This is a genomic window from Micromonospora nigra, from assembly GCF_900091585.1.
Classification (GTDB): Bacteria; Actinomycetota; Actinomycetes; order Mycobacteriales; family Micromonosporaceae; genus Micromonospora; species Micromonospora nigra.
Map to the genome: position 1 here is coordinate 4,767,101 of NZ_FMHT01000003.1, position 113,799 is coordinate 4,880,899.

The window sequence follows — 113,799 nt, forward strand, 5'->3', positions numbered from 1 at the left end:
GCGACACGCCTCGGTTACCGCTGACCGCCCCGTCGGTGCCCGGACGCGGCGGGCCCCCGGCCACACGTCCTCCGGCAGCAGGCAGCGGGTGGAGTCGAGGTGGCGGGGGCCCGGTCTGGTCGTCGCGTCAGCCCCGCTGTTGCACCTGGGCGCGGATGGTCGCGAACTCCCTGGCGGCTTCCGGGCCGGAGGAGAAGTAGACGACGAACAGGGCCAGGCTGCCCCGGTCCGCCCAGACGCAGACGCCCAGGGGCACGTTGTCGGTCTTGCCGTCGGCGCACCGCGCCTCGCCGCCGAGCGGCCCCGCGTCGATGGTGCGGATGTCGCGGACGGCCAGTTCCTTGGACAGCGCCGAAATGGCGTCGACCAGTTCCTGGTTCGGGTTGAGGATCAGCCCCGACGCTCCCGCCAGCATGATCATGTCCTGTTTGGCGGGGTCGCCGTAGAACGCGCCGACCGCGCTGGTCTCGTTGCGTACCGAGGACTTCATGTCCCGGACCATCTGGTCGGCGACAGCGGTGAACTCCGGTTCGGTGAGCTTCGGCCGCCCGGCGAGGGTCGTCGGCGCGACCAGTCGGGTTCGCCCCGCCGGCGCCGGATCCGTCGATGTGCCGGGGTCCGCCGAGGCGTCGGGGTCGGCCGGCGGGGAGCTGCTCGGCACCGGTGGGTTGGACGCGCCGGGCGTCGGGCTGGCACTCGCCGAGGCGGTCGGGTCGGCGGGATCGTTGTCGGACAGGGCGTACCAGGCGAGGCCGCCACCGCCGCCGAGGCACAACAGCAGGGTCACTGCGGAGAGCAGACCCACCAGGAGGCTGGTGCGGGACGTCTTCGGCGGTGGGGCGTACGGCTGCACGGGCGGGTACCCGGCGTAGCCGGGATCACCGTGCGGCGGGAAGCCACCCGGCCCCGGGTGGGCCGCCGGCTGCGGGTGACCGGCGTACGGCTGTGGCTCGCCGTATGGCTGTGGCTCGCCGTATGGCTGTGGCTCGCCGTACTGCGGCTGTTGCTCGGCTGGCGGGGGCCAACCACCGGCGGCCGGTTCGCCGTAGCGTGGTTGCTCGCCGGGCTGCGCCCAACCGCCGGCCGGCGGGGGCGGCGGCCAGCCAGCCTGCGGAGGATGACCGCCGGCGGGCGGGTAGGAACCGTACGGCGAGCCGGGCTCCGGCTGCGACGGGTGGGGGTCGGCCGGGGGTGGGTACATCGGTCAACTCCAGGTGTGGAAGGCGGGCTGATGGTAGCCAGCCGGCGCCACAGCCACTGCCCCGGCCACGGGGAGGCGCGCCGGCCCCGCCGGCACTGGTGCGACGGGGCCGGGCGGCCCCGGTCAGGAACGCTGCTCGACCTGGCCCCGGATGGTCACGAGCTCCGACTCGGCCTGAGCACCGGTCTTGAAGAACATCACGATCATGCCGAGGCTGCCCTTGTCGGCCCAGACGCAGACGCCCAGCGGGACCTCGTCGGTCCTGCCGTCGCCGCAGCGGGCCTCACCGCCGAGCGGACCCGGCTCGACCGGCCGCATGCCGGTGACGGTCAGCTCGGCCGAGAGACCGCCGATCGCGTCGTCGAGCTCCTTCTTCGGGTCTGCCATCAACCCGGACGCTCCGGCGATCATCACCAGGTCCTGCTTGGCGGGGTCGCCGTAGAACGCGCCCACCGCGCTCGTCTCGTTCTGCACCGTCGACTTCATCTCGCGGACCATCTGGTCGGTGAGCGCCTGAAGCTCCGGTTCGGTGATCTTCGGCCGGCCGGCGAGGGTCTCCGGAGCGACCAGGCGGGTCTTCGTGGCGTCGACCGCCTCGGTGACCTCGTCCTTCAACGCGAACCAGGTGACGCCGGCGCCTGCGGCGCAGAGCACCAGCACCACGGCGAGCACGATCAGCAGGATCTTGCCGGCCTTCGACTTCCGCGGAGCCGGCGGAACCGGGAACCCGCCCTGCGCGGGGACCCCTTCCTGCGGGGGGAACCCGCCTTGCGCCGGGAACCCGCCCTGCGCGGGGAACCCGCCCTGCGCGGGGAACCCGCCCTGCGCGGGCGGATACGCGCCCGGCTGCGGGAAACCGGGGGTGGGCTCGGACGGGTGGGGGTGGCCTGACGGCTGGGACATTCGGTCAGCTCCTGATGCGGGGTGCGAAGGGCTGATCGTAGCCAGACCGGGCGACATCCACCGATCCGAGAAGCCACACCCCGGTGGACGTGACACGACCGCGGTGGCCGCCCGTGGGGGCGACCACCGCGGTCGTCGGGGAGCGGGTGGGGTCAGGCGTTCAGGCTCGCCACGCCGGGCGGTAGGAACCGCCGGCCGGTGACCCGCTCGCTGGTGCCCGTCCGATCCAGGTACGGCGTGACGCCGCCCAGGTGGAACGGCCAGCCGGCACCGAGGATCATGCACAGGTCGATGTCCTGCGCCTCGGCCACGACACCCTCGTCGAGCATCAGCCGGATCTCCTGCGCCAGCGCGTCGAGCGCGTTCTGGCGCACCTGCTCCTCGGTGAGCGGCTGGTCGCCGACCACGAGCAGCTTCGCCACCTCGGCGTTGATCTCGTCGTCGACGACGATGGGCTGGCCCGAGTCGGCGATCCGCTTGAGGTTCTCGCTGACGCCGAACCGGTCCGGGAACGCGGCGTGCAGGGTGCCGCCCACGTGGTACGCCACGGCCGGGCCGACCAGCTGGAGCAGGGCCAGCGGGCGCATCGGCAGGCCAAGCGGGTCCAGCGCGCGGTTCGCCACCTCCAGCGGTGTGCCCGCGTCGACGGCGGCGAACACGGTGCCGAGGAACCGCGTCAGCAGCCGGTTCACCACGAACGCCGGGGCGTCGGAGACCAGCACGCTCGACTTCTTGAGCTGCTTGCCCACCGCGAAGGCGGTGGCCAGGGTCGCGTCGTCGGTGCGCTCGCCCCGGACGATCTCCAGCAGCGGCAGCACCGCCACCGGGTTGAAGAAGTGGAAGCCGACCACCCGCTCGGGGTGCTCCAGGTCCTCCGCCATCGCGGTGATCGACAGCGACGACGTGTTCGTCGCCAGCACGGCGTCCGGCTTGACGATCTTCTCCAGCTCCGCCCAGACCTGCTTCTTGATGGCCAGGTCCTCGAAGACGGCCTCGATGACGAAGTCGGCATCCGCGAAGACACCCTTGTCGACCGAACCGCTGACCAGGCCGTACAGCTTGGCGGCGGTGCCCTTGTCCATCCGGCCCTTGCTGACGGCCTTCTCGATCTGGGCGTGCACGTAGCCGACGCCCTTGTCGACGCGGGCCTGGTCCAGGTCGGTCATGACGACCGGCACCTGGAGGCGGCGGGCGAACAGCAGGGCGAGCTGGCTGGCCATCAGCCCGGCACCCACGATGCCCACCTTGGTCACGGGGCGGGCCAGGCCCTTGTCCGGCGCGCCGGCCGGCCGCTTGGCCCGCCGCTGCACCAGGTCGAAGGCGTACAGGCCGCTGCGCAGCTCCTCGGAGAACACCAGGTCGGCCAGCGCCTCGTCCTCGGCGGCGGTGCCGGTCGCGAAGTCGGCGTCCTTCGCCGTCTCCAGCAGGTCCAGCGCCCGATAGGCGGCCGGGACCGCGCCGTGCAGCCGGGAGTCGAGGGTCTGCCGGGCGAAGTAGAGCACGCCCGCCCACATGTCCTTGTCGACCTCGGGCCGGGTCACGGTGACCTCACCCCGGACGACCCCGGCGGCCCACTCCAGGGACCGTTCCAGGAAGTCAGCCGGCTCCAGCAGGACGTCAGCGATGCCAAGCTCGGCGGCCTGCTTCGGCTTGAGCATCTTGTTCTGCATCAGCGGGTTCTGGATGATCACCTGGGTCGCCGCCGGGATGCCGATCAGGTTCGGCAGCAACTGGGTGCCGCCCCAGCCCGGGATGAGGCCGAGGGAGACCTCGGGCAGCGCCAGCGCCGCCGCGCCGGCCGACAGCGTCCGGTAGTGGCAGTGCAGCGCCAACTCCAGGCCACCGCCCATGGCCGCCCCGTTGACGAAGGCGAAGGTCGGGACGTCGGCGTCCTTGAGCCGGGCGAACACCCGGTGGCCCAGGCGGCCGACCTCCAGCGCCTGCTCGCGGTCCGCGAGGGCCGGCAGGCTGGTGATGTCGGCGCCGACGCAGAAGACGTACGGCTTACCGGTGACCGCGACGAACGCCGGGTTCGCCGCCAGGGCGGCGGTGATCGCCTCGTCCAGGCTGGTCAGGCCGCCCGGGCCGAAGGTGTTCGGCTTGGTGTGGTCGAAGCCGTTGTCCAGGGTGATCAGGGCGGCCGGACGGTCCAGCCCCGGTACGTCCACCTGGCGCAGCAGCGCCTTCGTGACCACCTCGTTGGGTGCCGTGAGCGCGCTCACCGTACGCTCTCCGTTCGCGACTGCGGGACTCGCAGGCCCGGCTCGTTCCTCGCGCTCACTTGTCTCCCTCCCAGTGGGGGTTCTCCCAGATGACCGTGCCGCCCATGCCGATGCCGATGCACATCGCGGTCAGGCCGTAACGCACCTCCGGATGCTCGGCGAAGTGCCGGGCGAGCTGCGTCATCAGCCGCACGCCGGAGGAGGCGAGCGGGTGGCCGATGGAGATCGCGCCGCCCCACGGGTTGACCCGGGGGTCGTCGTCGGCGATGCCGAAGTGGTCGAGGAAGGCGAGCACCTGCACGGCGAACGCCTCGTTCAGCTCGAACAGGCCGATGTCGTCGATGGTCAGGCCGGCGATACGCAGCGCCTTCTCGGTCGACGGGATCGGACCGACGCCCATCACCTCCGGCTCGACGCCGACGAAGCCGTACGACACCAGCCGCATGCCGATCGGCAGGCCCAACTCGCGGGCGACCTCCTCGGCGACCAGCAGGCTGGCGGTGGCACCGTCGTTCAGGCCGGCCGCGTTGCCCGCGGTCACCTTGCCGTGCGGGCGGAACGGGGTCTTGAGGGTGGCGAGCTTCTCCAGCGAGGTCTCGCGGGGCGCCTCGTCGGTGGTGGCCAGGCCCCAGCCGGTCTCGGGGTCGCGCACCGCGACGGGCACCAGGTCGCCCTGGAGCTTGCCGTTGGCGTACGCCTTCGCGGTCTTCTGCTGGGAGGCCAACGCGAACGCGTCGGTGCGCTGCTTGGTGATGTGCGGGACCCGGTCGTGCAGGTTCTCCGCGGTCGCGCCCATCACCAGCGCGGACGGGTCGACCAGCTTCTCCGCGATGATCCGCGGGTTGGGGTCGACGCCCTCACCCATCGGGTGGCGGCCCATGTGCTCGACGCCACCGGCGATCGCGACGTCGTACGCGCCCATCGCGATGCCGCTGGCCACGGAGGTGACGGCGGTCATCGCGCCGGCGCACATCCGGTCGATCGAGTAGCCGGGCACGGTCTTGGGCAGCCCGGCCAGCAGAGCGGCGGTGCGGCCGATGGTCAGGCCCTGGTCGCCGATCTGGGTGGTGGCGGCGATGGCGACCTCCTCGACCCGCTCCGGTGGCAGCTGCGGGTTGCGGCGTAGCAGCTCGCGGATGCAGCGGATCACCAGGTCGTCGGCGCGGGTGTTGGCGTACATGCCACCCGCCTTGCCGAACGGGGTGCGGACGCCGTCGACGAACACGACATCCCTAACTTCACGGGGCACTTGAGCCTCCTCTTCGACCATGATCCGGCTTCCGTACCGCTGGGCGGCGTTCCGGCCGAACACGGTCGCCGGCACTTGGGCGTTTCCCCGGATGCTACTCGTCAGTAATAAGGCGCGTCCCCACCCCCGGCTGTGGCCCATCCCACATCCGAGCCCGGCGGCCGAGTTGGTCCGGGTCGGCCCGTACCGGCGGACCGGTACGGCTCCCGGGCGAACCACCCGGTGAACTCGGCGGGCCAGCGGATCCGCTGGGATCACGGAGGCCGGCCGGTTGCGATGGGGTTAGGGGGCGGGGGAGGTCGGGGCTGGTGGGGTGGGCTGGGCCGGCGGGGCTGGTGCGGTCGGCGGCGCGAGGGCGTCGGCGAGGTCGGGCAGCAGGAGCCCGATCTGCCATTCGCGGGCGCCCAGGCTCCGCAGGGTCTCCGCCACCGTCTCCTCGGTGACCTGCTCCGGAGGTTGCCAGGCCAGCCGACGTACCGAGTCCGGGGCGATCAGGTTCTCCGGTGGCAGGGTGTGTGCGCCCGCCACCCGAAGCACCACCTCGCGGCTGCGGGTCAGCCGCCCGGCCGCCACCGGATCACGCTCGGCCCAGCGGTGTGGCGGCGGCGGACCCTCCACCGCCGGGGCGACGGGCAGCGCCTCGTCGGGTAGCTGCCGGGCATCGTCCAGCGCCGACAGCCAGGTGCGGGCCAGCCGGCGCACGGAACGGCCACCGAAGCCGGGAAGGGTGAGCAGCGTTCGCTCGTCCTGCGGGTCCAGTTCGGCGGCGGCGATGATCGCGGAGTCGGGCAGCACCCGGCCCGGGGCGGCGTCCCGCCGGGCAGCGATCTCGTCCCGCGCGTACCACAGCGAGCGGACCCGGGCCTGCGCCCGCGCCCCCCGCAGCCGGTGGATGCCCGAGGTGCGCCGCCACGGATCCGCCCGTACCCGGGGCGGGCGCGCCCCGGTGCGGACCAGCGCGTCGAACTCCTCGGCCGCCCACTGCGACTTGCCCTGTCGGCGCAACTCCGCGTCGAGGGCGTCCCGGAGGTCGACCAGCATCTCCACGTCCAGCGCGGCGTACGTCAGCCAGGACTCCGGCAGCGGTCGGCTCGACCAGTCCGCCGCGGAGTGGTGCTTCTCCAGGCGATAGCCGAGCAGGTGCTCGGTGAGCGCCGCCAGGCCCACCCGCTCGAACCCGGCCAGCCGTGCGGCCAGCTCCGTGTCGAACAGCCGGCGCGGGCGCAGCCCCAGTTCCGCGAGGCAGGACAGGTCCTGACTGGCGGCGTGCAGCACCCACTCGGTATCGGCGATCGCCGCGTCGAGGGCACTCAGGTCGGGCAGGGGCAGCGGGTCGATCAGCGCGGTGCCCGCGCCCGCCCGGCGCAGCTGCACCAGGTAGGCCCGCTGGCTGTAGCGGTAACCGGAGGCGCGTTCGGCGTCGAGCGCCACGGGGCCGGTGCCGGTGGTGAAACGGGCCACCACCTCGTCGAACTCGGGCGGCGTGGTCACCGGCTCAGGGGTGCCGTCGCGGGGCGCGGTCAGCGGCACGGGGCCGCCCGCACCCGGGTCGGTCCCCGTGTCGGCCGGGGTCGAGGCGGCTGACGGCGGCTGGTTGATCTCGTCTCCCGTGCGGCTTTCGGCGGCCCGACGGTGCAGGGGTGATTCGTCGGTCACCTGACAACCCTAGTGCGCCGGAGGATCACCCCGCGCGCACCCGCCCCGTAGCGTGTCCCCACCCGACCAGCCCCCACCCCTCACCCCGGGCCCCCGGCCGCCCGCGGGCCTCCGCGCTGAGCGTCGATCATGAAGTTGGGGCGGACGGGGCGGGCGTTCTGCTGGACAACCAGATGATGAACCGGCCGGGTCGACCGACCGGGGGCCACACCGACCGGGCCAGCCGGGTTCGGGGCCAGCCGGGGCCGGAACGGGTCAGGGGTGGTGGCGGGACGGCGGGAGGACAGGGGGGTGACGCCGGGTGGGGGGAGGCCCGCGGTGGAGGCGAGCAGGACGCACCACGCCTCCAGATGCGGCGCGAGGTCGTCGTCGGTGGGCGTCCAGGAGGCGCGGATCTCGATGTCGCCCGCGGCGGGGGGGCCCGCCAGGTCGCCGAACCGGGTCGACATGGTCTGCGTGATCGTCCCGCCGATCGCCCGGTACCGGGCGTCCTCGGTCTCGAGTGCGTCGGTGAGCCACGTCCAGCCCACGCCGGGTAGCAGCGGGTCGGCGGCCAGATCGATCTCCAGCTCCGCCGTCACGTACGTGACCAGCCGCAGGGTGCCCTGCCATGCCTCGTGTCCCGTCGGATCGTGCAGCAGGATCAACCGACCCGTGGCCACCTCGTCGCCGTCGCGCAGCACGGTCGCCGACAGCGCGAACGTGTACGGGGCGAGCCGCTGCGGCGCGCCCACCTCCTCCAGGAGGATCTCCGACCGCGGTACCGCCGACCGCAGCCCGGCGACCGCGCGGGCGAAGGTCTCCGGGAACGGGATCGGGGGGGCCATGCCGGCAGCCTATGCCGCTGTCGGCCAGCCCGCCGGGACGGCACGCCGACGGGCGGCAGGCCGAGGGGACGCAGACACCGGCGGGGCGGCGGGGGTGCTGACGCGGCGGGCCGACGGGTTGCACTCGACCGGGCGGCAGGCCGAGGGGGGTGGAACAGACCGACGGCGGGCAGGTGGACCGGCGGGTGGTGGCGGGCACCGGTGGCGGGTGGGCCCCGTGTCGTCCCGCGCCTCGGCGGGTCCCTTCTTCGTCCGTGTCCTTTCACGTCACAAAAGGCGGCGCTGCCGGTCGTCGTCACCATGCCGCGTGGCACGATTGCCGCGATGACCACCGACACGACGGGCACCGCCGCCCGAGACGACGAACCCCGCCCCGGCGGACCGGCCGACTCGCCCTTCGTCCGGGCCTGCCGGCGTCGGCCCGGGCCACACACGCCCGTCTGGTTCATGCGCCAGGCCGGCCGGTCGTTGCCGGAGTACCGGGAGATCCGGGCCAACGTGGCGATGCTGGAATCCTGCCGCCGCCCCGAGCTGGTCACCGAGATCACCCTCCAGCCGGTGCGCCGGCACGGCGTCGACGCGGCGATCCTGTTCAGCGACATCGTCGTGCCGGTTGCCGCCGCCGGCATCGACCTGGACATCGTGCCGGGCACCGGGCCGGTGGTCGCCGAGCCGGTGCGCACCGCCGCCGACGTCGACCGGATCCGGCCCATCGGTCGCGACGAGGTGTCCTATGTGGACGAGGCCGTCCGGATGCTGGTCGGGGAGCTGGGCGGCACCCCGCTCATCGGCTTCGCCGGCGCCCCGTTCACCCTGGCCAGCTACCTGGTCGAGGGTGGCCCCTCGCGTACCCACGCCAGGACGAAGGCCCTGATGTACGGCGATCCCGACCTGTGGCACGCCCTGGCCGGCCGGCTCGCCGACGTCACGCTGTCCTTCCTGCGGGTGCAGGTCGACGCGGGGGTCTCGGCGGTGCAGCTGTTCGACTCCTGGGCCGGAGCGCTCTCCGAGGCCGACTACCGGCGGTTCGTGCTGCCGCACTCGGCGAGGGTGCTCGCCGGGCTGGCCGACGCGGGCGTGCCCCGCATCCACTTCGGGGTGGGCACGGCCGAGCTGCTCGGCGCGATGGGCGAGGCCGGCGCCGACGTGGTCGGCGTCGACTGGCGGACGCCGCTGGACGTCGCCACCCGCCGGGTCGGCCCCGAGCGGGCGGTGCAGGGCAACCTGGACCCGGCGGTGCTGCTCTCCCCCTGGCCGGTGGTGGAGGCCGAGGTGCGCCGGATCCTGGAGCAGGGCCGCGCCGCCCCGGGGCACGTGTTCAACCTGGGCCACGGGGTGCTGCCGGAAACCGACCCGGATGTGCTGACCCGGGTGGTCGCGCTCGTGCACGACCTGTCCGTCCGCGCGGCCGACCGGGGCTGACCGGGATGTCAACGCCGTGGCGCATCGCGGTGGTCGGTGGTGGGATAGCCGGGCTGGCCGCCGCCGTACGGCTCGCCGACCGCGCCCCCGCCGGCACGCGGATCACCGTGTACGAGCAGTCCGGCGCCCTCGGCGGCAAGCTGCGCACCGGCGAGCTGGCCGGCGGCCCGGTGGAGTTCGGTGCCGAGGCGTTCCTGATGCGCGATCCGGCCGGCGGGGAGTCGGCGGTGGTGGCCCTGATCCGCCGGCTCGGGCTGGCCGACCGGATAGTGCACCCCACCGTCGGGCAGGCCGCGCTCGCGGTCGACGGTGCCCTGCGGCCGATCCCGGGCGGCACGCTGGTGGGCGTACCCGGGGATCTGGAGCAGGTGGCCACGGTGGCCCGGCCGGTCGAGGACGGTGACCGCGACGGCGGCCGGCCGCTGCTCGGCGCGGACGACGACGTGTCCGTCGGCGCGCTGGTCCGCGCCCGGCTCGGCGACGAGGTCGTCGACCGGCTGGTCGATCCGATGCTCGGCGGTGTCTACGCCGGCCGGGCCGACGACCTGTCCCTGGTCACCACCATGCCCGCGCTGGCCCGCGCCGCCCGGGTCGAGCACACCCTGGTGGGTGCGGTGCGTGCCGCGCAGGCCGCCGCCCCGCGCGCCCCGGGCCAACCCGTCTTCGGCACCCTCGCCGGTGGGTTGGGCACCCTGGTCGACGCGGCCGTCGCGGCCAGCGGCGCGACCGTCCGCCGCGATGCCGCGGTCCGCGAGCTGACCCCGGCCGGCGGTGGTTGGCGGCTCACCGTCGGACCCACCCGCGATCCCCAGCACGTCGAGGCGGACGCGGTGGTGCTTGCCGTGCCGGCCCGGCCGGCGGCCCGGCTGCTCACGGACCTCGCCCCCGACGCCGCCACCGGGATTGGTGGCCTGGACTACGCCAGCGTCGCCCTGGTCACCCTGGCGCTGCCCGAGCCGCCGCTGCCCGAGCTGTCCGGCTTCCTGGTGCCCGGCACCGAGGGGCTGCTGATCAAGGCGTCCACCTTCTTCACCGTCAAGTGGGGGCACCTGCGCCGGCCGGACGGGCTCGCCCTGGTGCGTGCCTCGGTGGGCCGGTACGGCGAGGAGGCCCAGCTCCAGCGACCCGACGAGGACCTCGCGGCCGTCGTGCACCGGGAGCTGTCGGCGGTTCTCGGCGTGCCACTGCCCGCCCCGGTGGCCGGGCACGTACAGCGGTGGGGCGGTTCGCTGCCGCAGTACACCCCGGGTCACCGCGACCGGGTGGCCGCCGCGCGCGCGGCCCTGCGGGCGGCCCACCCCACCGTCGCCCTGGCCGGCGCCGCCTACGAGGGCGTCGGCATCCCGGTCTGCGTCCGCTCCGGCGAGACGGCGGCCGAGGAGATCATCACCGCACTGGGAGGTTCCGGAACATGACCGAGCAGAGCAACGCGGCCCGGCTGCGCGAGCTCAACGAGACCATCCGCTACACCATGTGGTCGGTGTTCCGGGCCAGCGCGCCCCTGCCGTCGCTGCGCGACAACGTCACCGGTGAGGTCGAGTCGCTCTTCGAGGAGCTGGCCGGAAAGGACGTGACGGTGCGCGGCACGTACGACGTGTCGGGGCTGCGCGCCGACGCCGACCTGATGATCTGGTGGCACTCGTCGTCCAGCGACGCGCTCCAGGACGCCTACCTGCGGTTCCGGCGTACCACCCTGGGCAAGGCCATGACGCCGGTCTGGTCGCAGATGGCGCTGCACCGCCCGGCCGAGTTCAACAAGAGCCACATCCCGGCGTTCCTCGCCGGCGAGGACGCCCGGGCGTACCTGTGCGTGTATCCGTTCGTGCGGTCGTACGAGTGGTATCTGCTGCCGGACGCGGAGCGACGGGAACTGCTGGCCGAGCACGGGCAGATGGCCCGCGGCTACCCGGACGTGCGGGCCAACACCGTGGCCTCGTTCGCCCTCGGCGACTACGAGTGGATGCTCGCCTTCGAGGCAGACGAACTGCACCGGATCGTGGACCTGATGCGGGACCTGCGGGCCTCCCGGGCGCGAATGCACGTGCGCGAGGAGGTCCCGTTCTACACCGGCCGTCGCCGCTCGGTGGCCGAGATCGTCAACTGCCTGGTCTGAGCCGGCATCCGGCATCCGGCATCCGGCTGCCGGCTGCCGGCGTTCGTCGGCCGGGAGCCGTTCGCCGTCGGCCGGCTCGGGGTGACACCCGGGCCGGCCGGGCGAGGATACGCGCTACGACGGCCGGGCCGGTCGGGGCCGCGCCCGAGGGAGGGAGAGACGGCCCCGACCGGGGTATCAGGCGGTCGTGCAGGTCAGCATCGGCGCGTTGGCGCTGCCGCTGCCGAGGAAGCCGAACGTGGTGCTGGCTCCGGCCCCGAGGCTGCCGTTCCAGCCGACGTTGCGGGCCGTCACCCTGTTCCCGCTCGTCGTCACGGTGGCGTTCCACGCCTGGCTGAGCTGCTGCCCGTCCGCGTACGTCCAGGTCACCGACCAGCCGTTGATGGCCGACCCGCCAGCCGTCACCTGCACCTCACCCTGGAAGCCACCGCTCCAGGTGTTGGTGACCCGGTACGTCGCCGTGCAAGCCCCCGCCGGCGGCGGGGTGGTGGGCGGTGGCGTGGTGGGCGGGGGAGTGGTGGGCGGCGGGGTCGTGGGTGGGGGAGTGGTGGGCGGCGGCGTGGTGGGCGGCGGGTTGGACCCGCCGAACTGCACGTCGCTGCACAGGTAGTACGACTGGTCCAGGTGGCTGGCCTGCCAGATGGTGTAGACGACGTGCCGGCCCGTGCGGCCGGGCGCGTTCGCCGGGATGTCGATGGAGACGCCACCGGTCTCCTGCCGCCACTGGGAGGCCGGAGTGTTCCCGATCTGACCGACCAGCTCCAGGTCGGACCAGGCCAGCGGCTCGGTGAGCGGATCGTAGCCCTGCCTCGTCACGTACACCCGGATGTAGTCGGCACCGTGGCTGGCCTGGTCGAACAGGCGGACCCGGAAGTTGTTCGAGACCGAGGTCGTCCGCCAGGCCCCGACGGCGTCGAGGGCGTTGTAGCGACCACCCTCGGTACGGCCGGCGCTGCACAGCTGGCCGTCGGGGATGGCGCCCTGGTGGTTGCCGCCGACGCCCTCGCGGAACAGGCCGTTCCAGTTCCACATGGCGTTGGAGTTGGCCTGCCAGGCCTGCCAGCACATCGGATCCTCGGTGGCCATCCGGGGATTCTGGAAGTCGCCGCCCCACCGCTGCCAGCAACCGTAGTTGCGCGACGCGGGATCGACGACGGATCCGTGGGCCGAGGCCGGGTTGGCCAGGGCGGTGGTGAGCAGCAGTGTGGCGGTGACCGCGACGGCCACTGCCCACAGCGCGCGGGATGATCGGAGCAGAGTGGACACGAAGCCCCCAGGGGGAGTTGTCGGACTGCGATACCGCCCGGACGGCGGGGAGTTGCCCCCTCCCGCGCCGACTGCGTGGCTGCTGGCTCCGTGCGAAGAATGACACAATGTATTGCCGAGCGTCAATGGGGAAACCCTTTTCGAGTCGGCCGGCGACGCGCCCCCCGGCGGTCAGCCGTCCCGGCGCATGGGGGTGTGCGGGATGCCGTCCTCGAGGTACTCGTCGCCGCTGACCACGAAGCCGTACCGGGCGTAGAACCCGACCAGGTGCGACTGGGCCTCCAGCACGCACGGTCGACCGCCGGCCTCGTCGAGGGCGGCGGACATCAGCCGGCCGGCGTGTCCGCCGCCGCGCGCCGTCGGTGCCACCACCACCCGACCGATGCGGGCCACGCCGCCGGGCTCGGTCAGGATCCGCAGGTACGCCAGGGGAATCCCGCCCTCGGCCAGCCAGGCGTGGCGGGTGCCGGGTTCGACGTCGCGGCCGTCGAGTTCCGGGTACGGGCAGGACTGCTCCACGACGAACACGTCGATGCGCAGCTTCAGCAGGTCGTGGAAGGTGCGGACGTCCAGCTCGGTGAACGGCGCGATCCGGAGCACGGCGGTCTGCGACGGCATGCCGCCAGGCTAGGGCGTGCCCCGGTCCTGGTCGATGCGGGGGAGGCCGGATCGGGTCGGGCCCGGGTCAGGCCGGGCGGGAGCCGACGGCGTCGCGGATCTGCGCGCCCTGCTCGCCCTCCTCGGCACGGGCGCAGTGTGCGCAGCAGAAGAAGCGGCCGGAAACCTCGACCCCGTGCCCGACGATCCTGATCTGGCAGTGTTCGCAGATCGGTGCCAGCTTGTGTACCGCGCACTCGAAGCAGTCGAAGGTGTGCACGTCGCCGCTGACCGTGCGCACCTCGAACGCCATCCAGTAGTCGTTTCCGCAGACCTCGCAGGTTGCCACGACAGACCCCTCCAGCCGGAACGTGTTTCCTCCAGCGTGGGGCAGCGCGGGCGGCCGGGCGGGCGGAACGGCCGACATCGACCCGTTCCGGCGGCGCGTCGGCACCGGCGTGTCGGCCGTTGTACCCGGTGACGCCGTGACCCCCGGGAGGAACATGATGATCAAGCGCAACCGGCTCTTCGGCACGCAGACCCGGGTCACCTTCTGCCTGCCCCGGGACGCCCCGCCCGGCCCGGTCAGTGTGGTCGGGTCGTTCAACGGCTGGGAGCCGGGTCGGCACGAACTGGTGCCCCGCCGGGACGGCACCCGGACGGTGACGGTCCGGCTCGGGCCGGGGGAGCACCGCTTCCGCTACCTGGCCGCGGGCGGCCTCTGGCTGGACGACGAGTCGGCCGACCGCGTCGACGACCAGGGCAGCCTGCTGGTGCTGTGACCGGGGTGGTGTGGTGACCATCCGCGGCGCTCGGCGGGTGGGTGGGCGTCCCAGACCACTCTTATCGACAGGAGTCTTTACTGTTAACAAGCTTTAATTTATGTTGGTGGCACCTCACCAGGCTTTCTCCCGAAGGAGTGCCGCTGATGCGTCGAAGAATCACCCTCCCACTCCTGGCGACCGGTGCCGTCGTCTCCTCCCTCGCCGTGGCCGCGCCGGCCCAGGCCCACGGCTACGTCTCGTCACCGCCCAGCCGACAGGCACTCTGCGCGCAGGGCCGGGTCCCCGACTGCGGCCAGATCCGCTACGAACCGCAGAGCGTCGAGGGACCGAAGGGCCTGCGCAGCTGCCACGCCGGCATCGCCCACTTCGCCGTCCTCAACGACGACAGCCGTGGCTGGCCCGCCACCTCCGTCGGCACCTCGGTCACCTTCACCTGGGTGAACACCGCCCGGCACTCCACGGCCAACTGGGAGTACTTCGTGGGCGGCACCCGGGTGGCCGTGTTCGACGGCGGCGGACGCCAGCCCGGCGCCACCGTCTCGCACACCGTCAACCTGGGCGGCTACCCCGGTCGGCAGAAGGTCCTCGCCGTGTGGAACATCTCCGACACCGCCAACGCGTTCTACTCCTGCGTCGACCTCCAGGTCGGTGGTGGTGGGGGCGGCCCCACGCCGAGCCCGAGCCCGACTCCGCCACCGACCTCCCCGCCCCCGCCCACGCCCACGCCCACCGCCACCAACCCGCCCGCGCCGGGCGGCACCTGGACGGCGGGCCGGGCGTACGCCGTCGGCGACCAGGTCACCTACGGCGGATCCGCCTACCGTTGCCGGCAGGCGCACACCGCTCTCGCCGGCTGGGAACCGCCGACCACCCCCGCCCTGTGGAGCCGGGTCTGAGCGACGGGTGCGGCCGGGTCAGCCGGACTCGGCCCGGCCGCGCACCCCGTACCCGCAGCGCACCGCACCGCGACCCGGCGCGGCGGCGGGACCGCTGGTGGCTGCCGACCCTGGTGGCCGTCCTGCTGTCCGCCGGCTGCGTGACGTCCGCGCCACCGGCGGATCCGGCGTCCGCGCCGCCGCCGTCGGCCGGCGCCCCGTCCGCGTCGACTCCGAGCGGACTCGACCTGCTGTACCTGTCGATGACGCTCGCCCACGTCGAGCAGACGCTGGAGATCGTCGCGCTCGTCCGGGGCCGGGTCGCCGACCCGCAGCTGCGCACCCTGGTCGCCGCCGTCGAGGTGACCGAGGCCGACGAGCGCGACACCGTGCGGGGCTGGCTGCGCGAGGCCGGGCGGGACGGCCGTGACGACCACGACCACAGCGGGCACGTCACCGCGGCCGACGACCTGGCCCGGCTGCGTACTGCCGCCGACGGCGAGGTCGACGCCGTGCTGGCCGGCGTCCTCTCCGAGCATCAGCGTGCCGCCGCCGACCTGGCCCGGGCGCACCTGACGGCCGGCTCCGACCCCCGGGTGCTCGACCTGGCCGGGCGGATCGAGCGGTCCCGTACCGCCCAGGTCGCCATGTTGGCGGGACTGCCGTCGCCCGAGCCGTGACCCGGTGTCCGTGGGGCGGGCGGGGCAGACGCCGATCGGTCAGGCGGGACGCGGCTCCAGCCGGAGGGAGACAGAGTTCACGCAGTGCCGGGTGTCCTTCGGGGTGAAACCCTCGCCCCGGAAGACGTGCCCGAGGTGGCTGTCGCAGCGGGCGCAGCGGATCTCGGTGCGCACCATGCCGAGACTGGAGTCGTCCACCTCACGGACCGCGCCCGGGATGGCGTCGTCGAAGCTGGGCCAGCCACAGTGCGAGTCGAACTTGGTGTCGCTGGGGTACAACTCCGCACCGCAGGCCCGGCAGTGGTACATGCCGGCCGTCTTCGTGTCCACGTACTCGCCCGTCCACGGGCGCTCCGTGCCGGCCTCACGCAGCACCCGGAACTCCTCGGGGCTGAGCCGGACCCGCCACTCGTCCTCGGTGCGGGGCAGTTCACTGTCGTCGAGACTCACCCACCAACGGTACGTCGAACGTCGGACCTATCGCATATGGTCGCGGCCATGGGTGGCACGAAGGCTGCGGCCGAGCAGATCGAGGTGGGCGGGCACACCGTCAGGTTGAGCAGTCCCGACCGGGTGATCTTCCCACAGCGCGGCTTCACCAAGGCCGACGTCTTCCACTACTACCTCGGGGTGGGAGAGGGCATCGTCCGCGCCCTGAGCAGGCGTCCCACCACGCTGCAGCGCTTCCCCGACGGCATAGAGGGGGAGGCGTTCTACCAGAAGCGGGTGCCGGCGCGAGGCGTGCCGCCCTGGGTCGAGACGGCCGAGATCACCTTCCCCAGCGGTCGCACCGCCGCCGAGTTGTGCCCGACCGACCTGGCCCACGTGGCCTGGGCGGCCCAGATGGGCACCGTCGTGTTCCACCCCTGGCCGGTGCGTGCCGCCGCGCCCGACCAACCCGACGAGCTACGGGTCGACCTCGATCCGCAGCCCGGCACCGACTTCGCCGACGCGGCGGCTGCCGCGGCCGAGCTGCGCGGGCTCCTCGACGAGCTGGGGGTGCCCGGCTGGCCGAAGACGTCCGGCGGCCGGGGCGTGCACGTCTACCTGCGCATCCAGCCCCGCTGGACGTTCGTCGAGGTGCGCCGCGCGACCATCGCCCTCGCCCGGGAACTGGAACGCCGCCGGCCGGAGCTGGTCACCACCGCCTGGTGGAAGGAGGAGCGCGGCGAACGGGTCTTCGTCGACTACAACCAGATGGCCCGCGACCGCACCATCGCCTGCGCGTACTCCCTCCGGGCCAACGGCCGGGCCACCGTCTCCACCCCCGTCACCTGGGAGGAGCTGGCCCAGGTCGATCCCGACGACTTCGACCTGCGCACCGTTCCGGCCCGGCTGGCCGAGCGGGGCGACCCGCACGCCGGCATCGACGACGCCGGGTGGGACATCACCCCACTGTTGGAGTGGGCCGAGCGGGACGCCGCCGCCGGTCAGGGCGACCTGCCGTACCCGCCGGACCACCCGAAGATGCCCGGTGAGCCGAAGCGGGTGCAGCCGTCGAAGGACCGCGACCGGCCGCGCTGACCGGCCCACCGGCCGCTGCCGCGGGTCGGCGCGGCAGACTGGCGGGCATGGTTTCCACGGCAGGGGTGATCAGGGGGCTCGTGGGCGTCTACCACGCCGACGGCGGTCTACGCGGCGAGCTGGCGTACGTCGTCGGCAAGCTGCGGGGGACGGCCGAGTGCGCGCTCTGCGACATCACCCACGGTGCCCTCGGGCGCAAGCGGGAGTGGCGGGAGCTGCTACCGCAACTGGGTGTCCCGGTCGACCTGGTGCACCTCAACGAGCGGACCGCCGAGGTGTGCGCCGCCAGCGAAGGGCGCACGCCGTGCGTGCTGGCCATGACGGGCACCGGCCCGGTACCGCTGCTCGGCCCGGCCGACCTCGCCGCCCTCGACGGCAGCGTGGCCCGCTTCGCCGCGCGGCTGCGCGCCGCCGCCGACGAGGCGGGGCTGCGCTGGGCGGCCACAACCACGGGCGCCTCCGCGCCCCGTGTGCGGTGACGACACCGGCGGCTCAGAGGGCGAGCTTCATACCCTCGTGACTGGCGACGAAGCCGAGCCGCCGGTAGAAGCGGTGCGCGTCGTCACAACGGCGGTCAACGGGCCGGGCAGCGCAGCCCCTCCCGGGGAACGGTCAACTCGATCAGGTAGGCGTCGACGGCCTCGGTGATGCACCGCGTCTGCGGGTACGCCGTGTGCCCCTCACCCTCCCAGGTGAGCACCCGACCCACGCCGAGCATGTCGGCCAGCGCGGGGGTCTGCTCGTACGGCGTCGCCGGGTCGCCCGTCGTGCCCACCACCAGGATCGGCGGGGCACCCTCGGCCCGGCCCGTCGGGTAGGGGTCCCGCCCGCCCGGCCACTCCGTGCACGACAGCATGCCCACCGCCAGCGCCGGGCCGAACAGCGGGTACTTCTGCCGCCACTGCGACTGGAGTTCGCGGATGCGTTCCCGGCTCGGCCGCTCCTCCTCGTCGGCGCAGTTCACCGCGAGGTTGGCGTCGAACAGGTTGCTGTAGTGGCCGTCGGAGTCCCGGTCGGCGTACGCGTCGGCGAGGCGGAACACCTCGTCGGGGTCGCCGTCGGCCAGGCGGTCGATCGCCCGCGCCAGCTCCTGCCAACCCGACTCGGTGTAGAGCGACGAGATCACCGCGTAGAAGACCCAACCCGCGGTGGCCTCCCGGCCGTCCGCCGCCCGTACGGGGGAGACCCGGGCCTTGTCGATGGCCGACGTCACCGCCGCCCGCGCGTCGGGCGCGATCGGGCAGCGCCCCGCGTTGGCGGCGCACCACCGGGTGAAGTTGGCGAACGCCCGCTCGAAGCCCTTCGCCTGGCTCTCCGAGCCGGCGATCAGCCCCTGGCGGGGGTCCACCGCGCCGTCGAGCACCAGCGCCCGCACCCGCTGCGGGTAGAGCTGGGCGTACGTGGCGCCGAGCAGCGTGCCGTACGAGTAGCCGAGGTAGGTCAGCTTCTCGTCGCCGACGGCGTTGCGGACGGCGTCCATGTCCCGGGCGGCCTGCTCGGTGCTGTAGAGCACGAGCTGGTCGCCGTACCTGTCCCCGCACCCCGCCCCGATCCGCTGGGTGAGTGCGACGTAACCGTCGAACGCCTGCTGGCTGGCCGGATCGGGGTCGTAGCCGAAGCTGGCGTCCAGGTCGGCGTCGGAGATGCACTCCACGGGGCTGGACCGGTCCACTCCGCGTGGGTCGAAGCCGACGATGTCGAAGCGTTCGGTGATCGAGTCGGGCAGCCCGCCGAACGACGGCCCGAACGACAGGTAGACGGCCGTGTCCACCCCCGAGGCGCCCGGCCCGCCCGGGTTGACCACCAGGGAGCCGATCCGGTCGCGCTGCTTGGTGGAGCGGGCCCGCAGCAACGCGATCTCGAAGGTCTCCCCGGCGCCGGGGCTGGCCGACGCGCCGCCGCCGTCACCCCAGTCGCGGGGGACCTGGATCCGCGCACACTCGTAGCGCATGCCCGGTGCGCCTCGCCCGACCAGCTGCTCGGGGACCTCCGGGCAGGCCCGCCAGGTCGGCGACGTGCCCACCGCGGCGGCCTCGCTCTCGGCGTCGGTGCGCGGCGCGAACGCCGGCAGCGTGCAGCCGGCGGCGACCAGCGCACCGGCGACCAGGCCGGCGAGGGTGAGGCGGAACCGGCTGAACCGGTCGGCGGTACGGGTCACGAGCGGGCCTCCGTGGTGGGGTCGACGGCCAGGCTACGCGGGGTCGCGCGAGGCCCCCACGGGCACCGCCGGATCGCCCCGCAGGACCTGGTCCACGTCGAACCGGACCGGACGGTCGAGCTGGTCGTAGCGGCACGAGCGGGGGTCGCGGTCGGGGCGCCAGCGCGCGAAGCGGGCCGTGTGTCGGAACCGGTCGCCCTCCATCGCGTCGTAGGCCACCTCGACGACCAGCTCGGGTCGCACCGGCTCCCACTCCAGGTTCTTGCCGCCCGTCCACCGGCTCACCCCGCCCGGGATGCGCTGCCCGCGTTCGTGGTCGCCGTGCGCCCACGGGTGGTCGTCGCCCACCTCCCGGTAGGGAGCCAGCTCCTCCAGCAGCTCGGCGCGGCGGGCCATGGTGAACGAGGCGCTCACGCCGACGTGGTGCAGGATCCCCTCGTCGTCGTAGAGGCCGAGCAGCAGCGAACCCACCACCGGACCGGACTTGTGCCAGCGGAAGCCGGCCACCACCACGTCGGCGGTACGGGTGTGCTTGACCTTGAACATGAGCCGCCTGCCCGGCTCGTACGGCAGGTCGGCGGGCTTGGCGATCAGGCCGTCGAGCCCGGCGCCCTCGAACACGTCGAACCAGCGGTGGGCCGTGTCGACGTCGGTGGTGACCTGGGTGACGTGCACCGGCGGGCGCACCCCGGCCAGAGCCTGCTCCAGCCGGGCCCGGCGCTGCGGGTAGGGCAGGTCGAGCAGCGCCTCGTCGCCCAGGGCGAGCAGGTCGAACGCGACGAAGTCGGCCGGGGTGGTCTCGGCCAGCAGCTTCACCCGGGACGCGGCCGGGTGGATGCGTTGGGCCAGCAGCTCGAAGTCGAGCCGAGGCTGGGCGCTCGGGCCGTCGCGCCGGATGACGATCAGCTCACCGTCGACGGCGCAGCGTTCCGGCAGCTGTCGACGGGCCTGCTCCACCACCTCGGGGAAGTAGCGCGTCATCATCTTGCCGCCCCGGCTGGCCAGCTCGACGGAGTCGCCGTCGCGCAGCACGACGCAGCGGAAACCGTCCCACTTCGGCTCGTAGGTCATGCCGGCCGCGGTGGGGATCTTCGACACGCTCTTGGCCAGCATCGGTTCGACGGGCGAAGTGATCGGCAGCTCCACGGCGACCAGTCAACCAGACGCCACCGACAGTCGTGAGCAGGATCACGGTGGGTGGACGGGCGCCGTGTCCGGCGGAGCCCCGCCCGTCACCGCCGGGCGAATCAGAAAGCCGCTGCTCAGAGCTACTTTCGCGGGGTGTCTGAGTGGGTGTGCGGGTGTTGCGGGCGATGGCGGGTGACCGTCGAGCTGATCCGTGGCCGGCACCGCTACCGCCTGGTGCGGCGGTACCCGCCGAGCTTCGGCGGCGGCAAGGACGTGCTCGGCGAGGTCGGTTCCGTGGCGGAACTGGAGGACCTGCTGCGCAGGCGTACCCCGCTGGGGCTGGCCGACCTGCGCGAGGCCGCCTGAGCGTCACCGACCGGGCCCGGTCCGGTCAACCGCAGGCGGAACCGTTCGGGTCCGCCACCGGGGTCAACCGCTTCTCCAGCAGGGCCAACCGGATGCCGTTCGGGTCCGGCCGGTGGCCCACCACCTGGTAGCCGTGCCGGTGGTAGAGGCGCAGGTTCTGCCCGCTGTCGGCCCCGGTGAACAACGCGAACCGCGACACCCGGTCGGCGCAGGCGGCCTCGACCGCGCGCAGCAGTCGACCGCCGAGGCCCCGGCCCTGCTGGTCCGGGGCCACCGACAACCGCCCGACGTGCGCGGTGCCGCCCTCGACGCGGGCCCGCACCGAGCCGACCAGACGTGACCCCAGTCGGGCGGCCAGCACCACCTGCCCGTCGGCGAGCGCGGCCCGCACCTCCTCCAGGGTCTCGGTCAGCGGCGGCAGGAACGGGTCGGCGTAGCGCTGTGCCTCGACCACGTAGGCGGCGCGCTGCACGGTGAGGATCTCGCCAGCGTCGACGGGAGCCGCCGGGGCGATCAACGCAGTGGTCACGCCGCCAGCCCACCACACCGTCGCCACCCGGCACCCGGCGGCCCGGCCGTACGCTGGCGGCATCGCAGTCGAGCCCTGGAGGTGCGCGCCGTGCCGGAGCTGACCTACCCGCACGTCGGCGCCACCCGTGCCGGCGACCTGCCCGCCGGGTGGCGGCACGTGCGACACCGCGTCCGCCTGCCCGACACCTGCTATGCCACGGCCGGCGCGGCGGTGCTCGGATTCGACCTGCACCGGGCGGCGGGCATCGGGATCCGGGCCGACGCCGACCGGGCCGCCCCCGGCGTGTGCGTGGTGTCCCGCCTCGGCGTCGGGCCGCTGCGCATGTCCGCGCCGTGCGCGGTGGTCTGGGCCGTCGACGACGACCGGCGGACCGGCTTCGGGTACGGCACCCTGCCCGGGCATCCCGCCCGCGGCGAGGAGGCGTTCGTGGTGAGCCGGGACGACGCCGGCCGGGTCTGGTTCGAGGTGGTGGCGTTCAGCCGCCCCGCCAGCCCGCTGATGCGGGCCGCCGGCCCCGTCGGGCGGGCCTTCCAACGGGCGTACGCCTGGTGGCTCGGCCGCACGCTGCGTCGCCTGTGCCGGCGGGCCTGACAGCGATGGCCGGCGGGCCCGGACCCCGGGCGGGTCGGCTCAGAACCGGGCGAAGGAGCGGATCGGGGCGCGGGGCCCGAACTTGGGGGCCTGGACGCCCGCCGCCTCCAGCAGCCGGCAGACCCGGCCCCGGTGCCCCCGGAACGGCTCCAGCAGCGCCAACATCCGGGCGTCGTCACCGCGCGGCTCGCCGGCGAGGGCCCAGGCGACCGTGTTCGGCACGTGGTAGTCGCCGACACTGACCGCGTCGGCGTCCCCGTACGCGACCCGCACCACCTCGGCGGCCGTCCACGGCCCGATCCCGGGGACGGCGGTCAACCGGCGGGTGGCCTCGGCCGAGTCCGCGCAGCGTTCCCACCGCTGCGCCAGGGCGGCGGCCCGACGCAGCGTCTCGGCGCGGCGCTGCTCCACTCCGAACGGGTGGAAGACCCAGTAGGGCGTCGCGGCGATCGCCGCCGGTTCGGGCGGCAGCAGCAGCGGCTGCATCGGTCCCGGCGCGGGTTCCGCGAAGTGGCGAACCGTGGCCGCGTACCCCCGGTACGCCTCCTTGCCGGTCACCTTCTGCTCCAGGACCGCCCGCAACACCCGGGGGAACACCAGCCCGGTGGCGGGCATCCGCAGCCCCGCGTGCCGGGCGGCCAGCCGGGCCACCACCGGATGGGCCGCGGCCAGGGCGGCGAACCCCGTCAGGTCGTCGCGCAGCCCGGCCACCGCGTCGGCCCGGTGCACCAGCCAGTCGCCGCCCGGTCCGTACCCCTCGGCGTGCAGCTCGCCCGCCGCCGGGCGCAGCCCCAGCGTGCCCGGCCCGGTCGGGGTGCGGGCGGCCCACCAGAAGGTGCCCCCGACGATCCGCGCGCAGGGGTCGTACGGGCTGAAGGTCAACGGCCGGACCGACTCGGCCAGCCGGTATCCGGGCGGTGGGCGCAGCACCCGGCGGGCGGTGGGTTCGGAGCCGGTCACCCCGACATGCTGCCACGACGCCTCCGACCCGACCGCACCGCAGAGCCGACCGCACCGCGAACACGACGACACCGCCGACACGGGTCGGCGGTGTCGTCCGCACCGGGACGGCCCGGCCGGAGACCGGCCGGGATCGGGCTGGGGGGACCTCGGTGGGCGCCTGCTGGCGTCGGCGCCGTCACCGCCCTCGACCGTCCCGGGGGCACCGGGACAGGTGGTGCGCGTCCGGCGGTTCGCGAGTCGCGACGCCGGCCCGGTCGACGGGCCGGCGTCGCGGTCGGGACGCGTGGCGTTGCCGGTCCGCCAGCGTCCTGCTCGCTTCGGTGGCCGGCCGTGCCCTCCCGGCTGCGACCGACCACCGGGCCCGGGGTCAGTACGAGTAGTCGGAGTCCGAGTCCGAGTCGTTCTTCGACGGCGGTGCCACCGGCTTCGGGGTGCCGGTCGGCAGGCACTCCAGGTTCTTCCTGCCGTCCGGCTGGATCACGAACCAGGTGCCGCCGACGCCCTGGCCCTTCCACTGCCCCGGCTTCTTGTCACCGATGTAGCGGTACAGCGGCCACCCGTCGAGGGTGAGCTGGCGGGTGCCGTCCTCCCGGGTGATGGTGCCCACGAGATCGTCGGAGACGCCCTTGAGCTTCGGGTTGCCGTCGGTCAGCGACGGCGGCCAGATCTCCTCGCACTCGCCGGAGCAGTTCGACGCCGGGGGGTCGTTGGTGTCCTTGTCGAACCGGTACAGGATGAACCCGTCCTGGTCGAAGACCGCCCGGCCCATCCGGGGAACGCTCTTGCCGGTGAGGCTCTCGGTGAGTTCGACGTCGGCCGGCGGCGCGTCGTCGGCCTCCACCTCCGGCTCCGCCGTGGTCTCGGGTGTCGGTGCCACGGTCGGCTCGGCCGCGGCGACGGCGACCGGCTCGGCGGCGTCGGGGTTCGCCGCGTCGTAGCCCGCGGGAGCGCAGGCCGTGAGTGCGACCATCGCACTCACGGCGATGACGGTCCGCTTCATCTGTGCCACGTGCCCTCCTCATTCTTGGCAGTTCACCGATTGATACGGAAAGGAGGGCTGTCAAGGTTGAACGTGCGGAGGTGGTCAACTTCACTGAGGACCATTGAACCGGAACGGCGTTCCGCACGTACGCATGGAATGCTTTCTCCGCACGGAACGCGGATACGACGACAGATCGGCACCGGTCATTGCGAAACCGGGGCCGACCTGTCGTCGAGGGTCAGGCGGGAATGGTCACCAACGGGCTCGCCACCCCGTCACGGTCCACCGACTGCACCTGGAAGTGCCGGATGTCGTCCAGCGGTGTCGCCGTGGAGCCGGACAGCTGCAACGGCTGCGGGTTCTCCGTCGTGCCGTACCCCTGCTCGGGCACCAGCCAGGTGGAGACGATCTCGGTGGAACCGTTGGTCCGCACCACCACCAGCTGACACACCCGGGGCCCGGGCAACCGGGCCAGGTTGAAGTCCGCACGGGTGCCGAAGTCCTTGCTGACCAGCCAGAACGTCGCCTGCACGCCCGTGCTCGGGTCGGTGACGTTCTTCTTCTCGCCCTCCTGCTCGAAGGGGCCACCGACGTTCGGATCACCCGGGTCGCTGGACCGCACCACGGTCGGCTCACCCACCGACGCACCCGTGGACGGCTCGGCGACCACGGTCGGCGACCCGTCGCCACCGACCACGTTGGCGAACCCGATCCCCGTCACCGCACCGAACACCACCACGGCGGCGGCCGTCGCGAACAACTGCCGGACCCGGTTACGCCGTCGGTGCGCCCGGACCGCCACCAGCGTCCGGTCCAGCAGCAGGGGATCCGTGCGCGTCTGCTCCATCGCCGCCATCGACTCGCCGTCGATGTCCGACAGCAGCCCGACGACCGGCACCATCGTCTCCAGTTCGGCGGCACACGCCCAGCACGAAGCGAGGTGTTCCTCGAACCGTTCCGTGTCCTGCTCGTCCAGGACGCCGAGCGCGTATGCGGCGACGTCCATGTGGTCGACCCGGCTCATTCCGTCACCCCCCTTTCCTGCAGAGCTGTGCGCAGCGCGCGCAGCGCGTAGTAGACGCGGGACTTGGCCGTCCCGAGCGGCAGCCCCAGTTCCTCGGCCGCCTCCGGCACCGTCCTTCCCCGGAAGTACGTCGCCACCAGGATCTCCCGGTGGGAATGACTCAGCGTACGCAGTGCGTCCGCCACCGTCATCGTGCGCAGCACCTTGTCGGTGCTGTCGGACTCCGGGAACAGGGTCAGGTCGCGGTCGTAGGTCTCCGCCGGCCGGGCCTGCTCGCTACGGTGCTCGTCGATCGCGATCCGCCGGGCCACCGTGACCAGCCACGGCCGCAGCGAACCCTGGCCCTGCGCCCCCAGCCGGTGGGCGTTGCGCCAGGCCCGCAGCAGCGTCTCCTGGACGATGTCCTCGGCCCGCTGCCGGTCCCCGCCGGTCAGCCGCATGACGAACATCAGCAGCGGGCCGGCGTGTTCGGCGTAGAGCTGACGGACCAGTTGATCGGAGTGGGCGGCCTCGGTGGACGCCGCCTGATGGCGTCCGGGTGCCGGTCGAGGCGTCACCGGGCCATTCTGGCGAGCCGCCGTGCGGGAGTCGACCCCGCGGGCAGACGTGGTCGGCCGCGACTGGGAACGCGCGGACATCCAGTCCGGGCGGACCCTGTCGCCGTGCCAGCCGGCCGCCACCGCATGCATGCAGACCTCCGGGTGTCCGATCGAGCCCTGTCCCCCCAAGGGCATGGCCGCCCCTGGATACGCACGGGCGGCGCGAACGGATCAACGGCGCACGGAAAAAGTCCCTGACGGCGGGGGAGGGGAGCCGGTGGCGTCCCCGTCGTGCACCACGGGAGCGCCACCTTCGAAGCGGTCGAGTTCCGCCCCGGCCAGCACCCGACCGGGAAACCAGTCGCCGGCCGCCCGCCGGGTCAGCTCCGCCACCGGTGGCTCGCCCCGGCCCGCGACCAGCACCAGATTCCCGTGCCGGCGCCCGCGCAGCACCGCCGCGTCGGCGACCAGGCAGGCCCGGGGCAACACCCGGCGTACGGTGGAGACCTGACCACGGGCGTGGCGCAGCGGCGGCCCGTCTGCCACGTTCGCCAGGTACCAGCCGGCCGGCCGCAGCACCCGCGCCACGTGCGTGGCGAACTCGACCGACGTCAGGTGGGCCGGGGTGCGACCACCGGAGAAGACGTCCGCGACCACCACGTCGACGCTGGCGTCCGGGGTGGACTCCAGCACCGCCCGCGCATCGGCCACCCGCACCTTCAACCGTGGGTCGGGCCGCCACGGCAGCTCCCGGCGCACCAGGTCGACCAGGGCGCCGTCCACCTCGCACACCCGCTGGGTGGAGCCCGGCCGGGTGGCCGCGACGTAACGGGGCAGGGTCAGCGCCCCGCCGCCCAGATGCAGCATCCGCAGCGGTACCCCGGCGGCAGCGACCAGGTCGACGGCGGCGGCGAACCGGCGCACGTACTCGAACTCCAGGTGGGTGGGGTCGTCGAGGTCCACGTGGGACTGCGGCACGCCGTCGAGCAGCAGCGTCCACGAGCCCGGCCGGTCAGGATCGGGCACCAGCTCCGCCACGCCGGTGTCGACCTGCGCGGTCACCCGGTCCGCGCCGCGCCGCCGCCCCATCAGCCGCGGGACCGGGCGGCGGTGGCCAACGCCCGGTGCAGCAGCCGCACGTCGCCGAGCAGCGCCCGCAGCCGCCGCTCCAACCCGGCGATCGGCACGAGGTTCTGCGGGGCGCGCGGGTCCTTGTAGGGAGAGGAGGCGAACCTCGGCAACGTCACCTGCGACAGGTCGGCCAACGCCACCGCATCCTCCACCGGCAGCTCGGCGGAGCACTCCAGCCGGACGATGCCCGCCCAGGGCGCCCCGGCGGCCACCGGCAACCGCAGATACCACGACCAGCCGCCCCACGCCGTGCCCAGCCGGAACACCGGCGACCGTTCACCGGCGGCGAGACCCGTCACCACGGCCGTCAGCCGCGCGTCCAGATACTGGCTGTGCTGGGTCTTGATGTAGCCGAGGGTGCGCGGCAACTGCCGCCGGTTGCGCAGCGGCCCGTCCACCACCAGCAGGTCGCCGTCGCAGCGGGCCGCGCCGGAGACCTCCACCTCCAACGCGGTCAGCGGTCCCTGCACGGCGGCGGGCAACTTCGCCAGCTCACCCGTGCCGCCCACCCGGTGCACCGGGTAGCGCACCGAACCGGCCACCACGTCCGCCGCCGACGGGCTCGCGGTGAACAGGCCCCGGCCCACCTTCGCGCCGGCCAGCCCCGCCGCGCCCCGCTCCAGGTCGCAGCGCACCACCCCGGCCGCGTACGAGGCGGCCAGCCCGGGGAACGAACCCCCGTCGTCCTCGGCCGTCCACACGCTGGCGTCGATCCGGCGTACCCCGTCGACCAGCAGCACCACGTCGGGGGCGCGGACGCCCGCCTTCGGCCCGACGGCCCGCCAGTCGACCGCGGGACACTCCACGTCGGCGTCGACCTGCGCACTGCTGGGTGCGGCCGGCCCGGCGGCGGACGCCTCGAACGACGCCCCGTACGCCGGATCCCAGGCGTCGACGAAGAACCGCGCCGCGTCCTGCCCGCCGCCCGCCGGCCGGGTCACCGGCCCGTCCGCTCGACGCGCGCCGACCGGGCGTCCTTGTGCACCTCGAACCGCACCGGGATACGTTCGGCCAGCGCCGGCACGTGGGTGACCACGCCGACCATCCGGTCGCCCCGGGCCGCCAGGTTCTCCAGCGTGGCGGCCACCGTGTCGAGAGTGGCCACGTCCAGGGTGCCGAAGCCCTCGTCGAGCACGATGGACTCCAGGCTCGCCGCCGTGGTGGACAGGCCCGCCAACTGTTCCGACAGCGCCAGGGCCAGCGCCAGCGACGCCTGGAACGTCTCGCCGCCGGACAGCGTGCGCACCCCCCGGCGCAGACCCGCGTCATGGTGGTCGACCACGAAGAACTCGCCCTTGTCGTGCACCAGGTCGTACTGTTCGCCCGACAGCTCCCGCAGGATCCGCGACGCGCCGTCGACCAGCAGGTCCAGCGCCTCCGCCAGCAGCCACCGCTCGAAGTTGTTGGCCCGCAGGTGCCCCGCCAGGGCCCGGGCGACCTGGGCGGCCCGCTCGTGCTCCGCGCGCTGCCCGCGCAGCCCCGCCGCCTGCTCACGACGCTGCTCCAGATGGCGCAGCTCCGCCTCGGCCCGCTCCCCGGCGACGGCGACGGCGCGAACCGGATCGTCGGGAGCCGGCAGGCCGGCCCCGGTGAACAGGGCCGCGACCCGCTCCCGCACGGCGGTGGCCGCCGCCTCGGCCTCGGCGACCGCGGCGGCGCGGCGGACCCGGTCGGCGTGCCGGCGACCCGCCTCCGCCTCCGCCCAGCCGACCAGCGTCGCCCAGGCCGCCGCCACGTCCTCCCGGTCCGCCGCCGGCGGGCCGAAGCGGGCCAGGGTGTCGCGGGTGGCGTCGAAGCCGCGCCAGGTCGCCCGCAGCCGCTCCTGCGCGGCGTCGCGGGCGCTGCGGGCCCGGCGGGCCGCCTCCCGGCCGGCCCGCACCGCCGCCGCCGACTCCTCCAGGACCCGACGCAACCGGTCATGCTCGTCGAGGTCACGGCGCAGCGCCTCCGGGGCGGCGGCGTCGGCGAGCTGCGCGTCCAGTTCGGCCAGCCGGGCGTCCACCTGCTCCTGCCGGGTCCGGGCCCGCACCAGGACCCGTTCGAGGTCCCGCGCGGCGGCGTCACGTTCGCGCACCACCGCGTTCGCCGCCTCCACCGCCGCCCGCGCGGTGCGGCCCGCCGCCACGGCGGCGGCCACCTTCGAGTCGGCCGGCATCGCCGGCACCCGCGCCACGGGCTGCTCGCAGACCGGGCAGGGCTCACCGGCGGTCAGGTGCGTCCGCAACGCCACCGCCTGGTCGGCGGCCCTGGCCTCCTCGTGGACCTGGAAGGCCGCCGCCAGCTCCGTCTCCGCCGCCTCGGCCGCCGCCCGGGCCTGCGCCAGGGCCGCGACCGCCACGCCGTGTTCGGTCTGCGCCGTGTCGGCCGCCGCACGGACCGTGCCGGCCTCGGCGGCCAACCGTTCCCGATCGGAGTACGCGCGCAGCAACAGCCGTGCGGCGCTTTCGTCGCCGGCCGAGGCCAGCTCGCCGCGGAGCTTCTCCTCCCGCTCCTCGGCCGACACGACCGTGGCCGCCGCCTCGTCGGCCGCCTCCCGTGCCTCGGCCACCGCCCGGGCCACCTCGGCGACCCCCGCCGGGGCACGCACCCCGGCCAGCACCGCCAGGTCGGCGTCCAGGGCCTCCAGTGCGCCGGCGGCCTCCCGGGCGGCCGTGCGCGCCGCCTCCAGTTCCGGCTCGGCGGCCGTCACCGCCGCCGCCAGCCCGCGCAGCCGGTCGACCTGCCCGGCGGCCTCCGCCAACGCCGCGTCGTCGGCGTCGGCCAGCCCGGCGAGCACCTGGTCGACGGCCTCCAGCTTCGCCTCCGCCTGCGCGGCCCGCGCGGTCGCCCGCTTCTGCACCTCCTCGTAGACGCCCAGCCCGAGCAGGTTGACCAGGATCTGCTGCCGGGTGGCCGGCTTGGCGTGCAGGAAGTCGGCGAACTGCCCCTGCGGCAGCACCACGCAGCTGGTGAACTGCTCGTACGGCAGGCCCACGGCCGCCAGCACCGCGGCGTCCATCTCCGCCGGGGTGCCCGCGACCACCTCGCCCAGGTCGTCCGGGCTCAGCCCCGTGTCGAGCTTGGTCACGTCGAACCCGGCCGGCATCAGTTGCAGGCCCGCGTTGGCGGTCTTGACGTTGCCCCGGGAGTCGCGGCGCACCACCCGGGTCGCCACGTACCGGTCCCCGGCCGACTCGAACACCAGCCGCACCCGGGCCTCCGTGGCCGACGGCGCGAGCGCATTGGACAGCCCCCGGGCCCCGCCCCAGCGGGGCACCGTGCCGTAGAGGGCGAAGCAGATCGCGTCCAGCACCGTCGACTTGCCCGAACCCGTCGGGCCGACCAGGGCGAAGAAGTCGGCGTCGGTGAAGTCGACCGTGGTCTCGTCGCGGAAGACGGTGAATCCCGCCATGTCCAGCCGCATCGGCCGCATCAGCGCTCGACCTCCTCGAACAGCTCGTCGAAGAGCTCCCGCACGCCGTCGTCGGCGTGGCCCCGGCTGCCCAGGTAGTCGGCGAACAGCTCCCGTGGCGAGCGGCCGGCCCGCTGCGCCACCCGGGTGCCGCTGCCCGGCGCGGGCACCAGCTCCGGGTCGATGCGGATCTCCAACGCCCCGGGGAGCAGCTCCTGCACCTCCTCACGCAGCCCGGCGCGGGGCTGCTCGCGCACGTACACCCGCAGCCAGCCCTCCGGTGGGGTGACCGCCGCGAGCTGGGCGAGGGTGCCCCGCACCGTGCGCAGCGCCGTCGCCGCCGTCACCGGCACCTCGCGCACCTGCGCCGCCGTCGTCGCCGTGACCTCCACCAGCGTCACCGACGGCACGTTCTCCTGCTCGCCGAAGTCGACCGCCAGCGGCGCCCCGCTGTAGCGGATCGGGCAGGGCCCCTGCACCCGCTGCGCCCGGTGCAGGTGGCCCAGTGCGACGTAGTGGGCGGTGCCCGGGAAGACCGTCGCCGGGACGGCGTACCCGAGCACGGTGTGCGCGTCCCGCTCGCCACCGCCGGTGCTCGCCCCGACCACGGTCAGGTGGGCGGTGACCAGGTGCACCCGGTCGGGCTCGTCGAACCCCTCGGTCAGCCGGGCGAGCACCCGGCCGAGGTGGTCGGCGTACGTCTGGGTGGTCTCCGCGGCGGTCAGCTCGTACATCTCCACCGCGCGGACCGCGTACCGCTGGGACAGGAACGGCAGCGCGGCCAGCCGCCACCGTTCCCCGCCGGCCGTCGTGCCGTCGATCACGTGCTCGACCGGATCCTCCCGGACGCTGCCGCGCAGGGTGATCCCCGCCGCCTCGGCCCACGGGCGCAGCGCGTCGAGGGCCTGACCGTTGTCGTGGTTGCCGCCGATGGCGACCACGTCCGCGCCGGTGCGGCGCAGCGCCGTCAGCGCCCGGGTCACCAGCCGGGTCGCCTCCGGCGTCGGCGCGGCCGTGTCGTACAGGTCGCCGGCCACGACGACCAGGTCGGGCCGCTCGGCGCGGGCGACGTCGATCACCCCGGCCAGCACCGCCTTGTGCTCGTCGGCCCGGGACCGGCCCTTGAGCACCTTGCCCACGTGCCAGTCGGACGTGTGCAGGATCTTCACGGTCGTCGTCCTCCTCGGGCCGCCGCGGGGCTGCTGAGCCCCACCAACGGCCCCTAGAACGGGATGTCGTCGTCGGTCGCTCCGCCGCCGGAGCCCACCACCGCGAACGGGTCGGCGGACTGGGTGATCGAGCGCAGCGTGCCCGACGGGGCGGCACCGGCCTCGGACACCCGGGTCGCCCAGGCGGGGAAGGGGAACTCCAGACAGAGCGGGACGGGGATGTCGGGCTGGTTGACGAACATGGTGCCCGGCTTGGCCAGCAGGGCACGCTGCCGTTGCGCGGGCGGCAGGAAGCCGTACTCCGGGCGGGACGCCTCGGCCGGGTCGAGGCGGCCGACCACCCGGATCGCCGAGTTGGTGACGATGCGCCGCTCCACCTCGCTGGCGGTCTGCTGCGCGCCGACCAGGATGACGCCCAGCGAGCGGCCCCGCTCCGCGATGTCGAGCAGCACCTCCTTGATGGGGGAGGAACCCTCGCGTGGGGCGTACTTGTTCAGCTCGTCGAGGACGACGAACAGCAGCGGCTTGGCCGTGCCGGCCTTCTCCTTGCGTTCGAACTCGCTCTTGAGCGTCACGCCGACCACGAAGCGCTGCGCCCGGTCGGGCAGGTTGTGCAGGTCGACCACGGTCACCTGGGCGCTCTCGGCGGTGTTGATCGAGTGTGGACGGCGGGTGGCCAGGTCGCCCCGGATCAGTCGGCCCAGGTCCTTCTTGCTGCCGATCAGCCGACGGGCGAACGCGTTGACCGTGCCCAGACCCACCGCGCTGCCGGCCCACTCGCCGCGGGTCTCGTCGTCGTTGAGCTGCTCGACGACGTGGTCGACCAGGTCGGCGTAGGTGCCGAGGCGCACCCCGTCGATGCTCACCCCGCCGTCGGCGGGCTGCGCGTAGCGGGCCAGGTGGGCGGCGACCGAGTGCACCACCATCGTGTACTGCTGGCGTTCGTCGTCGGCGTCGGCGAACACGTAGGGCAGCAGGCGGTCGGCGCAGAACTCCGACAGGGTCCAGTAGAAGCTGTCCACCCCCGTCAACCGACTGCTCACGTCGGGCGTGCCGGAGGAGTCGCCGACCCGGGGCGGGGCGTAGACCCGCACGTCGGGGAACGCCCCGGCGGTCAGCCCGAGCTTCGCGTACGACGCCCGGGTGGCGTCGTCGAGCCGGGCGTTGGGGTGGTCGAGGAACAGCAGATCCTCACCCTTGACGTTGAAGATCAGCGCCTTGGCGTTGACCGCGTCGCCGCCCAGCACCCCGGAGCGGAACACCGAGTAGAGCAGGAAGGTGGCGAAGCTGGTCTTGGTGGCCACGCCGGAGATGCCGGAGATCGACACGTGTGCGCCCCGGCTGCCGTCGAGGAAGTCGGCGTTGAGGTAGACCGGCACCCCGTCGCGGCCCATGCCCATCGGGATGCGCCGCTCCATCCGGTCGAAGTGCAGCGCCCGCGCCCGCGCGTCGCCCTGCGCCCGGTACACCGCCGCACCCGGCTGCGGCGGCACGTAGAACTCCGGGTCGACCCGGGTGGTGGTGATCTCGGCAGCCTCCTGCACCTGGGCGGGCAGGGTGCCGTCGGCGATGGCGAACACGTCGGAGTCGAACTGGGCGCCCTCGTGTCGCGCCCGCACCTGGGTGACCACGCCGGCGATGGTCACCGGCTCCCGGTCGGGTAGTTCCCGGCGGGTCACCACCACGTCGTCGAGTTGGAGATAGCTGTCGGGGGACACCGCCGTCCAGAACTGCAACGGCGTGGCGTCGGCGGTGCCCAGCACCCGGCCGACACTCTCGGCCGGGCCGTCGAAACCGTCGTCGGTCATCGGGCAACTCCGGTCGGTAGGTGGCGACCCGCACCGACCCGGAGGTCTCGCGCAGCGCGGCGGTCGGTGGGGTGGGCGGGCACGCCCTGCATCCTGCCCGAGGAGTACGACAGGTTGCCACGCGACGCGGCGGACGCCACGCTTTCCCGGTCATCCCGTTCCGGACAGTCGCCGTACCGTCACGCGCGGGCGTAGCGCAGCATCAGCATGCCGTCGGCGGCGGCGAGCACGTGCCGCAGCGGCAGGTGGCGTACCGGGCTCGCCCCGCCCGCGGTGATCCGACCCGGCCCCGCCCCGGCCAGCAGCGGGGCCACCGTCAGGCAGACCTCGTCGACCAGGTCGGCGGCGGTGAGTGCGCCGAACAGTCGCGGCCCGCCCTCGCACAGCAGCTGGTCGTGTCCCCGCTCGCGCAGCCGGGCGAGACCGGCGGCCAGGTCGACCGCCCCGTCGCCGCAGCGCACCACGTCGGCGACCTCGGCCAGGCCGGACGGGGCCGGGGTGTCGGCCCGGGTGAGCACGACGGGGCGTACCGGCGCGTCGGCGAACGCGGCCTGCGCCGGGTCGAGGTCGAGGGAGCCCGAGACGACCACCAGGGTGGGAACCTCGGCCAACCCGTGATCACGCCGCCAGGCGCGGCGTCGTTCGTCCAGGCGTACCGCCCGGTAGCCCTCGTGGCGTAGGGTGCCGGCGGCCACGACCAGGGCGTCGCAGAGCATCCGCAGCAGGCCGAAGACCCGCTTGTCCGGCTGACCCGACAGGCCGGCGGAGTAGCCGTCCACGCTGACCGCGCCGTCGACGCTGGTGACGAAGTTGACCCGCAGGTGGGGGCGGTCCGCCCGGCCGTAGCGGGCGGTCAGCGCGGCGTCGTCCAGGGGGTGCGGCGACGGTGTCGGCCACAGGGCCGTGATCGGAGTTTCGGCGGTCATTCGCCGGCCGGACCGGTGACCGGAGGGGTGGGGCGGGGGGTGCGGTGCTGGCAGTCGCACCAGGTCCGGCCCGGGCAGTCGTCGTGCCGCCTCGCCCGGCACGCTCGGCAGATCATGCTCGCAGCCTATGCCGAGCAGGGACGGGGCAGCACCGCCGACCGGGAAATGAGCCACCCGACCCGCTCGGGCGGCGGGCGGGCCGGACCCCACCGCGGGGCGTCGGCGAGCCGCGCGCGAGCGGCTGTTGCCGGCGTCGGTCGGCGTCGGCCCGCTCGGGCGGCGCTATTCCCAGGCCACGTCACGGGTTAACGCTCTCGCGGTAACGATCTGGGAACGCTCCCAGAGGCCTATTGACACCCCCGACACTCGCCGGCAATCTCATGGGAGCGTTCCCAGGCATGACCCGGATCACTCCGGGGGCCCGGGAGCCGACACCGGGCCCTCCGGCCCGGCGCCGGTAGACGCTGCGGCACCCCCCACCACAACCACCCACCAGCCTCACACCGAAAGAGGGTCAGGATGAGCCTCCCCACGCGGCGTACCCGCATGGCGGCTGCCACCCTGGCCGCGATCACCGCTGTCAGCGGTCTTGCGGCCTGTGGCAACGACGACGACGCGCCGGCCGACGGCGAGAAGCCCGCCAAGCTGGTCGTCGACACCTTCGGCGAGTTCGGCTACGACGAGCTCGTCAAGCAGTACGAGCAGCAGACCGGCATCAAGGTCGAGCTGCGCAAGACCGCACAGCTCGGCGAGTACCGGCCCAAGCTGGTCCGCTACCTCGCCACCGGCAAGGGCGCGGCCGACGTGACCGCGCTCGAAGAGGGCATCCTCAACGAGTTCAAGGCGAACCCGCGCAACTGGACGGACCTCAGCCCGCTGATCGCCGACCACTCCAACGACTACCTGCCCTGGAAGTGGGAGCTCGGCAAGGCGCCGGACGGCCGGCTCGTCGGCCTGCCGACCGACGTCGGCAGCCTCGCCGTCTGCTACCGCAAGGACCTGTTCGAGGCCGCCGGCCTGCCCAGCGACCGGGAGCAGGTGTCGGCGCTCTGGGCGGACTGGAACGGCTTCCACGAGACCGGCCGCAAGTACAAGCAGGGCAGCGGCGGCAAGGCGTTCATCGACTCGATCACCGCCGTCTCCAACGGCATGCTGTTCCAGCAGGGCAGCGACCTGTTCTACGACAAGGAGAACAACATCATCGCGGACTCCAGCCCCGCGGTGAAGGCCGCGTGGGACACCGCGACCTCGATGGTGGACATCTCGGCCAAGGCGTCCACCTGGTCGCCGGAGTGGTCGGGCGGTTTCAAGCAGGGCACCTTCGCGGCGACCTTCTGCCCGTCCTGGATGCTGGGCATCGTCGCGGAGAACTCCGGCGAGGCCAACAAGGGCAAGTGGGACGTGGCGGCCATGCCGGGTGGCGGCGGCAACTGGGGCGGCTCCTGGCTGGCCGTGCCGGCGCAGAGCAAGTACCAGAAGGAGGCGGCGAAGCTCGCCGAGTTCCTGACCAGCGCCACCAGCCAGATCGAGGCCTTCAAGGCCAAGGGCCCGCTGCCCACCAACCTGGAGGCGCTGAAGAACGAGGCGTTCCTCAGCTACACCAACGAGTACTTCAGCAACGCGCCGACCGGCAAGATCTTCGGTGAGAGCGTCAGCAAGATCGAGCCGATTCACCTGGGCCCGAAGCACCAGGCGGTCAAGGAGAACGCGCTCGAGCCGGCACTGCGGGCGTTCGAGAACGGGCAGGCCAGCAAGGACGAGGCCTGGGAGCAGTTCACGAAGGACGCACAGACTCAGGGTGCTTTCTGAGTGATTCCCTTCCGGTGGCGTTCGGGGATGACCCGGACGCCACCGGTCGGTCCCCCCTCCGCGTAGCACCCGCGCGAGGGCCCCCGGGCCTCGCCGGGAAAGGAATGTCCCATGAGCCTGTCGGCCACGACGGCGCCGCCGTCGCCAGCACCACCACCCCCCGACGTCACCCCTCGACGTCGCCGGGGGTATCTCCTCAACCGCCTCGACCTCAAGTACTCGCCGTACCTCTACATCGCGCCGTTCTTCCTGATCTTCGGCGCGTTCGGGTTGTACCCGATGCTGCGCACCGCGTGGATGTCGCTGCACGACTGGGACATGATCGGCGACCACACGTTCATCGGACTCGACAACTACACCGAGTTGGCCTCCGACGAGTACTTCTGGAACGCGCTGGTCAACACGTTCGGCATGTTCGCCCTGTCGACCATCCCGCAGCTGCTGCTGGCGCTGTTCCTGGCGAACCTGCTCAACCGCACCTTCCTGCGCGCCAAGACCTTCTTCCGGATGGCCATCTTCGTCCCGAACGTGGTCTCGGTGGCCGCGGTCGCGATCGTCTTCGGCATGCTGTTCCAGCGGGAGTTCGGCCTGTTCAACTGGCTGCTCAGCTTCGTCGGTGTCGACCAGATCGACTGGGACGGCAACCGGTGGAGTTCCTGGACCGCGATCGCCACCATGGTCAACTGGCGGTGGACCGGTTACAACACCCTGATCCTGCTCGCCGGCATGCAGGCCATCCCGAAGGACCTGTACGAGGCGGCCGCGATCGACGGGGCGAGCCAGTGGCGGCAGTTCTGGCAGATCACCCTGCCCATGCTCAAGCCCACCTTCATCTTCGTGGTCATCCTCTCCACGATCGGCGGCATGCAACTGTTCACCGAGCCCCTGCTCTTCGGCAACGGCAACATCATCGGCGGCAACCAGCGGGAGTTCCAGACGCTGGCCATGTACATGTACGAGAAGGGCATCACGAACCTGAACACCGCGGGTTACGGAGCCGCCGTCGCCTGGGCGATCTTCATGATCATCGTGCTGGTGTCGCTGATCAACTTCCTTCTCGTCCGCCGCACGGCCAAGTAAGGAGAGATCGGTGATCTCGGCTTCCCGGCGCCTGTGGCGCACCAGTCCGCTGACCTACGTGGCGCTCGTCCTGGCGGCGCTGCTGTCGATCTATCCCTTCTACTACATGGTGGTCATCGGCACCCGCAGCCTTGACTCCATCAACGACGTGCCACCGCCGATGACCCCCGGTGGCGCGTTCGGCGACAACTTCGGCCGGGTGCTCGACAACGACGCGGCCAACTTCCTCAAGGGCCTGATGAACTCGATCATCGTGTCCTCGGTGGTCACCGTGTCGGTGGTGCTCACCGGCTCGCTGGCGGGTTTCGCCTTCGCGAAGCTGCGCTTCCGGGGCCGCAACATCCTGCTGCTGGCGATCGTCATCACCATGATGATCCCGACCCAGATGGGCCTCATCCCGCTCTGGGGCATGATGCAGGACCTCAACTGGTACGACACCCTCTACGCGGTGACGGTGCCGTTCCTGGTCAGCGCCTTCGGCGTGTTCATGATGCGGCAGTACGCCAGCCAGGCGATCTCGGACGAGCTGATCGAGGCCGGGCGCGTCGACGGTGCCAGCACCTTCCGGATCTACTGGAACATCGTGCTGCCCGCGCTGCGTCCGGCGGCGGGCGTGCTGGGTCTGCTGACCTTCATGGAGACCTGGAACTCGTTCCTCTGGCCGTACGCGATCCTCTCCCCGGAGAACCCGACCCTCCAGGTGTCGCTCTCGTTCCTGTCGTACGCGTACTACACCGACTACTCCCAGGTCTTCGCCGCCACGGCGGTCGGGACAATCCCGTTGGTGCTCGTCTTTCTCCTGTTCGGCCGCCAGATCATCGGCGGGATCATGGAAGGTGCAGTCAAGTCGTGAGCAACCCCAGCAGCCCGCCCGCCGTGGGCGTCCTCGACGAGCGTGCGCCCCTGACGTTCCCGCCCGGCTTCCTCTGGGGTGCCGCGACAGCGGCGTACCAGATCGAGGGCGCGGCGGCGGTGGGCGGTCGTACCCCGTCGATCTGGGACACCTTCAGCCACACCGAGGGCCGCACCGTGGGCGGGCACACCGGCGACGTGGCCTGCGACCACTACCACCGGGTCGGCGACGACGTCCGGCTGATGGCCGACCTGGGCCTGAAGTCGTACCGCTTCTCGGTGTCCTGGCCGCGGGTGCAGCCCGGCGGGTCGGGCCGGCCCAACACCGAGGGCCTGGACTTCTACCGCCGCCTGGTCGACGACCTGCTGGCCCACGGCATCGAGCCGTGGCTCACCCTCTACCACTGGGACCTGCCCCAGCCGCTGGAGGACGCCGGCGGCTGGCCCGCCCGTGACACCGCCGCCCGGTTCGCCGACTACGCCCAGCTCGTCGTGGACGCCCTCGGCGACCGGGTGCACTACTGGACCACGCTCAACGAGCCGTGGTGCTCGGCGTTCCTCGGCTACGGCTCCGGGGTGCACGCCCCGGGCCGTTCCGACGGGGCCGACGCGGTGCGCGCCGGACACCACCTGATGCTCGGTCACGGCCTGGCCGTGCAGGCGCTGCGCGCGGCCCGGCCGAACGCCGAGATCGGGGTGACCGTCAACCTGTACCCGGTCACGCCGGCCTCCGACTCGCCGGCCGACGCCGACGCGGCCCGGCGCATCGACGGGCTGGCCAACCGGTTCTTCCTCGACCCGATCCTGCGCGGGGAGTACCCGGCCGACCTCGTCGCCGACCTGTCCACGGTCACCGACTTCGACCACGTCCAGGACGGCGACCTGGCGACCATCGCCACCCCGCTGGACCTGGTCGGGGTCAACTACTACAGCCGGCACGTGGTGGCCGCGCCGCTGCCCGACGCGGATCCGGAGCCGTACTGGCGGTCGCCGTCGTGCTGGCCCGGCAGCGGGGACGTCCGGTTCGTCACCCGGGGGGTCCCCGTCACCGACATGAACTGGGAGATCGACGCCCCGGGCCTGGTCGAGACGCTGCGCCGGGTGCACGAGGAGTACACCGACCTGCCCCTGTACGTCACCGAGAACGGCTCGGCCTTCGTCGACGAGGTCGTCGACGGGCAGGTCGACGACGTCGACCGGCTGGCGTACTTCGACGCCCACCTGCGCGCCTCGCACGAGGCGATCCAGGCGGGCGTGCCCCTGCGGGGCTACTTCGCCTGGTCGCTCATGGATAATTTCGAGTGGGCCTGGGGTTACACGAAGCGATTCGGCATGATCTACGTCGACTACGACAGCCAGATCCGCATCCCCAAGTCCAGCGCCAGGTGGTACGCCGAGGTGATCCGACGCAACGGTCTGGCCGCACAATAGGCGAGGGCCAGCCAGTAACGGGCGGCCCGGCACCGACACCCACCGTCGGTGCCGGTCCGCCCGACGTCGGAGGAGCACACGATGACAACGCAGCGCACCCGGTCGCTCGGGCGCCCGACCCTCGACGCGGTCGCTGCCCGGGCCGGGGTCGGCCGCGGGACGGTCTCCCGCGTGGTCAACGGCTCTCCCCAGGTGAGCCCCGAGGCCCGCGCCGCGGTGCAGCAGGCCATCGCCGAGCTGGGGTACGTGCCGAACCGGGCCGCCCGGGCGCTGGTGACCCAGCGGACCGACTCGGTGGCCCTGGTGGTCTCCGAGTCCGGTGACCGGATCTTCACCGAGCCGTTCTTCGCGGGCATCGTCCGCGGGATCTCCTCGGCCCTGGTGGAGACGCCCATGCAGCTGTGGCTGGCCATGGCGCAGTCGCCGGTGGAGCGGGAACGGGTCGAGCACCATCTCACCAACCAGCACGTCGACGGCGTGCTGCTGCTGTCCCTGCACGACGCCGATCCGCTGCCCACCCTGCTGGAGGAACGCGGCCTGCCCACCGTGCTCGGCGGTCGGCCGGCGCGCATGCTGCACCCCGACGCCCGGCCCGCCTGGTTCGTCGACGTCGACAACGCCGGCGGTGCGCGGCAGGCCGTGGAATACCTGGCCGACCGGGGGCGGCACCGGATCGCGACCATCGCCGGCCCGCAGGACATGGGCGCCGGCCTGGCCCGACTGTCCGGTTACCGGGAGGCGGTGCGGACCGCCGGGTTCGGCGTGAACCCCGACCTGATCGCGTACGGCGACTTCAGCGAGGGCAGCGGCGCGGCGGCGATGCGCCGGCTGCTGGAGGTCTGCCCCGACCTCGACGCGGTGTTCGTGGCGTCCGACCTGATGGCCTTCGGCGCGCTGCGGACGCTGCGCGAGTCCGGCCGGCGGGTGCCCCAGGACGTCGCGGTGATCGGCTTCGACGACGCCCCGGTGGCCCGGCAGACCGAACCGCCGCTGACCAGCGTGTTCCAGCCGGTCGAGGAGATGGGCCGGCAGATGGCCCGGCTGCTGGTGGCCCGCATCCGGGGAGAGGAACTACTGGCCCCGTACGTCGTCCTCGACACCCAGCTGGTGCAGCGCGCCTCCGCCTGACCAACCGCCCTGCCGGCGTGCTCTGCCGCCGCGCTCTGCCCTGCCTACGCGCTCTGTCCTGCCTTCGCGCTCTGCCGGCGCGTGTTGCGGCATGTCGCGGTATCCCGGCCGCCAAACACCCCACCTTGCCGCACGTCGAGTGGATCACCCGCGTTCCGGGTGTCCGGGGTGGGCGTCGTCAGGTGGTGGTGGACCAGCGGCGCAGTTCGCGCTTGGCCAGCGAGGCGCGGTGGACCTCGTCGGGACCGTCGGCCAGGCGCAGGGTGCGGGCCTGGGCCCACAGGGCGGCGAGCGGGGTGTCCTGGCTGACGCCGGCCCCGCCGTACGCCTGGATGGCCTTGTCGATCACCCACTCCGCCATCGCCGGGGTGGCGATCTTGATGGCCTGGATCTCGGCGTGCGCGCCCTTATTGCCGACGGTGTCCATCAGCCAGGCGGTCTTGAGCACCAGCAGCCGGGCCTGCTCGATGCGGACCCGCGACTCGGCGATCCACTCGCGGACCACCCCCTGCTCGGCGAGCGGCCGACCGAACGCCACGCGGTCCAGCACGCGGCGGCAGAGCAACTCCAGAGCCCGCTCGGCCATGCCGACCAGGCGCATGCAGTGGTGGATCCGGCCGGGGCCGAGCCGGGCCTGGGCGATCGCGAAGCCGGTGCCCTCGGCGCCGATCAGGTTGTCGGCCGGCACCCGGACGTCGGTGAAGTCGATCTCGGCGTGGCCGCCGTGCGGGCCGTCGCTGTAGCCGAACACGTGCAGGCCCCGCCGCACGGTGACGCCCGGCGTGTCCCGGGGGACCAGGATCATGCTCTGCTGCTTGTGCCGGTCGGCGTCCGGATCGGTCTTGCCCATCACGATGAAGATCTCGCACGCCGGGTCCATCGCCCCCGACGACCACCACTTGCGGCCGTTGACCACGTACTGGTCGCCGTCGCGGGTGATCCGGGTGGCGATGTTGGTGGCGTCCGAGGAAGCGACCTCCGGCTCGGTCATGCAGAACGCGGAGCGGATCTCCCCCTCCAGCAGCGGGGTGAGCCACCGCTGCCGCTGCTGCGGCGAGCCGAACTCGGCCAGCAGCTCCATGTTGCCCGTGTCGGGGGCGGCGCAGTTGACCGCCTCGGGCGCGAGGTGCGGGCTGCGGCCGGTCAGCTCCGCGAGAGGGGCGTACTGGAGGTTGGTCAGCCCGGCACCGAAACGCGGGTCGGGCAGGAAGAGGTTCCACAGGCCGCGCCGTCGGGCCTCGGCCTTCAGCTCCGCCAGCACCGGCGGACGGGCCCACGGGTCACCGGCGGCGGCCACCTGCTCGGCGTGGACGGCCTCGGCGGGCAGCACGTGCTGTTCGAGGAACTCGGTCAGCTCACCGCGCAGCTGCTCGGTGCGGGCGTCGTACGCGAATTCCATCAGTTCTCCCTCACAGCGGTCAGCCCGTGATCCACCAGCGGCGTCACCATCTCACCGATCCGGTCGAAGCCCTCGCCGAGGGTCTGCCCGAGGGTGTGCCGGTAGTGGATGCCCTCGCAGATCACGGCCAGTTTGAAGCAACCCAGCGCGACGTGCCAGTGCAGCGGGCCGACGTCGACGTCGCTGCGGCCGGCGTACCGGTCGATCAGTTCGGTGCCGGTGGGGAAGCCGGCGCGTGGACCGAGCCCGTCGGCGACCGGGTTGTCGGCGGCGGTGTCGCTGTCACCGAGCACGTCCCAGTAGGTCAGCAGCAGCCCCAGGTCGGCCAGGGGGTCGCCGAGGGTGGCCATCTCCCAGTCGAGCACCGCCCGCACGGTCACCGGCTCCACCGTGGCGAGGACGTTGTCGAGCCGGTAGTCGCCGTGCACGATGCGCCCCGCGTTGGCCCCCTCGGGTGCGGTGGCGGCGAGTCGGTCGCGGAGCTCGTCGATGCCCGGCACGGGTCGGCTGCGGGAGCGGTCGAGTTGGCCCGCCCACCGGCGGACCTGCCGGGCGAGGTAACCGTCGGGTCGGCCGAAGTCGGCGAGCCCCACCGAGGCGGGCTCGACGGCGTGCAGGGCGGCGAGGGTGTCCATCATCGCCATCGCCAGGTCCCGGCGCTGGCCGGCGGTCAGCGGGTCGGTCTGGGCGCGGCTGCGGAACACCTCGCCGGGCACCCGTTCCATCAGGTAGAACGGCGCGCCCACGACGTCGGTGTCGGTGCAGAGCAGCAGCGCCTCCGGCACGGGAACCCCGGTCGGCGCCAGAGCGGAGATCACCCGGAACTCGCGGGCCATGTCGTGGGCGGTGGCGAGCACGTGCCCCAGCGGTGGGCGGCGCAGCACGACCTGCTGCCCGCCGGTGTCGAGCAGGTAGGTCAGGTTGGACTTGCCGCCGGCGATCAGCCGGGCGCGCAGCGGCCCGGTGACCAGCCCGGGGCGCGACGACGCCAGGTAGGTCGCGAGCCGGTCGAGATCAAGGCCGGCGGGCCCGCGGCCGGGGTGGGCGGGGGTGGCCGGGGTCTCCGGCCGGAGCGGGTCGTCGGCCGGATCGGTCATCCGACTAGTTGATGGCAGCTCAACCGCATTGTCAAGGTCAGGTTTTCCGCCGGGGACATGCCGCTGCAACAGGGACGAAATGGTCACGGGGCAGGCTGGGGCCCAGCCTGCCGGCCGTCACGCCGGCCCGCCGAGCGGAGGGGTTCATCATGTTGCTGCGCGTTCGGGTCACCCTGCCGGACCGGCCGGGCACGCTCGGCCAGGTCGCCCGCACCCTGGGTGTGTCGGGCGCGGACATCGTCCAGGTGGTGGTCCTCGAACGGCTCGGCGGGCGGGCGGTCGACGACTTCACGGTCGTGTGGCCGGGCGCGGCCCGCGTGGAGCGGCTGCTGGCGGGCCTGGCGGCCATTCCGGGGGTACGCGTCGACGGGGTGTGGCGGGCGATCGGCGCGCCCACCACCACGGGGCAGGACGCCGAGTTGCTGGCCCAGATCGCCGGGAACCCGGTCGACGGGGTGGCCACGCTGGTCGACGCGGTGCCCGGCCTGCTCGCGGCCGACTGGGCGGTCGCCGCCGTCGTGCCGGTGGACTGGGCCTCCCGCACCGGCGCGACCGGCGGGGCGACGGTGGGGCACGCGAGCTGGCGGGCGCCCGTACCGCCGCGGCTGCCGGAGGTGACCCCCCTGCGGGCCCGGGCGATGACCGCTCCCGACGGCGGTCACTTCGCCGTCGCGCCGTTCGGCCGGGCCGGGCTGGTCCTGGTGGTGGCCCGCGGGCACGGCGAGACCCTCGCCCCGGCCGCGTTCCACTCCACCGAGGTGGACCGGCTGGCGCAGCTCGTCCGGGCCAGCGCGGTGATCCTCGGTGATCGGCTCGACCTGGTCGGCGGGCCGTCGGTGACCGCGAACCCCTGACCCGCGGCCAGCGGTGGTGACGCAGGCCGCAGTGGTCGAACCCTTGCCGTCACGGTGGGGCAACCGGGCCGCAACAGCCACCGACGAGGGTACTACCGGGGAAGGGAGCGAGCCATGACGCTGTGGCGGATCAGAGCCACCGTGGACGACCGACCGGGCTACCTGTCGGTACTCACGGCGAGTCTCGCGTTGCGCGGGGTCAACATCCTGACCGTGCAGGTGCACACCACCGAACGGGGCGCGGTCGACGACTTCCTCGTCGACGCCCCGGACACCCTCGACGAGGCGGATCTCGTCGCGGCCGTGGAGCGCGGGCGGGGCCGCGACTGCTGGGTGGCGCGCAGCGAGGCGCGGGGCCTGGTCGACCAGCCCACCCGGGTACTCGGCCTGGCCGCCCGGCTGGTCCGGGACCCGGACGGCACCGGGGAGGCGCTGCGGGCCCTGCTCGGCGCGCAGGAGGTGACGTGGCGGCCCGCCCCGGCGTGCTCCCGGGCCGGGATCGGGGACACCACGATGCTGGTCGCCGACCCGCACGGCGGGTCGTACGAGCTGCGCCGGGCGCAGCCCAGCTTCACCCCGGCCGAGTACGCCCGCGCGCAGGCGCTGGTGGAACTGGCGGGTGCCGTCGCGCGCCGCTCCGCCGACCAGGTCACCGTGGTCCTGCCCGACGGCGCGGACCTGGCCGTGCGCCCGGCCACCGCCGACGACCTGGCGGGCGCGGCGGAGCTGCACGAGAGCTGTTCGGCGCGGAGCCGGCACCGTCGCTACCTGGGTGGGGCCAGCCTGCCGCAGCCGGCCCGGCTGCGCCGGCTGCTGGAGCCGACGCGTGGGGTGACGCTGGTGGCGACGACCGTCGGTGCCGCCGGCACACCGGAGTCGGTGGTGGCGATGGCGAACCTGCTGGGCGAGGGCGACGAGGCCGAGGTGGCGCTGCTGGTGCGCGACGACTGGCAGCGCCGGGGGGTGGGGTCGGCGTTGCTCAACCGGTTGGTCCGGCACGCCGAGTCGGTCGGGTTCGTGGCCCTGGTGCTGCACGTGCAGGCCGACAACGCGCCGATGCTGCGGACCCTGCGGCGGTTGTCACGTCCGATGGTGGCCGACCGTGACGGCGGCCTGCTGACGTTGACGGTGCCGCTGGCCACCGGCGTGCCCGCGGAGGTTCCCCGACCGCGCTGAGCGGCGCGGGCCGCGGCGGGCACGGAACGACCGCCGCCGAGCCCGGTGTGCGAGCGGGCGGCCCGCCACCCGCGCCAGGGAAGGGGCCGCCACCTGTGCGGCCGACGAGACGGCCGACCTCCGGTGCGGAGGACGGTGGAACGGCAGGGCCCCCGGTTCGGGGGCCCTGCCCATGTCCGGCGCGGGGGGACCAGGGCTGGGGGGCGGGACCTCCCGCGCCGGACGACTCAGGTGGCGGGGTAGCTGCTGCGGTCGGGGAAGTTGCCGTACAACCGGTCGTCGCCGTCGCCCACCGTGACCGCCTGCACCAGCAGGTCGCCGCCGACGAATGCGCCCTTCCACGAGGCGCCCCGACCGCCGAACGGCTCCTCCCGGTCGCCCCGCGAACGGGGCCGGTTGATGCCGACCTTGAACGCCTGGAGGTCGACCGCGAGCTTCTCGGCCTCGTCGGTGTCGTCGCAGGCCAGCGAGGCGACCAGGGCGCCGTTGGAGGCGTTCATCTGGGCCAGCAACTCGTCGGTGGTGTCCACCACGACGATCGTGTCGACCGGGCCGAACGGTTCGGCGTGCATGAGCCGGGACCGGCCGGGCGGGGCGAGCAGCACCGACGGGGCCACGTAGGCGGAGGTGTCCTGCCCGTCGAGGAAGGGCACCCCGTCGAGCTTGCCCCGGTGCAGTGGCACCGCACCGTCCCGGAGTGCCTCCTCGACCTTGCGACGCAGTTCCTCGGCCTTGGCCGCGCTGATCAGGGGGCCGAAGTCCAGCTCGGGCAGCGGGTCACCGGCCGACCAGTCGTCGCCGACGGCGAGGGGGTGCCCGAGGCGGACGGAGCGCACCACCGGCAGGTACATGTCGAGGAACTCGTCGACCAGGTCCCGTTGCACCACGAACCGTGGGTACGCGGTGCACCGCTGCTTGCCGTACTCGAAGCCCTTGCGCAGATGGGTGGCCAGCAGGTCCCACTGGGAGAAGTTCCAGATGCCCCAGGCGTTGAGCCCCTCCTGCTCGATGAAGTGCCGCTTGTTCGAGTCGAGCAGCGCGGCGGCCACCTTGCCGCCGTTGGAGCGTCCGCCGACGAACGCCACCGCCCCGACCTCCGGTGCGCGGACGAGGACCTCCGACAGTTCCTCGCCGCTTCCGGAGACGAGGGTGGCGGGCAGGCCGGCGCGGTGCATCAGCGCGTGCGCGACGGTGAGGCAGACCGCGCCGCCCTGCGAGGGGGTCTTGGCGATGACGGCGTTGCCGGCGAGCAACTGCACCAGCTCGGCGTGCACGAGCACGCTCATCGGGTAGTTCCAGGAGGCGATGTTGCTGACCGGGCCGGGCAGTGGTTCCCGCCCGCCGGCGAGCATCCGGTCGATCTCGTCGACATACCAGCGCACCCCGTCGAGGGCCCGGTCCACGTCGGCGCAGGCCAGCCGCCACGGCTTGCCGATCTCCCAGACGAGCAGCAGGGCGAGCAGGTCGCGGTGGGCGGTGAGGGCGTCCAGGGCGTCGGTGACCCGGGCCTTGCGTTCGGCGAGGCCGGTGGCGGCCCAGGTGGCGTGGGTGGCGGCGGCGTGGGCGACCGCGGCGCGGGCGGCTGGCGCGTCCAGTCGGGACAGGTTGACCAGGACGGTGTTGTCGACGGGAGTGCGTACGGGGGTGGGCGTGCCCACTGCCCGCCAGTCGCCCTCGACCAGGTTGTGCAGGGTGGCGACGCCGTCGACCGGGGCGGCGAACGCCTCCGGTGCGGCGGCCACCGCCCGGGCGAGGGTGTCGGACCAGGCGGTGTGGTCGGCGAGTCGTAGAGCCATCGCGGTCTCCTCAGGTTGGCCGGGGGAGCGGCGGCGTCGATGGCACCGCCAGGCGTGGCCGTACTGTCACCCGTCGCCGATCGGGGCGGCAACAGTACGTTCGTATGCCAGGACGCACAGTGCGCCCACGTCCTCAGTGGAGTGAGCTTTCGGCTGCGCGCTGACCGCTGTCACCTGCGGAATCACCGCACCCGCATTGGCAAGCATCGATGATGTGATGAATGCCCCGATGTTACTCGTCGGTAGAGTCGTGGACCGCTTCCGGGCGCACGACGGCCGCCGGACCTTCGTCCGGCGGCCGTCGTCGTGGTGGGGTGTCAGCTCGTGAAGGTGACCCGGTCGCGGCGGCGACGCACCGCCACCAGGGCGGCGCCGCCGCCGACCAGACCCGCGCCGACGAGGGCCATGGTGGTCGCGGCCGCGCCGGTGACCGGCAGCCCGCCGTCGTCGTCCCCGCCGCCACCGCCACCGGTGCTGGGCGACGGGGTGACCGACGGGGTGGCCTCCGGGGTGGTCGAGGGTGACGGTGACGCCGACACCGACTCCGACGGGGTCGGCGTCGCGGTCGTCGGGGTGCCCTCGCCGGCACACGTGTGGCTCAGGTTGAACCGGTCGGCCGCGCCGCTGACCGAGGCGGTGCCGTCGACGAGCGTCCACCCCGCCGGGGTGAACAGGTAGGCGTGGATGAGGCGGTCGCTGTTCCTGCCGGCCGGGTACAGCGCATCCGGGTAGGCGTCGGTGGAGTCGGGCACGGTCACGGTGACCTGCTCGTCGCCGTCGCTGAAGGTCAGGGTCAGGGACTCGAAGCCGCCTGATGCATTGCCGCCCGGCAGGACGAAGTGCCAGCCGTCGTGGTCGTCGGGGCGCGTGGCGAACCGGTCGTCGTCGCACTCCTGCTGGAAGGCCGCCGCGGTGGAGCCCCGGTGGGCGGCGTGGAGCGGAACGTCGCCGCCCGCCCAGGCGGGAGTCGCGAGGGCGAGGCACGCCGTGGCGGCGGCGGTGGAAACGGCCGCGCGCGCCACGTGCCGACGCTGTGGCATGAGCTTTCCTCCGGTGCTGGTCGAGGGGGGACGGCCCATGCTCGCACCCGCGCCGGCTCCGTTGATCTCGGACGAACGGCCTGACCTGGTCGGACGGGTCGGCCCGACCCGTCGACGGGGGTGGACGGTCCACCGTCGGCGGGCGTGTCGGTGTAACGCGCGGTTCGGCCTGGGCGCTACCGCGGCCCGTCAGGCAGCGGGCCCGCAGGTGGGGCGGGGCTGGACCGGCGGGCTTCACAAACCGGCAACACCAGCATTACATTGCTGAATGTCCATGGGAGCGCTCCCGGCCCGTGGTCCACCCACCACCACCTGCCGCCGGGCGGGGCCTCGGGACGCGTCCCGCGCGTCGGAGCGTCGCCGTCCGCGACGTCACCGAACGGAGCACGGCATGCACCGAACCCGACGGTCCCGGCACCCCGCCGCCGACCAGCCCTGGCCCCGCCGGCTGCTGGCCGGCGCAGCGGCCCTGGCCACCGGCCTGGCCCTCGCGGTCACCGTGCCGGCGGCACCGGCCGCCGCCGAACCCGCGTTCAACTACGCGGAGGCGTTGCAGAAGTCCCTGCTGTTCTACGAGGCCCAGCAGTCCGGCGAACTGCCCGACTGGAATCGCGTCTCCTGGCGCGGCGACTCCGCGCTCACCGACGGCGACGACGTCGGCGTGGACCTCACCGGCGGCTGGTACGACGCCGGCGACCACGTCAAGTTCGGCTTCCCGATGGCCTTCAGCGCGACCATGCTCGCCTGGGGCGCAGTCGAGTACCGCGCCGGCTACGCCGCCTCCGGCCAGCTTCCGCACCTGCTCAACAACCTGCGCTTCGTCAACGACTACTTCGTCAAGGCCCACCCCTCGCCCAACGTCCTCTACGGGCAGGTCGGCAACGGCGACGACGACCACAAGTGGTGGGGTCCCGCCGAGGTGATGCCGATGGCGCGGCCCGCGTACAAGATCGACGCGAGCTGCGGCGGCGCGGACCTGGCGGGGGAGACGGCGGCGGCGATGGCCGCCTCGTCGATGGTGTTCCGGCCCACCGACGCCGCGTACGCCGACAAGCTGCTCACCCACGCGAAGCAGCTCTACACCTTCGCCGACACGGTCCGGAAGTCCTACCACGAGTGCATCACCGACGCGACCAGCTTCTACCGCTCCTGGAGCGGCTGGCAGGACGAACTGGTGTGGGGCGCCGTCTGGCTGTACCGGGCCACCGGCGACACCGCCTACCTGGCCAAGGCCGAGAGCGAGTACGACCGGCTCGGCACCGAGCCGCAGTCCACCACCCGGTCCTACAAGTGGACGGTGGCCTGGGACAACAAGCAGTTCGGGGCGTACGTGCTGCTGGCCAACCTGACCGGCAAGCAGCGCTACGTCGACGACGCCAACCGGTGGCTCGACTACTGGACCGTCGGCGTGGGCGGTGAACGGATCCGCTACTCGCCCGGCGGCATGGCCGTGCTCGACTCCTGGGGCGCGTTGCGCTACGCCGCCAACACCGCCTTCGCCGCGCTGGTCTACAGCGACAAGACCACCGACACCGTACGCAAGGCCCGCTACCACGACTTCGCGGTCCGGCAGATCAACTACGCACTCGGCGACAACCCGCGCGACTCCAGCTACGTGATCGGCTTCGGTGCGAACCCGCCGAAGAACCCGCACCACCGGACGGCTCACGGCTCCTGGTGGGACAGCCAGACCGTGCCCGCCGAGACCCGGCACACCCTCTACGGCGCGCTCGTCGGCGGACCGTCCTCGCCCGACGACAAGTACACCGACAACCGGTCGGACTACGTGATGAACGAGGTCGCCACCGACTACAACGCCGGCTTCACCTCCGCCCTGGCGCGGCTGACCCAGGAGTACGGCGGCACCCCGCTGGCGAACTTCCCGGCCGCCGAGGAGCCCGACATCGACGAGTTGACCGTCGAGACCACGGTGATGCAGGCCGAGCCCCGGGCCACCGGCCTGAAGGCGATTATCTACAACAAGTCGGCCTTCCCGGCCCGCGCGCTCACCGACGCCAGGTTCCGCTACTACTTCCGGCCCGACGGCGACGGCCCGGTGACGGTCACCCCCGGCTACACCCAGGGTTGCCCCTCGCCGTCGACGGCGAAGCAGCACAGCGGCGACATCTGGTACGTCGAGGTCGACTGCACCGGGCACACCATCGCCCCCGCCGGGCAGTCACAGCACCGGATGGAGGTGCAGTTCAAGATCGGGGTGCCCGAGGGCGGCACCTGGGACCCGAGCGACGACCCGTCGTACCGGACCGCCGCCGGGCCCAACCCGGCGGTGCCGCTCTACTCCGGCGGCACCCGGGTCTGGGGCACCGAACCCGCGCCGCCCACCCCGGACACCACCGCGCCGACCACCCCCGGCACGCCCGTCGCGACCTCGGTCAGCGCCCGCTCGGTCAGCCTGACCTGGCCGGCGTCCACGGACGCCGGCAGCGGGCTCGACCGCTACGTCGTCTCCGAGCAGCTGCTCGGCGGCGACGAGCCCGTCGACCACCCGGCCACCACCAACTCGCTGACGGTCACGTCGTTGACCCCGGAGGGCACGTACGAGTTCCGGGTGCGGGCCGTCGACCGGGCCGGCAACGTCTCACCGTGGTCGGCGAAGCTGACCGTGACCACCCCGGCCGTCGACGACGGGGACACCACCGCGCCGACCAGGCCCGGCACGCCCACCGTGTCGGCGATCACCCCCACCGGCGCGACACTGAGCTGGGCCCCGTCGACCGACGAGGTCGGCGTCACCGGCTACCGGATCTACCGCGCAACGGGATCGACCGACACCCTGGTCGCCACGGTCACCGGCACCACGTACGCGGCGACCGGGCTCGACCCGCAGACCACGTACCAGTTCCACGTGGTGGCGACCGACGCCGCCGGCAACGTCTCACCGCCGTCGGCGAAGGTGTCGGTGACGACCTCGGCACCCCTGCCGACCAGCCCCTGCCGGGTCGCCTGGAGCAGCAACGACTGGAGCAACGGCTTCACCGCCAACGTCACGATCACCAACACCGGCACGACGGCGATCGACGGCTGGACCCTCGCCTTCGCCTTCCCGGCCGCGGGTCAGCAGGTCGGACAGGGCTGGTCGGCGACGTACGCCCAGACCGGTACGGCGGTGACCGCCACCAACATGTCCTACAACGGCACCCTGGCCCCCGGGGCGTCCATCGGCATCGGCTTCAACGGCACCCACACCGGGTCGAACCCGAAGCCGACGTCGTTCACCCTCAACGGCGCCCTCTGCACCCTTGCCTGAACGCCTGAACGCCTGAACGCCTGAACGCCTGAACGCCTGAACGCCTGACCGGTTGGCTGCTCGTCGGCCAGCCGGTCAGGCACGGCGTGCCCCGGCGCGCGTGTCAGTCGGGCAGGTCGTCGGCGAGCAGGTCCATCAGCAGGCCGTCGTGCCAGCGTCCGTCCTCGCCGCGCTCGTACCGGCGCAGGATCCCGACCGGGCGGAAACCGACCTTCGCGTACGCGCGGATGGCGGCGGTGTTCGCCGCCGCCGGGTCGATGGTGAAGCGGTGGTGCCCGTGCGCGTCGACCAGGTGCCGGGCGAGGGTGCGTACGGCGTCGCCGCCCAGCCCCCGGCCGTGCACCGCCGGGTCGAGGAAGACGTCCAGGCTGGCGTGCCGGTAGTCGGGGTCGTCCTCGGCGTACCACTGGATCGCGCCGACCACCCGCCCGTCGTGCTCGACCACGTACACCGTCGTGTCGTCGTCGGCGAGGTCGGCCTCGACGGCCGCGACCAGGTCATCACCGCCGCGCCACCAGCGGCGCACCTGCGGGTCGGCCCGGATCTCGGCGAGCGCGGGCACGTCCTTCGCCGTCGCCGGCCGCAACGTCACCGCCCGTCCCCGCAGCATCCCGGTCATCCCCGGGTCTCGCCGTGCTCGACGCAGATCGCGGACCAGCCCACCGGCAGCACCTGCACCTTCATCCGGCGTCGGCAGTGCGCGCAGAACCGGGGCGGCTCAAGCGCGCGGGCCACCCCGCAGGGCGCGTGGTCGCCGGCACCGGCCGGCTCGCCGCAGCGGTCGCACCAGCCGGCGGCGACAGTTGCGGGCACCACGGCGGGCGTCCCGGCCGCACCCGGCACCACGGCGGGCGTCCCGGCCGCACCCGGCACCACGGCGGGCGTCCCGGCCGCACCCGGCACCACGCGGCTGGCCGGCACCGTGTTCCTGGCCGGCACCGTGCGGCCGGCCGGGCCGGCCGGCGCGGCGTCGCTCGTGGTCATCTGGTCGATCCCGCCGTCAGAGAGTGGCCGACAGCGCCTTGACCGGCATCTTCAGGTCGTCGAGCAGCTTGAGGTCGTCGGTGGCCGGCCGTCCCAGCGTGGTCAGGTAGTTGCCGACGATCACCGCGTTGATGCCGCCGAGCAGGCCGTCGCGGGTGCCCAGGTCACCGAGGGTGAGTTCCCGGCCGCCCGCGTACCGCAGAATGGTGCGCGGCATGGCCAGGCGGAACGCGGCGATGGCCCGCAGCGCGTCCTTGCCCTCGACCACCGGTCGGTCACCCAGTGGCGTGCCCGGTCGCGGGTTGAGGAAGTTCAGCGGCACCTCGTGCGGGTTCAGCTCGGCGAGCTGCGCGGCGAACTCGGCGCGCTGCTCCACCGTCTCGCCGAGACCCAGGATGCCGCCGCAGCAGACCTCCATGCCGGAGTCCCGCACCATCCGCAGGGTGTCCCAGCGCTCCTCCCAGGTGTGCGTGGTGACCACGTTCGGGAAGTAGGAGCGGCAGGTCTCCAGGTTGTGGTTGTAGCGGTGCACGCCCATGTCGACCAGCTCGTCGACCTGCTCCTGGCTGAGCATGCCCAGCGAGGCGGCCACCTGGATGTCAACCTCCGCCTTGATGGCGGCGACGCCCTCGCGCATCTGCTTCATCAGCCGCGCGTCGGGCCCGCGAACGGCGGCCACGATGCAGAACTCGGTCGCCCCCGTCGCGGCGGTCTGCCGGGCCGCCTCGACGAGCGAGGGGATGTCGAGCCAGACGGCCCGGACCGGGGAGGTGAACAGGCCGGACTGGGAGCAGAAGTGGCAGTCCTCCGGGCAGCCCCCGGTCTTGAGCGAGACGATGCCCTCGACCTCGACCTCCGGGCCGCACCAGCGCATCCGCACCTCGTGGGCGAGCTGGAGCGCGGCGGGCAGGTGCTCGTCGGGCAGGTTCAACACGGCGAGGGCACCGGCCTCGTCGAGGCCGACACCGTTCTCCAGCACCTGGGCACGGGCCTGGTCGAGGATCTCTGGCATGGCTCGTACCCTACAAGGCCGGTGTGCGGTGGCCCGCGCCACGCCGACCCCGCCCTGCCGGGTGGTAACTTCGCCCGGCGGCGGATCGCCGCCGACGGTCCCCGGCCCGGTCGGGGCGTACCGGCTCAGGAGGGACGTGAGGGGTGGCGGACTGGCTGGCGGCGCTCGACCGTCGCGCCGAGCTGCGGGCCAAGGCGGGACTGACCCGCCGGTTGCGCCCACGTGCCGCCGACGACGGAGTGGTCGACCTGGCCGGCAACGACTACCTCGGGCTGGCCGGTCACCCGGAGGTCACCGCCGCGGCCACCCGGGCGCTGTCGGCGTACGGGCTGGGTGCCACCGGATCGCGGCTGGTCCGCGGCTCCACGCACACCCACCACACCCTTGAGGACGCCCTGGCCGACTGGTTGGGTGCCGAACGGGCCCTGGTGTTCTCCTCCGGCTACCTGGCGAACCTCGGTGCCGTCCGGGGGCTGGTGCAGCCGCGTACGCTGCTGGTCTCCGACGCCCACAACCACGCCTCGCTGATCGACGGCTGCCGGATCTCCGGCGCGGAGACGCTGGTGACCCCGCATGCCGATGTGGCCGCCGTGGCGGCGGCGCTCGCCGCGGCCCCCGGTCGACCGGCGGTGGTGGTCACCGAGTCGGTCTTCTCCGTCGACGGCGACCTGGCTCCGCTGGCCCGGCTGCACGCCGTCGCCCGCGAACACGGCGCGTTGCTGCTGGTCGACGACGCCCACGCCCTCGGTGTGGTGGGTCCGCACGGGGCGGGGGGCGTGGCCGCCGCAGGGCTCGCCGGCCAGCCGGACGTCGTGGTCACCGCGACGTTGTCCAAGGCGCTCGGCGGGGCCGGGGGTGTGGTCGCCGGCCCGGCGGCCTTCGTCCGGCACCTGGTCGAGACCGGCCGGACCTTCATCTTCGACACCGCGCTGCCGCCGGCCGTGGCCGCCGGGGTGCAGGTCGCCGTCGGGTTGGCCCGTGCCGGGGATCCGCTGCGCGCCGAACTGGCCGACCGGGCGGCCCTGGCGGTGCGCCGGCTGCGTGCCGCCGGGCTCGGTGTCTCCGTACCCGACGCGGCGGTGGTCTCGGTGACCGCGCCGGGCCCGGAGGCCGCCACCGCCTGGGCGGCGGACTGTCGGGACCGGGGCGTGGCGGTCGGCTGCTTCCGCCCGCCGTCCACCCCGGACAGCCGGTCCCGGCTGCGCCTGACCATCGGCGCGGGGGTGCCGAGGTGGGACTTCGAGCGGGCGCTGGAGGTCATAGTGGAGGTGGCACCGTGAGCGTGAGGAGTGAGCCGGGTTTGCGAGCCCCGCAGTCGCGAACTGAGCAGGCACCGTGAGCGTGAGGAGTGAGCCGGGTTTGCGAGCCCCGCAGTCGCGAACTGAGCAGGCACCGTGAGTGCGGCGGGTGAGCCGTGGCGGGGTCCGGTGCTGGTCACCGGCACCGACACCGAGGTGGGCAAGACGGTGGTGACGGCGGCGGTCGCCGCTGCGGCGCAGGCCGCCGGCCTGCGGGTCGGGGTGGTCAAGCCCGGTCAGACGGGTACGGTCACCGGCGAACCGACCGACACCGAGACGGTCACCCGACTCGCCGCGCCGTTGACCGCGCGGACCCTGGCCAGCTTCCCCGACCCGCTGGCCCCGCTGGCCGCCGCCCGGGTGGCGGGGTTGGAGCCGCTGGAGCTCTACGCCGCCGTCGACGCCGTCCGCGAGGAGGCCGGGAAGCACGATCTGGTGCTGGTCGAGGGGGCCGGCGGGCTGTTGGTGCCGATGGGGCTGCGCCCGTCGGGTGAGCCCTGGACGATGGCCGACCTGGCGGTGGCGCTGGGCGCGCCGGCGGTGGTGGTGGCACGCGCCGGGCTGGGCACGCTCAACCACACGGCGCTGACCCTGGAGGCACTGGAGCGCCGGGCGGTGCCCGCCGGGGTGGTGATCGGCGCCTGGCCGGCCGAACCGGAACTGGTGCACTGGGCGAATCTGACGGATCTGGTGCCCCACCTGCTGGGCGCCCTGCCGGCCGGTGCCGGCGCGATGGATCCGGGGGTTTTCCGCCGGTCGGCGCCGGGCTGGTTGACCCCGGCGCTGTACGGCGTCCTCGACGACTGGCGTGCCTGGGCCGAGGACGCCGGCTGACCCGACAGGGGCGGTTGCGGCGGGATGCGGCCGGGACCCGCTGGGCAGAAATCACCTCATATAGGTCCAATCTGGATCAAAGTGGTGGGATAGGTGCCATCATCGGAGTTCTGGCGGTGCACGTCCTGATGTCGACGGAAGGCGCGACCGCGAGCGGTGGCGGGTCGAGGTCGAGAGGAATCGCGGGTGCACACCACCAGGAACATCCGGTCGTGGGTCCAGGCGGTCGCGCTGGCGCTGCTGCTCGTCGGAACCCTCCTCCCGGGCGGAGGGCTACCCGTCTTCACGCTGACCGCAGTTGTCCTGGTGCCGATCCTGCTCTGGTTGATCGTGACGGATCTCCGGGTGGTGCACCGGGCGGTGCCGTGCGTGCTGATCCTCGCCGCCGTGGTGGCCGTCCCGGCGGTCCTGGCGTCACCCACGACCGACTACGGGTCCACCAAGGTGACGGGCTTCCTGCTGTTCACACTGCCCACCGCCCTTGCCGTCGTCCTGATCCGGGACCGACGTGACATCACCACCTGGGCGAAGGTGTGGGTGGCGTCCGGGTGCCTCCTCGCGGTCGTCGCTCTGGTCGGCGAGGTGGACCCGGCCGGCCGTGCCATCGGCGACGGCGACAGCAACCCGATCTGGCTCGCCAGGGCGATCGGTTCTCCCGCGGTCGCGCTGCTGTGGCTGACCTACCGCCGGGCGCTACCGAGGGTGGCGGTGGTGGGTGCCGTGGTGCTCCTCGGCGCGGGCCTGAACGCCACCGGCTCCCGTGGCCCTGTCGTGGCACTGGCCATCGCCACCCTGATCACGGTCACCCTGTCGTCGCCGGCGGCCCGAACCGGCCGGGCCGCCGCCGTCATCCTCAGCACCGCCGCCGCCCTGTACCTCGTGCTCGCCTTCCAGCTCGTTCCCGCCACGTCGAGGCTCGGCGCGGTCCTCTACGACCCGCGTGGTGAGCTGGAGGCATCGCAACGCATCGAACTCGCCCGGCCGACGATCGAGCTGATCAAGGCGCACCCGGGCGGGGTGGGCTTCGGCAGCTGGGCCGACCACGTCACGATCCTGCTCCACCGCTACCCGCACAACCTGTTCCTGGAGGTGTTCGCCGAGGCCGGTTGGATCCCCGGCGCAGCGCTCCTCGCGCTCGTGGCGTGGGTGATGGTGCGGTTGTGGCGCGCTTCCGGCGCAGAACCCACGGCGGTGCTCTGCCTGGCGCTGCTGGTGTTCGAGACGACGTGTGTCAGCGTGTCCGGTGACCTCAACGCCCGGACGTTCTACTTCGTCCTGACGTTGGGCTACGCCGTCAGCTACTGGACCCGGACCGCTGCTCCGCCCCGAACAACGCGGCCCGCCCCGACGACCTCTTGGCCGCAGGCGCAGCCGATGGTTCCGTCAGGCCCGGCCCGGCGGTAGCCCGCGGCGCGCCTGCGCGGCGGACCACGAAGGCGTCGGGCATCCGGAAGGTGAGGTTGTCAGGGCACCACGGGGCACGGACGACCCGCACCCCGTCCAGCAGCGGGACGACCCGCTCCACCACCACCGCCGCCTCCATCCGGGCCAACTGGTCGCCGACGCAGCGGTGCGCGCCCGCCCCGAAGGCCAGGTGCCGGCGGGAGCCGCGCTGCCCGGGACGGAAGGCGTACGGGGCCTCGACCGTCGCCGGGTCCCGGCCCGCCCGGGCCAGCCACAGCACCACGCTGGTGCCTGCCCGAACGGCCGTCGCGCCCAGCGTGGTGTCCACCGCGGCCACCCGCCGCCAGGTCACGATCGGCGGTTCCAGCCGCAGCCCCTCCTCCACCACGTCGGCGACGGCCACGGTGCCGGCGCGCAGCCCGGCCCGCACCGCCGGCTCACCGGCGAGGCGGTGCAGCAGCAGGGTGAGGAACTGACTGGTGGTCTCCTGGCCGGCGACCAGCAGGAAGAACAACGCTCCGACCACCACGTCGGGCGGGTGCCCGGCGGCCCGCAGGTCGCCGGCCAGGCCACCGCCGGTGGCGGCGAACTCCCGCAGCACCCGGTGGAAGCGGCCCACCTCGGCGGCGAGGACCTGCTGCCGGTCGGCGTCCAGCGGGGCCCAGAACAGCTCCAGCGCGGCACGGGCGAACCGGGTGACCGCGTCGACCGGGGCGTCGGGCAGCTCCACCAGCCGGGCCAGCACCAGCAGCGGCAGGTCGGCGGCGAGGTCGGCGTACAGGTCGACGGATCGGCCGGCGGCGAGCGCCGCGTCGAGGCGGGCGACCCGGTCGGAGACGAGAGCGGTCAGCCAGGGTCGTTGCGCGGCCACCCGGGCCGGGTGCAGCGCGTCCGCGACGACCGACCGGATCGCCGGATGACGGGGACCGCCGTTGTTGGCCAGCGTCGGGGGCAGCCGGAACCGGTGCGTGGCGAGGATCCGCAGCGCCGCCACCGGCATCGGGGTGACCGCGTCGAGCGCGTTGTCCGGACGGTACGTCACCGGGTCGGCGAGCACCTGCCGGACCAGCGCGTGCCGGGTCACCACCAGGTGTTCCACGCCGACGTGGTCGGCGACGCGGGCCACGTCCGGCCAGGGCGCGTCGACCGGTTCCGCCCAGCTCCGCAACAGCACGGCGTCACGCTAGCGGGCGGCCCCCGGCAGCCCGGCCCGCAACCGCCACACCGTGGTGCGCTTCACCCGTACGCTCTCCAACGCCTCGCTGACCGGAACGTCGTAGCGGGCCACCTCGTCGAAACGGTCCCGGGGCAGGAACGCCCGGCCCGGGTCGCCGACGAGCACCTGCGCGCCGGCCCGGGCGGCACGCAGCAGGAACCGCAGCATCCGGTCGGCCATCGCCTGGCTGTAGAAGACGTCCCCGGCGAGCACCACCTGCGCGTCGCCGGCGTCACCGTCGAGGATGTCACCCCGCTGCGCGTCGATGCGAACCCCGTTGGCCTCGGCGTTGACGGCGACCGCCGCCACGGCCAGTTCGTCGACCTCCACCGCACGCACGGCGGCGGCCCCGGCGCGGGCGGCGGCGATGGCGACCAGACCGGAACCGGCGGCCAGGTCCAGCACCCGGCGGCCGGCGACCAGGTCCGGGTGGTCGGTGACGTGCCGGGCCAGCCCCTGCCCGCCGGCCCAGGCGAACGCCCAGAACGGGGGCGGCTGGTCACTGCGGAACTCGCCCTCGGTCAACTCCCACAGCCCGATCGGTTCGTCGGCCTGGTGCAGCCGCACCTCGGGAACGAACGCGACCGGCGCGAGCCGGGCATGCAGCCGGACGAAGGCGGAGGAGAGTTCGGACATCCGCTGATTCTCCACCCGTGGTGGGGTGGGGTGGGTCGGGGGTGGATCGCCCCGGGCGTGCCGCGTTCCCGCGATTGCCCGTACGTCTCGGCGTGTCGCGGTTCGCCGGTGACCGGTTCACCACTGTCGGTGAAAGCCACCCCCGGGTGTGACGGTCCGTGCGAACACGCCCGTCTACCGGCTGGCCCCGCCCGCTCCTAGCGTTGCTCGGTGGAGGCGACCGACGGGAGGACGAACGTGAAGAGGCTGTGGCGGTACACGCTACGGGTCGGGGCGGTGCTGGCCTGCCTGACCGGGGTGGAGGTCGCCATGGTCGCCCCGGCGCACGCGGCGTTCGCCACCGAACTCAGTGGCCTGCCCGACGAGTTCACCGCAGGTGACCGGGTCGAGACGGTCTCGGCGGTGGTGTCCCGCACCGACCGTGGTGGCTGCGTCAAGGTGCGCTGGTCGATGGTGCTGCGGGTGGAGAACATGCGACTCGACCAGGTGAAGGTGGACCGGGTCGAGGAGACCGGCTCGTTCCCGCTGGAGATCCGCACCGAGGGCGACGCGGCCCGGCTGACCGACCGGCAACTCGACCCGGGCACGTTGTGCCCTGGCCGCACCGTCACGGCCACCTACCGGATGGCGTTCGCCGAGGACGTGGTCCGGGGACGGGTCACGCTCGCCGCCGAGGCGTACGACGCGAACCTGCGACTGCTGTCCCGGCAGACGGCCACCCGCTCGGTCGTCGGCGTGGCGCGGCCCACGACGGCGGCTCCGCCGCCGACCGTGGAGCCGGTGCCGACGCAGGAGCCGGTGCCGACCGAAGACCCGGACGACCCGGCGGCCGAGGAGGATCCGGAGCCGACGGAAGCCGCCGGGGCCCCGGCGGCCGGAACGGCGGGAGCTCCCGTCGCGCAGTCCGGCGGATTCGGGTTGACGCACGCCGCGTTCCTGCTCGGTGGTCTGCTGCTGTTCCTCGGTGTCGGACTGCTGCTGCGGCTACGGCAGCTCACCCAACCCGCGGACGGCGGCGCACCGACCGGCGCGGCCGGCGACCGCTGGGAGCGCCGGGATCCCCCGGCGGGGCGCTGGCGGTCCGGACGTCGCTGACGACAGGGGCAGTCCCCCTGCGCTGAGCCCGCCGAAGCCGTTCGGGTCGCCTCGCGGCCGGTCGGCGGGGGAGTCCCGGGGGCCGGCCGTCTGCCGGCCCCCGGGAGGCGTTCACTTCGAGAACGCCTGGAACTCCGCGATGCGTACCTGGTCGCGCGCCGGGCTGCTGGTCGCGCAGTCGGTGCTCGTGGCCGGGTCGTCGTCCTGCTCACCCGCGTAGTGCGGCCCACCCGTGCACTGGCTGGTCAAGACCTCCAGGCGCAGGTGGGTGGCGCGGGTGGTGGGCACCCGGAACCCGCGAACCACGAGGTCCGGCACGTACGCCCGGAACGCCCCACCCGGAAAGGCGTCCGGCGCGCTGGTGTAGACGCGCCGGAAGTTCGCCGGGTCCGCACAGTCGGCACGGGTCGCGTCGCACGCCGCCACGGCGAACGACCGCAACGCGCTGAGCGTGTTCTGCCCACCGGCGTCCACGTCGCCGGTGATCGCGGGACGCAGCATGGCGCTGACGTTGACCCGCTTCACCAGGTGGGCGCGGTCCCCGGGCAGCGCGACGGTGACCTGGCGTCCGGCCACCCCGTCGAGGGAGGCCCAGTTGGTGGCCTCGGTGTCGTCGGCGATCCGGTCCAGGTTCACCCCGTCGCCGCTGACCGTCGCCCCGGCGGCGGTGGACGCCAGGTTCCGGCTCATCCGCAGGGTGAGGTGACGCGCCTGACCGGCCCGGGCCACGACCTTCAGCCGCTGGTGGCCGAAGCCGGGCGCGACGGCGAGCAACTGGTACCTGCCCGGCACCAGCTCGACGGAGTCCGGCAGCGGCGTGGCCGGGTCGGTGTCGGCGACCGGCACGGCCCGCGCCTCGTACGCCCCGACGTACACCCGGACGGGCGCGTCGGCGCTGTCGCCCTTCGGCCGCAGGGTGAGCGTGGCGTTGTCGCCCAGCGGGGTGGCGAAGCTGGGCGTCGGGTCGGAGTCGGTGGCGCCGGCGGTGGCCGCGTCGCGGCCCATCCCGGACCGGGCGAACTCGGCCCAGATCAGCTTCTGGTTGGCCCCGCCGAAGCGCAGCAGGTCGGCGGTCAGCATGTTGTCGCGCATGTCGAGCATGCTGACCTGGCTCGCGGCCTGGAGCAGGAACGAGTCGAACACCAGCTGCGACCAGCGCCGGTTGCCGGGGCACCGGTCGACGGCCACCTTCCCGAGCGCGCAGTCGAGCTGGCGCTGCGGGGTGCCGGCGCCGTACCGCTTGACCATGGCGGCGCGGATGCGCAGGTTGGTGGCGCTCCAGATCTCGCCGTCGGGGTGCACGGCCGGCCCGCCGGTGTTGTAGCCGACGTCGGAGTAGTTCAGCGGGCTGCGGCTCGGGTCGTGGTTGCGGATGCCGCTGACCAGGTTCCCGGTGACGTACCCGCCGGTGACCCAGGGGGACCTGCCGGGGGCCCGTAGGTTGTGCTGGACGAGGTACTCGGCGGCGAGCAGGTCGCTCCACGACTCGCCCATCGCTCCGCCCTGGAGGCCGCCGATGCCGCTGTCCGGGCCGGCGATCATCCGGTTGGTGATGGCGTGGGTGTACTCGTGCCCGATCACCGTCATGTCGTAGTCGCCGTCCACGCAGGGCGGGTAGGGGCCGCCGGCGATGGGCTGCCACAGGTACATGTTGGTCGTCGGCGGCAGGCCGTCGCGGGGGGTGCCCTGGTTGGCGTTGTTGCGGCTGCCGCTGAGCGCGCCGGCCTGGGCCCGGCCCTGCTCGGCGTCGCCACCCAGTCCGTCGGGGGTGAGGTTGACGGTCTGCAGGTTCCAGGTGGCCTCGGTGAAGCCGAGGTGCCAGGCCCAGTCGTGCATCCGGTTGTGCATGGCGAACAGGTTGGCCGCCGCCGCGTCGGCGTCGTTGCGCTGCGCCGAGGTGAACACCTCGGGGTTGCAGCGGGCCTGGTGCCACTGGTCGGTGAACGGGTACTCGTAGCGACGGTCGGCACGCGGGGTGGCCGGCAGGATCGGGCTGCCCGCACCCCAGGAGACGACGGTGTTGGCGGAGTTGCCCCGGGTCGTGGTCGTCGTGGCGTCGGTGGTCAGGTCGACGTCCCAGGGCCGGCCGCTCGCCGGGTCGCGGTAGGCGGCGGCGCACTCCGGTGCCGCGTCGGCGCACCAGCGCACCCGGGGGTCGTCGCCGGGCGCGAGGTCGACCGGCGGGGTGGCGGGGAACACCGCCCAGCTCGGGTTGTCGGAGTCGAAGTCGACGAGGTCCTCACGTACCAGCACCTGGCCGGTGATCCCGTCGACGTAGGTGGTGAACGCCTCCGGGTGGTCGGTGCCGGAGCCGATCAGGGTCACCTCGTACGCGGCCCGGGGCCCGTCCAGCGGGGTGGGTACGGCGACGGGGCGGACGCTGTGCCGGGCGACGGTCCCGGCGGTGAGCCCGGCGTCGGCGAGCGCCGCCGTGTACGCCTGCGCTTCGGTGAGGGTGGCCGGCTGCGGTGCGGTGGTGTCCCGTGAGAGCGAGGAGCTGACCGATAGGACCCGGCCGTCGGCGACCGCGAGGGTGACCAGGCCGTCGTGCCCGGCGGGCAGGTCGCCGAAGCGCTGCCGCAGGGTGACCACCGCCCCGGTGCCGATCGGCCTGACGAGCAGCCGTTCCATGCCGGCCACCGCAGCGGCGTCGAGGCCGAACAGCTCCTGGTTGGCGGTCAGGTAGGCGCGGGCGGCGGCTTCCGGGGCGGCCGGCAGGCCGGTGGCGAGGGGGGTCCGGCCGGGGCCGAGCGCGTGCGGGGTGCCCAGCCGGTTCCACCGCACGTCCGGGTCGGCGCGGCGGGCCAGCCCGCGCTGGCGGGCGTCGGGCGCGGCGTTGCCGGCGCGGTTGTCGACGTCGGCGTGCTGGTGACCCTCCGTGAACGGACCGGACCGCGGCCCATCCGCACCGCCGGTGGGGGCGGCGGGGGCCGCGGCGGTGGGGCCGCCGATCAGCAGGGCGGTCACCGCCGTGGTCGCGGTGAGGACGGCGACGAGCCGGCGTCGTCGCCGGCTCGTCGCGGGTGTCCACTGGGGATGTGGCACGGGACCTCCTCGTGGGAGTGGGTGGCCGGGGTGGGCGCCGGCCCGCGTGCAACACGTTGATGCATGCGCATCTGTGGATACCAGGCGGCTCGGGTCGGAACAAGACCGACGACCGCCCTCCGTGGTCCGGCCGTGACGCAGCGGCGACGGGTGCCCTTGACAGAACCCGCCCCGGTACGCGCGGCGAGGCGACCGCGCCCCGGCGGTGTCGGTTGCCCGCGACCGACTGCCGAGCCCCGGTCGGGGCCACGGAGCGGAGCCCCGGCGGTCGTGCGGGGTGGGCGGGTCAGGGACCCCCGGTGGTCGTGCGGGTGGGTGGGTCAGGGAGCCCAGTCGGGGTTGCGGCCGAAGGCGGCGATCAGCCGGTCCTGCTGGTCGGCGTCCGTGGGAAGGTCGACCCCGGGACGGGTGAGGTCGTCGCGTCGGTAGTCGGCGGCCCGGCCGGAGAACCAGCGGGCGCACTCGGCGACGGCGTCGGGGTCCAGCCGGGGGTCGCAGCCGATCGCCACCGCCAGGTCCCAGCCGTGTACGAGGTGCTCGGCGATCAGTTGGTGCAGGTACTCCTGTGCCGGGGTGTCACCGGCGGACAGCCGCACGGTCGCCGTCAGGACCCCCGGCCGGGTCGCCACCCGCTCGGCTGCCGCCGCCGCGTCCCGGGCCGCCTCGGCCGGATCGTCGCTGAGCTGGTCGCCGTCGTACCGGTCGCCGACCGAGGCGACGGTGGCGCCGTCGAGCAGGTCGACACTCCAGCGGTCCTCGGCGACCACGTGGTTGACCAGCGCCCGGACGTCCCAGCCCGGGCAGGGGGTCGGATCCGACCACTGCTCGGGGGTGACCTGACCCACCCGCTCGGTGAACTCGGTCAGGCTGCGGCGGTACGTCTCCAGCAGGTCCATGCCGCCGATTGTTCCGGCTGCCCCGCCGGTGCGAGCCGTTTTGCCGGCTTCCCCGCCGATCCCGGACCGACGTCCGACCTCGCCAGGACCACTCGCCGGGGACCACTCGCCGGGAACCCCTCGCGGGGCCGCGCCTGGTCGCCCGCGCCCTGGACGGGGCTCAGTCGAGCTGGGCCGGGTCCAGTCCCAGTTCCCGAGCCGTCACCAGGCGGACCCACTCGGCGAACTGGCGGCGCGAGATCACCCGGTCGTGTACCGCGAGCTGCACCGCGAGGCCGTCCATGACGGCACTGATCCGCCACGCTGCCCCGGCCGGGTCGGCGCAGGCGAAGACGCCCGTGGCGACCCCGTCGGAGATGACCGTGGTGAGATCCTGCCGCCACCGCAGGTCGAGCTTGCGGGACAGCTTCTCCAACTCGGGCGTACGCAACGACTCGGCCCAGCCGTCGATCCACATCGCCCACGCGGTGGGACGGCCGGCGGGGGTGTGGAGCTTGAGGATCCGCCGCAGCTTGGCCAGCGGCGGTGCGGTGGACCTGGTCACCGCGTCCAACCGGGCCAGGTCCTGCTCGACCGCGTACGCGAAGGCCTGCGCCAGCAACCGTTCCTTCGTGGCGAAGTGGTAGAAGACCAGCGCCTGGCTCACCCCGGCCGCCTGCGCCACGTCTGCGGTGCGGGTGTTCGCCAGGCCGCGTTCCACGATCACATCACAGGCGGTGCGCAGCAGGGCATCCAGGCGGATCTCGGCCGCACGTCTCGTCACGCCGTCACGGTAACCCATCCGAGTGACCACGGCCCGTCACCGCAGCCGGGGTGATCCGCCTTGCGACAGTCGGAAGCCGGACACTTTTCCACCTGCGGGTTCGTTCCTCCCGCCCGGCCCGGCAAGGTGCCCCGTCGGGCGGTGGTGGCGCCACTGCGGCCCCCCGGCTGCTGCGGTGGCAGCAGCCACACCCGGTGGTGTCAGGGTGGGACGCGCCGCGGCCGACCCCGAGTTGGCAACCGTTCACCGGCTCGGCTAAAGTTCTCATCCGTCACCGGAAACACCGGGGGCACGCGGACGTAGCGCAGCTGGTAGCGCATCACCTTGCCAAGGTGAGGGTCGCGGGTTCGAATCCCGTCGTCCGCTCGGAGCTGCCGCCACGCATGACGGGGGCAACCTCGGTGGGGTGGCCGAGAGGCGAGGCAACGGCCTGCAAAGCCGTGTACGCGGGTTCAAATCCCGTCCCCACCTCGGTGCAACAAGCACGGGCGATTGGCGCAGTGGGAGCGCGCTTCCTTGACACGGAAGAGGTCACTGGTTCAAACCCAGTATCGCCCACCACACGGAACGTTCCGACAGGCCCGCTACCGGTATCCGGTAGCGGGCCTGTCGTCGTGATCGCGAGTTCGAGCGGCGTTGCCCTCCGTCCCCCGTGTGGCCGGTCTGCCCCGGCGCGGCCGTCCCGCCCCGTCGGCCGCCGGGCGGGCGGTCACCGCGGCGGGCGGGTGGTCAACGCGGCGGGGCGACGTCGCGGCTCTCCTCGACCCGGCGGTACTCGACCGGCTGCTCGGTGGTGGCGACGCTCTCGCGGCGACGACCCCAGAGGAGCGCGGTGAGAATCAGGCCCAGGACGCCGGCCGCCATCAGGATCCATCCGACCACGTCGATGTTGACGCCTCCGATGCTGGCTTCCACGGCGAAGGTGAGGATCGCGCCGAGCGCGATGAGGAAGATGCTGGTGCCGATACCCACGACAGCCTCCTTCGGGAAGTGGGCGGTGTGCTGTCGAGGTTCGTCAGTACCCACCCGTCGAGCAGCGCAACCGCGCACGCGACGGGGGTGCACCCGGGGCGATCTTGCCGTCGGGTACAGTGGTGCCGTCGCCGGGAACACCGGGGGCACGCGGACGTAGCGCAGCTGGTAGCGCATCACCTTGCCAAGGTGAGGGTCGCGGGTTCGAATCCCGTCGTCCGCTCTCGACCACCCACCCCAGGTGCGGGCGGTCACCACGGGCGATTGGCGCAGTGGGAGCGCGCTTCCTTGACACGGAAGAGGTCACTGGTTCAAACCCAGTATCGCCCACCATCCCGGGGCAGTCTCCCGTCCCGCCCGTCGCTGCCCAGCCCCGTTCGGTCGTTCGCGTGCCGAGGGGTAGGGTGCGGCGCTCCGGGCTTCGCCGCACCCCACCCGGCATGGGATCGATCGGTGTCAGCCCGCCCGGCGGGGCTTGTGGATGGCGCGAGGCAGGACGTACGGCGGGCCGGCGAAGATCAGATCGGACTTGATCTCGTAGAATGCCCGCTTGGGCTGGTAGTCCTCGTCGTAGAGCGTGGCGAGGCCCTCCGGCGGGTCGTCGAACCAGCCGGGCACCCAGGAGTGCCGGTCGGTGAAGCCCCACACCGTGTACGACAGGCAGCTTCGCACGGCCAGGCACGCCTTCATCAGGACACTGAAGTTGGCGGCGGACGCCTGTAGCCGCGGGTTGATCTCCTCGGAGTCGCCGGCCTGGACGCCGTCGGTGAGCCGGCTGCGCACGTCGACCTCGGTGAAGGCGGTGGCGAGGCCGAGGGCGGCGAACCTCTTCAGCGCGGCGGCGACCTGGAGGGTGTCGTAGTTGCCGTACTGGGTGCCCAGGTGGCCCTGGCTGCCGACGCCGTCGATCGGTACGCCCTCGGCGCGCAGTCGCTTCGCCATGTCGTACACGAACTGGGTCTTGTCGTCGGCGGGGTCGCCGGAACCGAAGGCCTCGATGTTGTAGTCGTTGTAGAACAGCAGGGCCCTCGGGTCGGCGGCCCGGGCCCAGCGGAACGCGTCGGCGATGTAGCCGGGGCCGAGATGCTCGGCCCAGAAGCCCTTGTAGTGCAGGGTGGACGGGGTGTCCCAGGGGTCGCTGACGGCCTCGTTGACCACGTCCCACTGCCAGATCTTGCCCCGGTAGCGGCTGACCACGGTGGTGATGTGGTTGCGCAGCAGCTCACGCAGCTCCTGCGTGCTGATCGAACCGTCCTCGACGCCACTGGTCAACCAGCCGGGCAACTGGTTGTGCCAGACCAGGACGTGCCCGCGCACGCTCTGCCGGTTGCGCTTGGCGAAGGCGACCAGCTCGTCGGCGGCGGCCCAGTCGTAGCTGCCCCGGGTGGGTTCCAGGCTCTCCCACTTCATGACGTTCTCGGCGGTCACCGAGGCGAACTCCGACGCGGCGAGTTCCCGGTAGCGGGGGTCGGCGGGGTCGTTCAGGGCGGCCATGTCGACGGCGGTGCCGACGTGCAGGCCGTGGCGCAGTCCGAGGGTGCCCAGGCTCTGCGCCGTGGGGTCGTACGGTCGGCCGGCGGTGGCGGGCAGGGTGTTCAGGGCCGTGACGGTCGCGAGGGCGACCGCGGCGACGGCTGTCCACCGTCTGAGCTTCATCTGGGTGTCCTTCCGCAGGGGGACGGTCGCGGGCGGCGGTGTACCGCCCGGGCTGGCGGGAGAACCGGATCAGTCCTCCCGGTAGGTGGCCTGGTCGAAGTCGGCGTACCGCCCGTCGCCGCCCAGGTCCTGCACCCACAGGCCCAGGAACGCGCCGGTGAACCCCCAGGCGGCGGGCTCGCCGTCGACGATCATCGCGGCGTGCTCGTCGGACAGGATGGTGGCGTCCAGATCGACGGGGACGGGTCGCCAGCCGTCGCCGAGGTCGTAGCCGAACCGCAGCGTCGGCCCGTCGAAGGCCACGCGCAGGCCCACCCGGGTGGCCGCGCCGACGTCGACGGTGAGAGCGGGGTACGCCGTCCGCCGGCCGCTGTCACAGCTGAGCACCTCCAGCACCACCGCGCCGTCGTCGGCGCGGGTGAGGTAGAGGTAGTGCCAGTTCAGGGTGTTGTAGTAGCCGGTGACGCCGGCCAGGTGCCGGTGGTCGGCCGGATCGAACTCCACGACGGTCTCCAACGTGCACCGGGGTGCGCCGACGCGCCGCGCGACCAGGCTGGGCGTCTGGCGGCCGACCGGTGACTGGCCTCCGTAGACGCGCAGGTGGGAGGGGCGCGAACGCAGGTCCAGCCAGTCGGGGGACGCCGGGCGGCGCAGCGTGGACCAGCAGGTGTCCAGCTCGGGCGCGTCGAAGTGGTCGGTCGCGGTGTCCTGCGGCCACGGGTGGGCCGGCAGGTCCGGTGCGAGGAACTCGTCGGCGGGAATGCCGCCGGCGACGCGCGGCCAGTCCCCGGTGGGCCAGTCGACCCGCTGGATCGCCGTCTCGCGTCCCAACACGCAGTTGCCCAGCGGGGTGTAGGGGCGCGCGACCAGGTGGGCCAGGAACCACTCGCCGCGCGGGGTGCGGACCAGGCTGCCGTGCCCGGCCTTCTGCAACGTCAGGTCGGGGCGGCCGACGGAGGTGAGCAGCGGACCGCCCGGGTGCACCTCGTACGGCCCGAACAGGTGGCGGGCCCGGGCGACGGTGACCTGGTGCTCCCAGCTCGTCCCGCCCTCGGCGGTGACCAGCCAGTACCAGCCGTCGTGGCGGTACAGGTGCGGGCCCTCGGTGAGCCCGGCCTCGGTGCCGGTGAAGATGATGCGGGGGCGGCCGACGAGCGCTCGGGCCGCCCGGTCGTACTGCTGGATCTCGATGCCGCCGAATCGGTCGCGGCCCGGCCGCCAGTCGGCGCTCATCGCCAGCAGCCAGCTCGTGCCGTCGTCGTCGTGGAACAGCGACGCGTCGAAGCCGCGCGAGTGCAGCGGCACCGGGTCGGACCAGGGGCCGCTGATGTCGGGCGCGGTGGTGAGGAAGTTCTGCGCGTCCCAGTAGCCGCTGGCGAAGCTTGCCACGTCGCTGTAGACGAGGTGGAACAGCCCGTCGTGGTGGGTGAGGTCGGGTGCCCAGATCCCGTTGGAGTCGCCGCAGCCGCGCAGGTCGAGCAGACGCCGTTCGGTGACGATCCCACCCAGCGGTCGCCAGTGCACCAGGTCGCGGGAGTGGTGCACACGCACCCCCGGATACCACTCGAACGTCGAGGTGGCCAGGTAGTAGTCGTCGCCGACGCGCAGGATCGACGGGTCCGGGTGGAATCCGGTGAGGACGGGGTTGCGGATCGACCGGGCCGTGGCCACGTTCGCGATCTCGGTCGACATGTTCGGCTCCTTGATGCTCTGGCTCCGGTGTTCCGGAAGTTTATCGGCCGTCGATGGCGGAAGTGCGCTCACCGTATCGAGTGAAGTCGAGATTCGACACCCCTTGACCGGGGCCGGGCAAGCGTCGTAACGTGCCCGCCATCACATCGAAACTACCGGCAATGATCCGAAAGTTTCGGACCGCGTTTCCGCCTCCACCCGCCGACCTGTCGGCGTTTCGCGTACCTCAGACGTCCTCGAAGGGATGGCACATGACAGCGCACCTCTCCCGCAGATCCTTGCTGGGCCTGGTCGGCGCGGGCGCCGGCGCGCTCCTGCTCGGCGGCTGCGGCGACGACGGGTCCGACTCGAACTCCGGATCGCAGACCATCGACTGGTGGCACATCCAGAACACCGAGCCGATGCTGCCCGTCTGGGCTGCCATGGCCAAGGAGTACGAGACCGCCAAGGGCAACCTCACGGTCGAGATCCAGCCGCTGGAGAACGAGGCGTTCAAGGCCAAGCTGACCACCGCAACCCAGGCCGGGTCCCCGCCGGACCTCTTCCAGTCGTGGGGCGGCGGCGTGCTCCGCCAGCAGGTCGACGCCGGGCTGGTCAAGGACATCACCGACGACGTGCAGCCGTGGGTCGGCAACCTGCTGCCCGTGTCCCTCGAACCGTTCACCGTCGACGGGAGGATCTACGGCATCCCGTTCGACGTGGGCATGGTCGGCTTCTGGTACAACCGCGACCTGTTCGCCAAGGCCGGCATCGAGGCCCCGCCGAAGAGCTGGGCGGAACTGCTCGGCACCGTCACCCGGATCAAGGCCGCCGGCATCGTTCCCATCGCGCTCGGCGGGAAGGAGAAGTGGCCGGCCCACTTCTACTGGGCGTACCTGGCCATGCGCATCGGTGGCCTCGACGCGCTGCGCCGCGCCGCCGAGGACAAGAACTTCGACACCCCGGACTTCGTCGCCGCCGGTCAGCGACTCAAGGAACTCGTCGATCTGTCACCCTTCCAGAAGGGTTTCCTGGGCGCCGACTACAGCTCCCCGGACGGGCAGGCCGCCATCATGGGCAACGGCGGCGCGGCCATGGAACTGATGGGCCAGTGGGCGCCGTCGGTGCAGGCGTCGGCCTCGACCGGGAAGAAGGGCCTCGGTGACCGGCTGGCCTTCTTCCAGTTCCCCGCCGTCGAAGGTGGCAAGGGCACCGTCTCCGAGGTGTTCGGCGGTGGCAACGGCTTCGCCATCGGCCGCAACGCCCCCGCCTCCACGGTCGACTTCCTGCGGGTCCTGCTGGAGGTGGAGAACCAGCGAAAGGCCGCCGCGACCGGCGCGGTGCTGCCCACCAACCGGGCCGCCGCCGACGCCATCGAAGACCCGAACAGCAAGGTCGTGGCCGCGACGCTGGCCAGCGCCACCGGCTTCCAGCTCTACCTCGACCAGGCGTACCCGCCGGCGGTGGGCCAGCAGGTCAACGACAGCGTGGCCGAGTTGATCGCCGGCTCGAAGAGCCCGGAGCAGATCGTCAAGGACATCACCGCGGTGGCGAAGAGCCAGTAACGATGTCGCCCACCCGTACCCGACAGGCCGGGCACGACCGGACGGAGCAGGCACGATGAGCATGTCACCGGCCGCCGGGCTGCGCCACGACGCCCCGACGTCCCGGCCTCCGACGGCCGCCCCGGCGATCCCGCCCACGCGGGGCCGCCGGGGCGGGTTGTCCCGGCTCGGTACCATCGCGATCTTCCTGGCCCCGGCCCTGGTGCTGTTCCTGCTCCTGGTGATCGCACCGATCGTCATCGCCGGCTACGCCAGTGTGTTCCGCTGGAACGGCTTCGGGCTGCCCGAGGAGTTCATCGGTCTCGACAACTTCACCCGCGCCTTCGGCGACCCCGTCTTCCGGGGCGACCTGTGGCGCGGGGCCGTCCTGATCGGGCTCTCACTGGTCATCCAGTTGCCCGTGTCGCTGGGGCTGGCGATGCTGCTCAACCAGCCGCTGCGGGGCCGCAGTCTCTACCGGGTGGTGTTCTTCGCCCCGTACGTGCTCTCGGAGGTCACCACCGCGGTGCTGTTCACCCTGGTGCTGTCCCCGAACCGGGGGCTGGGCGACACGCTGTCGGGGTGGCTGGGCGTGGACGTCGGCGGCGCGGTCTTCGCCGACCCCGACACGGTGCTGTTCGCGCTGTTCCTGGTCGTGTCCTGGAAGTACTTCGGCTTCCACATGATCCTCTACCTGTCGGGGCGGCAGAACATCCCACAGGAGTTGACCGAGGCCGCCACCACCGACGGCGCCAGCACCTGGCAGGTCTTCCGGTACGTGACGCTGCCGCTGCTGGGCCCCACCATCCGGATCAGCGTGTTCCTGTCGGTGATCGGCACGATCCAACTGTTCGACATGGTCTGGGTGCTCACCGGCGGCGGCCCGATCCACGCGTCGGAAACCATGGCGGTGACCATGTACCAGTACGGCTTCCGCCGCTTCGAGGTCGGCTACGCCAGCGCGATCAGCATCGTCATGTTCCTGCTCAGTCTCGTCTTCGCGCTGCTCTACCAGCGTTTCGTCATGCGCCGCGACGTCGAGGGCGCCATCACCACCCGGGGGGTCCAGCGATGACCAGACCGGCCACCCCCGCCGGGCGGACGCGACACCTGCTGCTGCACGTCGTGTCCGTCGTGATCGGGGCCCTCATCGTCGTTCCCGTCGGGTTCGGGGTGCTGGGCGGCTTCAAGGACAACGGCCAGCTGTCGGTCAACCCACTGGGGCTGCCCGACCCCTGGGTGCCGTCGAACTACGTCGACATCCTCGCCTCGGACGTGTTCTGGCGGCAGGTGGGCAACAGCACGCTCATCGCCGTCGCGACCACCCTCGTGGTGGTGGGCGCCTCGGCGATGGCGGCGTTCGTCTTCGCCCGCTTCGCCTTCCGGGGACGGGAGATGCTGTTCACCCTGTTCGCGGTGGGCCTGATGTTCCCCTTCGCGGTGGCCATCCTGCCGCTGTTCATCCTGCTGCGCGGCATGGGGCTGCTCGACAACCCGCTCGGTGTGATCCTGCCGCAGGCGGCCTTCGGGTTGCCGGTCACCATCATCGTGCTGCGGCAGTTCTTCCGGACGATCCCCGCCGAGGTGGAGGAGGCCGCGACGCTCGACGGCTGCTCCGCCTTCGGGTTCTTCTGGCGGATCCTGCTGCCGATGGCCCGCCCGGCGCTGGCGACCGTGTCGGTACTGGCGATCGTGGCCAGCTGGAACAACTTCATGCTGCCGCTGGTGGTGTTCACCGACCAGAGCTGGTGGACCCTGCCAGTCGGGGTGCAGGCGTTCCAGGGCCAGTACGCCGACGACACGGCGCGGGTGCTGGCGTACGTCGTGCTGTCGATGGTCCCGGCGCTGGGCTTCTACGCCGTGGCCGAACGGCAGCTCATCGGCGGCCTTTCCGGCAGTGTCAAGGGCTGAGGGCCGAGGGTCCGGTCCACCGGTCGTGCGGTGGACCGGATCCTCGGCCCTCGGGCCCCTGGCGCGCGACCTCGCCGTCGATAGGCTCAGGTGACGAGGAAAGGGCGAGCTGTGGCCGTGGACGACAACCGCACCGTGACCATCGCGGCGATCGCACGTCTTGCCGGGGTGTCGGTGCCGACGGTGTCGCGGGTGGTGAACGGGCGTTCGGATGTGGCTCCGCAGACCCGGGAGCGGGTCGAGGAGTTGTTGGTGCGTCACGGGTACCGGCGTCGGCCGCAGAGTACGCGGGCGAGTTCGGGTCTGGTGGATCTGGTGTTCAACGATCTGGACAGTCCGTGGGCGGTGGAGATCATCCGTGGGGTGGAGGACGTGGCGCACGCGGCGGGGGTGGGCACGGTCGTGTCGGCCATCCACCGCCGCACGTCCGCCGCCAAACAGTGGCTCGACAACATCCGGACCCGCTCCACCGAGGGCGTCATCTTCGTGACGTCCACCCTCGAACCACCGCAGCAGGCCGAGCTGCGCCGGCTGAACATCCCCGCCGTCATCGTCGACCCGGCCGGCGTACCGTCACAGGAGTCGCCGACGATCGGCGCGACCAACTGGGTCGGGAGTCTGCGGGCGACGGAGTATCTGATCGGGTTGGGGCATCGGCGGATCGGTTTCGTGGCGGGTCCGCCGCAGCTGATGTGCAGTCGGGCCCGGCTGGACGGCTACCGGGCCGCCCTGGAGGCTGCGGGCCTGCCGCTCGACGACGCGCTGATCCGACCGGGGAACTTCTACCACGAGGCCGGCTTCGCCGCCGGCACGCATCTGCTGGGGCTCTCCGGGCCACCGACGGCGATCTTCGCGTCGAGTGACCAGATGGCGTTGGGGGTGTACGAGGCGGTGCGGCGGCGGGGGTTGCGGGTGGCCGATGACGTGTCGGTGGTGGGGTTCGACGATCTGCCTGAGGTGCGGTGGTGTTCGCCGCCGTTGACGACGGTGCGTCAGCCGTTGGCGGAGATGGGGATGTTGGCGGCGCGTACGGTGTTGCGGTTGGCCAACGGGGAGAAGATCGAGAGTCCTCGGGTGGAGTTGGCCACCGAGTTGGTGGTGCGGGACAGCGCCGCCCCACCCCGTACCCGCCTGACCGCCTGACCTCGCGCCTGGCCCAACGGGTATCGCCCCCGGGCCTACCTACCGGTAGGCAGGTGAAAGTTTCGTACTAGGCTGGGTGCGGGCCGCCGGTGACCGACCGCCGGTCGCGCCGCGTCGAGCACACCCGCCTCGACGCCGTACCGGTATGCGCGAGGGAGCTGTCCGTGGTCGCGAGAGGCACCAGCAGAGTCACCATCGCGACGATCGCCGACCTGGCGGGGGTGTCGGTGCCGACGGTGTCGCGGGTGGTGAACGGGCGTTCGGATGTGGCTCCGCAGACCCGGGAGCGGGTCGAGGAGTTGTTGGTGCGTCACGGGTACCGGCGTCGGCCGCAGAGTACGCGGGCGAGTTCGGGTCTGGTGGATCTGGTGTTCAACGATCTGGACAGTCCGTGGGCGGTGGAGATCATCCGTGGGGTGGAGGACGTGGCGCACGCGGCGGGGGTGGGCACGGTCGTGTCGGCCATCCACCGCCAGACGTCCTCGGCCGCGCAGTGGCTCGAAGGGATGCGTCGACGGGGCACCGAGGGGGCCATCTTCGTGACCTCGAGGGTCGAGCCGCCCCTGCAGGACGAGCTGCGCCGCCTCGACGTGCCGCTCGTGCTCGTCGACGCCGACGGCGTCCCCCCGCAGCACGCGCCGACGATCGGCGCGACCAACTGGGTCGGGAGTCTGCGGGCGACGGAGTATCTGATCGGGTTGGGGCATCGGCGGATCGGTTTCGTGGCGGGTCCGCCGCAGCTGATGTGCAGTCGGGCCCGGCTGGACGGCTACCGGGCCGCCCTGGAGGCTGCGGGCCTGCCGCTCGACGACGCGCTGATCCGACCGGGGAACTTCTACCACGAGGCCGGCTTCGCCGCCGGCACGCATCTGCTGGGGCTCTCCGGGCCACCGACGGCGATCTTCGCGTCGAGTGACCAGATGGCGTTGGGGGTGTACGAGGCGGTGCGGCGGCGGGGGTTGCGGGTGGCCGATGACGTGTCGGTGGTGGGGTTCGACGATCTGCCTGAGGTGCGGTGGTGTTCGCCGCCGTTGACGACGGTGCGTCAGCCGTTGGCGGAGATGGGGATGTTGGCGGCGCGTACGGTGTTGCGGTTGGCCAACGGGGAGAAGATCGAGAGTCCTCGGGTGGAGTTGGCCACCGAGTTGGTGGTGCGGGACAGCGCCGCCCCACCCCGCACCTGACCTGGCCCGCCCTGCCCAGGTCCTGGCTTCGTACGGCCGGACCGTCAGCTCCGTCGGCCGCGTGATCCGACCGGGAATAGACAGCGATAGTTTTCCGGAAGTTGTTGACGGTCGCCGCTGGCGACGCCGACGATGGTGATCGAGGTGATCGCCTGCGTGCCCGGCGTGGGCCTCACCCACACCCGTGCGGTCGTCCGGCTCCGACCGTGCGTTCCGGGTGGGCCGCCCTTGCCCGAGAGCGGCCCACCCCACCCGGACCCGTTCTGCCGTGGGCAGATCTGCTGTCGGCGGACGGGTACCCACGGCGCGACCGACGGCCGGCACAGTGGCTGCATGCGACTGCTGATGCTGGGCGGAACGGGATTCGTGGGCGGGGCGACGGTGACCGAGGCGGTGCGCCGGGGCTGGTCGGTGACGGTGTTCAACCGGGGCCTGCACGGCGGGGTGCCGCCCGGCGTACACCGGTTGCGGGGTGACCGGACGACACCCGACGGCCTCGCCGCGCTCGCGGACGGCGAGTGGGACGTCACCGTCGACACCTGGGACGGCGCGCCACGGGTGGCGCGCGACGCCGCCCGGGCCCTCGCCGACCGCGTCGGCCACCACGTGTACGTCTCCAGTGGTTCGGTGTACGCCGAGCCCGTGCATCCCGGCTCCGACGAGGACGCGCCCGTCGTGGAGGCCGACCCGGGCGCGGAGGACGTGGACTACCCGCGGAGCAAGGCCGGCGCCGAGCGGGCGGTGCGGGACGCCTTCGGTGACCGCGCGACGATCGCCCGCGCCGGACTGATCCTCGGTCCCGGCGAGGACATCGGCCGGCTGCCCTGGTGGCTGACCCGCATCGCCCGTGGCGGCGACGTGCTCGCGCCGGGCCCCGCCGACCTGCCGGTGCAGTACGTCGATGTCCGCGACCTGGCCGTCTTCCTGCTCGACCGCGGCGCGAGCGGTGTCGGCGGCACCTTCAACGTGGTGAGCCGACCCGGGCACGCCACCATGGGCGGAGTGCTCGACGCGTGCGTCGCGGCCACCGGCTCCGGTGCCCGGCTGCGCTGGACCGCCGCGCAGACGATCCTCGACGCCGGGGTGGAACCGTGGAACGACCTGCCGATCTGGATCCCTGAGGGGCACCCGTACCGCTGGTTGCAGGAACTCGACGTCGAGCGGGCGTACGCGGCGGGGCTGTCCTGCCGGCCGGCGGCCGAGACGGTCGCCGACACCTGGACCTGGTTGCGCACGGCGGGTGGGGTGCCACCCCGCGCGGGACGGCCACGACGGGCGGCCGTCGGGATCGACGCGACCCGAGAGGCCACGCTCCTCGCCGGGAACGGGCCAGGGTAGGCGGTACGGGGGCCGTCGCCGGCACCCGCGGCCAGAGTCCGACCTGCGGCGGGGGTCAGGCCTGCACCGGCACGTCCACCACCTCGTCGACGGCGCGGCGGGGAGTGGGCCAGCCCGGCTGGCCGTAGCCGATGCGCATCACCATCTGCGGGGTGCCGAACCGTCCCAGCGACAGCCGGAGCTGGTCCCGCGCCGACGGCACCTCGATCGGCTGGGACAACATCGACGCCGACAGCCCCAGGTCGGTGGCGGTGAGCAGGATCCGCTGCAACGCCTGGCCGGCGACCACCTGGTCGACGGCGGTGTTGCCGGGGGAGCCGAGCACCGCCACCAGTGGCTCCGGCTCGAAGTCCCGACCGGGTGCCCGGTTCCGGCCGCCGAAGCCACGGGAGGGCAGAACGTCCTGCGGCTCGGTCTGCGGGCCCCCGGAGGCGGCGGGTATCCCGTCGGCGGACTGCTCGGCGCGTACCCAGGCGTCACGTTCCGCCCGGTAGGCTGGGTCGCGTTCCAACACCCGGTGGGCGCTGTGGGCGATCTCGCCGAACGCGGCGACCGCGCTGACCCCGATCAGCAGTTCCAGCCAGCACTGCTCGGCGCGGGCGGCCTCGCCGAGCCGCCAGCGGGCGTCGGCGGGCACCGGGTCGGGCCAGAACGGCGCGCGGTTGCTGAACCGACGGGGGATGGCCGCGTGCAGGGCCTGTTCGGCGGGGGTGGGGCGACGCGGCACGTCCGGCAGCAGCCGGGCCACGACGTCCGGCTCCGCGGGGTACGGGCGCAGCCGGACCGTGGCCGGCGTGCCCGCCACCGCGAGGGCGAGGCGCAGGTTGAACAGCGCCGCCCCGCAGGCGATCCGGGCACCCCAGCCGCTCGGGTCGGTGGCCGGCAGATGCCGGGTCTGGTCGACGAGGACCTCGATGCCGCCGTCCCGTAGCCGGAACCGCCACGGCTGGACGTTGTGCAGGGACGGCGCGCGGACCGCGTCGGTCGCGGCGGCCCGCATCTGCTCGACGGTGAAGCCGGTGTCCATGGTCGTGCTCCTTCGCGGCTGACTCGCCTGGCTACACCTCCACGGTGCGCCTCAGTCACCCCCGGTGCGCAGGGCCGGACGTCCCGTCTCCCCGGGCCCCCACGCCCCCCGAGGTCCCGGATGGCGTTGTGCCACCCGCCACGATCGTCACCCGGGGCTCCCGCGCGGGCGGGCCGTTTCCGCAGTCGGGTGTGCGAGGTGGGGACCTTCGGCCCGTGCGGGAGGGGGCCGGACGGGGTAGAAACGAGGGATGATCCGGGTGTTCCTGCTCGACGACCACGAGGTCGTCCGTCGAGGCCTTGCCGACCTGCTCACCAACAGTGGTGACATCGAGGTGGTCGGCGAGTCCGGCTCCGCGCAGGAGGCGGCCCGCCGCATCCCGGCGTTGCGGCCCGACGTGGCGATCCTCGACGCCCGGCTGCCCGACGGCAACGGCATCGACGTGTGCCGCGACATCCGGGCGGTGGACTCCTCGATCAAGGGCCTGATCCTCACCTCGTACGAGGACGACGAGGCGCTCTTCGCGGCGATCATGGCCGGCGCGTCCGGTTACGTGCTCAAGCAGATCCGGGGCACCGACCTGGTGGACGCCGTCCGTCGCGTCGCCGCCGGGCAGTCGCTGCTCGACCCGGCCATCACCACCCGCGTGCTGGATCGCATCCGCAGCGGCGTGGAGCAGCCCCGCGAGCTGGAGTCACTCACCGAGCAGGAACGGCGGATCCTGGAGTACGTGGCCGAGGGCCTGACCAACCGGGAGATCGCCGGGAAGATGTTCCTGGCCGAGAAGACGGTCAAGAACTACGTGTCGAGCGTGCTGGCCAAGCTGGGCCTGGAACGGCGCACCCAGGCGGCGGTGCTGGCGACCCGCCTGCTCGGTAAGTCCCACTGACCCACCGCCTCCGCGAAGGAGGGCGGCGGGATCAGCGCAGCGGCACCTGCCAGTGCACCTCGGTGCCCTTCGGCTCGGCTCGGCGTACCTCGAACACGCCGCCGTGGCGTTCGGCGCGCTCGCGCAGGTTCACCAGGCCGCTGCGCGCGGCCGCCGGGTCGCAGCCCACCCCGTCGTCGGTCACCGTCACCGAGACCTGGCCGCCGTCCACGTTCACGGTCACCGACACCCGGGACGCCTGGGCGTGGCGTACCGCGTTGGACAGGGCCTCGCGGAGCACGGCCGTGAGGTCGGGGCGGACCTGCTCGGGCACGGCGCTGTCGATCGGCCCGTTCAGCTCCAGCCGGGGCCGGTAGCCCAGCGACTCGGCGGCCACCGAGACCGCCTCGCGGATCTCGGTGCGCAGCGCCGCACTCATCGGGGTGCGCAGCTCGAAGATGGTGCGCCGGATGTCCTTGATGGTGGCGTCGAGGTCGTCGACGGCCGCGTTGATCCGCTTTGCGACCTCCGGCTTGGCCGTCATCGGCGCGGCGCTCTGTAGTTGCAGGCCGGTGGCGAACAGCCGCTGGATCACCACGTCGTGCAGGTCGCGGGCGATCCGCTCGCGGTCCTCCAGAACCACCAGCAGTTCCCGCTCCTCCTGCCCCCGGGCCCGCTCCATCGCCAGTGCGGCCTGGCCGGCGAAGCTGCCCAGCAGGGCCACGGCGTCGTCGGTCACGCCCTTGTGGTCGGGGGAGTGGGCGATCACGAGTACGCCGTGCAGGGTGTCGGCCGTGGCCAGCGGGGACACCACCGCCGGCCCGGTGTGCAGCACCGCCGGCCAGGGGGCGGCGTGTGCCAGGTCCGCCACCAGGTGGTGGCTGCCCTGCGCGACCGGTTCGGCGAAGCTGGTGTCGGCTGCCGGCAGGGCGGTGCCGACCAGCGCCCGCGCCTGGTCGGTGGGCCCGTCGACGACCTCGACGGTGAAGTGGTCGGCCTCGTCGTCGTAGAGCAGCACCAGCGCCAGCTCCGCGTCGGCCACCTCGCGGGCGCGTCGCGCCACCAGTGCCAACGCGTCGGTGCGGCGCACCTCGCCGAGCAGCAGTGTGGTGATCTCCGCCGTGGCGGCCAACCAGCGTTCCCGGCGGTGGGCCAGCGCGTACAGCCGGGCGTTCTCGATGGCCACGCCCGCCGCGGCGGCCAGGGCCACCACGATCTCCTCGTCGTCTTCGGTGAACTCGGCGCCGCCCTGCTTCTCGGCCAGGTAGAGGTTGCCGAAGACCTGGTCGCGGATGCGTACCGGCACGCCCAGGAAGCTGTGCATGGGCGGGTGGTGCGGCGGGAAGCCGTACGACTTCGGGTGCTGGGTGATGTCTGGCATCCGCACCGGGCGCGGGTCGTCGATGAGCATCCCGAGCACGCCCCGGCCGTGCGGCAGGTCACCGATCTTGGCGTGCACTTCCGGGTCGATGCCGTGGGTGATGAAGTCGTGCAGCAGGCGGTCCGACCCGATCACCCCGAGCGCGCCGTAGCGGGCCCCGGCCAGCTCGCACGCCGACGCCACGATCCGTTGCAGGGTGCTGCGCAGATCGAGGTCGGTGCCGATGCCGACGACCGCGTCGAGCAGCGCCCGCAGCCGCTCCCGGCTGGTGACCACCTCGCCCACCCGGTCCAGCATCTCCTGGAGCAGCTCGTCGAGCCGAACCCGGGACAGCGGGCTCAGCCCCAGCGAGGGGGCGGCGGGCGGTTGCTGGCGGGGGTTCGGTGTGCTGGCGACCACCCGAGGATGCTATCGCCCGCGCGATCCGGCCTGCACCGTCGCTACTCGCGGTGACCGTCGACGGCGGACGTGTCCACCACCTGGGCGCGCTCCAGGCGGGGGGTGTGCGAGGGGCCGGCGTGTGCCGGATCGGCGATCCCCAGCCGCAGCACCAGGTACGGGTGACCGAGGCCGGCCAGCAACTGACGCAGCGTCTGCCGGGTGCCGGGGACCTCCACCACCCCGCTCAGCGGCACCACCGACACCCCGAGCCGGGTGGCGGTCAGCCACGCCGCCGACAGGGCCTCCCCGGCGCGCAGCCAGCTGTCCGGTTCGTCCTCGTCGCCGTAGAGCAGCCCGTACGTGGCGGCCCGGTCGTGGCCCGGCCCCACGGGCAGGGTGCCGGGACGACCGAAGTCACGGGCCGGGACGGTGGTCTGCGGGGCCTGCTCGGGCAGCACCTCCGGGGGCAGCCCGGACCCGCCGGTGCGGCTGGTCCAGTAGTCCAGTTCCTCGCGTAGCTGCGGGTCCTCCGCTTCCACCGTGGCCGCCTGTGAGGCGGCGGCGGCCAGCTGGAGCATCTGGTCGGGGCCGAGGACCTGGACGCGGGCGCCCTCCCGGCCGGCCGCCGCGGCGATGGCGGTCAGCGCGACGGCGGGCACCTGCTCGTCGCTGACCGGCCGCCGGTCGGTGTGTCGGATCTGCATGCACTGCACCATGTGCATCGCGTCGGGTTCGGCGCCGGTGTGTCGCAGGTCGGTGAACCGGGCCAGCAGGTCCGGGTCGCCCGGCTCGGGCAGTCGGTGCACCGTCGCCGTCCAGCCCTCGGCGGCCAGCGCGAGCCGCGCGTGGTGCAGGGCCGCGCCGCAGCTCAGGGCGAGCAGCAGCCCTTCCGGGTCGGTGGCGGTGAGCCGCCGGTCGGCGGCCACCCGGAGTTCCAGTGTGTCGGGCAGCACCCGCCACCGCCAGGGCTGGGTGTTGTGCACCGACGGGGCGTGGCCGGCCATCGCGGCGGCCTCCGCGAGTGCGGTGGTCAGCGGGTGGTCCGTCGCCGGCGTCTGGTGGCTCATCGTCACGACCTTTCCGTGTCTCCCCATCCTGCCGCACCCGGTCACGGCCGCGGGGGCGGGTCGGGTTCATCCTGGCTTATCCCACGGTGTCCCGCACGGCCCGGGGTGTGTCCCCGGCGCGGCGGTGTGTCGGTTCGGTGGTTACGCGGACCACCGTCCGTGCCCCGGCCGGGGTTGCGACGATCTCCTGGTGGGGGCGCAACCGAGACAGTGCGTGCCGGAACAGCCGGCGCGGCGTGGCCGGACGGGCTGGTGGCAGTGGATGCCGCTGGCCGGGCTGACGGCGCTGGTCCTGGGCGGGGCCGTGCTGCGGCTCACCGGCCGGCCCGGCGCTGCCGGCGCGGTCTGGGCGGCGGCCACGGCGGCGGCGCTGCTGCCGGCGGTCTGGTCGATGCTGCGCGACCTGTGGCGGCGGCGGTTCGGGGTGGACGTCATCGCGGTGCTGGCGCTGGCCGGGGCCCTCGGTGTCGGCGAGTACCTCGCCGGCGCGGTCATCGCGGTGATGGTGGCCACCGGCCGCTCGCTGGAGGTGTACGCCCAGCGGCGGGCCACCCGGGACCTGCGTGCCCTGCTGGCCCACGCCCCGCGGACGGCCCGGCGGCGCACTCCCGACGGTGGGGTGGAGGTGGTGCCGCTGGACCAGGTGGCCGCCGGTGACCGGCTGCTCGTCGGTCCCGGCGACGTCGTCGGCGTCGACGGGGTCACCGAGGCGGCGGCGACCCTGGACGAGTCGGTGGTGACCGGCGAGTCCCGGCTCGTCCAGCGCGCCGAGGGCGAGGCGGTGGCCAGCGGCGTGGTCAACGCTGGCGCAGCGTTCGGGCTGCGGGCCACCACCGACGCGGCCGGCAGCACGTACGCGGGGATCGTGCGGCTGGCCGAGGAGGCCACGGCCCGCAAGGCCCCGACGGTGCGGCTGGCCGACCGGTACGCGGTGGCGTTCGTGCCGTTCACCCTCGCCCTGGCAGGGTTGGGTTGGGCGCTGTCGGGGGAGTTCGTGCGGGCGGTGGCGGTGCTCGTGGTGGCCACCCCCTGCCCGTTGCTGCTGGCCACCCCGATCGCGATCGTGTCGGGGCTGTCGCGGGTGGCCCGGCGGGGGGTGCTGGTCCGCGACGGCGGCTCCCTGGAGTTGCTGGGCCGGGCCCGCACCCTGCTGGTCGACAAGACCGGCACGCTGACCGCCGGCCGACCCCGGGCCGCCGCACAGGTCACGGCGCCCGGCCTCGACCCGGACGAGGTGCTGCGGCTGGCCGCCAGCGTCGAACAGCTCTCTCCGCATGTGCTGGCCGCCGCCCTCGTGCGCCAGGCCCGCGACCGGGGGTTGCCGCTGGTCACGCCGACGGACGTCACCGAGGAGCCGGGACGCGGCGTCGCTGGTCGGGTCGACGGGCGGCTCGTCCGGGTCGGCCAGCTCACCGGCGAGCTACCGGCGTGGACGGAGCAGGCCCGGTCGCGGGCGGAGGAGGCCGGCTGGGCGGTGGTGTGGGTCAGCGACGCCGGTGGGCCGCTGGGGGCGGTGCTGCTGGCGGATCCGGTACGCCCCGACGCCCGGGACACGGTGCGTCGGCTGCGCGCGGCCGGGCTGACCCGGATCGTCATGGTGACCGGCGACCGGTCGGTCGTCGCGGGACGGGTCGCCGCGGAGGTGGGGGTGGACGACGTGCTCGCCCGCTGCACCCCGGCGGAGAAGGTGGACCGGGTGCGCGCCGAGGCGGGACGGGCCGTGACCGTCATGGTCGGCGACGGGGTGAACGACGCACCCGCGCTGGCCGAGGCCCACGTGGGGGTGGCGATGGGTGCCACCGGGGCGACGGCGGCGGCCGACGTCGCCGACGCGGTGCTGACCGTGGACCGGCTCGACCCGCTCGCCGACGCCGTGGAGATCGCCCGGTATGCCCGCCGGATCGCCGTGCAGAGCGCCACGATCGGCATGGGCCTGGCGCTCGTGGCGATGGGGTTCGCGGCGGCCGGATTCCTGCCGCCGGTCGTCGGGGCCTTCCTCCAGGAGGGCATCGACGTGCTGGTCATCCTCAACGCGCTGCGGGCGCTCGGTGGTGGGGTGCGCAACGCGTGACGCCGGCCGGAGGTGGTCCGGCCGGCGTCACACCCGTTCAGCGTTCCCGCACCACCGCGACCGGGCAGTGCGCGTGCTGGATCAGCTGCTGGCTGACCGAGCCGAGCAGCATCCCCTTCAACCCGCCGTGGCCCCGGGAGCCGACCACGACGAGCTGGGCGTTGCGGCTGGCGTCGACCAGCAGCGGGGCGGGCGCGGCGACCGCCACCTCGACGGTCAGCTCCACGTCCGGGAAGTCCGTACGCCAGCGTTCCAGCGACTCGTCCAGCTCGGCACCCTCGGCGGCCAATGCCACCTTCGGGTCGGGCTCCGGCTGCCAGGGCGCGTTCGGCGGCTGCCAGGCCCGGACCACGTGCAGCGGCACCTTCCGGAAGGCGGCCTGCTCGAACGCGAAGCCGAGCGCCTTCAGGGAGTACTCGGAGCCGTCCACCCCCACCGCGACGTGGCCGGCGCGACCACCCTCGACGGCTCCGCCCCGCACCACGACCACCGGGCAGTGGGCGTGCGCGCTGACCGCCACCGCGGTGGACCCGGCGAGCAGGCCGGCGAAGCCGCCGTGCCCCCGGCTGCCCAGCACCAGCAGGGCGGCCCGGGCGGACCGTTCCTCCAGCACCAGGGCCGGTGGCCCGTCGAGCACCTCGCCGTGCACCGTGATGTCGGGATGTGTCGCGGCGGCGTCGCCGGCCGCCTTGGCCACCAGTTCCTCCACCTGCCGGCGGGCTGTCTCGTCCGGCCACACGCCGGGGGCGACGCCGGGGCCGATCCAGCCGGCCACGGTGAGCCATTCGAAGACGTACGCCAGCCGGACAGGTCGAGCGCTGCGGCCCGCCTCGTCCAGCGCCCACCGCAGTGCCGTCGCCGCGTCGGGGGAACCGTCGTAGCCGACCAGGATCTCGTCGCTGCTCATCGGATTCGCCTCCTCACCGGTTGGTCTGGTCGCTCTCGCGTACCCAGCGCCACTCCGCCACCCGGGGGTCGTCCTCGCCGAACCGGCGGGTGTGGTCCCGGCAGGCCTGCCGGGCGTCGACCATCTCCTGGCGCAGGTGGGCGGCGCGGGCGGCCAGCCCCGGCACCCGGTCGATCACGTCGATGACCAGGTGGAAGCGGTCCAGGTCGTTGAGCATCACCATGTCGAACGGCGTGGTGGTGGTGCCCTCCTCCTTGTAGCCGCGCACGTGCAGGTTGGCGTGGTTGGTGCGCCGGTAGGTCAGCCGGTGGATCAGCCAGGGGTAGCCGTGGTAGGCGAAGATGATCGGCTTGTCGTCGGTGAAGATCGTGTCGAACTCCGAGTCGGGCAGCCCGTGCGGGTGCTCCGACGGCGGTTGCAGGCGCATCAGGTCGACCACGTTGACCACCCGTACCTTCAGGTCGGGCAGGTGCTGGTGCAGCAGGTCCGCAGCCGCCAGGGTCTCCAGCGTCGGCACGTCCCCGGCGCAGGCGAGCACCACGTCCGGTTCGCTGCCGGTGTCGGTGCTGGCCCAGTCCCAGATGCCCAACCCGCGACGGCAGTGTTGCACCGCCTGGTCCATGGTCAGCCAGTTCGGCGCGGGCTGCTTGCCGGCCACCACCACGTTGATGTAATGCCGGCTGCGCAGGCAGTGGTCCATGGTGGACAGCAGCGTGTTGGCGTCCGGCGGCAGGTAGACGCGCACCACCTCGGCCTTCTTGTTCATGACGTGGTCGATGAAGCCCGGATCCTGGTGGGAGAAGCCGTTGTGGTCCTGCCGCCACACGTGGCTCGACAGCAGGTAGTTCAGCGACGCGACCGGCATCCGCCACGGGATGTCCCGGGTCACCTTCAGCCACTTGGCGTGCTGGTTGACCATCGAGTCGACGATGTGGATGAACGCCTCGTAGCTGGTGAAGATGCCGTGCCGGCCGGTCAGCAGGTAGCCCTCCAGCCAGCCCTGGCACAGGTGCTCGGAGAGCACCTCCATGACCCGCCCGTCGGGGGACAGGTGGTCGTCGCCGGGCACCGTGCCGGCCACCCAGGCCCGGTCGGTCACCTCGAACGCCGCGCCGAGCCGGTTCGAGGCCACCTCGTCGGGGCCGAACAGGCGGAACGTCTGCGGGTTGGCGCTGATCACGTCGCGGACCCACTTGCCCAGCTCGCCGGTGGCCCCGGCGACGGGCTGACCCGGACGGGTGACGTCGACGCCGTACTCCCGGAAGTCCGGCAGGACCAGGTTGCGCAGCACGACGCCGCCGTTGGTCACCGGGTTGGCGCTCATCCGCAGGTCGCCGGTGGGGGGCAGCGCCGCCAGCTCGGCCACGGGTGCGCCGGTGGCGTCGAACAGTTCCTCCGGCCGGTAGCTGCGCAGCCAGCGCTCCAGCTCGGCCAGGTGCGCCGGGTTGTTCCTGACCGCCGACAGCGGGACCTGGTGGGAGCGGTACGTGCCCTCTACCCGCTTGCCGTCGACGTCGTGCGGGCCGGTCCAGCCCTTCGGCGTCCGCAGCACGATCATCGGCCAGCGGGGACGCTCCACGGTGCCGCCCGAGCGGGCCCTGCGCTGGATCGCGGCGATCTCGTCGAGTGCCCGGTCGAGGGTGGCGGCGAGGGTCTGGTGCACGGTGGCGGGGTCGTCGCCGGCCACCACGTACGGCTGGTAGCCGAAGCCCCGCATCATGTCGACCAGGTCGGACTCGGGGATCCGGTCGAGCACCGTCGGGTTGGCGATCTTGTAGCCGTTGAGGTGCAGGATGGGCAGCACCGCGCCGTCCCGGGCCGGGTTCAGGAACACGTTGGACAGCCAGCTGCCCGCGAGCGGCCCGGTCTCCGCCTCGCCGTCGCCGATCACGCAGGCCACCAGGAGGTCCGGGTTGTCGAACGCCGCGCCGTAGGCGTGGCTCAGCGCGTACCCCAGTTCGCCGCCCTCGTGGATCGAACCCGGCACCTCCGGTGCCACGTGGCTCGGGATGCCGCCGGGGAAGGAGAACTGGCGGAACAGTTTGGCCATCCCGGCCTCGTCGCGGCCGATGTGGTGGTACAGCTCGCTGTAGGTGCCCTCCAGCCAGGTGTTGGCGACCAGGGCCGGACCACCGTGGCCGGGGCCGGTGACGAAGATGGCCTGCTGGTCACGGGCGACGATGACCCGGTTCAGGTGGGCGTAGAGCAGGTTCAGGCCGGGGCTGGTGCCCCAGTGGCCGAGCAGCCGCGGCTTGACGTGTTCCGGGGCCAACGGCTCGCGCAGCAGGGGATTGTCCAGCAGGTAGATCTGCCCGACGGTGAGGTAGTTCGCCGCCCGCCAGTAGGCGTCCAGCCGGCGCAGCTCGTCTTCGGTCAGGGGGCTGTGCAGGTCTACAGCGGTTTCCATGCTGACTGAGCCTCTCGCAGGTCGGGGGACTTCGCATCTCGAACTGGTGGTGCACGTCCAGGATCGTCCTGTCGACGGATGTGGATCAGGGCCAATGGTCCCGCGTCAGCCGGGCTGCTGGGCCCCGTTGACCAGACCGCGTACCACCATCACCGGCGCGGGGGAGTGGTAGAGCAGGGACTGGGCCACCGCCCCGAGCATCCCCCGCCGCGGCTCGTCGCCCCGCGCGGCGACCACCGCGACCTGCGCCGAGCGGGACTGGTCGACGAGCACGTGCCCCGGTTCGCCGTGGATGGCGTGGCATTCGACGGCGACGTCCTGGTGTCGGCCCGCGCAGTCGGCGACGATCCGGGCGAGCCGGTCCGTGGCCTGTTCGTCGGTCTCACCGCGCTCGACCACCCGCACCGCGAGCAGGCGGGACCGGCGGCGCGAGGCGCAGTCGAACGCCCAGCGCAGGGCGAGCCGGGAGAGGTGGGATCCGTCGACGCCCACCAGCACCGGGCCGAGCGGGGGTGGTTCGTGACGGGCCACCAGCACCGGGCAGTCCGCCCGCGCCGCGATCTGCACGGCCGGGGCGTCGGCGAACACGCGGTGGTCGTGGCCGGCCATGCCGCTGTCCCCGACGGCGACGAGGAAAGCCGAGACGGACCTGCGGACCAGGGTCGTCACCGCCGAACCCTCGACGATCTCGGCGCCCACCGGTAGCGCCGGCTCGCATTCGTTGGCGACCGCCGCCGCCCGGGAGACCAGTTCCTCGGCCTGCGCCCGTGGCCCGACCACCGAGGGGGCCTCGAACGCGGAGTCCCAGTCGAACGCGTGCAGCAGGAGCAGGGGTCGCTGGTGCAGGGCGGCCTCCCGCGCGGCCACCCGGACCGCCGGGAAGGTGCGCTCGGAGGAGACCCCGACCAACACCGCGGCGTCGGCGGCTGCCGCCATCCGACATCACCTCCGCAGGTGTCGCGCCCGGTTCCCCTGTCGAGGCTAGTCGTGGCGGCGACGGTCGGCGTGGTGGTTCAGCGGAACTGCAGTCTGTTGACCGTGTCGAAGACCCGGGCGCCGAGGAGGCGGCGGCTGTGCACCATCGCCCACGCCGCGACGGTCACCAGGTAGCGGGTGCGCGGACGGCGGACGGTCACCGCCCGCTCGATCACCCGGGCCACCGTCTCGGGGCTGGCGGCGAGCAGCCTGTTGCCGTACGAGCGGGTCATCGTCGCATCGACGGCGGCGACCAGCTTCCCGTACGGGCCGGAGGGTTGCTCCCGCGCGCCGAGCGACCCGGCGGCGACGGCCCCGAACCCGGTGCGGATCAGGCCCGGTTCGACGATCGCCACGTCGATGCCGAAGGGGCGCACCTCCTGGCGCAGCGCGTCGGAGATCGCCTCCACGGCGTACTTGCTGGCGTGGTAGTAGCCCCCGCCGGGGAAGACGACGCGCCCGCCCATGGAGCTGACGTTGATGATCCGGCCCCGACCCGCCCGTCGCATTCCCGGTAGGACGAGCTGGGTGAGTCGGCTCAGCCCGAACACGTTCGTCTCGAACTGCGCCCGGACCCGGTCGAGTGGGGTTTCCTCGATCGGGCCGTACTCGCCGTAGCCCGCGTTGTTGACCAGGACGTCGACCTGGCCGTGGTCGGCCTCGATCGCGGCGACCGCCGCGCGCATCGACGCCTCGTCGGTGACGTCCAGGGGGACCAGGCGGGCACCGGCCCCGGCCAGGTCGGCGATCGCCTCGACCTTGCGGGCGGTGGCGTAGACGGTCAGGTCGGGGCGGCGGGCGAGCCGGCGCACGGTGGCCCGGCCGATGCCGGAGGAGGTGCCGGTGATCAGGACGGTGGTGGTCATGCGGGGTCTCCCAGTGTCATCAGGCCGGCGACGGTCAGGGCGACGCCGGCGCGCAGTCGTTGCCGGGGCAGGTCGGGGTTGGTGACGTCGGCCTCCAGGCCGCGGGTCAGGGCGACGAGCACGTCGGCGACGGCCCGGGCCCGGGGGCCGGCGGTCTCCGCGAGCACCCCGGCCACCACGTCGGTGATGTCCCGGGTGTACGTCGTGGCGAGGTCGCCGGTGAGTTTCGCGCTGGTGTCGAGCAGTTCGGTCGCGTGTCGGCTGTCCCGGTGCAGGGTGAGGGTCAGCTCCAACTTCGCGGCGAGCACGTCGTACAGCCGCTGTTCCAGGGTGCGGTCGGGGGCCTGGGCGAGGTGGCGTGCCTGGTGCAGGGATCCGGTGAAGAGGCGTTCGGCGAGCCGGCGGAAGGCGTCGTCCTTGTTGCGGACGTACTGGTAGACGGCGGGTCGGGACATGCCGGCCTCGGCGGCGATGTCGTCCATGGTCGTGCGGCGCATCCCGTGCCGGGTGAAGCACGCGTACGCCGCCGTCAGGATCGTCTCCAGCCGGTCGCTTGACATGCTGACGATTATTGCATGATCTGTCAGATCGTCAAAGTTGGTCGCCTGTGCTGTCCGTGTCCGGTGATCGCCCTGACGGGCCCGGTGTCCGGTTTCGGGGTGTGGTCGGGGTCGCCCGCTGGTGGGAATGGCGGGTGGGTGGGGGTGGTTGTGTGGGGTGGCTGATCGAGCAGGGCCCGTGCCACCTCGGGTGCCGCGACCCCCCGGTGGGTTCCGGGGAATGGGTCGGGCCGGTCGGTGGTTACACATGGTCCCGGCGCCGTGAGGGGCATCCCCCCGGTACCGGACATCCCCCTTGGTTCTTTGAGCGCCTGTCGGTGCTTGCACCCACCGTGTCCCCCTTGTGGTGGGTGTCGACCCCCGAACGGAGCTGTTGTCATGACGTCGAAGCTGCTGCGTAAGAGTGTGTTGGGTGTTGCTGGTCTGGCGTTCGCCGGTGGCATGGTTGCTGGTCCGGTTTCGGGTGCGGTCGCCGCGCCGGCCGAGGCTGCCCCGGTGACGGCGGTCGTGCAGGCCGAGAAGGCGGGTAAGCCGGACATGGGCAAGCTGGTGCCGCATGGTGTGCAGGGCGCCCAGTCGCGTATCGACCTGTCCGACGAGCAGGTCGCCAACGCCAAGGCGATCGTCGCGGCGACGAAGAAGGCCGGGATGGACGAGCGTGCCGCCGTGGTGGCGATCGGTACCGCGTTGCAGGAGTCGAAGCTGGAGAACCTGGGCCACCTGGGCGACCGCAACGACCACGACTCGCAGGGCCTGTTCCAGCAGCGCCCGTCCAGCGGGTGGGGCACGGTCGAGCAGATCACCGACCCCGAGTACTCGACCCTGGCGTTCCTGAAGGGCCTCAAGCAGGTCGACGGCTGGCAGGACATGCCGCTGACCGTGGCCGCGCAGACCGTCCAGGTCTCGGCGTACCCCGACCACTACGCCCAGTGGGAACAGCAGGCCGCCGACCTCGTCGCCGAACACTGGAACAACTGACCATGAACCACCTCACAGACAGCCGCTGGCCGGCACCCGAACCGGGTGCCGGCCAGCGGCCTACCCGCACCGGACGCCGGCTGCGCCGAAACGTACGTGTGGCCCTGCCGACCACGGGGTCGCGCCGGCTCGCCGAAGCCTGCCGGGTGCTGCACACTTGCGCCGTGGACTCAGGACAGGACGAGCACGGGCTGCGTTCCGCCGTGGTGGTCAACCCAGTCAAGGTGGCCGATCTCGATGCATTCCGCCGCACGGTCCGCGACGCGCTCACCGCCGCCGGCTGGCCCGAGCCGATGTGGTTCGAGACCACCGCGGACGACCCGGGCCGGGGTCAGACGGAGCAGGCCGTCGCCGCCGGGGTCGACGTGGTCTTCGCCTGCGGGGGCGACGGCACGGTGATGGCCTGCGTGAGCGGGCTGGTGGGCACCGAAGTGGCACTCGCGGTGCTGCCCCAGGGCACCGGAAACCTGCTCGCGGCCAACCTCGGCCTGTCGACCGACCTCGCCGCCGGGCTGGAGGTGGCGATCGAGCGCGGTCGCCGGCTGCTCGACGTCGGCGCGGTCGAGGAGCACCACTTCGCCGTGATGGCCGGCATGGGTTTCGACGCCCAGATGTTGGAGGCCACCAACGAGACCACCAAGAAGCGGATCGGTTGGCCCGCGTACGTGGTCGGGGCCGCCCGCCACCTGCGGGACCGGCCGATGAAGGTCCTGATCCGCCTCGACGACCAGAAGCCGCTGCGCCGCCGAGCCCGGTCGGTGCTGGTGGCTAACGTCGGTCGACTTCAGGGCGGAGTCCGGTTGCTCACCGAGGCTGAGCCGGACGACGGTTACCTCGACGTCGCCGTGCTCAGCCCGCGGACCCTGCGGCACTGGCTGGCACTGGGCTGGGCGGTGCTGCGCCGACAGGACCGGGTGCCCAGGATGGAGGTGTTCCGGGCCCGGCGCGTGGAGATCGTCAGCAACCGTTCGCAGCCCCGTGAACTCGACGGCGACCTGATCGCCCCCGGCCGCACCCTGAAGGCGGAGATCCGCCGCCGGGCGCTGTGGTTGTGCGTCCCGCGACCGGAGCAGGCACCGGACCTGGCCGACGACGCGAAGGCGGCGGCCGAGCGTGGTGAGCGGCTGGTCGAGGAGACCCGAAGTGAGTAGCACCCGGATCGTTCCCGAGACCCGGCTGATGGCCGACGAGGAACTGTCCGCCGACCACGCCTGGCAGACCCTGCGCCGGAAGGGCGGTTGGCGGCTGCTGCACGACGCGTTCACCCGGTTCCGGTACGGCGACGGGTTCAGCCACTCGCGGGCCCTGGCCTTCCAGCTCTGCCTGGCCGTGGTGCCCTTCCTGATCGCCCTGACCGGCCTGATCCCCGAGCTTGGCGTCGGCGAGGGCGGCGAGGTCGTCGCCGACACCGTCCTCGCCCTCACCCCCGGTGCCAGCGACCAACTGGTGGGGGACCTGCTCGGTGAGGGAGAGCGCACCGAGGAGGCGGGGGAACTGGCGTTGACCCTCGGCCTGATCACCGGGCTGGCCGCCCTGACCAGCACCATGGCCCAGATCGAGCGGGGCGCCAACCGGATCTACGGCGTCGAACGGGACCGCCCCGCCCTCTGGAAGTACCTGCGCGCGACCGTCCTCGCGTTCACCGCCGGCGTACCGGCCCTGTTCGGTTTCCTGATCCTGGTCGGGGGTGGCCCGCTGGGTGACTCGGTGCAGCGGCACTACGCCTGGGGCGACTTCGCCGCCGGCGCGTGGGACGTGGTGCGGTGGCCGCTGAGCCTCGGACTGACCGTGCTCGCCGTGGCGGTGCTGTTCCGGCACGCGCCGCGGCGTAACCAGCCCGGCCTGTCCTGGCTGTTCTTCGGGGCCGTCATCGCCACCGCGCTGTGGTGGCTGGCGAGCCTGCTGCTCGCCGCGTACGTGCAGTTCAGTGAGGGTTTCGGGCAGACCTACGGGGCGCTGACCGGGGTGATGGCCCTGCTGCTGTGGGCCAACCTGACCGGCATGGCGCTGTTCGGCGGGCTGTCCTTCGCCGCCCAGTTGGAGGCGGTGCGCATCGGCGTACGGGAGCCGGCCCAGCCGGACCTGTGGCAGCCGGAGGCCGACCGGGATGCGATCCACGACACCGGCGAGATGACCTCGCTCTGACCGGCTGCGGGTGTACGCGGGACGGCGATCGGGTACAGCGCCCGCCAACGGAAGGAGGCTGCCGTGGGCGCGGTCAAGGATGTCCTGCGACGACCCCTGGGGCACTTCACCGAGCGGACCCTCGCCGGCCTGGCGCTGGTTCTCGGTGCCGGGGTCGGCTTCGGGCTGCTGCTGACGCTGGTCCGGGTCGAGTGGTCGCCCCTGTACGCCGTCGACCACGGCGTGGCGCAGTGGCTCAACGACCGGGTCGCGCCGATCAGCCCGCTGGTCACCGTGCTCACCGCGATCACGGATCTCGGCGGCCGGGCGGTGCTCATCTGGCTGGTCACGGTTGCCGTGCTCGGTCTGCTGATCCGCAGACAGGGTCGGCTCGCGGTGTTCCTGATCGTCACCGGCCTGGGCGCGCTGCTCCTCGACCCGTCGCTGAAGACCCTGGTCGACCGGCTGCGGCCCGAGGTCGACGTGGAGATCGGCACGTACGCCGGGCAGAGCTTCCCCAGCGGCCACGCGCTCGGCTCGATGGTCGCCTACGGCGCGGTGCTGCTGGTGTTCCTGCCGGCCATGGCGCCCCGCTGGCGCAAGGCCGCCATCGCCATCGTCGCCCTGCTCGTCTTCCTGATCGGGTTCACCCGGATCGCGTTGGGTGTGCACTTCCTGTCCGACGTGCTGGGCGCGTGGCTGCTCGGCGCGGCCTGGCTGGGCGTGACCGCGTACGCCTTCCGGCTGTGGCGGTTGGAGCGGGGCCGGCCCGCCACCGGGCTGACCGAGGGGCTGGAGCCGGAGGCGGCGCACGAGGTGTCCCCCGCCCCCGACGAGGAGAAACTGCTGCCGCACCCCCGCGCCGCCGTCTTCGAGGTGGTCGCCGGCTGGGTGCTGGTCTTCGGCGCGCTCTACGCCTTCGGCATGTTCGTCAGCTACTACGCCGGGGGCACCTTCCTCGCCACCCTCGACGAGGTCGTGCCGAACTGGTTCGACGCGCGGCGCACCCCCGCGCGGGACGATTTCAGCGCCTGGTGGAGCGAGGTGGGCAACACCCATGCCATCCTGTTGATCTCGCTGGTGTTCTGCCCGCTGGTCCTGGCGATCTGGCGGCGCTGGCGTCCGGTGTTGTTCGTCGCGTTGACCATGTTCGGCGAGCTGAGCCTCTTCCTGGCCTCCGCCGCCGCCGTGGGCCGACCCCGCCCCCCGATCGAGAACCTGGACGGGCCGATGCCCACCTCGTCCTTCCCGTCCGGGCACATCGCCGCGACGCTGTGCATCTGGGTGGCGATCGCGGTGATCGTGTTCCCGCGTACCGACCGGTGGTGGCGGTGGGTGTTCGTGGCGCTCGCCGTGGTCATGCCGGTCGGGGTCGCGATCTCCCGCATGTACCGGGGCATGCACCACCCCACCGACTTCATGGGCGCGATCCTGCTGACCGGCCTGTGGATCGGCCTGCTCTACTGGGTGGTGCGCCCCAACGAGGACCTGCGTGAGGGCAACCGGCCGAGCATCGAGTCGGAGGACGTGGACACCCTCGACGACGAGCTGGCCCGGGCCGCCCAGCCCGGCTGAGCCATGCTGCGGGTGATGACCTGGAACATCCGGACCGGCGGTCAGGGCTCCGGCGGCCCCGACCGCCGGGACCGGATCGTGCGGGTCGTCGCCGAGGCCCGGCCCGACGTGCTCGCCCTCCAGGAGCTGCGCGGCGTCGACGCCGACGTGCTGGCCGGGTTCGCCGAGCGGACGGGCCTGCGCGGACACCTGGCCCGGTCGGTCTTCGGGCAGCCGGTGGCGGTGCTGCTGCGTCCGCCGTGGCGGATGGTCGCGTCCGGGCCGGTGCGTCGGCCGTTCCACCACGCCGCCGCGCGGGTGGTGGTGGCCACCGACGCCGGGCCGCTGACCGTCGTCGGCACCCACTTCGATCCGTACTCGGGGCTGCGCCGCCGGCTGGAGGCGGGCTGGGCCGCCGCCGCCCTACGACCGGCCCGAGGTGGCCTCGCGCTGCTCGCGGGGGACCTGAACACCCTGGAGCCGGGCGCCGACCACGCCGACCGGATCGCCCGGCTGCCGCAGCCGTACCGGCGTCGGCACCTGCGCCGCGACGGGCGGACGGTGGACAGTCGTGCGGTGGCCCGGCTGCTCGACGCCGGGCTGGTCGATCTGGGGGTGGCGGCGGGCCCGACCGCGCCCACCCGGCACGGTGGCGGCGCGGAGTTCTCCGGGATGCGGCTGGACTACCTGCTGGCCACCCCGGCCCTGGCCGCCCGCTGCCGGGACATCCGGGTGCTGCGCGGCGGCGAGACCGAGTACGCCTCGGACCACTACCCGGTGCTCGCCGACCTGGCCCTGTCGCCGGCCTGACCTGCCACGGCGCTGCCGGGCGCCGAGCCGCGGCGGTGCTCAGACGACCAGGTTGAGCAGGACCGTGAGGACGATCGAGGCGACGATCGAGAAGAGGATCATCAGGAGGCAGCCGAGGCCGCCGCCGGCGGGACGGATCTCCGTGTTGCCGATGCGCATGTGCTCACCTGTTCGTCAGTTGGTCGGGACGGTCGAGGGCAGGAGGGAACGGACGAGCCACGGCGTGGCCAGCCGCAACGGCGACGTTTCCCGCCCGCTCGCGGGTGCCGGCGGGGTGCCGAGCCCCGACGGCCGTCGGCGGGGCACCGGGATCACAGCTCCCGCAGGCGGGGGAGCAACTGCTCCTGCGCCCAGTCCAGGAACATGGGCTGGCTGTCGCCGCCGACCTGCACGAGGGCCACGTGGGTGAAGCCGGCGTCGACGAACTGCTTGAACGCCTCGACGTGCCGGTCGACGTCCGGCCCGCAGGAGACGCCCTCGGCCACGTCCTCCTCGCGTACGAACTGGGTGGCCGCCGCGAAGGACTCCGGGCCGGGCAGGTCGGCGTTGACCTTCCAGCCCATTCCGAACCAGCGGAACTGGTCGTGCACGATCTTGCGGCACTCGGCCTCGTCCGGCCCGTAGCAGATCGCCACCTGACCGTAGCGGGGGCGGCCGATGCCGCCGGCGTCGTCGTACATGCGCATGATGTGCGGGTCGGGCTCGGTGGCGACGATGCCGTCGGCGTACTCGGCGGCGAGGGTCGCCGACTGCCGCCCGGAGGCGGCCACCGCCATGGGCACCGGGGTGTCGGGGCGGTCCCACACGTACGCGTCGGGCACGTCGTAGTGGTTGCCGGAGAAGGTCAACGTCTCCCCGTTGAGCAGCGGACGGATGATCTGCAACGCCTCCTCGAACATCTCGTGCCGCTGCTGCACGTGCGGCCAGCCGCCCACCACGTGTTCGTTGAGGTTCTCGCCCGCCCCGAGCCCGAGGGTGAACCGGCCGTCGGAGAGCACTCCCACCGTGCTCGCCTTCTGCGCCACCACCGCCGGGTGGTAGCGGCGGATCGGGCAGGTCACGAAGGACATCAGCTCGGCCCGCGAGGTGGCGTGGGCGACCGCACCCAGCACCGACCAGGCGTACGGGGAGTGGCCCTGGGAGTCCAGCCACGGGTAGTAGTGGTCGGACATCACCAGTTGGTCGAAGCCGGCGGCCTCGGCCCGGACCGCGTGGTCGACCAGTTGCTTGGGACCGGCCTGTTCACACATGAGGGTGTAGCCGACCTTGACCATGGTGTCTCCTTCCGACCCGGGGGCGGATCATCCCGGGGTGTCCCGGTCATCCCGGGGTACCCCGGGCGGGGTGGGTCAACCATCGATGCCGCTTGACGTGTCCGCACCCCCTGCCTACCGTTGCCTGAACCGGTTAAGAGGCCGGCGTGGTGCACATCCTGTGGTGGGGATGTCCGCCCCCGTGGCGGCTCGGGCTTTCTGGGCCGTCACGGGTCGCCGTCCAACCGGATCGGACACTGAACCGGTTGCCGTCGCCCGGCAGATCGGCCTACGCTGATCCCTGCCTCGCCGGGCCCCGGGCCGGCGGCTGCCGGGCAGCAGCCGCCCCACCTGTCACACCACCCGCACCCCATCGGGCACGGGGTGAGAAGACCTCCCTGAGGAATGTCATGAGAAAAGCACTCGCGGGTGTCGGCGCCGTCCTGCTGACACTGGTCGCCGCCGTGTTCGCCTTCGGGCCGGCCGCGTACGCCGCCACCGGGTTCACGGTCAACAACGGCAAGCTCCACGACGCCAACGGCAACGAGTTCATCATGCGCGGGGTCAACCACGCGCACACCTGGTACACCCACCAGACCAGTTCCTTCGCCAACATCAAGGCCCTCGGCGCGAACTCCGTGCGGGTGGTCCTGTCCAGTGGCGACCGGTGGACCCGCAACAGCACCGACGACGTCGCCAACGTCATCTCGCTGTGCAAGGCCAACCGGCTGATCTGCGTTCTGGAGGTGCACGACACCACCGGGTACGGCGAGCAGAGCGGCGCCGCCACCCTGGACCAGGCCGTCGACTACTGGCTCAGCATCGCCCCGGCCCTGGTCGGCCAGGAGCGCTACGTGATCGTCAACATCGGCAACGAGCCGTACGGCAACCAGGGCTACTCCACCTGGGCCACCGACACGTCGAACGCCATCAACCGGCTGCGCGACGCCGGCCTCGACCACACGATCATGGTCGACGCGCCGAACTGGGGCCAGGACTGGACGTTCACCATGCGCGACAACGCCGAGGCGGTCTTCGAGTCCGACCCGGACCGCAACACGGTGTTCTCCATCCACATGTACGGCGTCTTCGACACCGCCGCCGAGATCAGCGACTACCTCGGCCGGTTCCGCACCGCCGGGTTGCCCATCGTGGTCGGCGAGTTCGGTTTCGACCACTCCGACGGCAACCCCGACGAGGACGCCATCCTGTCCTACAGCCAGGCCAACGGCATCGGCTGGCTGGGCTGGTCGTGGAGCGGCAACGGCGGCGGCGTCGAGTACCTCGACCTGGCGATCAACTTCGACCCGAACAACCTGAGCACCTGGGGTGAGCGCCTGTTCAACGGCCCCAACGGCATCAAGCAGACGGCCCAGGAGGCCAGCGTGTTCGGCTCGGACCCGAGCCCGACGCCGACCAGCCCGACGCCGACCCCGACCCCGACCCCGACGTCGACCCCCAGCCCCACCCCGACCAGCACGCCCCCGCCCAACGGCGGGTGCTCGGCCACGTACACGATCGTCAACCAGTGGCAGGGCGGCTTCCAGGGTGAGGTCAAGGTGACCGCGGGGGCCTCGCCCATCACCGGCTGGACCACCAACTGGACGTACGCCAACGGGCAGAGCGTGAGCCAGTCCTGGAACGCGTCGCTGACCTCCAGCGGGTCGGCCGTGACCGCGCGCAACGTGGGGTACAACGGCCGGCTCGGGGCCGGGGCCAGCACCAGCTTCGGCTTCATCGCCAGCTGGAACGGCACCAACTCCGTCCCGGCGGTGACCTGCACCGCGAGCTGATCCTCGTCGTGGCGCCGGTGGCCGGGTCCAGGTGGACCCGGCCACCGGAACGGATGCGCCCCGGGCGCGGCTGGCCCAAGTTGCCACCGCGCGACGGTGGCGGGCGCACCAGTGCCACGGCAGGCGGGTCAGTCGACCGCGGTGACCTCCACGACGAGGGACTGCTCCGGGTGCAGCGCCGGCATCTGCAACCCCACCGAGGCGAGGACCGTCCCGCCCAGCGTCACGCCCGCCGCCACCCACCCCGGCTCGGTCATCGCCAATGTGGCCGGCCCCGGCACCCCACGCGCCGGGGTGACCGCGTACCGGCGGGCCGGGTCCAGGCCCGGCAGCCGCACCGGCCCGGGAACCTGCGCCACCGACGTGGTCAGCCGGGTCACCGCGTACACGGCGCGGGAGCGGTCGGGGGCGACCACACCGTGGGCCTGCACGGCCGGGTCCGGGTGGTCGATCCGGACCACCCGCCCGGCGTGCAGCAGCGGGCGTAGCCGCTTGTGCAGCGCCACCCAGGCGGCCAGCTCGGCGCGTTCGGCGTCGGACACCGCACCGATGTCCCACTCGATGCCGTGGTGGCCGAACAGCGCCGTCGCGGCCCGGAAGCCCAGCTCGTGGACCCGGTGCGTGGTGTGCGAGCGCTCCGGCCCGACGTGCGTGCCGACCAGCTCGGGCGGCAGCAGCAGCCCCGTCCAGCGCTGGACGGACAGCCGTTCCAGGGCGTCGTTGCAGTCGCTGGCCCACACCCGGTCGGTGCGGCGCAGGATCTCCAGGTCGACCCGGGCCCCGCCGGACGCGCAGCTCTCGATCTCCACCCCGGGGTGCCGGGCCCGCAGCTCGTCCAGCAGCCGGTACGCCGCCAGGGTCTGCGCCCGCACGCCCGGTCGGCCCCGGTGGTCGCCGGCCTCGGTCAGGTCCCGGTTGTGGTCCCACTTGAGGTACGCGATGCCGGGGTGCTCGGTGAGCAGGGCGTCGAGCCGCCCGAGCAGGTACGCGAAGACCGGCGGGTGGGCCAGGTCGAGCACCTGCTGGTGCCGCCAGGATGGGGGCAGCCGGCCCGGGGCGCGCAGGACCCAGTCGGGGTGGGCGCGGAACAGGTCCGAGTCGGGGTTGACCATCTCCGGTTCGACCCAGAGGCCGAACTGCAGGCCCAGCCCGGTGACGTGGTCGACTAGGGGGTGCAGCCCGTCGGGCCAGATCCGTTCGTCGACGTACCAGTCGCCGAGCCCGGCGGTGTCGTCGCGTCGGCCCCGGAACCAGCCGTCGTCGAGCACGAAGCGTTCCACCCCGATCTCGGCGGCCCGGTCGGCCAGGGCGCGCAGCCGGCCCGGGTCGTGGTCGAAGTAGACCGCCTCCCAGACGTTCAGGGTGACCGGCCGGGGCGTCCGCGGGTGTCCCGGGCGGGCGCGCAGGTGGGTGTGCAGGGCGTCGCTGAGGCCGTCCAGCCCCGCTGCGGAGCGCACCGCGTAGAGCAGGGGAGTGGTGTACTCCTCGCCGGGGCCCAGCACCACCTCGCCGGGGGCGAGCAGCTCACCGCCGCCGAGGGTGGCGTCGCCGGTGGGCCGGCGCTCGGCGACGGTCACGTGGTCGCCGCTCCAGGCGGTGTGCACCGCCCACACCTCGCCGTGGCCGAAACCGAATCCGGGGGTGCCGGCGACCAGCAGCAGCGTCGCGTCGTGTCCGGTACGCCCGTGCCGGCCCTCGCGTACCCAGGCGCCCATCGGCCACGGGTGGCGCTGCGGCGAGCGCTCCCGGCACCAGCGGCCGGTCAGGTCGAGCAGTTCGGTGGCCACCGGGGGCACCGGCAGCACCGGGGTCAGCTCGCGCAGCTCGTAGTCGCCCGTGCCGGTGTTGCGCAGCCGGTGGCGGATCAGCAGCACGCCGGCCGGGTCCAGGGTGAGTTCGACGGTCAGCGCCAGCCCGGCGTCGGGGTCGACGGCGCGCACGGTCACCCGGGCCGCGTCGGGCCCGCCCGGCTCGTCACCCCGCCCGGTCATGTCGCCCCGCCCGGTCGTGCCGGTGCGCGGTGGCCCGCCGTCGACGGCGGCCGCCGGATCGTCCACGGTCACGTCGTCGAGGCGGAACGCGGTGGACCAGGCGGTCCCGGCCCGGTGCCCGGCCAGCGCCGGCCGGCCGCTCCAGCCGGCGCTGGCCTCGGGCAGCAGCGACAGCACGGTGGGCCCGTCGAAGCTGCTTGGCACCACGGGTGCCGTGGTCACGTCGACCAGGCCGGGCAGGTCGTCGGCGGGCAGCGGGCCCAGGTCGGCACCCCAGTGCGCGACCCGTGGCAGGCCGGGCCCCCGCGCGTCGAGCACCAGGCTGGTCCCCGCCCGGCGCAGGTGGACGATGGTCATCCCTTGTTGGCTCCCAGCGTCAGACCCCGGACGAACTGCTTCTGCAACAGGAAGAAGACCACCAGGGTGGGGATCGCGACCAGCACCGAGCCGGCCGAGACCAGGTTGTTGTCGGTGAAGAACTCGCCGCGCAGGTTGTTCAGCGAACTGGTCACGGGGAACTTGTCGCCGGTGCGCATCAGCACGGTGGCCCAGAAGAACTCGTTGTAGATCCAGGTCACCTCCAGGGTGGCCAGCGCGGCCAGGGCCGGGCGGCACAGCGGCATGGTGACCCGCCAGAACTGCCGCCAGATACCGGCCCCGTCGACCATCGCCGCCTCGTACAGCTCGCGGGGCAGGGCCTTCATGTAGTTGCTGAGCACGAACACGCAGAAGCCGAGTTGGAAGGCCACGTTGACCAGGATCAGCCCCCAGTAGCTGTCGTACAGCAGTTCCGAGTCGCTCATGAACTCCGGCAGCGGAACCCGGGTGAACATCCGGAACAGCGGGATCAGCAGGGCCTGCGGGGGCAGCAGGTTCGCCGCCGTGAACACCCCGAGCAGCACCAGGTTGAGTTTCCAGCTGAACCGGGCGATCACGAACGCCACGCAGGAGGCGAGGAACAGCACCAGCAGTACGGCGGGCACGGTGATGTACGCCGAGTTGAGGAAGTGCTGGCCGAAGTCGCCGACCCGCCACGCCTGGACGTAGTTGTCGAACGTCCAGCCGCCGAGCGAGGTGTACCCGTTGGCGGCGGTGTACTCGTAGGACCGCAGCGACGCCAGCACCGCCCACAGGATCGGGAAGAGCCAGACCACGGCGACGGCGGCCAGGAAGACGTGCAGGACGATCCGTGCGGGGCGTACCGGCCGGCGGGTCGGCCGGGGTGCGGCGGCCGGCGGCGGGGTCGTCGTGTCGGGGGTGGTCGTCGCCGTGCTCATCGCCGGTCCTCCCTCATGACGGTGGCCAGGTAGACGGTGATGAAGACCAGCGAGATGACCAGCATGATGGTGGCCAGCGCGGAGCCGAAGCCGATCCGGCTGGCCTCGCCGACGACGTTCTGGGTGACCAGCGCGGAGATCAGTTCGAGCCCGTTGCGGCCCTTGTTGATCACCCAGACGAGGTCGAACGCGCGCAGCGACTCGATCACCGTCACGACGAGCACGATGATGTTGATCGGGCGCATCACCGGGAACACGACCCGGAAGAAGGTGCCCGCCTCGGACGCGCCGTCGACGGACGCCGCCTCCCGCAGCGACGGGTCGACGCCCTTGAGGCCGGCCAGGTACAGCAGCATGATGTAGCCGACGTGCCGCCAGCCGGCGGCCACCAACACCGCCCAGATGTTGACGTCCGGGTCGCCGTACCAGTCGACGCTGCCCCCGGTCAGGGCGTTGATCAGACCCTGGTCGCGGGAGTAGAGCAGTTGCCAGATGAAGCCGATCAGGGCCAACGAGAGCACCACCGGCAGGTACAGCGCGGTCTGGTAGAACCGGGTGCCGCGCAGTTCCTTGTCGAGCAGCACCGCGAGGAACATGCCGATCGGGGTGGCCACCACGAACAGTGCGGCCAGCCAGAGCAGGTTGTTCTGCATCGCCGGGCCGAACGGCGGGTAGTTGTTCACCACGTCGTCGTAGTTCCTCGCGCCGATCCACTCGATCTCGCTGACCGGGCCGATGCCGTCCCAGTTGGTGCCGGACAACGCCACGGTCGCCAGCGCCGGCAGCCACACCAGGGCCACGACGAGCAGCAGCGGTACGGCCACCATCAGCGTGATGATCACGCGGTCGGTGCGGGACAGGAGCCGCAGCCGCGGGCCGCGGCCACCCCTGCGGGTGGTCGCGGCCGGTGCGGGTACGGCGTGGTCCGCCTGGACCAGGGGCAGGTCGGACATCAGTCCTTCCCCTCTCGCCGTCGTCAGTCGGTGAAGATGGACTTCTTCTGGTTCTCGATGCTGTTGACGAGTCCGTCGATGTCCGCCGGCGACTTGATGAACTGCTGGAGCGCCGGGATGATCACGGTCGAGGCGAAGTCGGGGCGGGTGTCCCGGTCGAGGAACTGGGCGATCTCGGTGGCCGAGCCGACCAGGTCGGCGGCCTTCTTCTGCAGGGCGGTGTAGCCGCTGACGTCGGCCTCGCTGTGCGGCACGAGCTGGCTGGGGTCGTTGGCGATCACGATGTCCTGCGACTCCTTCGAGCCGAGGTAGGTCAGCAGCTTCTTGGCGTTGTCCTCCTCCTTCGGCCGGCGGGCCATCATGAAGCCGTCGATCGGCGCGTCGAGGGCGCTCGCCCCGATGGCCGGGTCGATCTCGGGGAAGGTGAAGAAGTCCAGGTCGTCCTGCTCGTCGTCGGTGAACTGCTGGGCGACGAACAGGCCCAGCAGGTACATGCCGCTCTTCTTCTGCTGCAACGACTGGGCCGCCTCCTGCCAGGTGCGGCCGAGGGAGTCCGGCTGGTGGATCGGCAGCAGCCCACGCCAGGTGTCGAAGACCTTCTTCACCTTGTCGGAGGTCCACGCCTCCTTGCCGGCCATCAGGTCGATGTGGAACTGGTAGCCGTTGATGCGCAGGTTGAGCACGTCGAAGGTGCCCATCGCCGGCCAGCCGTCCTTGTCGCCGAAGGCGATCGGGTTGAGGCCGTCCCGCTTCATCTGCGCGCCCAGCGCGTTGAGCTGGTCCAGAGTGGTCGGGACCTGGTAGCCGTTCTGCTGAAACACCGACTTGCGGTAGAACATCGCCCACGGGTAGTACGAGGTCGGCACGAAGTACTGCTTGCCGTCGTCGCCGGTCGAGGCCTTCTTGAAGGCGTCGCTGTAGCCGGTGATGTCGTTCCAGACGTCGCTGATGTCGCCGGCGAGGCCGCGCGCGGCGAAGAAGCGCATCCGGTAGCCCGCGAACCAGGTGAACACGTCGTCGGGCCGGCCCTGCAGGTAGTTGTTGATGTTCTCCTGGAAGGTGTTGTGGTCGACGGTGTTGATCGAGACGTCGATGCCGGAGGAGGTCTTGAACCCGGCCATCACCTTCTCGACGGTGTCCTTCGGGTTCGGGTCGGACTGGTTCGACCCGAGCGAGACGGTGTTGGATCCCGAACCGCCGGAGTCCGAGTCGCTTCCGCATCCGGCGAGCAGGGCTCCGGTGCCGAGCAGGGCGCCGGTGCCGGCGGCGCCGGCCAGCAGCCGTCGGCGGCCGATGCCCGCGACGGACGGCGGTACGAGTCGGGCCAGGTACTCGGCCTCGGTACGGGGACGGGGCATGGCTCCTCCTGGGGGAAGAAGGGGTGCGGCGGTCTGCCGGTTCGCCGTCTGTGGTGGGGCCGGTGCTCACTGTCGCCACCCGGATCCATCGAGAACCCACATGGCCCAACATGAACTACCAGTGGCGCCTCAAGCTACCCCTCCCCACGGTCGTGTCAAGGGGGTCATGGGGATCGCTATCTGCTCGTGACAAGGGGACCGAGCGGGGACGACATCCCGCCGAAACAATGATGTTGGAATGTGTTGACTTCTCCCTGCGGGCCGGGCACGCTCTCGGGTCATGCGGAGCTGGCAGGGCGACGGGATCTACTACGGCGCCGACTACAACCCGGAGCAGTGGCCCGAGAGCGTGTGGGCCGACGACGTCGAGCTGATGCGCCGCGCCGGGGTCAACCTGGTCTCGGTCGGCATCTTCTCGTGGGCCCTGCTGGAGCCCGAGCCGGGCAGGTTCACCTTCGACTGGCTCGACCGGGCCCTCGACGTGCTGCACGCCGGCGGCATCCGCGTCGACCTGGCCACGGCCACCGCCAGCCCGCCGCCGTGGCTCGCCCACCGGCACCCCGAGACCCTGCCCCGCCGCGCCGACGGCGCGCTGCTGTGGCCGGGCGGCCGGCAGGCGTACTGCCCCAGCTCGCCGGTGTTCCGGCAGCGCTCGCTGGCCCTGGTCGAGGCCGTCGCCACCCGGTACGCCACGCACCCCGCCGTCGTCATGTGGCACGTCTCCAACGAACTGGGCTGCCACAACGTGCACTGCTACTGCGACGTCAGCGCCGAGGCGTTCCGCCGCTGGCTGCGGGAACGCTACGGCGACCTGGACGGTCTCAACGACGCCTGGGGCACCGCCTTCTGGAGCCAGCGCTACCACGACTGGGCGGAGGTCAACCCGCCCCGCCTCGCCCCCACCTTCGCCAACCCCACCCAACAGCTGGACTTCCTGCGCTTCTCCTCCGACGAGCAGCGGGCCCAGTTGCGCGCCGAGCGTGCGGTGCTCGCGGGGCTGGTCGAGCAGCCCGTCACGACGAACTTCATGATCGGCACCGGGATCAAGTACCTGGATTACCACTCCTGGGCCGGCGACGTGGACGTGGTCGCCAACGACCACTACCTGACCGCCGCCGACCCGCAGTCACACGTCGGTCTCTCGCTGGCCGGCGACCACACCCGGGGCGTGGCCCGCGGCGCGCCCTGGCTGCTGATGGAACACTCCACCAGCGCCGTGAACTGGCAGCCGCGCAACGTCGCCAAGACCCCGGGGCAGTTGCGCCGCAACAGCCTCGCGCACGTGGCGCGCGGCGCCGACGGCGTGCTGTTCTTCCAGTGGCGGGCCTCCCGGGCCGGCGCGGAGAAGTTCCACTCCGCGCTCGTCCCGCACGCCGGCGCCGACACCAAGGTCTTCCGGGAGGTCTGTCGGCTCGGCGCCGACCTGAGGAGCCTGGCCGAGGTACGCGGCAGCCGGGTCGACGCCGACGTGGCGATCCTGTTCGACTACGAGGCCTGGTGGGGCGCCGAACTCGACTCCCATCCCAGCGTCGACGTCAGCTACGCCGACCGCCTGCACGCCCTGTACGAGTCGCTGTGGCGGCGCGGCGTCACCGCCGACGTGGTGCACCCGTCGACCGACCTGTCCGCGTACCGGCTGGTGCTGGTGCCCACCCTCTACCTGGTGCGCGACGGGCACGCGGCGGCGCTGCGCGCGTTCGTCGAGGCCGGCGGCACCGCCCTGGTCACCTACTTCAGCGGCATCGTCGACGAGCACGACCACATCCGTCTCGGCGGCTACCCCGGCGCGTTCCGGGACCTGCTGGGCGTGCGCACCGAGGAGTTCTTCCCGCTGCGGGCCGGCGAGACGGTCCGCCTCGACGACGGCTCCACCGCCGACGTGTGGACCGAGTGGCTGCACGCCGAGGACGCCGAGGTGCTGGCCGCGTACGCCGACGGTCCCCTGCCCGGGGTGCCCGCGCTGACCCGCCGCCCGGTCGGCGCGGGAGCGGCCTGGTACGTGGGCACCCGTCTCGACACCGCCGCCACCGATGCGCTGGTCGCCCGGCTGGTCGCCGACGCCGGGGTCCGTCCCGCCGCCGAGGCCCCGCCGGGGGTGGAGGTGGTCCGCCGCCGCGACGGCGACCGGAGTTGGCTGTTCGTCGTCAACCACACCGGCGACGCGGCCCGTCTCGCCGCGACCGGTGTCGAGTTGCTGAGCGGCGCCTCCTGCGCGGGAACGCTCGTGGTGCCGGCCGGCGAGGTGGCCGTGGTCCGGGAGTCCGCCGGCGGAGCATCCGATGTGCGTTGACCTGGTCGCCGTTCGCCTCGCCCGGGGAAAGGAGGTTCGATGCTGGCTCAGCAACGGCAGAGCGCCATCCTCGATCTGATCAGGCAGCGGGGTGGGGTGCGGGTCAGCCACCTGGTGAGCCGGTTCGGCGTGTCGGACATGACCATCCGGCGGGACCTCGACGTGCTGGTCGAGCGGGGCCTCGTCGACAAGGTCCACGGTGGGGCGACGCTCGCCGGCCCCGGCTCCGCCGACGAGCCGGGCTTCGCCGCGAAGTCGATCCGGCAACAGACCGAGAAGCGGGCCATCGCCGAGCGGGCCGCCGCGCTCGTGGAGCCGGGAATGGCGATCGCCCTGTCCGCCGGCACCACCACGGCCGCGTTGGCGACGCTGCTGGCCGACGTGCGGGGCCTGACCGTGGTGACCAACTCGATCCCGGTCGCCGACGCCCTCTACCAGAACCCGCGCGCCGACCAGACCGTGGTGCTCACCGGCGGTATCCGTACCCCGTCGGACGCGCTGACCGGGCCCGTCGCGGAGGCGGCGATCAGCTCGCTCAACGTGGACCTGCTCTTCCTCGGCGTGCACGGGATGAGCCCGCGCACCGGGTTCACCACCCCCAACCTGTTGGAGGCGGCGGTCAACCGGGCGCTGACCGAGGCGTCCCGAAGGCTGGTGGTGCTGGCCGACCACACCAAGTGGGAGACGACCGGCATCGCCACCATCGCCCCCCTCGACGCGGCCGACCTGCTGATCACCGACTCGGGCCTGCCGCCGGAGGCCCGCGCGCAGGTTCGCGAGCAGGTCGGGGAGTTGATCGTCGCGGAGGTCTGACGCGGCTTCCCGTGACCTGGCGGGTTGCACGGGCCAGGCAGGATGTGACAGGTGCCGGCCGCCGGTCGGCGATGCCACCCCGGCTGGAGTTCGTCATGCGGATCGGAACCCTCTTCTCCGTCTTCACCGCCTTCGTGCTGCTCGCGGCGGCGACATTGGTGGCGGCCAGCCCGATCCTTCCCGACCTGGAAGTCTGCCGGGCGACCGCGCCCGTCGGGGTGACCGGGCAGCTCGAAAGCCTGGCGGCACACCTGCGCCGGTGACGGGGAGCCCGCCGGTGCTGGGAAGGGCGTGTGGCCCGCCGGTGACTGGAAGGGCGTGTGGCCCGCCGGTGTCGGGCGCCCGCACGAGCCGACGACACGCCGGCTGTGCCGCCGCTTCTCAGCGACCTCACAGCGGCGCACGATAGATTGCCGCCGTCAGCGTCCCGCTTCCGCAGTGGAGCGTGGGCACCAGCTCAGCGGGAGTTCCGATGGTCTTCAAGAAGATGTTGAGCGCGCTCGGTGTCGGCGGTCCGAGTGTGGACACGGTCCTGACCAACCCGAACAGCCGGCCGGGTCTGACCCTCGACGGGCAGGTCAACCTCCTCGGTGGGGAGGCGCCGGCCAACATCGAGCAGGTCGTGCTCGGTCTGGTGACCCGGGTCGAGATCGAGGGCGGCGACAGCGAGTACGCCGGCATCATGGAGTTCCACCGTCAGGTGGTCGGCGGCCCGCTCCAGCTCGCCCCGAAGCAGCAGTTCAGCATCCCGTTCCAGCTTCCCGTGCCGTGGGAGACCCCGATCACCGACGTGTACGGCCAGCGGCTGCACGGCATGACGATGGGGCTGCGCACCGAGCTGGCGATCGCCCGCGCCGTGGACAAGAGCGACCTCGACCAGGTCAACATCCACCCGTTGCCGGTGCACGAGCGGATCCTGGAGGCGTTCAGCCGCCTCGGTTTCCGGTTCAAGAACGCCGACCTGGAGCACGGCCGCATCCACGGGGTGCACCAGACGCTGCCGTTCTACCAGGAGATCGAGTTCTTCGCCGCGCCGCAGTACGCGCAGACCATCACCGAGGTCGAGTTGACCTTCGTGACCAGCCCGCACGGCGTCGACGTGGTGCTGGAGTGCGACAAGCGCGGGGGCTTCCTCACCGGCGGCCACGACGTCTTCGGCCGCTACCACGTCTCACACGCCGACGCCGACCGGGTCGACTGGACTCAGCTGGTCGACGGCTGGCTGCGGGAGACGACCGGCCGCTACGGCAGCCTGCGCGCGCAGGGCTTCGGCGCTGCGCACGGCCATGGCGTGCCGCACCGGCGGGGCGGGTCCGGGATGGGTGGCGTCGTCGCGGGCGCCGCGCTGGGTGTCGCGGGCGGAATGATCGCCGGTGAGATGCTGGACGACGCCTTCGACGGCGGCGACGAGGACTTCGGCGGATTCGAGGAGTAGCCCCGGCGCGGCGGCGTGCCGCGACGGTGGCCCCGGGACGGATCCCGGGGCCACCTGTCGTCCGTCAGCCGGTCAGCTCTTGCCGCGCCTGCTGCGCTCCTCGCCGGAGCGCCGGGCGCTGCCGGCCTTGGCCAGGCCACGGCTACCCAGGTAACCCAGGGTCAGCAGGGTGATGAAGAACCACGCCTGACCCGGGTTGTTCAGGTTCAGCCCGAATTCGGTGGTGCCACGCCAGAACGCGGCGATCGTCACTGCGGTCACCGCCGCGATGTAGATCCAGAACTCCGTCGTCAGGAACGACTGCTTCGTCTCCGTACCCGGCGACGGCATCTGCTCCCGGTGCCCGTCGTGGATCATCGGAATCGGCCGGGTCGGCTCGTTCACGGTGGCCCGGTTCGGTGCGTCCTGCATCGGACGGTTCATCGGCCTGGTGGATGCAGCCTGGGTGCTCATCTGGTCCTCCTTGCGGATGCGATGAGTCGTACCTGCAATCCCTCGCCCCGCTACCGCGTATCGGCCACGGCACGGTTCGCGTTCATGGCGGGGGCACCCTGGGTCTACCCGAGCCCCCTGAGCAGGTAACACCCGCCGCCGGCCGGATTCTCGTCGTTCCGGGGACGGCGCTCGGCAGACGAGGCCGCTGTCCCTGCGCCGCGTCGCCGAGCCCTTCGGGGTTTGCGCCCCGGGCCCCCGGGCACGCACCGGGACACCGACGACTCTTCTGCGAGGTGAGCGAACGTGCGTGAAGACGACATGCGGCAGGACGCGGCCCGCCGGGCCGAGGAACGCATCGCCGGCGGCGTGTACGGCGAGGGCGCCCTGGACGAGGTGACGGTGCCCCAGGTCGACGTCCAGCGCATCATCCAGGACGCCGACCCGGACGACCCGGCGGACGTGCCGGTGGATCCGGCGGTGCTGCGCGACGGCGGCCCCACCCGGGGCCAGGGTGCGGTGACCACCACCGGCGGCAGCGCGGGGCCGGCGAGCGTACGCCGGTTGGCGCGGCAACCGGAGCGTCATCCGGGGAAGGTGGCCCCCACGACCACCGGCGACGCCACCACCGGAGGGATGAGCACCCCGGCGGGTGGCGCCACCAGCGACCAGTCCGCCTCCGCCGCCCAGGTCGGCAACTTCACGGAGGACCGGGCGGGCACCTGAGCACGACGGGTCAGGTGGGGCGGATGATGCCGAGGCGCTGCGTGGCGCGGGTGAGAGCGACATAGAGGTCACTCGCCCCGCGCGGTGACCCGGCCTCGATGCCGTCCGGGTCGACCAGCAGGACGACGTCGAACTCCAACCCCTTGGCCTGCGCGACGGTGAGCACCACGACCCGGCTCTCCAGCTCGGGATGCTCGCCGACCGCCGCCTCGGGCAGGGCGGCAGCCAGCGCCGCGCCCAGCTCGTCGACCAGCCCGTCGGGCACGATCACGCCCAGCCGCCCGTCGGCCAACGCGCCCGCCTCGGCCGTCGCGGCGGTGACCAGCTCCGCCGCCAGCCGTCCCGCCGGCACCGCCCGGTCCCACGGGTCGGCGCCGCTGTCGCGGACCGAGCGGGGTGGACGCAGCGCCGGGTCGATGCGGGCCAGTACGCCGGCGGCGACCGCCATGATCTCCGACGGCGTACGGTAGCTGACCGTCAGCTCCTCCAGCCGCCACCGGTCCGCCACGTACGGTGCGAGCGCCTCCGCCCAGGACGGCGTGCCGGCCAACGCGCCGGTCTGCGCCACGTCCCCGACGATCGTCATCGACCGGCTCGGACAGCGACGCATCAGCAGCCGCCACGCCATCGGCGACAACTCCTGCGCCTCGTCGACGATCACGTGCCCGAACGTCCAGGTGCGGTCGGCGGCGGCCCGCTGCGCGGTGGTGAGCCGGTCGACCTCCTCCTGCCGTTCCAGCAGCCGGTCGGCGTCGATGAGGTCGGCGACGCCGAGGATCTCGCCGCCCTCGAACTCGTCCTCCACGTCGATCGACCGGGAACCCCGGGCGATCTCGAGCACGCCCTCGGCGTACTCGCGTTGCAGGGCGCGGATGCGTTCCCGGCGGGCGGTGGCGGCCCGCTCGTCCTCGCCGAGCAGTTCGGCGGCCTCGTCCAGCAGCGGCACGTCGGCCGGCGTCCAACCGCCCGGCTCGCGGTGCAGCAGGGCCCGCTCGGTGTCGTCGAGCATGGGCGCGGCCACGGCGATCCGGTCGGGCTCGGCGTACAGGTCGGCGAGCAGGCGCTGCGGGGTGAGCACCGGCCAGAGCCGGTCGAGCACCGCGCGGACCTCGGGTTCCTCCCGCAACTCCCGGCGGATCTCGGCCACGTCGGCCTCGTCGAGCAGGTTCTCCCCACCGAGGGGGTCGGCCCCGATGCGCTCGGCCACCTGCGCCGCCAGGACGTGCACGATCTCGACGTCGAACAACGCGCGGGCCAGGTTGTGCGGCCGGCCCGATCGGCGGGCCCGGTCCCGGGCCGCCCGCACGGTGGCCGGGTCGAGCAGCAGCACCTCCTGCTGGGGTAGTTCGATCTCCAGCGGCTCGTCGGGCATCCACTGGCGGTCGCGTACCGCTGCCGCGAGCACCTCGGCCATCACCGGGCGGCCCTTGAGCGCCGCCGTGGCGGCCGGCTCCGTCCGCCGCGCGGTGACGCCGGGGAACAGGTCGGCCTGGGTACGCAGCAGCACGCCCGTCTCCGCGAGGGTCGGCAGGACCTGGGAGATGTAGCGCAGGAACGTGGTGTTCGGGCCGACCAGCAGCACCCCACGGGTCGACAGTTCCCGACGGTGGGTGTAGAGCAGGTACGCCGCGCGGTGCAGCGCCACCGCGGTCTTGCCGGTTCCCGGCCCGCCCTGCACGACCAGCACGCCCGGTAGATCGGCCCGGATGACGCGGTCCTGCTCGGCCTGGATGGTCTCGACGATGTCGCGCATCCGGCCGGTGCGACCGGCGTCGAGGGCGGCCAGCAGCGACGCCTCACCGGTCAGCTCCTCGTGACCGCCGGGGGCGGCCGTGGCCAGGTCGAGCACCTCGTCGTGGAGGGCGGTCACCTTGCGCTGCCGGGTGCGCAGGTGCCGCCGGCGACGGACCCCCTGGGGGTTGGCGGCGGTGGCGAGGTAGAACGCCCGGGCGGCGGGGGCCCGCCAGTCCATCAGCAGCGGGTCGTAGTCGCCGCCGCTGTCGAAGATGCCGATCCGGCCGATGTAGTGCCGGCTGCCGTCGTCGCGGTCGAGTCGGCCGAAGCACAGGCCGCTCTCCACGGCGGAGAACTGCTCGACCTGATCGGCGTACATGCGTACCGCGCTGTCGCGCTGCGACCGGGCCTGCAGCGTGCCGCCGGTCGAGCGCAACTGTTCGGTCAGCCGACGGGAGGCCTGCTCGCGTAGTCCGTCGAGGCGTTGGTAGAGCATCGAGACGTACTCCTGCTCGCGGCCGATGTCGTCGTCGGACGGCGAATCCGCGGAGTGCCTTGACAATCCGTCTCCCCATTGGTTAGATTATCTGCATAGAACGGCTTCGGCCGTTCTATTTCTGTTTACGCCGAACGAGCAAAGATACCGTGCGGGAAACCGCCGAGCCAAGCCCGCCGCCGAGCCGAACCCGCCGGGCGGCCGAGGTGCGGCCGTGCCGGGCGGGTCCGATCCGCCCACCCGTCACCCGGGCCCGGAGGCCCATGCCGCCGCGCGCGCGGCCACGGCTGGCGGTCGGCGTGCCCACTCGGTCAGCGGTGCGCCCACCGGCCTGCGGTCGGTGCGCCCACCGGGTCAGCGGCGTGCCGTGCACACCTCGTCGGCGCGGGCCACCGTGTCGGTGGACCAGGCGACGGCCACGGTGAAGCAGTAGTCCGTGCTGCGGTTGAGGCCGTGGACGACGAAGCTGGTGCTGCCGGCGGGCAGGTCGGCGAAGGCGCTCTGGGGCTGGCCCCGACGACCTCCCGAGATCACCACGGGCCCTTCCGCGCCCGCCGGGTACGTCCAGCGCAGCGCCACGTTGTCCCGGTTGTCGCGCAGCGTCACCTGGCTGGGCGGGCTGCCCGGCGACGCCGTCGCGCCGGACGGCCCGCCGCTCCGGGAGGCGCTCGGGCCACCGGCGGGCGGCGTAGCGGCGGCGGGGCCCGTGGGGGCGGGGGTGCCCGGCGCGGCCGGCGGGTCGCCGTCCCCGTCCACCCCGGAGAATCCGGCGATCACCGCCGCCGCGCCGAGCAGGACCACGAGCACACCGGCGGCCACCAGCGGCACCAGCCGGCGCGCCCTGTGGGGTTCGGGCTCGCGGGGGACCGGCACGGGCAGCAGCCGCGACGGGTGGTACGGCTCGTCCGGCCCGGCGTGCCGGCGCACCCGGTGTACGCCCGTGGCCTCCTCGGGGTGCCGGCCACTGCCTGCCCAGCCGTCGCCGTCGTCCCACCGGGTGCCGCCTGTGGCGGCGGTGGTGTCCGTGCCGCCCCTGGTGGTCGTGGCGGCGGTGGTGGCCGTGAGCGGCAGCCCGGCGTCGCGTTCGGAGTCCCACTGGTCGCCTGCCCCCGTCGTACGCCACGGATCCTCCGGTGTGTCCGACGGCCACCGGTCGTCGATTGTGTCCGACGGCCACCGGTCGTCGGGTGTCTGCGACGGCCACCGGTCGTCCGAGGTGGTGGACCGCCACTCGTCGGCCGGGCCCCACGGCTCGGCGTCCGCCACCGGTCGCGTACCGGGCGGGGTGGTGCGGCTGCCGGCCAGGTCGAGCACGGCAGGCGGCAGCGCCGTCCCACCGAGCCGGTCGGGGCCCTGCCCGCCGGGCCGGTCGCCGGTGTCGTGCCCGCCTGGCCCGTCGGGGTCGTACGCCCCGGGCCGGTCGTCGGTGTCGTGCGCGCCGGTGTCGTGCTCGGGCGGCCACCAGTGGTCCGCCGGATCGTCGGGGGGCTGGCGGGGCGTGGGCACCTCGTAGCCGCCGGACGGGTGAGCACCCGACGGGTGGTATCCGCCCGCCGGGTGGCGCGGCTCGGCGTACCCGGTCGACGGGGCCCCGGCCGGGCCGAACGGACCGGCCGGCGGGCCGGACAGGCCGTCACCGGCCGGGGGGATCCGCGCCGCGGGGACGGGCGGAGGCTCCGGGCCCACGGGCGCGTTGTCCGCGCAGGCGTGGTCGGGGCTGGCCGCCGCCCGGGCCAGCGCCGCCACCTGCCCGGCGAGCGGGTCGTCGGGGGAGAGGTTGTCCCGGCAGAGCTGTTCGGCCAGGGCCAGGTTGTCGTGGGCCTCGCCGAACCGGCCGCAGTCGCGCTGCATCGCCCCGAGCCGGGCCAGCATCTTGATGCCGCTGGGGTGGCCGTCGCCGTACACCTCGCGGTGCAGCTCCCAGGCGTCGAGAAGGCGGTCGCGGGCGACCTGGCACTGGCCACGGGCGTACTCGACGGTGGCCAGGTCGGCGTGGGCGGCCAGCACCCGCAGCGACTCCGGCCCGTCCGAGGCGGTCAGCTCGAGAATGACCTCCTGGTAGAGCCGCGCCGCCCGAGACCAGCTGCCGACCCGGTGCAGCACGGCCGCGAGGGTGGCCGCGGCGGCCACCGTACGGGGATCGGAGCGGCCGTGCAGTCGGGTGGTGGCCGCGTACGCGAACGCCGCCCAGCCGCGCGCCGGGTGTGGCTCGCCGAGGGCGACCAGCACGCGCGCCTGGAGGCTGGCCGCCTCGGCCAGCTCGGCGGTCGCGTTGGCCGGGCGGGGGTCGGCGCCGGTCAGCGCGTCGGCGAGCAGCCGCCGGGCGCCGGCGAGGTCGCCGGCGGACACCAGGTGGTGCGCCTGATCAGTCAGTTCACCGAAGCCGGAGGGCACGCCCCATCGTGCTCATCCGACGACGGTATGTACAAGACCCGCGCCGGAACGGTTTAGTCAGGATCCGGTCAGGATTCGGTCAGCCGGTCCACCATGGCCTTGCTGACGGGGCGCACCTGGTCGACCCGGGCCGGGCTGAGGCCGCCTCGGCCAGCCCGTGACGTGCCAGCCGACGGTGGCGCGGAGGCGCACGCCGCGCTGGCCGACCACCGGATGACCCTCCACCCGGCCGGGCCACCCGCCGGAGCCGGGAGGGGCGGCGTAGCCGTGGCCCGCCGTGCGGTACAACGGCAGGATGCCGACCGTCGCACGCGAGTTGTTCGTCCACCACCTGGAGAGCTGGCTGCCCACCGCCGCGGCCCGCGTCCGGCGGGCCGCGGTCGCGCTGGCGTACGCCGAACCCGTCGACGACGCCGCCGAGGCCGCCCTGCGCGAGGTCGCCCGGCACGCGGGCCGGCTACGCGGCTGCCGACTCACGGTGCTGGTGCTGGCCGGCGACGCCGACCTGCCCGCCCGGCTCGGCGCGGTCGAGGCGACCCTGCCGGCGGAGGTGACGGTGCACCTGGTGCCCGGCGACGCGGCCCGGCTGCCGGTGGCGCTGAAGGCGGCCGGCGCGGCCGGTGCGCCCCTGCTGTCGTACGTGGAGGTGGCCGGCGGGGCGGCACCGGTGTGGGCGGCGGCGGCCACCGGACGCCCCGCGGAGCTGCTGGTCGCCGCGCGCCCCGCGGAGCCGCCCGTCGCCACCGGGCTGTCCGACGCCGGGTTCCCGCTGGTCGGCGAGGTGCTGGTCGGCGGCGACGCGGGGCCGGCCCGACGGATCGCGCTGGCCACCGGCTCGGATCGCAGCCTCGAACGGTTCAAGGAGACCCTGTGGACCCTGGACGTCGTGCTGCGCGACCCGACTGGCCGTCCCCTACCGGTCGTCCCGGAGCCGGACCTGGCGCCGCTGGGCGCGGAGCTGCTCGCCGAGCTGGCCCGGTCCGGCCCCCGCACGCTCACCGAGCTGCGCCGCCACGCCCTCACCGCGACGGCCTACCGGTCGACCGACGCCGCCCGGGCGGTGACCGCCCTGCTCGACCGGGGCACGGTCACCCGCGACCCGGCGCACGGCCGCCTCGGCGGGGACGTGCTCATCGCGGCCGCCCGGTGAGCAGCCCGGCGACCAGCGCCACGGCCAGGCGACCAGCGCCACGGCCAGGCGGCTCAGTGAGCGCACCTCCCGTGCGCTGTGCGGCGGGTCGGCGGTGGGCTGCCGGCGTACCTGGTTGGTGACCGGCCAGGCCACGGCCACCACCATCGGCGGGGTCGCGGCGGTGCG

Annotated in this window: 94 protein-coding genes, 5 tRNA genes and 3 pseudogenes; 47 read left to right on the forward strand and 55 right to left on the reverse strand. The window is 73.1% G+C overall.

Annotated features, from left to right (window positions below):
- Positions 1 to 127 precede the first annotated feature (127 nt).
- From GA0070616_RS20740 to GA0070616_RS20765, 6 genes and pseudogenes are all read right to left on the reverse strand, one after another.
- Positions 128 to 1,201: a hypothetical protein gene (locus tag GA0070616_RS20740; protein WP_091085683.1), complete on the reverse strand. Its 1,074-nt coding sequence runs from the start codon at positions 1,199 to 1,201 to the stop codon at positions 128 to 130.
- A 123-nt stretch (positions 1,202 to 1,324) separates the two neighbouring features.
- On the reverse strand, positions 1,325 to 2,104 hold the full coding sequence (locus tag GA0070616_RS20745; RefSeq protein ID WP_091085686.1) for a hypothetical protein: 780 nt from the start codon (positions 2,102 to 2,104) through the stop codon (positions 1,325 to 1,327).
- Between the two features lie 152 nt (positions 2,105 to 2,256).
- Positions 2,257 to 4,326, reverse strand: coding sequence for a 3-hydroxyacyl-CoA dehydrogenase NAD-binding domain-containing protein (locus tag GA0070616_RS20750; protein ID WP_091085690.1), 2,070 nt, complete (start codon positions 4,324 to 4,326; stop codon positions 2,257 to 2,259).
- 55 nt (positions 4,327 to 4,381) lie between these two features.
- Positions 4,382 to 5,575: a thiolase family protein gene (locus tag GA0070616_RS20755; protein ID WP_091091288.1), complete on the reverse strand. Its 1,194-nt coding sequence runs from the start codon at positions 5,573 to 5,575 to the stop codon at positions 4,382 to 4,384.
- Between the two features lie 282 nt (positions 5,576 to 5,857).
- Positions 5,858 to 7,231: a ribonuclease D gene (locus GA0070616_RS20760; protein ID WP_091085694.1), complete on the reverse strand. Its 1,374-nt coding sequence runs from the start codon at positions 7,229 to 7,231 to the stop codon at positions 5,858 to 5,860.
- A gap of 266 nt (positions 7,232 to 7,497) precedes the next feature.
- A pseudogene (locus GA0070616_RS20765) lies at positions 7,498 to 8,058 on the reverse strand (DUF3000 domain-containing protein); the annotation flags it as partial.
- Positions 8,059 to 8,382: 324 nt separating this feature from the next.
- On the opposite strand from GA0070616_RS20765, the gene hemE reads away from it, so the two are divergent.
- From hemE to hemQ, 3 genes are read left to right on the forward strand one after another with little or no spacing between them, the layout of a single operon-like run.
- Entirely contained in the window at positions 8,383 to 9,480 is a 1,098-nt protein-coding gene (gene hemE / locus GA0070616_RS20770; RefSeq protein ID WP_091085702.1) for a uroporphyrinogen decarboxylase, read from the forward strand.
- 5 nt (positions 9,481 to 9,485) lie between these two features.
- On the forward strand, positions 9,486 to 10,895 hold the full coding sequence (gene hemG, locus GA0070616_RS20775) for a protoporphyrinogen oxidase (RefSeq protein ID WP_091085708.1): 1,410 nt from the start codon (positions 9,486 to 9,488) through the stop codon (positions 10,893 to 10,895).
- Positions 10,892 to 11,593, forward strand: a complete 702-nt coding sequence (gene hemQ, locus GA0070616_RS20780; protein WP_091085711.1) for a hydrogen peroxide-dependent heme synthase — start codon at positions 10,892 to 10,894, stop codon at positions 11,591 to 11,593. The genes hemG and hemQ overlap by 4 nt, the downstream gene beginning before the upstream one ends.
- Before the next feature lie 177 nt (positions 11,594 to 11,770).
- Here hemQ and GA0070616_RS20785 read toward each other — a convergent pair whose 3' ends face one another.
- From GA0070616_RS20785 to GA0070616_RS20795, 3 genes are all read right to left on the reverse strand, one after another.
- The gene (locus GA0070616_RS20785) at positions 11,771 to 12,859 is read right to left on the reverse strand and encodes a lytic polysaccharide monooxygenase auxiliary activity family 9 protein (protein ID WP_091085714.1); all 1,089 of its coding nucleotides are present in this window, start codon (positions 12,857 to 12,859) and stop codon (positions 11,771 to 11,773) included.
- Positions 12,860 to 13,030: 171 nt separating this feature from the next.
- Positions 13,031 to 13,477 carry a GNAT family N-acetyltransferase gene (locus GA0070616_RS20790; RefSeq protein WP_091085718.1) on the reverse strand — a complete coding sequence of 149 codons (447 nt, stop codon included), beginning with the start codon at positions 13,475 to 13,477 and terminating at the stop codon, positions 13,031 to 13,033.
- A 67-nt stretch (positions 13,478 to 13,544) separates the two neighbouring features.
- Entirely contained in the window at positions 13,545 to 13,805 is a 261-nt protein-coding gene (locus GA0070616_RS20795; RefSeq protein WP_091085721.1) for a Prokaryotic metallothionein, read from the reverse strand.
- Between the two features lie 157 nt (positions 13,806 to 13,962).
- On the opposite strand from GA0070616_RS20795, the gene GA0070616_RS20800 reads away from it, so the two are divergent.
- The 3 genes from GA0070616_RS20800 to GA0070616_RS28930 all read left to right on the forward strand — a co-directional run bounded on the left by GA0070616_RS20800 (position 13,963) and on the right by GA0070616_RS28930 (position 15,796).
- Complete coding sequence (locus GA0070616_RS20800) at positions 13,963 to 14,238, forward strand: isoamylase early set domain-containing protein (RefSeq protein ID WP_091091291.1); 276 nt, start codon at positions 13,963 to 13,965, stop codon at positions 14,236 to 14,238.
- Positions 14,239 to 14,384: 146 nt separating this feature from the next.
- Complete coding sequence (locus tag GA0070616_RS20805) at positions 14,385 to 15,137, forward strand: lytic polysaccharide monooxygenase (protein ID WP_091085725.1); 753 nt, start codon at positions 14,385 to 14,387, stop codon at positions 15,135 to 15,137.
- Positions 15,122 to 15,796 carry a DUF305 domain-containing protein gene (locus tag GA0070616_RS28930; RefSeq protein WP_245712846.1) on the forward strand — a complete coding sequence of 225 codons (675 nt, stop codon included), beginning with the start codon at positions 15,122 to 15,124 and terminating at the stop codon, positions 15,794 to 15,796. Before GA0070616_RS20805 ends, GA0070616_RS28930 begins: the two co-directional genes overlap by 16 nt.
- 39 nt (positions 15,797 to 15,835) lie before the next feature.
- Here GA0070616_RS28930 and msrB read toward each other — a convergent pair whose 3' ends face one another.
- The gene (gene msrB, locus GA0070616_RS20815; RefSeq protein WP_091085728.1) at positions 15,836 to 16,246 is read right to left on the reverse strand and encodes a peptide-methionine (R)-S-oxide reductase MsrB; all 411 of its coding nucleotides are present in this window, start codon (positions 16,244 to 16,246) and stop codon (positions 15,836 to 15,838) included.
- A gap of 48 nt (positions 16,247 to 16,294) precedes the next feature.
- On the opposite strand from msrB, the gene ligD reads away from it, so the two are divergent.
- Positions 16,295 to 17,320: a non-homologous end-joining DNA ligase gene (ligD, locus tag GA0070616_RS20820; protein WP_091091297.1), complete on the forward strand. Its 1,026-nt coding sequence runs from the start codon at positions 16,295 to 16,297 to the stop codon at positions 17,318 to 17,320.
- A gap of 47 nt (positions 17,321 to 17,367) precedes the next feature.
- A complete protein-coding gene (locus GA0070616_RS20825; RefSeq protein ID WP_139128951.1) occupies positions 17,368 to 17,799 on the forward strand; it encodes a hypothetical protein in 432 nt (143 codons plus the stop codon).
- Between the two features lie 13 nt (positions 17,800 to 17,812).
- On the opposite strand, the pseudogene GA0070616_RS29480 reads toward GA0070616_RS20825, so the two are convergent.
- The 3 genes and pseudogenes from GA0070616_RS29480 to GA0070616_RS20835 all read right to left on the reverse strand — a co-directional run.
- A pseudogene (locus GA0070616_RS29480) lies at positions 17,813 to 17,917 on the reverse strand (GNAT family N-acetyltransferase); the annotation flags it as partial.
- Positions 17,895 to 19,478, reverse strand: a complete 1,584-nt coding sequence (locus GA0070616_RS20830; RefSeq protein ID WP_091085735.1) for an alpha/beta hydrolase — start codon at positions 19,476 to 19,478, stop codon at positions 17,895 to 17,897. The pseudogene GA0070616_RS29480 and the gene GA0070616_RS20830, both read right to left, overlap by 23 nt.
- 33 nt (positions 19,479 to 19,511) lie before the next feature.
- A complete protein-coding gene (locus tag GA0070616_RS20835; protein ID WP_091085738.1) occupies positions 19,512 to 20,624 on the reverse strand; it encodes an ATP-dependent DNA ligase in 1,113 nt (370 codons plus the stop codon).
- A gap of 135 nt (positions 20,625 to 20,759) precedes the next feature.
- Between GA0070616_RS20835 and GA0070616_RS20840 the strand changes: the two genes are divergently transcribed.
- Positions 20,760 to 20,972 (forward strand): hypothetical protein, encoded by a 213-nt coding sequence (locus GA0070616_RS20840; RefSeq protein WP_091085743.1) that lies wholly within the window; start codon positions 20,760 to 20,762, stop codon positions 20,970 to 20,972.
- Between the two features lie 25 nt (positions 20,973 to 20,997).
- Here the strand turns inward: GA0070616_RS20840 and GA0070616_RS20845 are convergent, their stop codons facing one another.
- Positions 20,998 to 21,564: a GNAT family N-acetyltransferase gene (locus GA0070616_RS20845; protein ID WP_091085746.1), complete on the reverse strand. Its 567-nt coding sequence runs from the start codon at positions 21,562 to 21,564 to the stop codon at positions 20,998 to 21,000.
- Positions 21,565 to 21,591: 27 nt separating this feature from the next.
- Between GA0070616_RS20845 and GA0070616_RS20850 the strand changes: the two genes are divergently transcribed.
- Positions 21,592 to 22,095 (forward strand): DUF1990 domain-containing protein, encoded by a 504-nt coding sequence (locus tag GA0070616_RS20850; protein WP_091091300.1) that lies wholly within the window; start codon positions 21,592 to 21,594, stop codon positions 22,093 to 22,095.
- Between the two features lie 39 nt (positions 22,096 to 22,134).
- Here GA0070616_RS20850 and GA0070616_RS20855 read toward each other — a convergent pair whose 3' ends face one another.
- The 10 genes from GA0070616_RS20855 to GA0070616_RS20900 all read right to left on the reverse strand — a co-directional run bounded on the left by GA0070616_RS20855 (position 22,135) and on the right by GA0070616_RS20900 (position 34,028).
- Positions 22,135 to 23,055 carry a DNA-3-methyladenine glycosylase family protein gene (locus tag GA0070616_RS20855; protein ID WP_091091304.1) on the reverse strand — a complete coding sequence of 307 codons (921 nt, stop codon included), beginning with the start codon at positions 23,053 to 23,055 and terminating at the stop codon, positions 22,135 to 22,137.
- 370 nt (positions 23,056 to 23,425) lie between these two features.
- Positions 23,426 to 24,067, reverse strand: coding sequence for a COG4315 family predicted lipoprotein (locus GA0070616_RS20860; protein ID WP_091085749.1), 642 nt, complete (start codon positions 24,065 to 24,067; stop codon positions 23,426 to 23,428).
- A gap of 211 nt (positions 24,068 to 24,278) precedes the next feature.
- Positions 24,279 to 25,064 (reverse strand): anti-sigma factor family protein, encoded by a 786-nt coding sequence (locus GA0070616_RS20865; RefSeq protein ID WP_091085753.1) that lies wholly within the window; start codon positions 25,062 to 25,064, stop codon positions 24,279 to 24,281.
- Positions 25,061 to 25,753, reverse strand: coding sequence for a sigma-70 family RNA polymerase sigma factor (locus GA0070616_RS20870; RefSeq protein ID WP_091085756.1), 693 nt, complete (start codon positions 25,751 to 25,753; stop codon positions 25,061 to 25,063). The genes GA0070616_RS20865 and GA0070616_RS20870 overlap by 4 nt, the downstream gene beginning before the upstream one ends.
- An 81-nt stretch (positions 25,754 to 25,834) precedes the next feature.
- Entirely contained in the window at positions 25,835 to 26,692 is an 858-nt protein-coding gene (locus GA0070616_RS20875) for a spermidine synthase (protein WP_091085759.1), read from the reverse strand.
- Positions 26,692 to 27,675: a hypothetical protein gene (locus GA0070616_RS20880; RefSeq protein WP_091085762.1), complete on the reverse strand. Its 984-nt coding sequence runs from the start codon at positions 27,673 to 27,675 to the stop codon at positions 26,692 to 26,694. The genes GA0070616_RS20875 and GA0070616_RS20880 overlap by 1 nt, the downstream gene beginning before the upstream one ends.
- Positions 27,672 to 30,146: an AAA family ATPase gene (locus GA0070616_RS20885; RefSeq protein WP_091085766.1), complete on the reverse strand. Its 2,475-nt coding sequence runs from the start codon at positions 30,144 to 30,146 to the stop codon at positions 27,672 to 27,674. Before GA0070616_RS20885 ends, GA0070616_RS20880 begins: the two co-directional genes overlap by 4 nt.
- Entirely contained in the window at positions 30,146 to 31,294 is a 1,149-nt protein-coding gene (locus GA0070616_RS20890; protein ID WP_091085769.1) for an exonuclease SbcCD subunit D, read from the reverse strand. The genes GA0070616_RS20885 and GA0070616_RS20890 overlap by 1 nt, the downstream gene beginning before the upstream one ends.
- 53 nt (positions 31,295 to 31,347) lie before the next feature.
- A complete protein-coding gene (locus GA0070616_RS20895; RefSeq protein ID WP_091085772.1) occupies positions 31,348 to 33,102 on the reverse strand; it encodes an ATP-binding protein in 1,755 nt (584 codons plus the stop codon).
- Positions 33,103 to 33,281: 179 nt separating this feature from the next.
- Complete coding sequence (locus GA0070616_RS20900) at positions 33,282 to 34,028, reverse strand: pyrimidine reductase family protein (RefSeq protein ID WP_091085776.1); 747 nt, start codon at positions 34,026 to 34,028, stop codon at positions 33,282 to 33,284.
- Between the two features lie 519 nt (positions 34,029 to 34,547).
- Here GA0070616_RS20900 and GA0070616_RS20905 point away from each other — a divergent pair.
- From GA0070616_RS20905 to GA0070616_RS20925, 5 genes are all read left to right on the forward strand, one after another.
- Entirely contained in the window at positions 34,548 to 35,837 is a 1,290-nt protein-coding gene (locus GA0070616_RS20905) for an ABC transporter substrate-binding protein (protein ID WP_091085779.1), read from the forward strand.
- Positions 35,838 to 35,948: 111 nt separating this feature from the next.
- Entirely contained in the window at positions 35,949 to 36,917 is a 969-nt protein-coding gene (locus tag GA0070616_RS20910) for a carbohydrate ABC transporter permease (protein ID WP_091085782.1), read from the forward strand.
- 10 nt (positions 36,918 to 36,927) lie between these two features.
- Entirely contained in the window at positions 36,928 to 37,770 is an 843-nt protein-coding gene (locus GA0070616_RS20915; protein ID WP_091085784.1) for a carbohydrate ABC transporter permease, read from the forward strand.
- The gene (locus GA0070616_RS20920; RefSeq protein WP_091085788.1) at positions 37,767 to 39,200 is read left to right on the forward strand and encodes a GH1 family beta-glucosidase; all 1,434 of its coding nucleotides are present in this window, start codon (positions 37,767 to 37,769) and stop codon (positions 39,198 to 39,200) included. Before GA0070616_RS20915 ends, GA0070616_RS20920 begins: the two co-directional genes overlap by 4 nt.
- Before the next feature lie 81 nt (positions 39,201 to 39,281).
- Positions 39,282 to 40,328 (forward strand): LacI family DNA-binding transcriptional regulator, encoded by a 1,047-nt coding sequence (locus GA0070616_RS20925; protein ID WP_091085792.1) that lies wholly within the window; start codon positions 39,282 to 39,284, stop codon positions 40,326 to 40,328.
- A 178-nt stretch (positions 40,329 to 40,506) separates the two neighbouring features.
- On the opposite strand, the gene GA0070616_RS20930 is transcribed toward GA0070616_RS20925, so the two are convergent.
- Positions 40,507 to 41,727, reverse strand: coding sequence for an acyl-CoA dehydrogenase family protein (locus GA0070616_RS20930; protein ID WP_091085796.1), 1,221 nt, complete (start codon positions 41,725 to 41,727; stop codon positions 40,507 to 40,509).
- Positions 41,727 to 42,824 (reverse strand): phosphotransferase family protein, encoded by a 1,098-nt coding sequence (locus GA0070616_RS20935; protein ID WP_091085799.1) that lies wholly within the window; start codon positions 42,822 to 42,824, stop codon positions 41,727 to 41,729. The genes GA0070616_RS20930 and GA0070616_RS20935 overlap by 1 nt, the downstream gene beginning before the upstream one ends.
- 149 nt (positions 42,825 to 42,973) lie before the next feature.
- On the opposite strand from GA0070616_RS20935, the gene GA0070616_RS20940 reads away from it, so the two are divergent.
- Both GA0070616_RS20940 and GA0070616_RS20945 read left to right on the forward strand, forming a co-directional pair.
- A complete protein-coding gene (locus tag GA0070616_RS20940; protein ID WP_091085803.1) occupies positions 42,974 to 43,678 on the forward strand; it encodes an ACT domain-containing protein in 705 nt (234 codons plus the stop codon).
- 114 nt (positions 43,679 to 43,792) lie between these two features.
- Positions 43,793 to 44,854 (forward strand): GNAT family N-acetyltransferase, encoded by a 1,062-nt coding sequence (locus GA0070616_RS20945; protein WP_091085806.1) that lies wholly within the window; start codon positions 43,793 to 43,795, stop codon positions 44,852 to 44,854.
- Between the two features lie 227 nt (positions 44,855 to 45,081).
- Here the strand turns inward: GA0070616_RS20945 and GA0070616_RS20950 are convergent, their stop codons facing one another.
- Together GA0070616_RS20950 and GA0070616_RS20955 are read right to left on the reverse strand one after the other, a co-directional pair.
- A complete protein-coding gene (locus GA0070616_RS20950) occupies positions 45,082 to 46,650 on the reverse strand; it encodes an aldehyde dehydrogenase family protein (protein ID WP_091085809.1) in 1,569 nt (522 codons plus the stop codon).
- A 317-nt stretch (positions 46,651 to 46,967) separates the two neighbouring features.
- Positions 46,968 to 47,690, reverse strand: coding sequence for an LPXTG cell wall anchor domain-containing protein (locus GA0070616_RS20955; RefSeq protein WP_091085812.1), 723 nt, complete (start codon positions 47,688 to 47,690; stop codon positions 46,968 to 46,970).
- A gap of 391 nt (positions 47,691 to 48,081) precedes the next feature.
- Between GA0070616_RS20955 and GA0070616_RS20960 the strand changes: the two genes are divergently transcribed.
- The gene (locus GA0070616_RS20960) at positions 48,082 to 50,958 is read left to right on the forward strand and encodes a glycoside hydrolase family 9 protein (RefSeq protein WP_091085816.1); all 2,877 of its coding nucleotides are present in this window, start codon (positions 48,082 to 48,084) and stop codon (positions 50,956 to 50,958) included.
- A gap of 103 nt (positions 50,959 to 51,061) precedes the next feature.
- On the opposite strand, the gene GA0070616_RS20965 is transcribed toward GA0070616_RS20960, so the two are convergent.
- From GA0070616_RS20965 to bioB, 3 genes are all read right to left on the reverse strand, one after another.
- The gene (locus GA0070616_RS20965; RefSeq protein ID WP_091091307.1) at positions 51,062 to 51,568 is read right to left on the reverse strand and encodes a GNAT family N-acetyltransferase; all 507 of its coding nucleotides are present in this window, start codon (positions 51,566 to 51,568) and stop codon (positions 51,062 to 51,064) included.
- A gap of 5 nt (positions 51,569 to 51,573) precedes the next feature.
- On the reverse strand, positions 51,574 to 51,804 hold the full coding sequence (gene bsaP / locus GA0070616_RS20970; RefSeq protein ID WP_091091310.1) for a biotin synthase auxiliary protein BsaP: 231 nt from the start codon (positions 51,802 to 51,804) through the stop codon (positions 51,574 to 51,576).
- 154 nt (positions 51,805 to 51,958) lie between these two features.
- Positions 51,959 to 52,954 (reverse strand): biotin synthase BioB, encoded by a 996-nt coding sequence (bioB, locus tag GA0070616_RS20975; RefSeq protein WP_091085820.1) that lies wholly within the window; start codon positions 52,952 to 52,954, stop codon positions 51,959 to 51,961.
- Between the two features lie 143 nt (positions 52,955 to 53,097).
- Here bioB and GA0070616_RS20980 point away from each other — a divergent pair, with 143 nt between their 5' ends.
- From GA0070616_RS20980 to GA0070616_RS20990, 3 genes are all read left to right on the forward strand, one after another.
- Positions 53,098 to 54,234, forward strand: a complete 1,137-nt coding sequence (locus GA0070616_RS20980; RefSeq protein WP_091085823.1) for an 8-amino-7-oxononanoate synthase — start codon at positions 53,098 to 53,100, stop codon at positions 54,232 to 54,234.
- 147 nt (positions 54,235 to 54,381) lie between these two features.
- Complete coding sequence (bioD, locus tag GA0070616_RS20985; protein WP_091091313.1) at positions 54,382 to 55,086, forward strand: dethiobiotin synthase; 705 nt, start codon at positions 54,382 to 54,384, stop codon at positions 55,084 to 55,086.
- Positions 55,087 to 55,272: 186 nt separating this feature from the next.
- Entirely contained in the window at positions 55,273 to 56,490 is a 1,218-nt protein-coding gene (locus tag GA0070616_RS20990) for an O-antigen ligase family protein (RefSeq protein WP_175440146.1), read from the forward strand.
- A gap of 16 nt (positions 56,491 to 56,506) precedes the next feature.
- Here the strand turns inward: GA0070616_RS20990 and GA0070616_RS20995 are convergent.
- Together GA0070616_RS20995 and GA0070616_RS21000 are read right to left on the reverse strand one after the other, a co-directional pair.
- Positions 56,507 to 57,672, reverse strand: a pseudogene (locus GA0070616_RS20995) (cytochrome P450); the annotation flags it as partial.
- A gap of 1 nt (position 57,673) precedes the next feature.
- Positions 57,674 to 58,342: a class I SAM-dependent methyltransferase gene (locus GA0070616_RS21000; protein ID WP_091085835.1), complete on the reverse strand. Its 669-nt coding sequence runs from the start codon at positions 58,340 to 58,342 to the stop codon at positions 57,674 to 57,676.
- Between the two features lie 210 nt (positions 58,343 to 58,552).
- Here GA0070616_RS21000 and GA0070616_RS21005 point away from each other — a divergent pair, with 210 nt between their 5' ends.
- Positions 58,553 to 59,437 carry a hypothetical protein gene (locus tag GA0070616_RS21005; RefSeq protein WP_245712848.1) on the forward strand — a complete coding sequence of 295 codons (885 nt, stop codon included), beginning with the start codon at positions 58,553 to 58,555 and terminating at the stop codon, positions 59,435 to 59,437.
- Between the two features lie 111 nt (positions 59,438 to 59,548).
- Here GA0070616_RS21005 and GA0070616_RS21010 read toward each other — a convergent pair whose 3' ends face one another.
- The 3 genes from GA0070616_RS21010 to GA0070616_RS21020 form a co-directional block, all read right to left on the reverse strand.
- Positions 59,549 to 62,482, reverse strand: a complete 2,934-nt coding sequence (locus tag GA0070616_RS21010; RefSeq protein WP_091085838.1) for a M36 family metallopeptidase — start codon at positions 62,480 to 62,482, stop codon at positions 59,549 to 59,551.
- A gap of 320 nt (positions 62,483 to 62,802) precedes the next feature.
- The gene (locus GA0070616_RS21015) at positions 62,803 to 63,378 is read right to left on the reverse strand and encodes a TIGR03086 family metal-binding protein (protein WP_091085842.1); all 576 of its coding nucleotides are present in this window, start codon (positions 63,376 to 63,378) and stop codon (positions 62,803 to 62,805) included.
- 160 nt (positions 63,379 to 63,538) lie between these two features.
- Positions 63,539 to 64,141 carry a TetR/AcrR family transcriptional regulator gene (locus GA0070616_RS21020; protein WP_091091317.1) on the reverse strand — a complete coding sequence of 201 codons (603 nt, stop codon included), beginning with the start codon at positions 64,139 to 64,141 and terminating at the stop codon, positions 63,539 to 63,541.
- Between the two features lie 293 nt (positions 64,142 to 64,434).
- Between GA0070616_RS21020 and GA0070616_RS21025 the strand changes: the two genes are divergently transcribed.
- From GA0070616_RS21025 to GA0070616_RS21035, 3 genes are all read left to right on the forward strand, one after another.
- A tRNA-Gly gene (locus GA0070616_RS21025) sits at positions 64,435 to 64,507 on the forward strand.
- Positions 64,508 to 64,541: 34 nt separating this feature from the next.
- Positions 64,542 to 64,612: transfer RNA gene (locus tag GA0070616_RS21030), tRNA-Cys, on the forward strand.
- Between the two features lie 15 nt (positions 64,613 to 64,627).
- A tRNA-Val gene (locus GA0070616_RS21035) sits at positions 64,628 to 64,702 on the forward strand.
- Between the two features lie 168 nt (positions 64,703 to 64,870).
- Here GA0070616_RS21035 and GA0070616_RS21040 read toward each other — a convergent pair.
- Positions 64,871 to 65,113: a DUF6458 family protein gene (locus GA0070616_RS21040; RefSeq protein ID WP_091085845.1), complete on the reverse strand. Its 243-nt coding sequence runs from the start codon at positions 65,111 to 65,113 to the stop codon at positions 64,871 to 64,873.
- A 150-nt stretch (positions 65,114 to 65,263) separates the two neighbouring features.
- Between GA0070616_RS21040 and GA0070616_RS21045 the strand changes: the two genes are divergently transcribed.
- Positions 65,264 to 65,336: transfer RNA gene (locus tag GA0070616_RS21045), tRNA-Gly, on the forward strand.
- 35 nt (positions 65,337 to 65,371) lie between these two features.
- A tRNA-Val gene (locus tag GA0070616_RS21050) sits at positions 65,372 to 65,446 on the forward strand.
- Between the two features lie 123 nt (positions 65,447 to 65,569).
- Here the strand turns inward: GA0070616_RS21050 and GA0070616_RS21055 are convergent.
- Positions 65,570 to 66,769: an endo-1,4-beta-xylanase gene (locus tag GA0070616_RS21055; protein ID WP_091085847.1), complete on the reverse strand. Its 1,200-nt coding sequence runs from the start codon at positions 66,767 to 66,769 to the stop codon at positions 65,570 to 65,572.
- Positions 66,770 to 66,838: 69 nt separating this feature from the next.
- On the reverse strand, positions 66,839 to 68,461 hold the full coding sequence (locus GA0070616_RS21060) for a glycoside hydrolase family 43 protein (RefSeq protein WP_091085852.1): 1,623 nt from the start codon (positions 68,459 to 68,461) through the stop codon (positions 66,839 to 66,841).
- Between the two features lie 251 nt (positions 68,462 to 68,712).
- On the opposite strand from GA0070616_RS21060, the gene GA0070616_RS21065 reads away from it, so the two are divergent.
- The 6 genes from GA0070616_RS21065 to GA0070616_RS21090 all read left to right on the forward strand — a co-directional run bounded on the left by GA0070616_RS21065 (position 68,713) and on the right by GA0070616_RS21090 (position 75,560).
- Positions 68,713 to 70,005, forward strand: a complete 1,293-nt coding sequence (locus GA0070616_RS21065) for an extracellular solute-binding protein (protein ID WP_091085857.1) — start codon at positions 68,713 to 68,715, stop codon at positions 70,003 to 70,005.
- A gap of 55 nt (positions 70,006 to 70,060) precedes the next feature.
- Complete coding sequence (locus tag GA0070616_RS21070) at positions 70,061 to 71,059, forward strand: carbohydrate ABC transporter permease (protein ID WP_245712849.1); 999 nt, start codon at positions 70,061 to 70,063, stop codon at positions 71,057 to 71,059.
- Positions 71,056 to 71,895, forward strand: a complete 840-nt coding sequence (locus tag GA0070616_RS21075; RefSeq protein ID WP_091085875.1) for a carbohydrate ABC transporter permease — start codon at positions 71,056 to 71,058, stop codon at positions 71,893 to 71,895. Before GA0070616_RS21070 ends, GA0070616_RS21075 begins: the two co-directional genes overlap by 4 nt.
- Before the next feature lie 111 nt (positions 71,896 to 72,006).
- Positions 72,007 to 73,038: a LacI family DNA-binding transcriptional regulator gene (locus GA0070616_RS21080; protein ID WP_091085878.1), complete on the forward strand. Its 1,032-nt coding sequence runs from the start codon at positions 72,007 to 72,009 to the stop codon at positions 73,036 to 73,038.
- A gap of 164 nt (positions 73,039 to 73,202) precedes the next feature.
- Positions 73,203 to 74,222: a LacI family DNA-binding transcriptional regulator gene (locus GA0070616_RS21085; protein ID WP_091091320.1), complete on the forward strand. Its 1,020-nt coding sequence runs from the start codon at positions 73,203 to 73,205 to the stop codon at positions 74,220 to 74,222.
- Positions 74,223 to 74,555: 333 nt separating this feature from the next.
- Positions 74,556 to 75,560, forward strand: coding sequence for an NAD-dependent epimerase/dehydratase family protein (locus GA0070616_RS21090; protein ID WP_091091325.1), 1,005 nt, complete (start codon positions 74,556 to 74,558; stop codon positions 75,558 to 75,560).
- A 55-nt stretch (positions 75,561 to 75,615) separates the two neighbouring features.
- Here the strand turns inward: GA0070616_RS21090 and GA0070616_RS21095 are convergent, their stop codons facing one another.
- Positions 75,616 to 76,587, reverse strand: a complete 972-nt coding sequence (locus GA0070616_RS21095; protein ID WP_091085881.1) for an Acg family FMN-binding oxidoreductase — start codon at positions 76,585 to 76,587, stop codon at positions 75,616 to 75,618.
- Positions 76,588 to 76,837: 250 nt separating this feature from the next.
- Here GA0070616_RS21095 and GA0070616_RS21100 point away from each other — a divergent pair, with 250 nt between their 5' ends.
- Positions 76,838 to 77,476, forward strand: coding sequence for a response regulator (locus GA0070616_RS21100; RefSeq protein ID WP_091085885.1), 639 nt, complete (start codon positions 76,838 to 76,840; stop codon positions 77,474 to 77,476).
- A 31-nt stretch (positions 77,477 to 77,507) separates the two neighbouring features.
- Here GA0070616_RS21100 and GA0070616_RS21105 read toward each other — a convergent pair whose 3' ends face one another.
- Positions 77,508 to 79,178 carry a sensor histidine kinase gene (locus tag GA0070616_RS21105; RefSeq protein WP_091091329.1) on the reverse strand — a complete coding sequence of 557 codons (1,671 nt, stop codon included), beginning with the start codon at positions 79,176 to 79,178 and terminating at the stop codon, positions 77,508 to 77,510.
- 98 nt (positions 79,179 to 79,276) lie between these two features.
- Positions 79,277 to 80,284: an Acg family FMN-binding oxidoreductase gene (locus GA0070616_RS21110; RefSeq protein WP_091085888.1), complete on the reverse strand. Its 1,008-nt coding sequence runs from the start codon at positions 80,282 to 80,284 to the stop codon at positions 79,277 to 79,279.
- 262 nt (positions 80,285 to 80,546) lie between these two features.
- On the opposite strand from GA0070616_RS21110, the gene GA0070616_RS21115 reads away from it, so the two are divergent.
- Entirely contained in the window at positions 80,547 to 82,355 is a 1,809-nt protein-coding gene (locus GA0070616_RS21115; RefSeq protein ID WP_425413006.1) for a heavy metal translocating P-type ATPase, read from the forward strand.
- Between the two features lie 37 nt (positions 82,356 to 82,392).
- On the opposite strand, the gene GA0070616_RS21120 is transcribed toward GA0070616_RS21115, so the two are convergent.
- From GA0070616_RS21120 to GA0070616_RS21140, 5 genes are all read right to left on the reverse strand, one after another.
- On the reverse strand, positions 82,393 to 83,262 hold the full coding sequence (locus tag GA0070616_RS21120) for a universal stress protein (protein ID WP_091085896.1): 870 nt from the start codon (positions 83,260 to 83,262) through the stop codon (positions 82,393 to 82,395).
- A 13-nt stretch (positions 83,263 to 83,275) separates the two neighbouring features.
- Positions 83,276 to 85,669 (reverse strand): phosphoketolase family protein, encoded by a 2,394-nt coding sequence (locus GA0070616_RS21125; RefSeq protein ID WP_091085899.1) that lies wholly within the window; start codon positions 85,667 to 85,669, stop codon positions 83,276 to 83,278.
- A gap of 105 nt (positions 85,670 to 85,774) precedes the next feature.
- Positions 85,775 to 86,605, reverse strand: coding sequence for a universal stress protein (locus GA0070616_RS21130; protein ID WP_091085903.1), 831 nt, complete (start codon positions 86,603 to 86,605; stop codon positions 85,775 to 85,777).
- Between the two features lie 77 nt (positions 86,606 to 86,682).
- Complete coding sequence (locus GA0070616_RS21135) at positions 86,683 to 87,510, reverse strand: oxidoreductase (RefSeq protein ID WP_091085906.1); 828 nt, start codon at positions 87,508 to 87,510, stop codon at positions 86,683 to 86,685.
- A complete protein-coding gene (locus GA0070616_RS21140; RefSeq protein WP_175440147.1) occupies positions 87,507 to 88,070 on the reverse strand; it encodes a TetR/AcrR family transcriptional regulator in 564 nt (187 codons plus the stop codon). Before GA0070616_RS21140 ends, GA0070616_RS21135 begins: the two co-directional genes overlap by 4 nt.
- A gap of 378 nt (positions 88,071 to 88,448) precedes the next feature.
- On the opposite strand from GA0070616_RS21140, the gene GA0070616_RS21145 reads away from it, so the two are divergent.
- The 5 genes from GA0070616_RS21145 to GA0070616_RS21165 all read left to right on the forward strand — a co-directional run bounded on the left by GA0070616_RS21145 (position 88,449) and on the right by GA0070616_RS21165 (position 93,536).
- On the forward strand, positions 88,449 to 89,048 hold the full coding sequence (locus tag GA0070616_RS21145) for a hypothetical protein (protein WP_091085912.1): 600 nt from the start codon (positions 88,449 to 88,451) through the stop codon (positions 89,046 to 89,048).
- Positions 89,049 to 89,212: 164 nt separating this feature from the next.
- Entirely contained in the window at positions 89,213 to 90,199 is a 987-nt protein-coding gene (locus GA0070616_RS21150; RefSeq protein WP_245712851.1) for a diacylglycerol/lipid kinase family protein, read from the forward strand.
- A complete protein-coding gene (locus GA0070616_RS21155; protein ID WP_091085920.1) occupies positions 90,192 to 91,193 on the forward strand; it encodes a YihY/virulence factor BrkB family protein in 1,002 nt (333 codons plus the stop codon). The genes GA0070616_RS21150 and GA0070616_RS21155 overlap by 8 nt, the downstream gene beginning before the upstream one ends.
- Positions 91,194 to 91,256: 63 nt before the next feature.
- Positions 91,257 to 92,747 (forward strand): phosphatase PAP2 family protein, encoded by a 1,491-nt coding sequence (locus tag GA0070616_RS21160; protein ID WP_091085923.1) that lies wholly within the window; start codon positions 91,257 to 91,259, stop codon positions 92,745 to 92,747.
- 3 nt (positions 92,748 to 92,750) lie between these two features.
- Positions 92,751 to 93,536 carry an endonuclease/exonuclease/phosphatase family protein gene (locus tag GA0070616_RS21165; RefSeq protein ID WP_091085926.1) on the forward strand — a complete coding sequence of 262 codons (786 nt, stop codon included), beginning with the start codon at positions 92,751 to 92,753 and terminating at the stop codon, positions 93,534 to 93,536.
- Positions 93,537 to 93,847: 311 nt separating this feature from the next.
- On the opposite strand, the gene GA0070616_RS21170 is transcribed toward GA0070616_RS21165, so the two are convergent.
- The gene (locus GA0070616_RS21170; protein ID WP_091085930.1) at positions 93,848 to 94,810 is read right to left on the reverse strand and encodes a TIGR03557 family F420-dependent LLM class oxidoreductase; all 963 of its coding nucleotides are present in this window, start codon (positions 94,808 to 94,810) and stop codon (positions 93,848 to 93,850) included.
- A 389-nt stretch (positions 94,811 to 95,199) separates the two neighbouring features.
- On the opposite strand from GA0070616_RS21170, the gene GA0070616_RS21175 reads away from it, so the two are divergent.
- Positions 95,200 to 96,582: a cellulase family glycosylhydrolase gene (locus tag GA0070616_RS21175; protein WP_091085932.1), complete on the forward strand. Its 1,383-nt coding sequence runs from the start codon at positions 95,200 to 95,202 to the stop codon at positions 96,580 to 96,582.
- Between the two features lie 128 nt (positions 96,583 to 96,710).
- Here the strand turns inward: GA0070616_RS21175 and GA0070616_RS21180 are convergent, their stop codons facing one another.
- Genes GA0070616_RS21180 through GA0070616_RS21195 form a run of 4 tightly spaced genes read right to left on the reverse strand, consistent with a single transcriptional unit; the run spans position 96,711 to position 102,161 of the window.
- Positions 96,711 to 98,930, reverse strand: a complete 2,220-nt coding sequence (locus GA0070616_RS21180) for an alpha-galactosidase (protein WP_091085935.1) — start codon at positions 98,928 to 98,930, stop codon at positions 96,711 to 96,713.
- Positions 98,927 to 99,850 carry a carbohydrate ABC transporter permease gene (locus tag GA0070616_RS21185; protein ID WP_091085939.1) on the reverse strand — a complete coding sequence of 308 codons (924 nt, stop codon included), beginning with the start codon at positions 99,848 to 99,850 and terminating at the stop codon, positions 98,927 to 98,929. Before GA0070616_RS21185 ends, GA0070616_RS21180 begins: the two co-directional genes overlap by 4 nt.
- Positions 99,847 to 100,803 (reverse strand): carbohydrate ABC transporter permease, encoded by a 957-nt coding sequence (locus tag GA0070616_RS21190; RefSeq protein WP_091085942.1) that lies wholly within the window; start codon positions 100,801 to 100,803, stop codon positions 99,847 to 99,849. The genes GA0070616_RS21185 and GA0070616_RS21190 overlap by 4 nt, the downstream gene beginning before the upstream one ends.
- A 23-nt stretch (positions 100,804 to 100,826) precedes the next feature.
- Positions 100,827 to 102,161 carry an ABC transporter substrate-binding protein gene (locus GA0070616_RS21195; RefSeq protein WP_091085946.1) on the reverse strand — a complete coding sequence of 445 codons (1,335 nt, stop codon included), beginning with the start codon at positions 102,159 to 102,161 and terminating at the stop codon, positions 100,827 to 100,829.
- A gap of 280 nt (positions 102,162 to 102,441) precedes the next feature.
- Between GA0070616_RS21195 and GA0070616_RS21200 the strand changes: the two genes are divergently transcribed.
- The 4 genes from GA0070616_RS21200 (at position 102,442) to GA0070616_RS21215 (ending at position 106,699) form a co-directional block, all read left to right on the forward strand.
- A complete protein-coding gene (locus GA0070616_RS21200; RefSeq protein WP_091085952.1) occupies positions 102,442 to 104,451 on the forward strand; it encodes a beta-galactosidase in 2,010 nt (669 codons plus the stop codon).
- 39 nt (positions 104,452 to 104,490) lie between these two features.
- Positions 104,491 to 105,264: a DeoR/GlpR family DNA-binding transcription regulator gene (locus GA0070616_RS21205; RefSeq protein WP_091085955.1), complete on the forward strand. Its 774-nt coding sequence runs from the start codon at positions 104,491 to 104,493 to the stop codon at positions 105,262 to 105,264.
- A gap of 95 nt (positions 105,265 to 105,359) precedes the next feature.
- Positions 105,360 to 105,527 (forward strand): hypothetical protein, encoded by a 168-nt coding sequence (locus tag GA0070616_RS28255; RefSeq protein WP_175440148.1) that lies wholly within the window; start codon positions 105,360 to 105,362, stop codon positions 105,525 to 105,527.
- A gap of 209 nt (positions 105,528 to 105,736) precedes the next feature.
- Complete coding sequence (locus GA0070616_RS21215) at positions 105,737 to 106,699, forward strand: sporulation protein (RefSeq protein WP_091085961.1); 963 nt, start codon at positions 105,737 to 105,739, stop codon at positions 106,697 to 106,699.
- 72 nt (positions 106,700 to 106,771) lie between these two features.
- Here the strand turns inward: GA0070616_RS21215 and GA0070616_RS21220 are convergent, their stop codons facing one another.
- Positions 106,772 to 107,056, reverse strand: coding sequence for a hypothetical protein (locus GA0070616_RS21220; protein ID WP_425413007.1), 285 nt, complete (start codon positions 107,054 to 107,056; stop codon positions 106,772 to 106,774).
- A gap of 381 nt (positions 107,057 to 107,437) precedes the next feature.
- Between GA0070616_RS21220 and GA0070616_RS21230 the strand changes: the two genes are divergently transcribed.
- Positions 107,438 to 107,857, forward strand: coding sequence for a hypothetical protein (locus GA0070616_RS21230; RefSeq protein ID WP_091085968.1), 420 nt, complete (start codon positions 107,438 to 107,440; stop codon positions 107,855 to 107,857).
- Positions 107,858 to 107,867: 10 nt separating this feature from the next.
- Here the strand turns inward: GA0070616_RS21230 and GA0070616_RS21235 are convergent, their stop codons facing one another.
- Positions 107,868 to 110,087: a HelD family protein gene (locus GA0070616_RS21235; RefSeq protein WP_091085970.1), complete on the reverse strand. Its 2,220-nt coding sequence runs from the start codon at positions 110,085 to 110,087 to the stop codon at positions 107,868 to 107,870.
- A 354-nt stretch (positions 110,088 to 110,441) separates the two neighbouring features.
- The gene (locus tag GA0070616_RS21240; protein ID WP_091085974.1) at positions 110,442 to 112,481 is read right to left on the reverse strand and encodes a tetratricopeptide repeat protein; all 2,040 of its coding nucleotides are present in this window, start codon (positions 112,479 to 112,481) and stop codon (positions 110,442 to 110,444) included.
- A gap of 295 nt (positions 112,482 to 112,776) precedes the next feature.
- Between GA0070616_RS21240 and GA0070616_RS21245 the strand changes: the two genes are divergently transcribed.
- The gene (locus GA0070616_RS21245; protein WP_091091332.1) at positions 112,777 to 113,631 is read left to right on the forward strand and encodes a hypothetical protein; all 855 of its coding nucleotides are present in this window, start codon (positions 112,777 to 112,779) and stop codon (positions 113,629 to 113,631) included.
- Positions 113,632 to 113,799: the final 168 nt, after the last annotated feature.

Bases quoted from the DNA above. Each gene is read 5' to 3' on its own strand.
- GA0070616_RS21165 (WP_091085926.1), top strand. From the start codon at position 92,751: ATGCTGCGGGTGATGACCTGGAACATCCGGACCGGCGGTCAGGGCTCC.
- hemE (WP_091085702.1), top strand. From the start codon at position 8,383: ATGACCACCGACACGACGGGCACCGCCGCCCGAGACGACGAACCCCGC.
- GA0070616_RS21100 (WP_091085885.1), top strand. From the start codon at position 76,838: ATGATCCGGGTGTTCCTGCTCGACGACCACGAGGTCGTCCGTCGAGGC.
- GA0070616_RS21120 (WP_091085896.1), bottom strand. From the start codon at position 83,262: ATGAGCAGCGACGAGATCCTGGTCGGCTACGACGGTTCCCCCGACGCG.
- GA0070616_RS20895 (WP_091085772.1), bottom strand. From the start codon at position 33,102: ATGACCGACGACGGTTTCGACGGCCCGGCCGAGAGTGTCGGCCGGGTG.
- GA0070616_RS21075 (WP_091085875.1), top strand. From the start codon at position 71,056: ATGACCAGACCGGCCACCCCCGCCGGGCGGACGCGACACCTGCTGCTG.
- GA0070616_RS21135 (WP_091085906.1), bottom strand. From the start codon at position 87,510: ATGACCACCACCGTCCTGATCACCGGCACCTCCTCCGGCATCGGCCGG.
- GA0070616_RS20870 (WP_091085756.1), bottom strand. From the start codon at position 25,753: ATGCATGCGGTGGCGGCCGGCTGGCACGGCGACAGGGTCCGCCCGGAC.
- GA0070616_RS21065 (WP_091085857.1), top strand. From the start codon at position 68,713: ATGACAGCGCACCTCTCCCGCAGATCCTTGCTGGGCCTGGTCGGCGCG.
- GA0070616_RS20825 (WP_139128951.1), top strand. From the start codon at position 17,368: ATGGTTTCCACGGCAGGGGTGATCAGGGGGCTCGTGGGCGTCTACCAC.
- GA0070616_RS21175 (WP_091085932.1), top strand. From the start codon at position 95,200: ATGAGAAAAGCACTCGCGGGTGTCGGCGCCGTCCTGCTGACACTGGTC.
- GA0070616_RS20790 (WP_091085718.1), bottom strand. From the start codon at position 13,477: ATGCCGTCGCAGACCGCCGTGCTCCGGATCGCGCCGTTCACCGAGCTG.
- GA0070616_RS20845 (WP_091085746.1), bottom strand. From the start codon at position 21,564: ATGCCGCCAGCGTACGGCCGGGCCGCCGGGTGCCGGGTGGCGACGGTG.
- GA0070616_RS21185 (WP_091085939.1), bottom strand. From the start codon at position 99,850: ATGAGCACGGCGACGACCACCCCCGACACGACGACCCCGCCGCCGGCC.
- hemQ (WP_091085711.1), top strand. From the start codon at position 10,892: ATGACCGAGCAGAGCAACGCGGCCCGGCTGCGCGAGCTCAACGAGACC.
- GA0070616_RS20875 (WP_091085759.1), bottom strand. From the start codon at position 26,692: ATGGGGCGGCGGCGCGGCGCGGACCGGGTGACCGCGCAGGTCGACACC.
- GA0070616_RS21110 (WP_091085888.1), bottom strand. From the start codon at position 80,284: ATGAGCCACCAGACGCCGGCGACGGACCACCCGCTGACCACCGCACTC.
- GA0070616_RS21235 (WP_091085970.1), bottom strand. From the start codon at position 110,087: ATGCTCTACCAACGCCTCGACGGACTACGCGAGCAGGCCTCCCGTCGG.
- GA0070616_RS21220 (WP_425413007.1), bottom strand. From the start codon at position 107,056: ATGATCCACGACGGGCACCGGGAGCAGATGCCGTCGCCGGGTACGGAG.
- GA0070616_RS20925 (WP_091085792.1), top strand. From the start codon at position 39,282: ATGACAACGCAGCGCACCCGGTCGCTCGGGCGCCCGACCCTCGACGCG.
- bioB (WP_091085820.1), bottom strand. From the start codon at position 52,954: ATGCCAGAGATCCTCGACCAGGCCCGTGCCCAGGTGCTGGAGAACGGT.
- GA0070616_RS20960 (WP_091085816.1), top strand. From the start codon at position 48,082: ATGCACCGAACCCGACGGTCCCGGCACCCCGCCGCCGACCAGCCCTGG.
- GA0070616_RS21060 (WP_091085852.1), bottom strand. From the start codon at position 68,461: ATGTCGACCGAGATCGCGAACGTGGCCACGGCCCGGTCGATCCGCAAC.
- GA0070616_RS21125 (WP_091085899.1), bottom strand. From the start codon at position 85,669: ATGGAAACCGCTGTAGACCTGCACAGCCCCCTGACCGAAGACGAGCTG.
- GA0070616_RS20805 (WP_091085725.1), top strand. From the start codon at position 14,385: ATGCGTCGAAGAATCACCCTCCCACTCCTGGCGACCGGTGCCGTCGTC.
- GA0070616_RS21000 (WP_091085835.1), bottom strand. From the start codon at position 58,342: ATGTCCGAACTCTCCTCCGCCTTCGTCCGGCTGCATGCCCGGCTCGCG.
- GA0070616_RS21190 (WP_091085942.1), bottom strand. From the start codon at position 100,803: ATGTCCGACCTGCCCCTGGTCCAGGCGGACCACGCCGTACCCGCACCG.
- GA0070616_RS20935 (WP_091085799.1), bottom strand. From the start codon at position 42,824: ATGACCGATCCGGCCGACGACCCGCTCCGGCCGGAGACCCCGGCCACC.
- GA0070616_RS20885 (WP_091085766.1), bottom strand. From the start codon at position 30,146: ATGCGGCCGATGCGGCTGGACATGGCGGGATTCACCGTCTTCCGCGAC.
- GA0070616_RS20800 (WP_091091291.1), top strand. From the start codon at position 13,963: ATGATCAAGCGCAACCGGCTCTTCGGCACGCAGACCCGGGTCACCTTC.
- GA0070616_RS20745 (WP_091085686.1), bottom strand. From the start codon at position 2,104: ATGTCCCAGCCGTCAGGCCACCCCCACCCGTCCGAGCCCACCCCCGGT.
- GA0070616_RS21170 (WP_091085930.1), bottom strand. From the start codon at position 94,810: ATGGTCAAGGTCGGCTACACCCTCATGTGTGAACAGGCCGGTCCCAAG.
- GA0070616_RS21090 (WP_091091325.1), top strand. From the start codon at position 74,556: ATGCGACTGCTGATGCTGGGCGGAACGGGATTCGTGGGCGGGGCGACG.
- GA0070616_RS21195 (WP_091085946.1), bottom strand. From the start codon at position 102,161: ATGCCCCGTCCCCGTACCGAGGCCGAGTACCTGGCCCGACTCGTACCG.
- GA0070616_RS20945 (WP_091085806.1), top strand. From the start codon at position 43,793: ATGACGCTGTGGCGGATCAGAGCCACCGTGGACGACCGACCGGGCTAC.
- GA0070616_RS21070 (WP_245712849.1), top strand. From the start codon at position 70,061: ATGAGCATGTCACCGGCCGCCGGGCTGCGCCACGACGCCCCGACGTCC.
- GA0070616_RS20905 (WP_091085779.1), top strand. From the start codon at position 34,548: ATGAGCCTCCCCACGCGGCGTACCCGCATGGCGGCTGCCACCCTGGCC.
- GA0070616_RS21115 (WP_425413006.1), top strand. From the start codon at position 80,547: ATGCCGCTGGCCGGGCTGACGGCGCTGGTCCTGGGCGGGGCCGTGCTG.
- GA0070616_RS21130 (WP_091085903.1), bottom strand. From the start codon at position 86,605: ATGGCGGCAGCCGCCGACGCCGCGGTGTTGGTCGGGGTCTCCTCCGAG.
- GA0070616_RS20940 (WP_091085803.1), top strand. From the start codon at position 42,974: ATGTTGCTGCGCGTTCGGGTCACCCTGCCGGACCGGCCGGGCACGCTC.
- GA0070616_RS28255 (WP_175440148.1), top strand. From the start codon at position 105,360: ATGCGGATCGGAACCCTCTTCTCCGTCTTCACCGCCTTCGTGCTGCTC.
- GA0070616_RS20900 (WP_091085776.1), bottom strand. From the start codon at position 34,028: ATGACCGCCGAAACTCCGATCACGGCCCTGTGGCCGACACCGTCGCCG.
- GA0070616_RS20955 (WP_091085812.1), bottom strand. From the start codon at position 47,690: ATGCCACAGCGTCGGCACGTGGCGCGCGCGGCCGTTTCCACCGCCGCC.
- GA0070616_RS21095 (WP_091085881.1), bottom strand. From the start codon at position 76,587: ATGGACACCGGCTTCACCGTCGAGCAGATGCGGGCCGCCGCGACCGAC.
- GA0070616_RS21015 (WP_091085842.1), bottom strand. From the start codon at position 63,378: ATGGACCTGCTGGAGACGTACCGCCGCAGCCTGACCGAGTTCACCGAG.
- GA0070616_RS20950 (WP_091085809.1), bottom strand. From the start codon at position 46,650: ATGGCTCTACGACTCGCCGACCACACCGCCTGGTCCGACACCCTCGCC.
- GA0070616_RS21140 (WP_175440147.1), bottom strand. From the start codon at position 88,070: ATGTCAAGCGACCGGCTGGAGACGATCCTGACGGCGGCGTACGCGTGC.
- GA0070616_RS21205 (WP_091085955.1), top strand. From the start codon at position 104,491: ATGCTGGCTCAGCAACGGCAGAGCGCCATCCTCGATCTGATCAGGCAG.
- GA0070616_RS21245 (WP_091091332.1), top strand. From the start codon at position 112,777: ATGCCGACCGTCGCACGCGAGTTGTTCGTCCACCACCTGGAGAGCTGG.
- ligD (WP_091091297.1), top strand. From the start codon at position 16,295: ATGGGTGGCACGAAGGCTGCGGCCGAGCAGATCGAGGTGGGCGGGCAC.
- GA0070616_RS20930 (WP_091085796.1), bottom strand. From the start codon at position 41,727: ATGGAATTCGCGTACGACGCCCGCACCGAGCAGCTGCGCGGTGAGCTG.
- GA0070616_RS21180 (WP_091085935.1), bottom strand. From the start codon at position 98,930: ATGACCATCGTCCACCTGCGCCGGGCGGGGACCAGCCTGGTGCTCGAC.
- GA0070616_RS21215 (WP_091085961.1), top strand. From the start codon at position 105,737: ATGGTCTTCAAGAAGATGTTGAGCGCGCTCGGTGTCGGCGGTCCGAGT.
- GA0070616_RS21200 (WP_091085952.1), top strand. From the start codon at position 102,442: ATGCGGAGCTGGCAGGGCGACGGGATCTACTACGGCGCCGACTACAAC.
- GA0070616_RS21055 (WP_091085847.1), bottom strand. From the start codon at position 66,769: ATGAAGCTCAGACGGTGGACAGCCGTCGCCGCGGTCGCCCTCGCGACC.
- GA0070616_RS20740 (WP_091085683.1), bottom strand. From the start codon at position 1,201: ATGTACCCACCCCCGGCCGACCCCCACCCGTCGCAGCCGGAGCCCGGC.
- GA0070616_RS20965 (WP_091091307.1), bottom strand. From the start codon at position 51,568: ATGCTGCGGGGACGGGCGGTGACGTTGCGGCCGGCGACGGCGAAGGAC.
- GA0070616_RS20910 (WP_091085782.1), top strand. From the start codon at position 35,949: ATGAGCCTGTCGGCCACGACGGCGCCGCCGTCGCCAGCACCACCACCC.
- GA0070616_RS21145 (WP_091085912.1), top strand. From the start codon at position 88,449: ATGACGTCGAAGCTGCTGCGTAAGAGTGTGTTGGGTGTTGCTGGTCTG.
- hemG (WP_091085708.1), top strand. From the start codon at position 9,486: ATGTCAACGCCGTGGCGCATCGCGGTGGTCGGTGGTGGGATAGCCGGG.
- GA0070616_RS20865 (WP_091085753.1), bottom strand. From the start codon at position 25,064: ATGAGCCGGGTCGACCACATGGACGTCGCCGCATACGCGCTCGGCGTC.